This window comes from Nisaea nitritireducens (assembly GCF_014904795.1).
Classification (GTDB): domain Bacteria; phylum Pseudomonadota; class Alphaproteobacteria; order Thalassobaculales; family Thalassobaculaceae; genus Nisaea; species Nisaea nitritireducens.
Genome location: NZ_JACZFS010000024.1, coordinates 1 through 113103, shown reverse-complemented (window position 1 = coordinate 113103; position 113103 = coordinate 1). Strand labels below are relative to the sequence as shown.

Annotated in this window: 107 protein-coding genes and 1 other RNA gene (1 of these 108 only partly in view); 42 read left to right on the top strand and 66 right to left on the bottom strand. The window is 61.2% G+C overall.

Features of this window, described 5'->3' with window-relative positions; genetic code table 11:
• The 3 genes from IG629_RS09390 to IG629_RS09380 form a co-directional block, all read right to left on the bottom strand.
• Positions 1-133 carry the 5' end (the start) of a hypothetical protein gene (locus tag IG629_RS09390; protein ID WP_226886574.1) on the bottom strand. Its footprint begins 239 nt before the window's first position, so 133 of the gene's 372 nt are visible here — the first part of the coding sequence; it begins with the start codon at positions 131-133; the stop codon falls past the left edge of the window.
• Positions 134-301: 168 nt separating this feature from the next.
• A complete protein-coding gene (locus IG629_RS09385) occupies positions 302-2116 on the bottom strand; it encodes a sodium:solute symporter family protein (RefSeq protein WP_193171693.1) in 1815 nt (604 codons plus the stop codon).
• 12 nt (positions 2117-2128) lie between these two features.
• Positions 2129-2404, bottom strand: a complete 276-nt coding sequence (locus IG629_RS09380; protein WP_193171692.1) for a DUF4212 domain-containing protein — start codon at positions 2402-2404, stop codon at positions 2129-2131.
• Between the two features lie 162 nt (positions 2405-2566).
• On the opposite strand from IG629_RS09380, the gene IG629_RS09375 reads away from it, so the two are divergent.
• Genes IG629_RS09375 through IG629_RS09365 form a run of 3 tightly spaced genes read left to right on the top strand, consistent with a single transcriptional unit; the run spans position 2567 to position 6096 of the window.
• A complete protein-coding gene (locus IG629_RS09375; RefSeq protein ID WP_193171691.1) occupies positions 2567-3247 on the top strand; it encodes an esterase in 681 nt (226 codons plus the stop codon).
• A 57-nt stretch (positions 3248-3304) separates the two neighbouring features.
• Positions 3305-4642, top strand: coding sequence for a 3'-5' exonuclease (locus tag IG629_RS09370; RefSeq protein WP_193171690.1), 1338 nt, complete (start codon positions 3305-3307; stop codon positions 4640-4642).
• Between the two features lie 8 nt (positions 4643-4650).
• Positions 4651-6096, top strand: a complete 1446-nt coding sequence (locus tag IG629_RS09365; RefSeq protein ID WP_193171689.1) for a DUF294 nucleotidyltransferase-like domain-containing protein — start codon at positions 4651-4653, stop codon at positions 6094-6096.
• 151 nt (positions 6097-6247) lie between these two features.
• Here the strand turns inward: IG629_RS09365 and IG629_RS09360 are convergent, their stop codons facing one another.
• Positions 6248-8296 (bottom strand): pentapeptide repeat-containing protein, encoded by a 2049-nt coding sequence (locus IG629_RS09360; RefSeq protein ID WP_193171688.1) that lies wholly within the window; start codon positions 8294-8296, stop codon positions 6248-6250.
• 449 nt (positions 8297-8745) lie between these two features.
• Between IG629_RS09360 and ettA the strand changes: the two genes are divergently transcribed.
• A complete protein-coding gene (gene ettA, locus IG629_RS09355) occupies positions 8746-10428 on the top strand; it encodes an energy-dependent translational throttle protein EttA (protein ID WP_193171687.1) in 1683 nt (560 codons plus the stop codon).
• Positions 10429-10500: 72 nt separating this feature from the next.
• Here ettA and IG629_RS09350 read toward each other — a convergent pair whose 3' ends face one another.
• From IG629_RS09350 to IG629_RS09335, 4 genes are all read right to left on the bottom strand, one after another.
• Positions 10501-11124 carry an MlaC/ttg2D family ABC transporter substrate-binding protein gene (locus tag IG629_RS09350; protein ID WP_193171686.1) on the bottom strand — a complete coding sequence of 208 codons (624 nt, stop codon included), beginning with the start codon at positions 11122-11124 and terminating at the stop codon, positions 10501-10503.
• Positions 11125-11138: 14 nt separating this feature from the next.
• On the bottom strand, positions 11139-11960 hold the full coding sequence (locus IG629_RS09345) for an MlaA family lipoprotein (protein WP_193171685.1): 822 nt from the start codon (positions 11958-11960) through the stop codon (positions 11139-11141).
• 226 nt (positions 11961-12186) lie between these two features.
• A complete protein-coding gene (locus IG629_RS09340) occupies positions 12187-13938 on the bottom strand; it encodes a hypothetical protein (RefSeq protein WP_193171684.1) in 1752 nt (583 codons plus the stop codon).
• Between the two features lie 115 nt (positions 13939-14053).
• On the bottom strand, positions 14054-14983 hold the full coding sequence (locus IG629_RS09335; RefSeq protein ID WP_193171683.1) for a hypothetical protein: 930 nt from the start codon (positions 14981-14983) through the stop codon (positions 14054-14056).
• 59 nt (positions 14984-15042) lie between these two features.
• Here IG629_RS09335 and IG629_RS09330 point away from each other — a divergent pair, with 59 nt between their 5' ends.
• The 4 genes from IG629_RS09330 (at position 15043) to IG629_RS09315 (ending at position 20885) form a co-directional block, all read left to right on the top strand.
• A complete protein-coding gene (locus IG629_RS09330) occupies positions 15043-15534 on the top strand; it encodes a thioesterase family protein (protein ID WP_193171682.1) in 492 nt (163 codons plus the stop codon).
• A 3-nt stretch (positions 15535-15537) separates the two neighbouring features.
• The gene (locus tag IG629_RS09325) at positions 15538-17346 is read left to right on the top strand and encodes a chloride channel protein (RefSeq protein WP_193171681.1); all 1809 of its coding nucleotides are present in this window, start codon (positions 15538-15540) and stop codon (positions 17344-17346) included.
• A gap of 328 nt (positions 17347-17674) precedes the next feature.
• On the top strand, positions 17675-19987 hold the full coding sequence (locus IG629_RS09320; protein WP_193171680.1) for an ATP-dependent helicase: 2313 nt from the start codon (positions 17675-17677) through the stop codon (positions 19985-19987).
• A gap of 7 nt (positions 19988-19994) precedes the next feature.
• The gene (locus tag IG629_RS09315) at positions 19995-20885 is read left to right on the top strand and encodes a 50S ribosomal protein L11 methyltransferase (protein ID WP_193171679.1); all 891 of its coding nucleotides are present in this window, start codon (positions 19995-19997) and stop codon (positions 20883-20885) included.
• A 109-nt stretch (positions 20886-20994) separates the two neighbouring features.
• Here IG629_RS09315 and IG629_RS22610 read toward each other — a convergent pair whose 3' ends face one another.
• On the bottom strand, positions 20995-21438 hold the full coding sequence (locus IG629_RS22610; protein ID WP_226886573.1) for a DUF1127 domain-containing protein: 444 nt from the start codon (positions 21436-21438) through the stop codon (positions 20995-20997).
• 263 nt (positions 21439-21701) lie between these two features.
• Here IG629_RS22610 and IG629_RS09305 point away from each other — a divergent pair, with 263 nt between their 5' ends.
• Together IG629_RS09305 and IG629_RS09300 are read left to right on the top strand one after the other, a co-directional pair.
• Positions 21702-23510 carry an aminopeptidase P family protein gene (locus IG629_RS09305; RefSeq protein ID WP_193171678.1) on the top strand — a complete coding sequence of 603 codons (1809 nt, stop codon included), beginning with the start codon at positions 21702-21704 and terminating at the stop codon, positions 23508-23510.
• A 27-nt stretch (positions 23511-23537) separates the two neighbouring features.
• Positions 23538-24326, top strand: coding sequence for an enoyl-CoA hydratase/isomerase family protein (locus IG629_RS09300; protein ID WP_193171677.1), 789 nt, complete (start codon positions 23538-23540; stop codon positions 24324-24326).
• A 401-nt stretch (positions 24327-24727) separates the two neighbouring features.
• On the opposite strand, the gene ligA is transcribed toward IG629_RS09300, so the two are convergent.
• From ligA to rnpB, 21 genes are all read right to left on the bottom strand, one after another.
• The gene (gene ligA / locus IG629_RS09295) at positions 24728-26818 is read right to left on the bottom strand and encodes an NAD-dependent DNA ligase LigA (protein WP_193171676.1); all 2091 of its coding nucleotides are present in this window, start codon (positions 26816-26818) and stop codon (positions 24728-24730) included.
• 12 nt (positions 26819-26830) lie between these two features.
• Positions 26831-28495, bottom strand: a complete 1665-nt coding sequence (gene recN / locus IG629_RS09290; protein WP_193171675.1) for a DNA repair protein RecN — start codon at positions 28493-28495, stop codon at positions 26831-26833.
• A gap of 6 nt (positions 28496-28501) precedes the next feature.
• Complete coding sequence (locus IG629_RS09285; protein ID WP_193171674.1) at positions 28502-29338, bottom strand: outer membrane protein assembly factor BamD; 837 nt, start codon at positions 29336-29338, stop codon at positions 28502-28504.
• Between the two features lie 122 nt (positions 29339-29460).
• Complete coding sequence (gene lpxC, locus IG629_RS09280; RefSeq protein ID WP_319025053.1) at positions 29461-30375, bottom strand: UDP-3-O-acyl-N-acetylglucosamine deacetylase; 915 nt, start codon at positions 30373-30375, stop codon at positions 29461-29463.
• 183 nt (positions 30376-30558) lie between these two features.
• Entirely contained in the window at positions 30559-32157 is a 1599-nt protein-coding gene (gene ftsZ / locus IG629_RS09275) for a cell division protein FtsZ (protein WP_193171672.1), read from the bottom strand.
• A 197-nt stretch (positions 32158-32354) separates the two neighbouring features.
• Entirely contained in the window at positions 32355-33656 is a 1302-nt protein-coding gene (gene ftsA / locus IG629_RS09270; RefSeq protein WP_193171671.1) for a cell division protein FtsA, read from the bottom strand.
• Positions 33656-34531, bottom strand: coding sequence for a cell division protein FtsQ/DivIB (locus IG629_RS09265; protein WP_193171670.1), 876 nt, complete (start codon positions 34529-34531; stop codon positions 33656-33658). The genes ftsA and IG629_RS09265 overlap by 1 nt, the downstream gene beginning before the upstream one ends.
• The gene (locus IG629_RS09260) at positions 34519-35436 is read right to left on the bottom strand and encodes a D-alanine--D-alanine ligase (RefSeq protein WP_193171669.1); all 918 of its coding nucleotides are present in this window, start codon (positions 35434-35436) and stop codon (positions 34519-34521) included. Before IG629_RS09260 ends, IG629_RS09265 begins: the two co-directional genes overlap by 13 nt.
• On the bottom strand, positions 35433-36389 hold the full coding sequence (murB, locus tag IG629_RS09255; protein WP_193171668.1) for a UDP-N-acetylmuramate dehydrogenase: 957 nt from the start codon (positions 36387-36389) through the stop codon (positions 35433-35435). Before murB ends, IG629_RS09260 begins: the two co-directional genes overlap by 4 nt.
• 2 nt (positions 36390-36391) lie before the next feature.
• Complete coding sequence (murC, locus tag IG629_RS09250; RefSeq protein WP_193171667.1) at positions 36392-37837, bottom strand: UDP-N-acetylmuramate--L-alanine ligase; 1446 nt, start codon at positions 37835-37837, stop codon at positions 36392-36394.
• Positions 37834-38970, bottom strand: a complete 1137-nt coding sequence (murG, locus tag IG629_RS09245) for an undecaprenyldiphospho-muramoylpentapeptide beta-N-acetylglucosaminyltransferase (protein ID WP_193171666.1) — start codon at positions 38968-38970, stop codon at positions 37834-37836. The genes murC and murG overlap by 4 nt, the downstream gene beginning before the upstream one ends.
• Positions 38967-40091 (bottom strand): FtsW/RodA/SpoVE family cell cycle protein, encoded by a 1125-nt coding sequence (locus IG629_RS09240; protein ID WP_193171665.1) that lies wholly within the window; start codon positions 40089-40091, stop codon positions 38967-38969. Before IG629_RS09240 ends, murG begins: the two co-directional genes overlap by 4 nt.
• Positions 40088-41464, bottom strand: a complete 1377-nt coding sequence (gene murD / locus IG629_RS09235) for a UDP-N-acetylmuramoyl-L-alanine--D-glutamate ligase (RefSeq protein ID WP_193171664.1) — start codon at positions 41462-41464, stop codon at positions 40088-40090. The genes IG629_RS09240 and murD overlap by 4 nt, the downstream gene beginning before the upstream one ends.
• Positions 41465-41469: 5 nt before the next feature.
• Entirely contained in the window at positions 41470-42558 is a 1089-nt protein-coding gene (mraY, locus tag IG629_RS09230; protein ID WP_193171663.1) for a phospho-N-acetylmuramoyl-pentapeptide-transferase, read from the bottom strand.
• Between the two features lie 9 nt (positions 42559-42567).
• The gene (locus tag IG629_RS09225; protein WP_193171662.1) at positions 42568-44004 is read right to left on the bottom strand and encodes a UDP-N-acetylmuramoyl-tripeptide--D-alanyl-D-alanine ligase; all 1437 of its coding nucleotides are present in this window, start codon (positions 44002-44004) and stop codon (positions 42568-42570) included.
• The gene (locus IG629_RS09220) at positions 44001-45494 is read right to left on the bottom strand and encodes a UDP-N-acetylmuramoyl-L-alanyl-D-glutamate--2,6-diaminopimelate ligase (protein WP_226886572.1); all 1494 of its coding nucleotides are present in this window, start codon (positions 45492-45494) and stop codon (positions 44001-44003) included. The genes IG629_RS09225 and IG629_RS09220 overlap by 4 nt, the downstream gene beginning before the upstream one ends.
• The gene (locus IG629_RS09215) at positions 45481-47217 is read right to left on the bottom strand and encodes a peptidoglycan D,D-transpeptidase FtsI family protein (RefSeq protein WP_193171661.1); all 1737 of its coding nucleotides are present in this window, start codon (positions 47215-47217) and stop codon (positions 45481-45483) included. The genes IG629_RS09220 and IG629_RS09215 overlap by 14 nt, the downstream gene beginning before the upstream one ends.
• Positions 47217-47588 (bottom strand): cell division protein FtsL, encoded by a 372-nt coding sequence (gene ftsL / locus IG629_RS09210; protein ID WP_193171660.1) that lies wholly within the window; start codon positions 47586-47588, stop codon positions 47217-47219. Before ftsL ends, IG629_RS09215 begins: the two co-directional genes overlap by 1 nt.
• Positions 47585-48556: a 16S rRNA (cytosine(1402)-N(4))-methyltransferase RsmH gene (rsmH, locus tag IG629_RS09205; protein ID WP_193171659.1), complete on the bottom strand. Its 972-nt coding sequence runs from the start codon at positions 48554-48556 to the stop codon at positions 47585-47587. Before rsmH ends, ftsL begins: the two co-directional genes overlap by 4 nt.
• Positions 48553-49014 carry a division/cell wall cluster transcriptional repressor MraZ gene (mraZ, locus tag IG629_RS09200; protein ID WP_028465834.1) on the bottom strand — a complete coding sequence of 154 codons (462 nt, stop codon included), beginning with the start codon at positions 49012-49014 and terminating at the stop codon, positions 48553-48555. The genes rsmH and mraZ overlap by 4 nt, the downstream gene beginning before the upstream one ends.
• A 436-nt stretch (positions 49015-49450) precedes the next feature.
• Positions 49451-49841: RNase P RNA component class A (rnpB, locus tag IG629_RS09195), an RNA gene on the bottom strand.
• A gap of 194 nt (positions 49842-50035) precedes the next feature.
• Between rnpB and IG629_RS09190 the strand changes: the two genes are divergently transcribed.
• From IG629_RS09190 to IG629_RS09180, 3 genes are read left to right on the top strand one after another with little or no spacing between them, the layout of a single operon-like run.
• The gene (locus IG629_RS09190) at positions 50036-50464 is read left to right on the top strand and encodes a ketosteroid isomerase-related protein (RefSeq protein ID WP_036553300.1); all 429 of its coding nucleotides are present in this window, start codon (positions 50036-50038) and stop codon (positions 50462-50464) included.
• Positions 50461-51057 carry a GNAT family N-acetyltransferase gene (locus tag IG629_RS09185; protein WP_193171658.1) on the top strand — a complete coding sequence of 199 codons (597 nt, stop codon included), beginning with the start codon at positions 50461-50463 and terminating at the stop codon, positions 51055-51057. The genes IG629_RS09190 and IG629_RS09185 overlap by 4 nt, the downstream gene beginning before the upstream one ends.
• A complete protein-coding gene (locus IG629_RS09180; protein WP_193171657.1) occupies positions 51057-51986 on the top strand; it encodes a carbon-nitrogen hydrolase family protein in 930 nt (309 codons plus the stop codon). Before IG629_RS09185 ends, IG629_RS09180 begins: the two co-directional genes overlap by 1 nt.
• A gap of 160 nt (positions 51987-52146) precedes the next feature.
• On the opposite strand, the gene IG629_RS09175 is transcribed toward IG629_RS09180, so the two are convergent.
• The 4 genes from IG629_RS09175 to IG629_RS09160 form a co-directional block, all read right to left on the bottom strand.
• A complete protein-coding gene (locus IG629_RS09175) occupies positions 52147-52647 on the bottom strand; it encodes a YHS domain-containing (seleno)protein (protein ID WP_193171656.1) in 501 nt (166 codons plus the stop codon).
• Positions 52648-52731: 84 nt separating this feature from the next.
• The gene (locus IG629_RS09170) at positions 52732-53586 is read right to left on the bottom strand and encodes a cysteine hydrolase (protein ID WP_193171655.1); all 855 of its coding nucleotides are present in this window, start codon (positions 53584-53586) and stop codon (positions 52732-52734) included.
• 180 nt (positions 53587-53766) lie between these two features.
• Positions 53767-54231 carry a nuclear transport factor 2 family protein gene (locus IG629_RS09165; RefSeq protein ID WP_193171654.1) on the bottom strand — a complete coding sequence of 155 codons (465 nt, stop codon included), beginning with the start codon at positions 54229-54231 and terminating at the stop codon, positions 53767-53769.
• A 37-nt stretch (positions 54232-54268) separates the two neighbouring features.
• A complete protein-coding gene (locus IG629_RS09160) occupies positions 54269-54817 on the bottom strand; it encodes a carboxymuconolactone decarboxylase family protein (protein ID WP_193171653.1) in 549 nt (182 codons plus the stop codon).
• A gap of 188 nt (positions 54818-55005) precedes the next feature.
• Between IG629_RS09160 and IG629_RS09155 the strand changes: the two genes are divergently transcribed.
• Both IG629_RS09155 and argC read left to right on the top strand, forming a co-directional pair.
• Positions 55006-55602, top strand: coding sequence for a TetR/AcrR family transcriptional regulator (locus IG629_RS09155; RefSeq protein ID WP_193171652.1), 597 nt, complete (start codon positions 55006-55008; stop codon positions 55600-55602).
• Positions 55603-55869: 267 nt separating this feature from the next.
• Positions 55870-56847 (top strand): N-acetyl-gamma-glutamyl-phosphate reductase, encoded by a 978-nt coding sequence (gene argC, locus IG629_RS09150; RefSeq protein WP_193171651.1) that lies wholly within the window; start codon positions 55870-55872, stop codon positions 56845-56847.
• A 70-nt stretch (positions 56848-56917) separates the two neighbouring features.
• On the opposite strand, the gene IG629_RS09145 is transcribed toward argC, so the two are convergent.
• The 10 genes from IG629_RS09145 to uvrC all read right to left on the bottom strand — a co-directional run bounded on the left by IG629_RS09145 (position 56918) and on the right by uvrC (position 65011).
• Positions 56918-57919: a DMT family transporter gene (locus IG629_RS09145; protein WP_193171650.1), complete on the bottom strand. Its 1002-nt coding sequence runs from the start codon at positions 57917-57919 to the stop codon at positions 56918-56920.
• Between the two features lie 85 nt (positions 57920-58004).
• Positions 58005-58724 carry an LrgB family protein gene (locus IG629_RS09140; RefSeq protein ID WP_193171649.1) on the bottom strand — a complete coding sequence of 240 codons (720 nt, stop codon included), beginning with the start codon at positions 58722-58724 and terminating at the stop codon, positions 58005-58007.
• Positions 58724-59095: a CidA/LrgA family protein gene (locus IG629_RS09135; RefSeq protein WP_193171648.1), complete on the bottom strand. Its 372-nt coding sequence runs from the start codon at positions 59093-59095 to the stop codon at positions 58724-58726. The genes IG629_RS09140 and IG629_RS09135 overlap by 1 nt, the downstream gene beginning before the upstream one ends.
• Positions 59096-59177: 82 nt before the next feature.
• Positions 59178-59543, bottom strand: a complete 366-nt coding sequence (locus IG629_RS09130) for a hypothetical protein (protein WP_193171647.1) — start codon at positions 59541-59543, stop codon at positions 59178-59180.
• A gap of 316 nt (positions 59544-59859) precedes the next feature.
• Positions 59860-60306, bottom strand: a complete 447-nt coding sequence (locus IG629_RS09125) for a molybdenum cofactor biosynthesis protein MoaE (protein WP_193171646.1) — start codon at positions 60304-60306, stop codon at positions 59860-59862.
• Positions 60307-60310: 4 nt separating this feature from the next.
• On the bottom strand, positions 60311-60562 hold the full coding sequence (gene moaD / locus IG629_RS09120) for a molybdopterin converting factor subunit 1 (protein WP_193171645.1): 252 nt from the start codon (positions 60560-60562) through the stop codon (positions 60311-60313).
• Positions 60559-61830, bottom strand: coding sequence for a molybdopterin molybdotransferase MoeA (locus tag IG629_RS09115; RefSeq protein WP_193171644.1), 1272 nt, complete (start codon positions 61828-61830; stop codon positions 60559-60561). The genes moaD and IG629_RS09115 overlap by 4 nt, the downstream gene beginning before the upstream one ends.
• Before the next feature lie 3 nt (positions 61831-61833).
• The gene (gene mobB, locus IG629_RS09110; protein WP_193171643.1) at positions 61834-62340 is read right to left on the bottom strand and encodes a molybdopterin-guanine dinucleotide biosynthesis protein B; all 507 of its coding nucleotides are present in this window, start codon (positions 62338-62340) and stop codon (positions 61834-61836) included.
• Between the two features lie 37 nt (positions 62341-62377).
• Positions 62378-62995 carry a CDP-diacylglycerol--glycerol-3-phosphate 3-phosphatidyltransferase gene (pgsA, locus tag IG629_RS09105; protein ID WP_051284696.1) on the bottom strand — a complete coding sequence of 206 codons (618 nt, stop codon included), beginning with the start codon at positions 62993-62995 and terminating at the stop codon, positions 62378-62380.
• Positions 62996-63070: 75 nt separating this feature from the next.
• Positions 63071-65011 carry an excinuclease ABC subunit UvrC gene (uvrC, locus tag IG629_RS09100; protein WP_193171715.1) on the bottom strand — a complete coding sequence of 647 codons (1941 nt, stop codon included), beginning with the start codon at positions 65009-65011 and terminating at the stop codon, positions 63071-63073.
• A 438-nt stretch (positions 65012-65449) separates the two neighbouring features.
• On the opposite strand from uvrC, the gene IG629_RS09095 reads away from it, so the two are divergent.
• Together IG629_RS09095 and IG629_RS09090 are read left to right on the top strand one after the other, a co-directional pair.
• Positions 65450-66277, top strand: coding sequence for an SDR family oxidoreductase (locus tag IG629_RS09095; RefSeq protein ID WP_193171642.1), 828 nt, complete (start codon positions 65450-65452; stop codon positions 66275-66277).
• Between the two features lie 2 nt (positions 66278-66279).
• Positions 66280-66642 (top strand): dihydroneopterin aldolase, encoded by a 363-nt coding sequence (locus IG629_RS09090; RefSeq protein WP_193171641.1) that lies wholly within the window; start codon positions 66280-66282, stop codon positions 66640-66642.
• A 12-nt stretch (positions 66643-66654) separates the two neighbouring features.
• Here the strand turns inward: IG629_RS09090 and IG629_RS09085 are convergent, their stop codons facing one another.
• Positions 66655-67632 (bottom strand): calcium/sodium antiporter, encoded by a 978-nt coding sequence (locus IG629_RS09085; protein ID WP_226886570.1) that lies wholly within the window; start codon positions 67630-67632, stop codon positions 66655-66657.
• A gap of 321 nt (positions 67633-67953) precedes the next feature.
• Complete coding sequence (gene uvrB / locus IG629_RS09080; protein WP_193171640.1) at positions 67954-70152, bottom strand: excinuclease ABC subunit UvrB; 2199 nt, start codon at positions 70150-70152, stop codon at positions 67954-67956.
• A gap of 131 nt (positions 70153-70283) precedes the next feature.
• On the opposite strand from uvrB, the gene IG629_RS09075 reads away from it, so the two are divergent.
• On the top strand, positions 70284-72827 hold the full coding sequence (locus IG629_RS09075) for an NB-ARC domain-containing protein (RefSeq protein ID WP_193171639.1): 2544 nt from the start codon (positions 70284-70286) through the stop codon (positions 72825-72827).
• Here IG629_RS09075 and IG629_RS09070 read toward each other — a convergent pair.
• Positions 72810-72992 (bottom strand): hypothetical protein, encoded by a 183-nt coding sequence (locus tag IG629_RS09070; protein WP_193171638.1) that lies wholly within the window; start codon positions 72990-72992, stop codon positions 72810-72812. The genes IG629_RS09075 and IG629_RS09070 overlap by 18 nt on opposite strands.
• Before the next feature lie 96 nt (positions 72993-73088).
• Here IG629_RS09070 and IG629_RS09065 point away from each other — a divergent pair, with 96 nt between their 5' ends.
• Together IG629_RS09065 and IG629_RS09060 are read left to right on the top strand one after the other, a co-directional pair.
• On the top strand, positions 73089-73340 hold the full coding sequence (locus IG629_RS09065) for a type II toxin-antitoxin system ParD family antitoxin (protein WP_193171637.1): 252 nt from the start codon (positions 73089-73091) through the stop codon (positions 73338-73340).
• Positions 73327-73617, top strand: a complete 291-nt coding sequence (locus tag IG629_RS09060; RefSeq protein ID WP_193171636.1) for a type II toxin-antitoxin system RelE/ParE family toxin — start codon at positions 73327-73329, stop codon at positions 73615-73617. The genes IG629_RS09065 and IG629_RS09060 overlap by 14 nt, the downstream gene beginning before the upstream one ends.
• Before the next feature lie 15 nt (positions 73618-73632).
• Here IG629_RS09060 and IG629_RS09055 read toward each other — a convergent pair whose 3' ends face one another.
• Positions 73633-74844, bottom strand: a complete 1212-nt coding sequence (locus IG629_RS09055; RefSeq protein ID WP_193171635.1) for an MFS transporter — start codon at positions 74842-74844, stop codon at positions 73633-73635.
• A gap of 248 nt (positions 74845-75092) precedes the next feature.
• Between IG629_RS09055 and fliG the strand changes: the two genes are divergently transcribed.
• Complete coding sequence (gene fliG / locus IG629_RS09050; protein WP_193171634.1) at positions 75093-76115, top strand: flagellar motor switch protein FliG; 1023 nt, start codon at positions 75093-75095, stop codon at positions 76113-76115.
• A gap of 42 nt (positions 76116-76157) precedes the next feature.
• On the opposite strand, the gene IG629_RS09045 is transcribed toward fliG, so the two are convergent.
• The 8 genes from IG629_RS09045 to IG629_RS09010 form a co-directional block, all read right to left on the bottom strand.
• A complete protein-coding gene (locus IG629_RS09045; protein ID WP_193171633.1) occupies positions 76158-76952 on the bottom strand; it encodes an SDR family NAD(P)-dependent oxidoreductase in 795 nt (264 codons plus the stop codon).
• Between the two features lie 108 nt (positions 76953-77060).
• On the bottom strand, positions 77061-77555 hold the full coding sequence (locus IG629_RS09040; protein WP_319025051.1) for a DUF302 domain-containing protein: 495 nt from the start codon (positions 77553-77555) through the stop codon (positions 77061-77063).
• A 214-nt stretch (positions 77556-77769) separates the two neighbouring features.
• The gene (locus IG629_RS09035; protein WP_193171632.1) at positions 77770-78471 is read right to left on the bottom strand and encodes a copper resistance protein B; all 702 of its coding nucleotides are present in this window, start codon (positions 78469-78471) and stop codon (positions 77770-77772) included.
• A gap of 3 nt (positions 78472-78474) precedes the next feature.
• A complete protein-coding gene (locus IG629_RS09030) occupies positions 78475-80226 on the bottom strand; it encodes a copper resistance system multicopper oxidase (RefSeq protein ID WP_193171631.1) in 1752 nt (583 codons plus the stop codon).
• A gap of 58 nt (positions 80227-80284) precedes the next feature.
• Entirely contained in the window at positions 80285-80842 is a 558-nt protein-coding gene (locus tag IG629_RS09025) for a cupredoxin domain-containing protein (protein ID WP_193171630.1), read from the bottom strand.
• Between the two features lie 82 nt (positions 80843-80924).
• On the bottom strand, positions 80925-81290 hold the full coding sequence (locus IG629_RS09020) for a hypothetical protein (RefSeq protein ID WP_193171629.1): 366 nt from the start codon (positions 81288-81290) through the stop codon (positions 80925-80927).
• Positions 81291-81475: 185 nt separating this feature from the next.
• On the bottom strand, positions 81476-81865 hold the full coding sequence (locus IG629_RS09015) for a hypothetical protein (protein ID WP_193171720.1): 390 nt from the start codon (positions 81863-81865) through the stop codon (positions 81476-81478).
• A 92-nt stretch (positions 81866-81957) separates the two neighbouring features.
• Complete coding sequence (locus IG629_RS09010) at positions 81958-82878, bottom strand: dihydrodipicolinate synthase family protein (RefSeq protein WP_193171628.1); 921 nt, start codon at positions 82876-82878, stop codon at positions 81958-81960.
• Between the two features lie 198 nt (positions 82879-83076).
• Between IG629_RS09010 and trhO the strand changes: the two genes are divergently transcribed.
• A complete protein-coding gene (gene trhO / locus IG629_RS09005) occupies positions 83077-84075 on the top strand; it encodes an oxygen-dependent tRNA uridine(34) hydroxylase TrhO (protein ID WP_226886569.1) in 999 nt (332 codons plus the stop codon).
• Entirely contained in the window at positions 84068-84757 is a 690-nt protein-coding gene (locus IG629_RS09000; protein WP_319025050.1) for a glutathione S-transferase, read from the top strand. The genes trhO and IG629_RS09000 overlap by 8 nt, the downstream gene beginning before the upstream one ends.
• 25 nt (positions 84758-84782) lie before the next feature.
• On the opposite strand, the gene IG629_RS08995 is transcribed toward IG629_RS09000, so the two are convergent.
• Positions 84783-85157: a VOC family protein gene (locus IG629_RS08995; protein WP_193171626.1), complete on the bottom strand. Its 375-nt coding sequence runs from the start codon at positions 85155-85157 to the stop codon at positions 84783-84785.
• 96 nt (positions 85158-85253) lie between these two features.
• On the bottom strand, positions 85254-86300 hold the full coding sequence (locus IG629_RS08990; RefSeq protein WP_193171625.1) for a hypothetical protein: 1047 nt from the start codon (positions 86298-86300) through the stop codon (positions 85254-85256).
• A gap of 335 nt (positions 86301-86635) precedes the next feature.
• Between IG629_RS08990 and IG629_RS08985 the strand changes: the two genes are divergently transcribed.
• Together IG629_RS08985 and IG629_RS08980 are read left to right on the top strand one after the other, a co-directional pair.
• Positions 86636-87157 (top strand): CIA30 family protein, encoded by a 522-nt coding sequence (locus tag IG629_RS08985; protein WP_193171624.1) that lies wholly within the window; start codon positions 86636-86638, stop codon positions 87155-87157.
• A 92-nt stretch (positions 87158-87249) separates the two neighbouring features.
• Entirely contained in the window at positions 87250-88098 is an 849-nt protein-coding gene (locus tag IG629_RS08980) for a TauD/TfdA dioxygenase family protein (protein WP_193171623.1), read from the top strand.
• 9 nt (positions 88099-88107) lie between these two features.
• Here IG629_RS08980 and IG629_RS08975 read toward each other — a convergent pair whose 3' ends face one another.
• On the bottom strand, positions 88108-88296 hold the full coding sequence (locus IG629_RS08975; RefSeq protein WP_193171622.1) for a helix-turn-helix transcriptional regulator: 189 nt from the start codon (positions 88294-88296) through the stop codon (positions 88108-88110).
• Entirely contained in the window at positions 88293-88670 is a 378-nt protein-coding gene (locus IG629_RS08970) for a hypothetical protein (RefSeq protein ID WP_193171621.1), read from the bottom strand. The genes IG629_RS08975 and IG629_RS08970 overlap by 4 nt, the downstream gene beginning before the upstream one ends.
• Positions 88671-88983: 313 nt before the next feature.
• Here IG629_RS08970 and IG629_RS08965 point away from each other — a divergent pair, with 313 nt between their 5' ends.
• From IG629_RS08965 to IG629_RS08955, 3 genes are all read left to right on the top strand, one after another.
• The gene (locus IG629_RS08965; protein ID WP_193171620.1) at positions 88984-89706 is read left to right on the top strand and encodes a transporter substrate-binding domain-containing protein; all 723 of its coding nucleotides are present in this window, start codon (positions 88984-88986) and stop codon (positions 89704-89706) included.
• 87 nt (positions 89707-89793) lie between these two features.
• Positions 89794-91026 (top strand): aminotransferase class I/II-fold pyridoxal phosphate-dependent enzyme, encoded by a 1233-nt coding sequence (locus IG629_RS08960; RefSeq protein WP_193171619.1) that lies wholly within the window; start codon positions 89794-89796, stop codon positions 91024-91026.
• Between the two features lie 47 nt (positions 91027-91073).
• Positions 91074-91973 carry an HNH endonuclease gene (locus IG629_RS08955; RefSeq protein WP_193171618.1) on the top strand — a complete coding sequence of 300 codons (900 nt, stop codon included), beginning with the start codon at positions 91074-91076 and terminating at the stop codon, positions 91971-91973.
• Positions 91974-91999: 26 nt separating this feature from the next.
• Here the strand turns inward: IG629_RS08955 and IG629_RS08950 are convergent, their stop codons facing one another.
• Complete coding sequence (locus tag IG629_RS08950; RefSeq protein WP_193171617.1) at positions 92000-92992, bottom strand: NAD-dependent epimerase/dehydratase family protein; 993 nt, start codon at positions 92990-92992, stop codon at positions 92000-92002.
• A gap of 138 nt (positions 92993-93130) precedes the next feature.
• Here IG629_RS08950 and IG629_RS08945 point away from each other — a divergent pair, with 138 nt between their 5' ends.
• On the top strand, positions 93131-94036 hold the full coding sequence (locus tag IG629_RS08945; RefSeq protein ID WP_193171616.1) for an allantoinase PuuE: 906 nt from the start codon (positions 93131-93133) through the stop codon (positions 94034-94036).
• A gap of 43 nt (positions 94037-94079) precedes the next feature.
• Here the strand turns inward: IG629_RS08945 and IG629_RS08940 are convergent, their stop codons facing one another.
• Positions 94080-94712 carry a TetR/AcrR family transcriptional regulator gene (locus IG629_RS08940; protein ID WP_193171615.1) on the bottom strand — a complete coding sequence of 211 codons (633 nt, stop codon included), beginning with the start codon at positions 94710-94712 and terminating at the stop codon, positions 94080-94082.
• A gap of 112 nt (positions 94713-94824) precedes the next feature.
• Between IG629_RS08940 and IG629_RS08935 the strand changes: the two genes are divergently transcribed.
• From IG629_RS08935 to IG629_RS08925, 3 genes are read left to right on the top strand one after another with little or no spacing between them, the layout of a single operon-like run.
• The gene (locus IG629_RS08935; protein WP_193171614.1) at positions 94825-97197 is read left to right on the top strand and encodes an efflux RND transporter permease subunit; all 2373 of its coding nucleotides are present in this window, start codon (positions 94825-94827) and stop codon (positions 97195-97197) included.
• 4 nt (positions 97198-97201) lie between these two features.
• Positions 97202-98014 (top strand): outer membrane lipoprotein-sorting protein, encoded by an 813-nt coding sequence (locus tag IG629_RS08930; protein ID WP_193171613.1) that lies wholly within the window; start codon positions 97202-97204, stop codon positions 98012-98014.
• A complete protein-coding gene (locus tag IG629_RS08925; protein WP_193171612.1) occupies positions 98011-99228 on the top strand; it encodes a hypothetical protein in 1218 nt (405 codons plus the stop codon). Before IG629_RS08930 ends, IG629_RS08925 begins: the two co-directional genes overlap by 4 nt.
• 16 nt (positions 99229-99244) lie before the next feature.
• Here IG629_RS08925 and IG629_RS08920 read toward each other — a convergent pair whose 3' ends face one another.
• Both IG629_RS08920 and IG629_RS08915 read right to left on the bottom strand, forming a co-directional pair.
• Positions 99245-99985 carry a class I SAM-dependent methyltransferase gene (locus IG629_RS08920; RefSeq protein ID WP_193171611.1) on the bottom strand — a complete coding sequence of 247 codons (741 nt, stop codon included), beginning with the start codon at positions 99983-99985 and terminating at the stop codon, positions 99245-99247.
• A gap of 69 nt (positions 99986-100054) precedes the next feature.
• Positions 100055-100267 carry an RNA-binding protein gene (locus IG629_RS08915; RefSeq protein ID WP_193171610.1) on the bottom strand — a complete coding sequence of 71 codons (213 nt, stop codon included), beginning with the start codon at positions 100265-100267 and terminating at the stop codon, positions 100055-100057.
• A 449-nt stretch (positions 100268-100716) separates the two neighbouring features.
• On the opposite strand from IG629_RS08915, the gene IG629_RS08910 reads away from it, so the two are divergent.
• Positions 100717-101655, top strand: a complete 939-nt coding sequence (locus IG629_RS08910; protein WP_193171609.1) for a division plane positioning ATPase MipZ — start codon at positions 100717-100719, stop codon at positions 101653-101655.
• Positions 101656-101719: 64 nt separating this feature from the next.
• Positions 101720-102124, top strand: a complete 405-nt coding sequence (locus IG629_RS08905; protein ID WP_193171608.1) for a VOC family protein — start codon at positions 101720-101722, stop codon at positions 102122-102124.
• A 14-nt stretch (positions 102125-102138) separates the two neighbouring features.
• Here the strand turns inward: IG629_RS08905 and IG629_RS08900 are convergent, their stop codons facing one another.
• Complete coding sequence (locus IG629_RS08900) at positions 102139-102624, bottom strand: GNAT family N-acetyltransferase (protein ID WP_193171607.1); 486 nt, start codon at positions 102622-102624, stop codon at positions 102139-102141.
• Between the two features lie 85 nt (positions 102625-102709).
• On the opposite strand from IG629_RS08900, the gene IG629_RS08895 reads away from it, so the two are divergent.
• From IG629_RS08895 to pgmG, 5 genes are all read left to right on the top strand, one after another.
• Entirely contained in the window at positions 102710-103453 is a 744-nt protein-coding gene (locus tag IG629_RS08895; protein ID WP_226886567.1) for a VWA domain-containing protein, read from the top strand.
• Between the two features lie 41 nt (positions 103454-103494).
• Positions 103495-104214 carry a DnaJ domain-containing protein gene (locus IG629_RS08890; protein WP_193171606.1) on the top strand — a complete coding sequence of 240 codons (720 nt, stop codon included), beginning with the start codon at positions 103495-103497 and terminating at the stop codon, positions 104212-104214.
• A 105-nt stretch (positions 104215-104319) separates the two neighbouring features.
• Positions 104320-105189 (top strand): UTP--glucose-1-phosphate uridylyltransferase GalU, encoded by an 870-nt coding sequence (gene galU, locus IG629_RS08885; protein ID WP_193171605.1) that lies wholly within the window; start codon positions 104320-104322, stop codon positions 105187-105189.
• A gap of 15 nt (positions 105190-105204) precedes the next feature.
• Complete coding sequence (locus IG629_RS08880; RefSeq protein WP_193171604.1) at positions 105205-106533, top strand: UDP-glucose dehydrogenase family protein; 1329 nt, start codon at positions 105205-105207, stop codon at positions 106531-106533.
• Positions 106530-107912, top strand: coding sequence for a phosphoglucomutase/phosphomannomutase PgmG (pgmG, locus tag IG629_RS08875; protein WP_193171603.1), 1383 nt, complete (start codon positions 106530-106532; stop codon positions 107910-107912). The genes IG629_RS08880 and pgmG overlap by 4 nt, the downstream gene beginning before the upstream one ends.
• A 59-nt stretch (positions 107913-107971) precedes the next feature.
• Here pgmG and IG629_RS08870 read toward each other — a convergent pair whose 3' ends face one another.
• Positions 107972-109243: a D-alanyl-D-alanine carboxypeptidase gene (locus IG629_RS08870; protein ID WP_226886566.1), complete on the bottom strand. Its 1272-nt coding sequence runs from the start codon at positions 109241-109243 to the stop codon at positions 107972-107974.
• A gap of 388 nt (positions 109244-109631) precedes the next feature.
• On the opposite strand from IG629_RS08870, the gene IG629_RS08865 reads away from it, so the two are divergent.
• The 3 genes from IG629_RS08865 to clpA form a co-directional block, all read left to right on the top strand.
• Positions 109632-110162 (top strand): phasin family protein, encoded by a 531-nt coding sequence (locus tag IG629_RS08865; RefSeq protein WP_193171602.1) that lies wholly within the window; start codon positions 109632-109634, stop codon positions 110160-110162.
• A 318-nt stretch (positions 110163-110480) separates the two neighbouring features.
• A complete protein-coding gene (clpS, locus tag IG629_RS08860) occupies positions 110481-110807 on the top strand; it encodes an ATP-dependent Clp protease adapter ClpS (protein WP_193171601.1) in 327 nt (108 codons plus the stop codon).
• A gap of 6 nt (positions 110808-110813) precedes the next feature.
• Positions 110814-113103 (top strand): ATP-dependent Clp protease ATP-binding subunit ClpA (gene clpA / locus IG629_RS08855; protein WP_193171600.1); only part of this gene is annotated, 2290 nt, incomplete at its 3' end.

Below are 113103 nucleotides of genomic sequence, written 5' to 3'. Positions count from 1 at the left end.
AGAAATTGCTGTCCTCGGGCAGGAAGATCGACATGGCGAAGCGGCCGAACAGGGTCCACATCACCGTGCCCAGCACATAATCGATGATAATCACCCAGAGGGGGAAGGCGCCGATATCCGTTGGCATGTCCATGGGGGCGGTTCCTCCTGACGCTGGTTTCTTGATTGATTGGCCCGTTGAACCACTGGTCCGGCGGCGCGGGCAGAAAAAAATCCGGGACGAAGCTTAGCCGCGTCCCGGATTTGTCTTCAAGTCTGGCCGGGACGGATTTGACGCCGTCCCGGGGTGGAGTTGTGCCGTCTAGTGATTGCTGGCGAGTACCGTGCCGCCACGTGGCGTGCGCACGGCGTCGACCATCGCCTGGGTTTCCTCGTCCGGCTCTTCCGTCATCAGGCTGACCACGATCATGCAGATCAGGCTGACCGGCATACCGATGATGCCGAACCGGAGATGGTCGATGCCCATCCACGGCTCGCCACCGGCAAAGTGGACATAGTAGAGATAGGCGGTTCCGGCGAGGAAGCCGCCGACCATGCCGGCGATGGCACCCTGCCGGTTTGCCCGTTTCCACCAGATCCCCAGTACCAGCGGGAAGAACAGCCCGGAGCAGGCGAAGTCGAATGCCCAGGCCACCGCCCCGAGGATCGAGGTCAGTTTCAGGCTGGCCACGAACGCTCCCGCCGCTCCGACGCCGAGGAGCAGGACACGGGCAACGATGAGCCTTGTCTTGGTCTCCGCCTGCGGGTCGATGATCTTGTAGTAAAGATCGTGACTGAGCGCGTTGGCGATGGCGAGCAGCAGCCCGTCCGCCGTCGACATGGCCGCGGCCATGCCGCCCGCCGCCACCAGACCGGAGATCACGTAGGGCAGACCGGCGATTTCAGGCGTTGCCAGCACAACGATGCCGGAGCGCATGAAGAGCTCGTTGATCTGTAATATCCCGTCCGCGTTGGAGTCCGAGACCTGGAGGAAGTTCACCGCTGACCACTTCTGGATCCATTCAAGCGCGTTCACGTCGGCAATGGACTTGCCGATGATCCCGGTTGCAAGGTTCGGGTCCAGCAGGGACAGTTTGGTGAAGGTCGCAAGGGCCGGTGCGGTGAAGTAGAGCAGGAAGATGAACAGGATCGACCAGCCCACCGAGATCCGCGCGGCCCGCACGGACGGTGTCGTGAAGTAGCGCATGAGCACGTGCGGCAAAGATGCCGTTCCGCACATCATACAAAGCACCAGAGTTGCGAACTTCCATTTGTCCATGAAGGTCTCGCCGGGCGCATTGATCGGCACCGTCAGGGCCTTCAGTCCGGCGAAAGATTCCGTCGGTTTCAGTGCGCCGACCTGATGCAGGGCTTCGAGTTCCTGCACGCGCTGGACGGCGTCGCCGTAGGAGAGCTGCGGGATCATCCCGAAGCCGCTCTTGTTCGACATCCAGACGACCGGGACGACATAGGCGATGATCAGCACGATATACTGAGCCACCTGGGTCCAGGTCACCGCCCGCATGCCCCCAAGCATGGAGCAGACGAGGATACCGGCAAGCCCGAACCAGACGCCGACCCCGAACGGGATCTGCAGGGCGCGTGCCGCAACCGTGCCGGTGGCATTGATCTGCGCCGTCACGTAGGTGAAGGACGCGACCACAAGGACGATCACCGCACAGAGCCGGGCAAAATTACCGCCGTAGCGTGTGCCGATGAAGTCCGGCACGGTGTAGCAGCCGAACTTGCGCAGGTATGGCGCCATCAGCGAGGCGACGAGCACATAACCGCCGGTCCAGCCGACCAGAAAGGCCATGTAGCCGTAACCGCCGAAATAGATACCGCCCGCCATCGCGACGAAGGAGGCGCCAGACATCCAGTCCGCCGCCGTCGCCATGCCGTTATAGAGTGCTGGTACCTGCCGGCCCGCGACATAGTACTGATCCGTCGCCATGGTGCGCGACAGCACGCCGATCAGGGCATAAATACCGATTGTGAAGCCGACGAACAGATAGCCGATCGTGTCTGGACTGACACCGGCCTGCTCAAGTATGGCCATCAAAATGATGAAGAGGAGGAACCCGCCTGTATAGAGGCCGTAGATCTTCCCCAGATTCTGGATGAAATCACCCTTCATGTCCGGTCTCCTCTACTCGTCATCGTCTGCGTCTTCGGCAACGCCGAATTCCTCGTCGATCCTGTTCTGGGCTCTTGCGAACCAGAAGATGATGACGACGAACGCAAACAGGGAACCCTGTCCGGCCATGTAGAAGCCGAGCGGGAACCCGAGAATGGAGAATTCATTGAGTTGCGGTGCAAACCAATGCACGACGAAAGCAAAGATAAACCAGATAGCGAGTACTGTAATAGTCAGCCCTTTGGTGCGCTGCCAGTGGGCTTCGTGATTGGAGTCGGCTGTAGCCATGACTCACCCCCCTTTCTTGCCCATCGCCTTTTGTAGTGTGGCGATTTTGTGTATCGCGCTCTACGCGCAATGACCTTAGTCTATAATGGATTAAGGGTTTCAGCTACAGATTTATGAAACTCATAGGCGAAACGGGAACTCGATGAAACTCGGAAAATTGTTATGTTTCATGGTCTTTTAGGCGGTTTTTGGCGCAAGGCGCGGCTCTTCATGCCGTTCACCACACGGTGGAACGAAAATCCGCTGGATACAGTCGAATCGGCGGCTAAGTTCGTCAGTACAAGGGCTGCTTTTGTCGCCCAGACAACACTTTATGGCTATATACGAACCCGGGCGGGCACCCGATACACAGCTCTGTTTGACGAAGACCTGTTTGTCCAGTCTCTGAACATTGCGAAGTGGCAGGTTTTTCTTGCCTGTACTGCCGATCTCGCCGGCTATGTTGCGGCGTCCGTGTGCGAGGACGCGGACGGGGAGACCGAGGCGCGGTTGGCGCTTGCCCTGTTCCGGGGAGCGCTGTCCGATTACCCGGAGCCGGAAGGGGCGGGCCCCGACTGGGACGACGAGGTGAAACGCGCGGAAACCCGGCTGCTTTCTGCCCGGTCGGAAGCGCCGAATGCGGACATGGCTTTTACGGGAAGCGCCGATGCGTTGGTTCACTGGGCGCCGATTTCGGACGAGTTGAAGGTGCTGGACGAGGGGATCGTGCGCAATTCCATCCGCTTCAAGTGGAAGGATGTCCGGGAGCGGGCGGGTACGTTGTTGCAGGCAGAGGCCGTGTTGCGGGATTTCAGGCCTGCCGCCGCCACTGCCTCCGCCACTGCCGCAGCTACGGGCGATTAGCGGTAGATGGCTGGGGGCCCAATCCAGGAGGATTCGCCGCTGAGGCGCGCCATTATAATGCGCTATCGTACCCGGCGGACGCATGCACTTTTGCTCACTGCTATTCCTGTCGTGCTCGTTGCAATGGTCTGCCTCATTGCGATCAGGATATGGATGCCGGACGGCGGGACGGACTGGTCCGCGTTGATCCTTCCGGCGGTCGGGGCGGGTCTGGCGAGCATTCTGGCCTATGCCGTCTATGGCATCATTGCTGCCCATATCGGCGACCTCGACCGGATGAAGGAGGATCTCGACCTCGCCGCCACCACCGGTCGGCTCCCCGCCCGTTGGCGGCAATTCACCGGCGGTCCGGGGGAAATCGCAGGATTATCCCAGACCATCGAACGGGCGTTCATCCGGCGGGAGCGGCATGGCGCCGAAGGGGCCTGGATCGCGGGCGTGCTCGCAGGTATCCCGAGTGCGGTGATCGTGTTCACGGGGGCGGGCCTCGTATCGCTTTCGAATGCAGCGGCCCGGCGCCGTCTCGGCGACTATGGTACCGGGCCTGGCCACAGCATCTTCACACTTGTCGATCACGGGCGGCTGGAGACGGCATTGGCACGGGCACGTCAGATCAGACAGCCTGTTGAGTTCAGTCTCTCGGACACGGAAGGCGCGCCGGTGGAGGCACAGGTCGCGGCCATGGCGGACGGCGGCGTGATTTCCTTCATGGCACCGGCGGGAGAGGTGGAGCCGGAACAGACCGCGATGGATCTCGGTCTTGGTGCGGTGGCGCTCCCGCCACGGCCGCAGCCCTGCCTGCCGGGCACACCGCTCGGCGCGCTGCCGCTCGTCAGCCTCGACCTGGAGACGACGGGGCTGGACGCAGCGCATGACAGGATCGTTTCCATCGGGGCGGTGCGGGTGCAGGACGGTCATGTTTTCACCGCCGCCGGCCTCGATCTTCTGGTCCGGCCGGGCATCCCGATCCCGGAACGTTCCTTCAGCGTCCACGGCATCTCGGACGAGTTGGTCGCTGATGCGCCACCCTTGCCGGAACTTTGGCAGGCGCTGGCCGATTTCGTCGATGGATGCGTTATCATCGGTCACCAGATCGGCTTCGACCTCGCGGTGCTGTCGGCGGAGGCCCGGCGGCACGATCTGCCGGAGCTCGATCTGCCCGCTCTCGACACCATGGCATTGTTCCGGCTGATTGCGCCCGATCAGCGGATCGGGCTCGACAGCGCGGCGGAGGCTCTGGGCCTCAGCGTCTTCGGACGACATACGGCGCTTGGCGATGCGATTGTCACCGCCGAGCTTTTCAATGCCATGCTGCCGTCTCTGCGGGAGCATTCCGTTGTGGATTTCGACTCCGCCCGTCAGACTGCGAAACCGCCTCCCTGGGGCCGGGAATAGGAGTGCAGATGGACGCGAGCCCGGCATTCGACAGTTACCCCTACCGGCACCGATTGAGCGATGTGCTCACCTGGGAGCCGCTGGATATCGACGTGGGGGCCACGCTCGCCCAGGCCGCGGCGGCCATGGCGTCGCGAAATGTCGGCTCGATCCTGGTGCGCGATGGGGACGGTACGCATGTCGGCATTCTGACTGAGCGCGACATCATGCGCCGGATCGCCATGGGCGAGGACGGCGGCAGTTCGGTGCGCAATGTCATGTCATTCCCGGTCGTGTCATTGCCTGCGGACGCGCTGGTCTACAAGGCGCTCGGCCGGATGGAACGGCTTGGTATTCGGCACCTGGCGGTCACCGATCCGGACGGAAAGATCATCGGTGTCGTCTCGCTCCGGACCATCCTGAAGACCCGGAACACAGCGGCTTTTGCTCTCGGCGATGCCATCGAGTCCGCGCCGGACAGTGCCGCCATCGCGGCGGCCCGCGCCCGCTTGCCTGCCCTCGCCAGTGCGCTGTTGCAGGACGGGTCGGGCGCGGCGACGGTGGCGGGGGCCATCAGTGCCGCGATGCGGGACTCGACAGAGCGCGCCGGTGTGCTGGCGCTTGAATCGATGGAGCGGTCCGGTCTCGGCCCGCCTCCTGTGCCTTTCACCCTGCTTGTGCTGGGCAGTGGCGGCCGCGGGGAGAGCCTGCTGGCGCCGGATCAGGACAATGCGGTGATCTTCGACGGCACCCCGGAGCACGATGCCTGGTTCGCGGAGTGGGGCACGCGTCTGACGGACATTTTGGATGCGGCTGGAATTCCCTATTGCAACGGTGGGGTGATGGCCTCCAACCCGCTCTGGCGCGGCACACCGGAAGACTGGCGCCAGCGGGTCGGAGAGTGGATCGGGCGCGGCCGGGGCGAGAATCTGATGAATGTCGATATCTTCTTCGACTTCGCGCCCGTTCTGGGCGAGGCGGGACTTGCGGCCGCGCTCCGCCGCGATGCCATCGCGGCAGCGAGACAAGAGGTCGTGTTCCTCGGCAATCTGGTCCAGCATATCGGCGCCTTCCGCCCGCCGCTCTGCTGGGACTGGTTCGGCCTTACCTGTGGGTTCCAGCTTCAGGATGGCCGGGTGGATCTGAAACTGGGCGGGCTCCTGCCGCTGGTCTCCGCCGCCCGGGTGCTCGCCCTGCGGCACGGGATCGAGGCGACTTCGACTTTCGAGAGATTCCGGAAACTGAGAGAGCGGAAACTGATCTCCGCCGGAGACGCCGTGGCCGTGACGGAGGCGCTGGAGGTTTTCATGGCCACAATCCTGCGCCAGCAACTGGCCGATATCGAAGCCGGGATCGAGCCCTCGTCAAAAATCGACCCGGCGATCCTGGACCGCCACGAACGCCGGACCCTGCGCGCGCATCTGACGACGGTCGATATCATCCAGCCGATGGTCGCGGGGGCTGTCAGCCGGTAGATGAGGCCGCGTGGCAGCTCCCTAACACACCCCTCCATCGTCATCCCGCTCCTCCGTCGTTTTGCCGCCCCTACTCGTTCGTCATCCCGAAGCAGGTCGGGATGACGAACGAGTAGGGGAGTGGGGGCGGACCACACCGCACCGTGCGCCTCTAACTGATCTGGAATTTCTTCCGCAGCGCGAGGGCGAAGAGGAAGGCGAGCAACAGGGATAACACCGATTGCAGAGTGGCGAGCAGGCGGAACGATAACCAACCCGGCCCGGTGGGCGTACATGCTTCCGCTGGCGGGCCGCCGCAGGTGACGATTTTCACGATCTCCAACTGGAACAGCGTCGATTTCACCGTCGCGGTCCACGGCCCGAACGGCTGCATGACATTGCGGATCGAGAATTCCAGCGCGCTGCGCTCTTTCTCCAACCCGTGGAAGCTCTGGTCGAGGCTGGCGCCCCAGATCCAGTAAATCACCCAGAAAGCGAGCACGGATAGTACCAGCGCTGACAGTGGCCGGCCGATGGAGTTGCCATAGTCCGACAGCACTCCATAGGACCAGGACGCGATCTTCTCCCAGAGCGGGATGGAGGGTCGGTGCCGTTTCGCCTGAAGCTCGAACCGAAAGAACCGGTGCTCCTGGCCGTGATCCTTTTCCTCGGCCATCGCCCTCTTCAGTTCCCGAAGCCCGCGCTCCAGAGCGGAAAAACGCGCATTCGCGCCGCGTTCCAGTTTGTTGTGGTCTTTGATGGGATCGTAACCCTTGGCGGATGTGGTCTCTAAATCCGTCCTGACCGCTACCCCGGTGGCGCACAGGACAGACGCAAAGCGCGCCTGTTCCTCCGCCTCGGTCCTGGCGGCCGCCAGCAGCAACTTGCCTTTGAAGACGGTGCCGTCAAACGCGGCGAAAGCGGTGAGCTGTGGGATTTCGAACCGCGCTTCTTCGAGAAAGCGCGCGGTTTTGAAGGCGCCCTGTATCCTCTCCGGTTGGTTCGGAAGCTGGGCGCCTGAAAAGTCGGCAAGTTTCTCGAAAATCGCAGTTTGAAAACGGATCGGCCCGGCTCCGTCCTTGGCGTCGAAGATTACTCTTGTGAATCTAGCTGTGCTCGCAAAGTGAGCGAGGCCAAACCTGACTAAGTCCTCAAAATGGGCGCCGATAAAACTAGCCCTGCCCTCGAAATGGGCACCACTGAACCAAGCTTCACCCATGAAATGGGTATTGTTGAAATTGGCCTCGTTTTCGAAGCTGGCGCCGCCAAACCAGGCTTTGCCCGCGAAGCTGGCGCCGCCGAACCAGGCCTCGCCCGTGAAGCTGGCGCCGCCGAACCAGGCCTCGCCCGTGAAGCTGGCGCCGTCGAACCAGACCTCGCCCGTGAAGCTGGCGTCGCCGAACAGGGCTGTGCCCGCAAAGCGGGCGACGTCGAACCGGGCTGTGCTCGCGAAGCTGGCGCCGCTCAGATCGACATGGTCGAAGGCGGCGGCGATTGCGGTCAAGCGTATCGGGTTGGGTTCGGTGTCTTTGGCGGAGGCCTGCCGGAGTGTTTCTCCCAAGCCGGGCATGCGGGCCCCGTTGAGACGCAGGCGTGTATCAGGACCGCCTGCCGGATCGTCCGCCGCCGCCACAAGGCGGGCCGTGATCTGGCCCGTGACTAGAGCATGCGGGTTCCGGGACGGCGAGCCGCCCTCGCTCTCCCGGTATTCGGCGCTCCCGTCCTGCGTCGTCCGCTGCAAGCGGGGCTGTGTGGCATCTTTGTCATGGGTGGCATCGGAACGCAGGTGCAGGATGTGCCAGAGGGTTCCGGTACTGTCCTCAACTAACAGACCGGCATTGTGGAGGGCAAAGTCGGATAGCATAGGCGCGCCGGGGGAGATTTGTCCGATCCCGATAGACCAGCGCCAGTAATCCTGCAGCGTCGCCTCTTTCCAGGCAGCCGAACTGTGGCCATGGACCGGGCCGGTGCCAGGGACACCCACCGGCGCGCGCCAGCGCTTTAGTCTCTGACCTTCGTTGGCCTTGTCGCCCCGTTCCCAACCGGCGTCGGCAAGGCCGTTCCAAGAAAAATCGTAGGCTTCCCACATGGCTTCCCAAAGCGCGGCACGGGCATGGGCGGGGAGGTCTTTTGGACGGCTGCGCCATGCATTGGCCGCCGCCCGGACGGTCGCGTCCTTCGCCGCCTGTTCTACTTCCGCCTGTTTCGCGTCAGATGCCATGCTGGTCCTCCCCATTGATATCCTTGCGTGTGGCGCGGGGCGGTGCAAGCGGTGGCTGTGTGGTGGCGCCCCAATCGCCGTCATCCCGACGCAGGTCGGGATCCACCGATCATAGGGCGGTGTGCGTCATCTCTGGGTCCCCGCGTGCGCGGGAATAACGGTGTTTGGGGGGAGGGCGTCGTGTTTCTCATCGTCATTCCGGCCGGAGAGCCGGGACCCAGATGATCGTGGGGCAGCACGCGTTTTCCATGGATCCCGACCTGCGTCGGGATGACGAACGCAGCCGGGACGGGAACAGTCCGGTTTCCTGGGCCAAACCCGTTCGTGCAGAGCGCCATAATCGGCCCCGTTCAGGCTGTCATGCAACCCGCTGTAACCCGCCAGTTGCCGCCGTGCTCGCACTTGGCTACAAATGCGCCCTCATTCTCATACTTCATAGGAGCGTCGCCTTGGCTGCGTACCAGTACATCTACGTGATGAAAGGTCTGAGCAAGACCTGGCCCGGCGGGCGCGAGGTTCTGAAGAACATTCACCTGTCCTTCCTGCCCGGCGCCAAGATAGGCGTGCTCGGCGCGAACGGCGCCGGTAAATCGACGCTGCTGAAGATCATGGCCGGCGTCGATACGGAGTTTCAGGGTGAAGCCTGGGCCGCCGACGGTATCAAGGTCGGCTACCTCGCGCAGGAGCCGGATCTGAATGGCGACAAGGACGTCCATGGCAACGTCATGGAAGGCATGGGCGAGACGAAAGAGTTGCTCGACCGGTTCAACGAGGTCAGCGCCAAGTTCGGCGAGGAAATGACCGACGATCAGATGAACGATCTGCTGGCCGAGCAGGGCGAGCTGCAGGAGAAGATCGACGCTGCCGACGCCTGGGACCTGGACCGCAAGGTCGAGATCGCCATGGACGCGCTGCGGCTGCCGCCGGGCGATGCGGACGTGACCAAGCTGTCGGGTGGTGAACGCCGCCGGGTGGCGCTCTGCAAGCTGCTGCTCTCCTCCCCGGACATGCTGCTGCTCGATGAGCCGACCAACCACCTTGACGCCGAGTCAGTCGCCTGGTTGCAGCGCTTCCTGCACGATTTCCCGGGCACCGTCGTGACCGTGACCCATGATCGCTACTTCCTCGACGAAGTCGCGGGCTGGATCCTGGAACTCGATCGCGGCAAGGGCATTCCCTACGAAGGGAACTATACCGGCTGGCTGGAACAGAAGCAGAAGCGGATGGAGCAGGAAGGCCGGACAGAAGATGCCCGCCAGCGCTCCCTCAATCAGGAGCTGGAATGGGTGCGGCAGTCGCCGCGTGCCCGTCAGGCCAAGAGCAAGGCCCGTCTCAACGCTTATGAGGAACTGCTGGCGCAGAGCCAGGAGAAGAGCAACGACACGGCGCAGATCGTCATCCCGGCCGGGCCGCGTCTCGGCGGTCAGGTGATCGAGGCCGATCATCTGAACAAGGGCTTCGGCGATCGGCTGCTGATCGACGATCTCTCCTTCAAGCTGCCTCCGGGCGGCATTGTCGGCGTGATCGGCCCGAACGGCGCCGGTAAGACCACGCTGTTCCGGATGATCACCGGCCAGGAAACCCCGGACAGCGGTACCTTCACGGTCGGCGACACGGTGGTTCTCGGCTATATCGACCAGTCCCGCGATTCCCTCGACGGCACGAAGACCGTCTGGGAGGAAATCTCCGACGGGCTGGACGAGATCGATCTCGGCAAGCGCAAGATGCAGAGCCGGGCCTATTGCGGCCTGTTCAACTTCCGTGGCTCCGACCAGCAGAAGAAGGTCGGCCAGCTGTCGGGTGGTGAGCGCAACCGGGTGCATCTGGCGAAGATGCTGAAATCCGGCGCCAACCTGCTGATGCTCGATGAGCCGACGAACGATCTTGACGTCGACACGCTCCGGGCGCTGGAAGAGGCTCTGCTCGAATTCGCCGGCTGCGCCGTGGTCATCACCCATGATCGCTGGTTCCTCGACCGGATCGCGACCCACATCCTCGCCTTCGAGGGCGACAGCCATGTCGAGTGGTTCGAGGGCAACTACCAGGCCTATGAGGAAGACAAGAAGGCCCGTCTCGGCGCCGACGCGGTGGAACCGCACCGGATCAAGTACAAGCCGATCGCCCGCGCCTGATAGCCTATATGCTGTAACGAAAAACGACGGCTTCGAAGCCGGCGTTTTTTTATGAGTGGAATGCTCGAAGGATTAGGTGCGCTTGCGCAGCCCTTCGAGGATCTCTTCCATGCGCGCCAGCAGCGGATCGATCTTGCCGCCATTGCTCTCGATCACGGAGGAATATTCGTTGCGCTGGGTGATGCCCATGCTGATACCCTCGATCACCACATCGACGATCCAGAATTTGCCGTCATCCTCGATCAATCGCCAGTCGATAAGCACATTTCCTTGCGCGCTTGCGGGATCGACGATCTTGCTCTTTACCACGGTATAGCGACCATTCTCGCCGCTGCCGGTGACCTCGAACATCTGTCCCGAATAACTGTCGAACTGGTTCGTGTAGGTGAAGACGATGCTCTCCTCGAAGAGCTTCAGGTAGACCTCCCGCTGCTCCGGGCTGGCCCGGCGCCAGTTGCGGCCAAGCACGAACTGACCGATCCAGTTAAGATCGAAATGCTCGTTCAGCAGCATGCGGAACTTCTCGCGGCGCGCCTCGCCGACGACCGCCTTGTCGGTCACCAGCGCAAGTGCCGATTCACCGAGGTTAGCCACAAATTTCTCCGCAGCGGCCCCTTTTTCGTCGGCATGAACCGGCGCCAGCGGCAACGCGATACAGAGGAAAAGCAGGAAAATCGAGCGATGGAAGGAGTTCATCGTGTTTGCCTGACTCAATTGGATTTGGTGGGAAGCTCGCCGGTGACGGAATTCGGCCGGTCGGACGGAGTGAAGTCCTCGAATTCCTTGCTGCCATCAGCTGTGAGCGGTTCGGGGTCAGGCTCTCCATTCCGGATTACCGCGTCCCGGCGCTGCAGGTAGATGGAGCGCAGGCGGGCGTAGTAATCGAGCGAGGAAGCCTTGAGTTCGTTGATCTGATCGAAATTGCGGGCACGGAAATCGACGGCTTCAGTGCCATTGCGGCCTATGGTGATCGCGTTCTGGGCGCCCGGGCCGCTGACGATATAGGTCAGCGGGTCGAAGAAGATGTCAACAACGCGGCCGACCAGATCTCGGCCGTTCGAGGGGCCGAGGAGAGGAAGCACGAGATACGGGCCGCCATCGACGCCGTGAAGGCCGAGGGTCTGGCCGAAATCTTCATCGCGGTAGCCCCAGTCCTGGCCATGGCCCCAATCGATCAGGCCGACGGTGATACCGTTCACAAAGAACTGCTCGGTCGCGTTGCCGGCGTTATCCGTGTCGCCCTGCAGCAGGCTGTTGGCGATCACCACAGGGGAGCGCAGCCAGCGCAGGAAGTTGCGGACCATCTCCTGCATCGGGTCGGGCAGAGCGGTCTTGTAGACGAAGGCGGTAGGCTGCAGCATGAACGTATCGACCGTTTCGTTCACTGCGAAGAACATGCGGTTGACTGGTTCAATAGGGTCGTAAATCTGCGGGCCGGCGGTGGTTTCTTCCGATTGGGTCGCACACCCCGCCAGCGCGACAAGCACGAAAAGAACACCGGCGGCCCAGTGAATTCGAGACAGAAAATTCATAATCTCAACCCGTTACCTGCGCATTTCAGCGATTAGCCGCCGTTGGACTGGTGTGTTGCGTCTGTCTTTTGCAAACTGCATTCCACCGACCGGATACCCTCGATCTGAAGGATAAGCTGGTACCACAGAGGTTTCCGCAAGGCCAAGGCCCCGCAATTTATCCTCGATTTCTTACCGCGATGATGTTGCAAAAATATCGCGTTCCCAAGTCGTGTTTTGTGCTGTGTTATTTGATCCGGCGCGCCAGGGAAAAAGCGCGCCGATACCATTCGACCGTACCGACTGCCTTGTAAAGGCGTCCCGCCTGAATCGTGAAGGCGGCGGCGGTCGCATTGTCTACGTTGATGGACAGAAGGCCGATCATTAAAAGAGAATCGGCTTCGCTGATATGATCGGCGGCCTGCTGGAACAATCCGCGGCCCTCCGCGTAAGCCTGCTGCGCCTGAGGCAATCGTCCAAGTTGTGATTCGAGATCTCCTATCGCTCTCAGGGCCGCGCCCTCGAGTCCGATTTCATTGAGCCCACGATACATGGTTCGTGCCTGTGCGAATGTCACCCGGGCCCGGTCCGGATTTTCCACCAAAAGGTCGATCTGGCCCATATCCATCAAGGTTTGCGCGGCGTCGCGAGCGCCGCCGGCATTCTTGTAATGGTTCTGCGCTTCCTTCATCACCTCGCGGGCAGCGCGCGAGTTACCTTTCTGCATTTCGACGCGGCCCTTGCCTTTCAGGGCGTCAGCCAGGATCGCCAGCTTGTCGGAGCTTTTCGAGAGCTGGATCGCCCGATCGAAGTTCATTCGGGCGTCTTCAAGCCGGCCGCCCATACGCTCCATTTCGCCAAGCCCGATGAGCAGCCGGGCTTCCAGGCTGTCATCCTTCGACTCGGCGAGCATGGTGCGAACAATGCCGCCGTGGGCGCGGGCGATTTCAAATCGGATCGGGGCGCGCCGGATGTCTCCGCGTCCGGCCAGCATCGGACTGTTGCCGACCCGCCGGGCCGCATCGCGGAACCGGTCCGCGGCTTCCAGAGCGGAGGCCTGCGCGTTCTGGGTCCGTCCGAGCCGGCGCAGGATGTCTGTCATGGCCAGACGAACGGCCGCCTCGCCGAGAAAGTCGCCGGTCCGGCGATAGAGGGTGAGGGCGCGCTCGAAGCGGTTCTGGGCATCTGCCGACAGCCGTTTCTGCCGGTCGATTTCGGCCCGGCAATAGAGCGCATGCGCTTCGCCGTTGCGGTCCCCGACCTGGCTGAACAGAAAGTGAGCATGCTCGAATGTGGCGGCGGCTTCATCCAGCTTGGTCAGTTGCATGGAGGCTTCCGCGGACCCGAGTGCGGCGTTCGCCTCACCGAACCGGCTGTTCTCCTCGATATAGAGCTTGCTGGCTTCTTCGAAGGCTTGCCGCGCGCCATCGGAACTTTTCTTGTTAATCAGCAGGTAGCCCTGTTGCAGCAGGGCATTGGCCATTCCAGTCCGGTTCTTGGCCTCGCTCGCCGTATTGTAGGCGGCCTCGAATTTCTTGGAGGCATCGTCCGCCTGGCCGCGGGCACGTTCGAGCTTTCCGAGGCTGATGATGCACTCGATCACGCCTTCTGTGTCCTTGGCCTCCTTGAACAGGCTCTCGGCTTCATGGAAGTTTTCGCGGGCTTCTGTGTTGAGACCATGCAGCCGGAACCCTTCGCCCTGGGCCCAGAGACGTCCGGCCATGGCGCCGGGGCCGGTACTGAGCGTGCCGCCCGAGCGCATAGCCTGGACACCGCCGCCGCGTTTGATGTCGCGGGACACCACCCAATCCGCGATCAGGGCGCAGATACCGAAAACGCTGATCGTAGCGCCAACCAGGTGTTGATAGTTCTCGGCTCTTCCGAGGGTGAAAAAGTAACTCGCGAACACCCCGGTGACGGTCAGCGCGATAATCGTCAGCCGCCTTTGCCAGAGACCGAGCCGGCCCCTGCGCTTTGCCCGTGTGATCGCAGAACGCAAAGGCGTTCTCCTTTTTTGCCTTGGAAGGCGTTGCCGAACCTATCGGCAGTGTAATTCAAAATTGACGTTAATTAGTTAATATCACGAGATTATTTAGTGGGCGTCCAGCAGCCGATCAAGTCTTCTGCGCAGACAGTTTCCGGTAGACCGGCCTAAGCATCACCGGAAGTATATAGATCGGGAATTGGGCGACGGCAAAAAACAGGAAGGCCTCCGGCCCGAGCGCCGAGCCTGCCGCTGCCATGAACAGTGCCATGTTGCGGTTTCCGGAAGACAAGGCAACAGAGAGTTGATTCTGACGATCGGTCCAGAAAAACGCCCATCCGCCGGCCAATTGCAGGCCCAGACTGCCGGCAAAGGCCGCACCGACATAGAGCAATACAGTTGCCGGATCGGTGGCTAGCCAGTCGCGTACGCCGTCCATGACCGAGACGGCGAAAACCAGCATCAGGACAACCGCGATACCATCCAAAAGCGCGGCTTTCTCCCGCAGGGTCTCGGGGCCGAGTTTGCGCCGGACGATGGTCGCGACAAGGGCACAACCGGCGATCATCAGTGCCAGTTTCAGGGTCAAGGCACCGGCACTCAGTTCGACCTCGATGCCGATCAGCCAGAACAGCAGTCCGGGCAGGATGAACGGGAAGACGAAGGTCGAGACCACCATCAGGAACAGGGCGGCTGCCGAGTCCAGCCCGATGATCAGAGCGATGACCGGGACTGTCACCAGCGGCGGGCTGCCGCTCCAGATCAGCATTGGGGTGGCCAGCTCCGGCGGTACATTGAGAAAGACCAGAGCGGCATACATCAGGCATGGTGTAACGACGAGCAGCCAGATCAATGCAATCAGGTGGGTTCCGGCCCGGCGGCTGGTCCGACCGAGTGAAGAGGCATCGGTCCTGGTCATGGCGACGGTGAGCATGATCAGGACGGTTGGCGATAGCAGGGGCTTTGCCACGGCTGCCAAATCGGGCAGGGCAAGGCCGATAAAGACTCCGAGCGCCATCACCAGCGCGGCACGCCGTCCTAGATACTGTAAGAGCCTCACCTTGAACTTCCGTTTGTGTACCGTGGCGGGACAAAACAATTGCCGCTAATGTCCGGCTTATGGAACAGGTTGATTCGAATAAGTGTTTCGCTTCCGGCGAACTGACGGTCCAGTCAGACTGGGTCGACTATAACGGTCACATGAATGTCGGCTACTATGTCGTTGCCTTCGACAAGGCAACCGACGCTCTGTTGGACCATCTGGGGCTTGGCGCATCCTACCGCCATGAGCGCGATGCCTCGGTCTTCGTGCTGGAGGCGCATGTGACTTACGACCGCGAGGTAGTGTCCGGCGATGGGCTCCGTTTCACCACGCAAATTCTCGACCATGATGCAAAACGTATGCATGTTTTCCACCGGATGTATCATGCGGTGGATCACTATCTCGCCGCGACCAATGAGTTGATGATCATGCATGTCGATTTGAAAACCCGGCGCTCGGCGCCTTTTCCCGCAGCGGCGTTGGAGCGCCTGCAAAATCTGAAGCGGGATCATGACGCGCTGCCGAGACCTGCTGCTGCCGGTCGCACAATCGCGATCAGGAGGTCGTAGGGAATGGCCGGTGAGCGCCTGAGCGCCTGGTTGCAGACATTACGGGGGCGGGCGTCGGCGGGCATCCGCAACGACCAGGTTTTGCTTTCCGCGCTTGCGGTCGCAGTCGGCATCGCCGCCGCCTTTGCCGCGGTGCTGTTTCGCGAACTGATCGGGTTGATCCAGACAGGCTTTTACGGTTTCGACCATGAGCGAATCGCCTCCGGTGTCATGGGGCTCGCCTGGTGGCATCTGTTGTTGGCGCCGGCTCTGGGCGGTCTGTTGATCGGCCTTTATATCCGGTTCCTGATGCCGGGAGGGCGGCCCCAGGGCGTGGCCGATGTGATCGAGGCGAATGCCCTCAGGGCCGGCCGGATGTCCGGCCGGGCCGGCCTTGGCGCCGCTCTGGTCAGCGCCGCCTCCATCGGTGCCGGCGCATCCGTTGGCCGTGAGGGGCCCGCGGTGCATCTGGGCGCCACCATCGCCAGTTACATCGGGCGCCGATTCAGGCTGGCCCGGTCCCAATCGCGCACATTGCTCGGCTGCGGTGTCGCGGCAGCCGTTGCGGCATCCTTCAACGCACCCGTCGCCGGTGTGTTCTTCGCTCTTGAAGTGGTCATTGGTCACTACGCGCTGACTGCTTTCGCCCCGATCGTCATTGCCTCTGTCGCCGGTACGATTGTCTCGCGGACCTATTTCGGAGACGTTCCGGCTTTTGTCGTGCCGCCGCACGAGATCGCTTCTTTCTTCGAGTTCGGCGCCTTTGCGCTCCTGGGGGTCGTCGCGGCGGGGGCGGCGATAATCTTCATGCGGCTGGTGCCGGCCATGCAGTCCCTGGCCAATCGCACCCGTTTGCCGGGCTGGATACGGCCGGTCTTCGGCGGACTCGCCGTCGGCGCTCTGGCGATTTTTTTTCCGGAGATTCTGGGGGTCGGCTACGAGGCGATGGATAACGCCCTGAACGAACAGTATGTACTGGGAACGCTGATTGCGCTGGCTCTCCTGAAGATGCTGGCAACCGCGATTTCACTCGGCTTTGGCTTTGGCGGAGGGATCTTCAGCCCGAGTCTTTTCATCGGTGCGATGGTCGGAGGGGCCTTCGGCGTTGTGGCCACGATTCCCTATCCGCACCTCTCGTCGGGCCACGGCGCCTATACGCTGGTCGGTATGGGAGCTGTATCCGGCGCGGTGCTCGGGGCGCCGATCTCGACCATGCTGATCATCGTGGAGCTGACCGGTGACTATCGTCTGACGATCGCCGTGATGGTGGCGGTCGTGATCGCGTCCCTGCTGACACGCACGCTGCACGGCCCGTCTTTCTTTCACAGTCAACTTGAGGCGCGTGGCGTGATGGTTCGTGGCGGTCACGATGTCGAGGTGCTGGGCGGAATGACGGTGTCTGACCTGATGCATGAAGGCGCGACAACGGTCCGGCGCGATGCCGGGCTCGGGGACGTGCGGGCGGCGTTGCTGAAGGCGAATGGCGGTGTTGTCTTCGTAACGGACGGGGATGGCCGGCTGGCCGGTGTCTTGACACTGGCAGCGCTCGGCTCCGATGCTTTTGCCGCCGACGATGGGGCCGGATTCGACATCGACCGGTATCTCGACAAATCCCGTCCGGTTTTACGTGCGTCCGAAAGTGTGGGGCCGGTGATCGACAGTTTTGCCGGGGTTGGCGACGGTGTCCTCCCGGTTGTCAGCGGGCGCGACACGCCTGTTCTGACCGGCTGGCTTGAAGAAGCGGATGTGATGCGTGCCTATAACCACGAGCTGGAAAAGCTCCGCGACGAGGAGCATGGCGACCAGGCCAAGCCCGGCGGATATATAGGCTGAAAAGGGCGACGGGGTGCCTCCGTCTGCTCGTTGGGGACAAGCAGGGGATTGACACCCCGTCTACCGTTTGTCGCGACCATTTGGGACCGGCTCTTGAAAGGTGCGACAACGGATCCGTTAGCCAGTAGTTAAGCGAGTCAGGATCTATTGTGGTAAGGGTAGCGCCAGAAGCACTTATGGCAATAGACCGAGCCCGTTCTTACATAGGCGTTCATCCAAATCTTCGGAGCCCGTCGGGCTGTTGGTGCTAAGATAGATCCGGATTCACTAAAATTTTGTTAAAGGCCTATGGACTTCATCATACCCGAAATTTTTCCTGCTGCACCGTATGTCTGACCTGTTTTTCGACGAAGAGCCCGAAACCCCGCCCGCGGGACCGGATGCCGACGCGCCCTATCTTAACGGCCTGAACGAGCGGCAGGCCGAGGCTGTTCGCACTCTTGACGGACCGTTGCTCGTCCTCGCGGGAGCCGGGACCGGCAAGACGCGGGTTTTGACAACTCGTCTCGCGCATCTGATCGCGACCGGCCGTGCCCGACCCTGGAATGTGTTGGCGGTGACCTTCACAAACAAGGCCGCGCGGGAAATGCGCGAGCGTGTAGGCGGCATGATCGGGCCGATGGCAGAGCAGGTCTGGCTTGGTACTTTCCATGCGCTCGGAGCCAAAATTCTGAGGCGTCATGCGGAACTCGCGGGATTGCGGCCGGATTTCACGATCCTTGATTCGGACGATCAGCAACGCCTGCTGAAGCAAATTCTTCAAGCCGAAAACATCGACGACAAGAAGTGGCCGGCGCGCGCCATGATGGGTGTCATCCAGCGCTGGAAGGATCGCGCCTTGACCCCGGACAAGGTCGGGCGCGACGACGCTGGCGATGCGGCGGGTGGCCGGTTGGTGCAAATCTACCGGCAATATCAGGAGCGCCTGAAGATCCTCAACGCGGTCGATTTCGGCGATCTGCTGTTGCTTTGCGTCGACCTGTTTCAGAGCCATCCCGATGTGCTCACGAAATATCACGATCAGTTTACCTACATTCTGGTGGACGAATATCAGGACACAAACGTCGCTCAATATCTCTGGCTCCGGTTGCTGGCGCAGAAAAGCCGGAACATCTGTTGCGTCGGAGATGACGATCAGTCGATCTATGGTTGGCGCGGTGCCGAAGTCGGAAACATCCTGAAATTCGAGAAGGATTTTCCGGGCGCGGCAACGATCCGGCTGGAGCAGAACTATCGCTCGACCTCACGCATTCTGGCCGCGGCTTCCGCGCTGATCGCGAACAATGAGGGACGGCTTGGCAAGACGCTCTGGACCGAAGGCGCGGAAGGCGAAAAGCTGGATGTGCGTGGTCTCTGGGACGGGGAATCCGAAGCGCGTCATGTCGGCGATGAGATGGAGGCGCTGCAGCGGAAGGGCGTGAAGCTCGCCCAGATGGCGGTGCTGGTCCGGGCCGGTTTCCAGACCCGCGAGTTCGAGGAGCGGTTCCTGACTATCGGCTTGCCCTACCGGGTGATCGGCGGGGCGCGCTTCTATGAGCGGATGGAGATCCGGGATGCGCTGGCCTATCTCCGGGTGGTCAACCAGCGGGACGACGATCTCGCCTTCGAGCGCATCGTCAACAAACCGAAGCGCGGGATCGGCGATGCCACCATGCAGGTGGTGCATCATCTGGCCCGGAACGAGGGCATGTCGCTCTTCAGGGCGGCGTCCCGGATCATCGAGACGGACGAGCTGAAGCCTGCGGCCAAGCGCAAGCTGGCCGATGTGATCGGCAATTTCGAGCGCTGGCGTTCCCTGATCGATGTCGAGGATCACAGCGATCTTGCCCGCATCATCCTGGATGAATCCGGCTACACCGAGATGTGGCAAAGGGACAAGACGCCGGAAGCTCCGGGCCGCTTGGAGAACCTGAAGGAACTTTGCGGCGCCATGGAGGAGTTTGAGAACCTCGCGGGCTTCCTCGAGCATATCAGTCTGGTCATGGAAAACGCCCAGAGCACGGATCAGGATCAGGTCAGCATCATGACCCTGCATGCCGCCAAGGGACTGGAATTCGACCAGGTTTTCCTGCCCGGCTGGGAGGACGGCATGTTTCCGAACCAGCGGGCGCTCGATGAGAGCGGCGCGGCTGGTCTCGAGGAGGAGCGCAGGCTTGCCTATGTCGGCCTGACCCGGGCGCGCAAGCAGATCCATATCAGCTTCGCCGCCAACCGCCGGGTGCATGGCATGTGGCAGAGCTCGATCCCGTCCCGTTTTGTCGATGAATTACCGCCCGATCAGGTCGAGGTTAGCAGCGAGACCGGGTTTCAGGGCTCGCGCTATGGCGGGTTCGGAAGTTCTTCCGGCGATGCAGACGATTGGGGCGGGAGCAGCTTCGGTTATGGCTCGGCCCAGGGCGGGCGCGGTCCCGGATATGGCCGGCGCGGTGGTGAAAGCCGGGCCAAGGCACCCCTGCTGGAAGGCAAGGGCTATGTCGTGGATCGCAGCAAGCCGCCGCCCTTCGCAGTTGGCGAGCGGGTGTTTCACCAGAAGTTCGGTATGGGCACCGTGTCGTCCGTCGATGGCGACAAGCTTCAGATTTCGTTCGACAAGGCGGGCAGCAAGAAGCTCGTCGCAAGTTTTGTGAGTAAACCCAGTTAGTGAGCCAATGATGAAGCCAATTTGGCAAGTTTCCCTGGAAACCTCCGCCGAGGCCGCGTTGCCGCTGTCCGATGCGCTTGAGCCCTTTGTCGAGGCCATTTCGGTCTTCGAGCAGGAAGAAGGCAAGGTCTGGATCCTGAAGGGCGTTTCGACCGAAGAGCCGGTTCGGAGCGAGATTGTCGGCGCATTGTCCATCGCCGCGACTTTGGGTGGACACGATCTGCCGGAGGTCGAGATCGGATTGCTGCCGGATACTGACTGGCTGCGTCTCAACCGGGAATCTTTCCCGGCGATGCAGTTCGGCCGGTTCCTGGTCCATGGCTCGCATTTGCGTGGCAAGGCGCCGGTGGGAACCCTGAATATCGAGGTTGATGCGGCACAGGCTTTCGGTTCCGGCTCGCACGGTACGACCGAGGGGTGTTTGCGGGCGATTGACAGACTGTCCCGACGGATGACACCGGCAAAAGTGCTTGATATGGGCTGCGGGTCAGGGATTCTCAGCATGGCGGCGGCAAAGATCTGGCCGGCAGCCCGGATCATGGCGGTCGATATCGATCCTGTGTCGGTGGAAACGACGCTGGAAAATGCCTTGGCGAACGGCGTCGGAAAGCGGGTCGCCGCTCGGTCCGGAAACGGTTATGCGGTTCTCAAGGATCGCCCGGCCGGGGATTATGAGCTGATCCTTTCCAACATTCTGGCGCGGCCCCTCTGCAAGATGGCGCCGTCGCTCAATCGGGCATTGAAGCCTGGCGGGACCGCTGTGCTGTCGGGGCTGCTTTATCACCAGACCGCGGCCGTGCTTTCGGCGCACCGTCAGCAGGGGCTGGTGCTGGCCGGGAAGTGGCGGTTTGGCGACTGGATGACGCTGATGCTGAAAAAGAAAACCGGCGCAGTCTAGGGACTGCACCGGCAGGAACGCACTTGAGGTTAGGGGCGGCGGTTCCGAACGGGAGGAATATTCGGAACCGCCGACTTTCGAGCGCTGGAAAAGTCGCCTCGGGGGGGAATTAGGCGGCTTCCCGCTGCTCGTCGGTGTTGGCGGCTTCGGTAACGAAGCCAGCAGGAATTTCGGTCATGGTTGCGGCCGGTGTGATGATCGTCCGTGCTGCGACCGGCTGGGTCGAGACGTTGGCGATACGGCGGGCAACCGAGGTGATTTCGCTGCGGGTCAGGCCGATATCGGCCAGCATCCGGTCGTCGAGATTGTTCAGCTCGAACATGGTCCGGGAAATGCGCAGACGGTTGATGATGTTCTTGAACATGGACTTGGCTCCTTTGGCGATCAGGGTGCCGATGTAACGATTCCACTCAGCCCGGATATGCATCTCGGCGCTGTACAGGCTATGACGGCGGAGCACTGTGTCGCCGGGATCCGTGACCCGGGCGACAAAGGGACCCGCTTCCTGAATTTTCAGGTCTTCGAGGCTGCTGCTGAGTTTGTAGTAGTTCATCGTTGGCGTCCCAGAGGGATGTTTGTACGGGTGTTTTGTTCTGATGATCGGAATATAGATCGATCCTTGACATGCGAGGAGCGATGTGTTTGCAGCGCAGTCATGCATTTTGTGCATGCGTTGTGACTTTTGCCATGCGTCGTGCTTAACTGTCTGTTAACAAAACTAATCTGAAGCGATTGTCTGCTTTTCTTGTTCCCGCCACGTGTGGTGCCTAATCTGGTGCCCGGCATCCGGATACAGGCAAGGCAGGGAGCAGGGATATGTCCGCAACGGGCACGGCAGCGGAACGGCTTGACGCGTTCAGGGGGGCTTTGGCGGAGGCGGGGGTCGACGGGATGATCGTACCCCGGGCCGACGCACATCAGAGCGAATACCTTCCGACCTCCGCCGAGCGGGTGGCCTGGCTGACCGGCTTCAACGGCTCCGCCGGTACGGCCGTGGTGTTGCGGGACAAGGCCGCGGTCTTCACGGACGGCCGTTACAGCCTGCAGATCGAAAACCAGGTCGATGGCGCCCTTTATCAGCGTTTCAACATTGCAGACAAAACCGCGGCGGACTGGATCGGGGAAGAGCTGGGCAACGGCCAGCGGTTCGGCATCGATCCTTGGCTGCACACCGACCAGCAGGTGGAGCGGTTGCGCAAGGCAGTCGATAAGGCCGGTGGGGAGCTTGTTCTGCTCGACGCCAATCCGCTGGATGCCGTCTGGGCCGACCGGCCGCAGGAACCGGCGGAGCCGATGCTGTCGCATCCGGTTGCCTATGCCGGAAAACGCTCCGAGGAGAAGCGGACGGAAATCGCCGGGACGCTGACGGAAGCCGGGGCCGATGCCCTGCTGATCACCTCGGCGGAATCCATCGCCTGGCTGTTGAATGTGCGCGGCAACGATGTCGGAAACACACCGCTCTGCCTGTGTTTCGCGATCCTGTCTGCGGACGGGACGCTTGAGCTCTTTATTGACGGCAAAAAACTCGGCCCCGACATTCTGGAGCATCTCGGCAATGCCGTGACCGTGCGCCCGCAAGGGGAACTCGGCGACGCGCTCGACCGGATTTCCGGCGACGGGCTGACAGTCCGGATCGATCCTGCGAGCGCACCAGTCTGGGCGATGGAGAGGGTTCGTAAGGCCGAAGGCAAACTCGATCTCCAGGAAGATCCGATCGTCGCGGCGAAGGCGGCGAAGAACGATATCGAGATGATCGGCGTACGGGCCGCGCATTACCGCGACGCGCTTGCCTATGCCCGTTTCCTTTGCTGGTTTTCCAGCCGGGCGCATCAGGGCGGGCTGGACGAGATGACGCTGGTGGAGCGGCTGCATGGCTTCCGGGCGGAGCATGAGATGTTCCGGGGGCCGAGCTTCGATACGATCTCCGGCGCCGGACCGAACGGCGCCATTGTGCATTACCGGGTGACCGAGGAGAGCAACAGGAACCTGGAGCCGGGCGAGATCTATCTGGTCGATTCCGGCGCGCAATATCTCGACGGCACCACGGATATCACCCGCACCCTTTCGACCGGGATTATCGGCGAGGAGGAGCAGCGCTGCTTCACGCTGGTGCTGAAAGGCATGATCGCGCTGTCTCGCGCGATCTTCCCGCAAGGCACCACCGGCGGTCAGCTCGACGCGCTGGCCCGGCGGCCGCTCTGGGAAGCGGGGCTCGATTACGATCACGGCACGGGGCATGGCGTCGGCGCCTATCTCGGCGTGCATGAGGGGCCGCAGCGAATATCCAAGTCCGGCGGCGGGGCTGAGCTGAAACCCGGCATGATCATTTCCAACGAGCCCGGTTATTACCGGGCAGGAGCGTTCGGTATCCGGATCGAGAATCTTGTTGCCGTGGAGCCGCGAGACGTGCCGGGCGCGGAACGGCCGATGCTTGGCTTCGAGACGCTTACGCTGGCGCCGATTGACCGGGCTCTGATCGATCTTTCCCTGCTCGACAGTGGTGAGGTCGCGTGGCTCGATGCTTATCATGCGCGGGTACGGGAGACATTGAGCCCGGATCTCGATCCGGAAACGGCCGTCTGGCTGGCGGAAGCAACGGTGCCATTGGCGCCGCAGGGTGCGTAGAATTCAGGGGCAAGAGGGAGACGTAAAATGGCCTATGAGACCATTCTCTATTCGGCGGTGGACGGTGTCGCGCGGATCACGTTGAACCGGCCGGAGGCTGGCCATGCCGTGAACCTTGCGCTGGCGCATGAGTTGCTGGAAGCATCGATCAATGCCAGCGAGGATCCCGACGTCCGCGCCGTCATTCTGGATGCCAGCGGTTCGGTCTTTGGCTTTGGCGGCGACCTGAAATATTTCGAGTCCCAAAGCGACCGGATCGGCGCCTGCCTGAAAGAGACAACGGCCTATTTCCACGCGGCTATCTCCCGCCTGTACAGGATGAACTCGCCGGTCATCGTTTCGGTGCAGGGCATGGCGGCCGGTGCCGGCTTCAGTACGGCCCTGATCGGCGACATCGTATTGGCGGCGAAATCGGCGCAGTTCAAGATGGCCTACACGGCGGCCGGCCTGTCGCCAGACGGCAGCTCCACTTATTTCCTGCCGCGTATCGTCGGCATGCGCCGGGCGCAGGAACTGATGCTGACGAACCGGCCGTTGAGCGCGGAAGAGGCGCAGGACTGGGGCATCGTCACGCGCGTGATTGAGGATGATGACCTGGCTGCGGAGACCAACAAGCTGGCGGCCAAATTCGCCTCCGGTCCGACGCGGGCCTATGGCGGCGTGAAGCGCTTGCTGGCTTCCAGTTTTCAGCAGTCGGTGGAAGCTCAGATGGAAGATGAGACCCGGACCATTGCCGAACTGGCCCAGACCGAGGACGGCCGCGAGGGCCTCGATGCCTTCCTGAACAAGCGCAAGCCGGTCTTCAAGGGATGCTGAGCGTAGCCCTTGGCTGACTGAGAAGAATCACCAAGGGCGCGAAGCTGCAAAGTTGATCCCGGACAAACAAAAACGGGCTCCGAAAACCGGAGCCCGTTTTTACGGGAGGGGAAATCTCCAACCCGGGCTCTTCAACCGATGACGGAGAGAACCAGCGTGAAAAGGCCAATCGCGGCCATGTTCGTCAGTCCAACATAATGAAAACTCGTCATCGCTTCCTCCTAAGGGGGGTGAGAGGGCAATGGGCCCGGGGTTCGTTCCGCTGTGCGGTACAAACCTCAATTAAGCGATCTACTGTTGGGCGAGTAATCGAGAAACATCAGGGTTGGTATGCGCTGAAAGCATGGCGATTGGCATGCGGTGGTCGTCTGGTGGGGGTGAATTTGAAAAATTACTCAAAATCAGCTGGTTGCGCCGATCATCGCGAGCCATTCATCCTCGCTCAGGATGGTCAATCCGAGCTCTTCGGCCTTCCTCGCCTTCGATCCGGCATCGGCGCCAACCACTACAAAGTCAGTTTTCTTTGACACCGAACCGGCCACCTTTGCGCCGAGGGCCTCTGCTTTTGCCTTTGCTTCGCCCCGACTCACTGTTGTCAGGGTGCCGGTGAAGACCACGGTCTTGCCCGCAACCGGGCTGTCATCGGCCACGGTCAGCTCGAAGGCTTCGATCTCCAGCTCATTTTCGAGATCCTGCAGAACCGCGCGATTATGGTCTTCATGGAAGAAAGCGATGAGGTCGGTGGCCACGGAATGGCCGATCTGGTCGATATTGATCAGGCTCGCATAGGCTTCCGATTCCGGATTCGACGCTTCCAGCATGGCGGAGGTGAGGGCCGGGAGCGTGCCGTAGTTGGCGGCCAGAAGCTTCGCGGTGGCTTGACCGATCTGGCGAATGCCGAGAGCGTAGATAAAGCGGTCGAGCCCGATGTTGCGCCTGTCCTCGATGGCGGCCAGAAGGTTGGTCAGGGATTTCTCCCCCCAGCCTTCACGGGTTGAAATCTCTTCGGCCCGGTCCTTCAGACGGAAGATATCGCCTGGTTGTGTAATCAGACCGTCCTCGTAAAAGGCCTCGACCTGCTTTGCCCCCAACCCCTCGATATCAAAGGCGTCGCGGGAGACGAAATGCTTCAGCCGCTCAACCGCCTGGGCGGCGCAGATCAGGCCGCCGGTGCAGCGCCGGATCGCTTCGCCCTCGGGACGTACGGCCTCGCTGCCGCAAACCGGGCAATGATCGGGGAAGTCGTAGGGCACCGCATCGGCCGGGCGCTTTTCTTCTATAACGCGGACGACTTGCGGGATGACGTCGCCGGCCCGCTGGATGACAACCGTGTCGCCTATCCGCACGCCCTTGCGCTGGATCTCGTCCTCGTTATGCAGGGTGGCGTTCGAGACCACGACACCGCCGACCGTGATCGGCGTCAACCGGGCGACCGGGGTGAGGGCGCCGGTGCGGCCGACCTGTATGTCGATGCCTTCAAGCACGGTCTCGGCCTGCTCGGCGGGGAATTTGTGGGCGATGGCCCAGCGCGGCGCCCGGCTGACCATGCCGAGCCGCTCCTGCCAGTCCAGCCGGTCGACCTTGTAGACGACGCCGTCGATATCGTAATCGAGCCCGGCGCGGGCCTCCCCGATGGCACGGTAGGCTTCCAGCGCCGTTGTCGATCCGTCGCAGAGCTTCGTCATCGGATTGATCGTAAAACCCCATTCCTTCAGCTTCTGCAGAAAACCGGTCTGGGTATCGGCGGGCATTTCCGAGACCTCGCCCCAGGAATAGGCAAAGAAATGCAGAGCGCGTTCGGCGGTGATGCTCGGATCGAGCTGGCGCAGGGATCCGGCGGCGGCGTTGCGCGGGTTGGCGAAGACCTTTTTCCCGGCATCTTCCTGGCGTTCGTTCAGGGCGCGGAACTCCGCCTTGCCCATGAAGACCTCGCCGCGTACCTCGAATACGGCCGGTGCGCCGGCGGGGAGGGTTTTCGGGATATCGGCGATGGTCTGCAGGTTGCGGGTGATGTCCTCACCCTCGGTGCCGTCTCCCCGGGTCGCGCCCTGCACGAACGTGCCGTTCTCGTAGCGTAGCGATGCGGACAGGCCGTCGATCTTGGGCTCGGCAACAAGAGCCACGGGGGCATCCTCGCCGAGGCTGAGAAAGCGCCGGATGCGGGCGACGAAGTCCGTCACATCCTCGTCCGAAAACGCGTTCGACAGGGACAGCATCGGCTTCTTGTGCCGGACCTTGGAGAAGCCGGCGGACGGCGCGGCGCCGACCCGCTTCGACGGGCTGTTCGGGCGGATCAGGTCTGGAAAAGCTTCTTCGAGCGCCTCGTTCCGGCGGCGCATGGCGTCATAGTCTGCGTCGCTGATCTCCGGCGTGTCTTTCTGATGGTAAAGCTTGTCGTGCTTCTCGATCTGGGCGGCGAGGATGCGAAGCTCGAAATCCGCTTCGTCGCGACTGAGGGCTTCAACCGGTTTGCTGGTTTCCGGGGCGGTCATCGCAGTCTGTCCTCAGGCTGGGTTGAGAAGGCTGTCGGCCGCTGCACGGGCTTCGTCCGTCACGGTCGCGCCGGAAAGCATGCGGGCCAACTCCTCGCGGCGCTCGCTGGTCTCAAGCTGGGAGACAGCGGTCTTCACCAGCTCGCCGTCGGCCTGCTTGGCGACATGCCAGTGCCGGATACCGCGGGCGGCGACCTGCGGGGAGTGGGTGACGACAAGAACCTGCGTGTCGATGCCGAGGCGTGACAGGCGCTCTCCGACGGCTGCCGCGACAGCTCCGCCGACACCGCTATCGACCTCGTCGAACACCAGCGTTGAAACCGGGTTGGCCTCGGACAGCACGACTTTAAGGGCAAGCAGGAAGCGCGAAAGCTCGCCGCCGGACGCGATCCGTCCGAGCGGGCCGAGCGGTGCGCCGGGATTCGTCGAGATCAGGAAGCTGACCCGCTCCATGCCGCCCGCGCCCCATTCGGCTTCGGGCTGGGGGTCGAGCCGGGTTTTCACTGTCGCTTTGTCGAGCTTCAGTGGGCCGAGTTCGGTGGTGATTGCAGTATCGAGCTTGGCGGCGGCCTTCGTGCGTGCGGCGGTCAGCGCCTCGGCGGCCTTTGCATAGGCATCGCGGGCGTCCTGTTCCGCCCGGGCCAGATCGGCGAGCCCGCCGCCGGCATCGTCCAGCGCGGCCAGACGGGCGGAAAGGGCGCGATGTATCTCCGGCAACCGGTCGGCTTCGGTGTCGTGCTTGCGGGCAAGACCGCGCAGCAGATGCAGCCGGTCGTCGACTTCTTCCAGCCGGCCGGAATCCGCGTCCACGTCGGAGGCGATCTGTGTCAGGGCGTGCTGGGCTTCCTGTATCTCGGCGGCGGCGCGATCTAGGCCTTCGAGCACGGCGTCGAGCTTGTCCCCAGCCCGGTCGTGCACCCGTTCGAGGCTGCGCTGGGCCCCGGCGACGGCCCGGTCAGCACCGTCTTCGTTCTGCAGGGCGCCGACGGCGGCGTTCATTGCTTCCAGGATCTGGGCGGCGTTGGCCAGCAGGGTGCGGTCCTGGGCGAGACGGCTTTCCTCGCCATCTTCAGGCTGGGCCGCATCCAGTTCCTCGACATTGTGCCGCAGCAGGTCTTCTTCGGTACGGGCGCGTTCCAGCTCTTCGCGGGCCCTCTGATGGGCCGAGCGGGCTTCGCTCCAGGCCGCATGGGCTGTACGGACGGCTGCCTGCAACGGTCCGTGTCCACCATAGTCGTCGAGGGTGTCACGATGGGTTGCCGGGTCCATCAGGCCGCGTTGGTCGAACTGGCCCTGGATCTCGACCAGGGTTTCCCCGAGACGCTTGAGGGTGGCGACATTGACCGGCTCGTCATTGGCGAAGGCGCGGCTGCGGCCGTCTGCCGTGACGATCCGGCGCAGGATCACCGGGCCGTCAACCTCTATGCCCATTTCTTCCAGGATATCGGCGGAGCCGTGCCCGTCCGGCACGTCGAAACTTGCGGTGACGACAGCCTGTTTTGCGCCGTTTCGGACGAGGCCGCTGTCGGCCCGTGCGCCGAGGGCGAGGCCGAGCGCGTCAAGCAGGATGGATTTACCGGCGCCAGTTTCCCCAGTGAGAACGGAAAGACCGGGCCCGAACGCGAGGTCGAGCCTGTCGATCAGCACCACATCGCGGATCGTGAGGCTGGTCAGCATGGCTGATCAGAATATCCAGAGATCAAGACCGAGGAGCCCGTCATCGTCCGCTCCCGCGCCGCGATTGGCGCCGGTGGTCATCAGGGCGTAGCTGTCCTGGTACCATTCGCTGCCCGGGTAGTTATGCCCGAGCACGGCAGCCGTACGTTCCGCCTGCTCATACAGGCCGAGGGCGCTGTAGGCCTCGGTCAGGCGATGCAGCGCCTCGGGGACCTGAGCGGTCGTGTCGTAATTCTCGACCACGCTCTTGAACCGGTTTATGGCGGCGAGATACTTGCCCTGACGGAGATAGAACCGCCCGATTTCCATTTCCTTGCCGGCCAGATGGTTCCGGGTCAGATCGAGTTTCAGCAGGGCGTCGCGGGAATACTGGCTTTCCGGAAAGCGCTGCACGAGCTCCTGCAGCGTATCCATGGCGTTCCTGGTCAGCTTTTGGTCGCGACCGACATCGACGATCTGCTCGTAGTAGCTGAGGCCTTTCAGATAATAGGCATAGTCGACGTTCTGGTTACTCGGGTTCAGCTGGATGAACCGGTCCAGAGCGTTGATCGCTTCGTCGTACTTGTTGCTCTGATAGAGGGAATAGGCGGCCATGATCTGGGCCTGCGTCGCCCAGACCGAATAGGGATGCTGACGCTCGACCTCATCGAACAGCGGCGCGGCTTTCTTATAGTCGCCTTCCAGCGCGCTATCGACGGCCTCGTTGTAGAGCTCCTCGACCGGGCGCTCGACATATTCCAGCTTCTGCTTGTCATCGCTGCAGGCCGCAAGGGCCAGCACGCAGGTCAGCAGAGCAAGGTTCTTCAGCCGCAGCGGGCCAAAATCACCAAAGGCGAACTTCATCGGATTTCCCCGGACATGTGTCCTCAAGAAAATACGGCTCCCGGGCGCCGACGCCAAGGGGCTTGCGGAGGAATCCGCTTCCCGGCAGGTACCCGCCGAATAACACTGTTGGGATAGAGGAGTTACGCGGTCGCGGCAAGCAACGGATGATCGTGGTCCGCCGCAGCCATCTCAGGGGTCAACTCGACCAGCTCCCAAGCGGTCTCGTCCGCGAACAGGGTCCGGAGCAGCTTGTTGTTGAACAGGTGCCCGGACTTGGATGCATCGACGCGGCCGAGAATCGGCGCACCGGCGAGATAGAGATCGCCGACGCAATCGAGGATCTTGTGCCGGACGAACTCGTCCTTGAAGCGCAGGCCACCCTCGTTGAGGATCGTGTCGCCGTCGACGATCACGACATTGTCGAGATTGCCGCCCCGACCGAGGCCGGCGGCGCGCAGGCGGTCGATATCCTGCATGAAGCCGAAGGTGCGGGCGCCGCTGATGGTTTCGTTGAAGGTGCCGTTGACCAGCTTCACGTCGAGGCTTTTCTCGGTGATCGCGGCACTGTCGAACTCAATCTCGAAATTAACCGAGAAGTGATCGTCCGGGGAGATCTCGATCCGGCGCTTGTCGTCCTGGGCACTGACGGTCTTCAGAATCCGGATGGCGCGGCGCGGCGCGGCGAGGGGGGCGGTGCCGGCGCATTCGATCAGCAGCACGAACGGCTCGGAGCTGCCGTCCATGATCGGCACTTCCGGCCCGTCGATCTCGATCAGGGCGTTGTCGATGCGGCAGCCGGCAAGCGCCGCCATCAGATGCTCGACCGTGGAGACCGTCACGCCGTCATTGTTTTGCAGCCGGGTGCACATGGTGGCGTCATGCACCATGTCCCAGCGGGCGGGGACCAGCGGGTCCTTGCCGGAGACATCGGTGCGCTTGAAGACAATGCCGTGATCGGCAGCAGCGGGATGCAGTGTCATTATGCAGTCGACACCGCCATGCAGCCCGACACCCCGGCAAGAGATACTCGTCTTCAAGGTCTGTTGCGCAATCACAAGGATGCTCCTGACGCCGACCTGGGCCATTCGTTCCGATTTCTCGGAAAATCAGGGTCGGAATATTGGTAAATAAAAATATAAGCCCCGGAAGATGTATCAATATCTCCCGGGGCTCTCAAATCACTCTTTATGACTGAATGTTACGCCGTAATGCACTGATTTAGCGGCGTAAATTCAGGGTTAGTTCGCCTGTCTGCGGAGGAAGGCCGGAATGTCCAGGAGATCGTCATCCTGGCGTGCCGGTGCAACCCGTTCCGACTGGTCCAAAGCGCCGAGGCGGGCCTGTTTCGGTTCGGCCGCATTGACGTCCACGAAACGCTGCGGGTTGGCTTCAGGAGCGGGCTCGACCGGCTTCTTGCCGACCATGCCGGTCATCCGGGTGAACAGGCTCGGTGCCTTGTCGGCGCCCGTGTCCTCGCGACGGCCGGCATTCGCCATGGCCGCAGCCTGGAACGGGTCCGGCTCATGGCTCGCCTTGGTTTCGGGAACCGCCGGCGGCGGTGCGATGAACGTGTCGTTCGCCTTCGGCTCGGCCGCAACCGGTGCCGGTGCTTCCGCTTCGGCCCGGGCTGTGTCGGCCTGGGTTTGGGCGGTAAGCGCCGCGTCGTCGAGGTCGGTTTCACCGATCACCAGGGTATTACCTGCGACATGAACCGTTTCGTTTTTTGCCGAGATGGCCGGGATATCCCCGACCGGTGCGCTCGGTGCCGACGTGGCGGAGATGGCAGAGTCGGCTGCCGGCTTCACCGGTGCGGCTTTCGCCTTGGTCGGAACCACGGTCAGCGGCGGGCGTTTCTGCGCCATGCCCTCGGCGGCGATGCCGGTGGCGACGACGGAGACCCGCATGGTGCCTTCCATCTTCTCGTCGAAGGTGGAGCCGAAGATGATGTTGGCTTCCGGATCGACTTCCTCGCGGATGCGGTTGGCGGCTTCGTCGACCTCGAACAGGGTCATGTCCATGCCGCCGGTGATGTTGATCAGCACGCCGCGGGCACCCTTCATCGTGGTGTCCTCGAGCAGCGGGTTATTGATCGCGGCCTCGGCGGCGTCGACGGCGCGCTTCTCGCCACTCGCTTCGCCGGTGCCCATCATTGCCTTGCCCATCTCGCTCATCACCGTACGGATGTCGGCGAAGTCGAGGTTGATCAGGCCGGGCATGATCATCAGGTCGGTAACACCGCGTACACCGGAATGCAGCACGTCGTCGGCCATGTTGAAGGCGTCGGCGAAGGTGGTCTTCTCGTTCGCCACCCGGAACAGATTCTGGTTCGGGATGATGATCAGGGTGTCGACATACTGGGTCAGCTCCTCGATCGCCTGATCCGCGATCCGCATCCGGTGCTGGCCTTCGAAGTGGAATGGCTTGGTCACCACGCCGACGGTCAGGATGCCGTTTTCACGGGCCGTCTGCGCGATCACCGGAGCGGCGCCGGAACCGGTGCCGCCGCCCATGCCGGCCGTGATGAACACCATGTTGCTTTCGCGCAGGTTGTCCATGATGTCTTCGATCGCCTCTTCGGCGGCCGCCCGGCCGACTTCCGGACGGGAGCCGGCACCGAGGCCCTGGGTCACGCCGTGACCGAGCTGGATGGTGCGATCGGCCAGCGACTGTTTCAGCGCCTGGGCGTCGGTGTTGGTGACGATGAATTCGACACCTTCGAGATTGGAGCGGATCATGTTGTTGACGGCATTGCCGCCCGCACCGCCGATGCCGACGACGCTAATCCGCGGCTTCAGTTCGTTATCGTCATCGTTCGGGACTGAGATATTGATGGTCATTGGTGGCCTCCTGATCTCGCGTTAGAGGGTTGTCTGGGGGATGCGCGCCTGGGGGAGCACGCGGGATTTGGGCCTTCTGGCCGGGTACTGTTCTGGTTTGGTCTGGTCACTGGTGGTCTGGTCACGGCGCGGCCTTTCGGCCGGGCGTGTCGGGCACGGGCCTGACAGTGCGTTGGGTGTGAACCGGAATTGCTGCATTAGAAGTTCTCCCTCAGCCAGGAGTGGACACGGCCGAACAGGCCGCCTCCGGTCTCCTTGTTGGCGACGTGCCCTTGGCGGGACGCGTCAAGTGCCGGGTCGGCGGCATAGGCAAGCAGTCCGGCGCTCGTCGCGAAGGCCGGACCGCTGGCGACATCCGCCAGCCCGTTCACCCGGATCGGCCGGCCCAGTCGGACCTGCTTGTCCAGGATTTCCTGTGCCAGATCCCGGATGCCCGGCATCTGGCTCGCGCCGCCCGTGATCACCACGCGGCGGCCGGCGACCTTGTCGAAACCGCTGGCTTCCAGCCGGTTGCGGACAAGCTCGAAGGTTTCCTCCAGACGCGGATGGATGATCCGGATCAGGAGGGATTTCGGAACGTGATTGGGATGGTTCTCGTCCTGCTCGCCGACCAGCGGCACATCGATCACTTCGCGCTCGTCGAGGCTGGAGGGAATGGCGCTGCCATAGAGCGTTTTAAGGCGCTCGGCCTCGTGTACCGGGGTGGCGAGGCCGCGGGCGATGTCACTGGTGATATGGGCACCGCCGACCGGCACGCAGTCGGTATAGATCACGCTGCCGTCGAAGAAGACGGCCATGGTGGTGGTGCCGCCGCCCATGTCGATGACGGTGACGCCGAGATCGCGCTCGTCCTCGACCAGACAGGAGAGCCCGGAGGCATAGGGCGAGACCACGAAAGCCTCGATGCCGAGATGGCAGCGCTCAACCACGCTGGCGATGTTCCGCACCGCGCTGGAGGCGGCGGTCACCAGATGCATGTTGGCGCCGAGCCGGTCGCCGCACATGCCGCGCGGATCGCGGATGCCGCGGCTGCCGTCGATGGAAAAACCGACCGGGATCGAATGGATGAGCTGGCGGTCCGCCTCGACCTCGACCTTCTGCCATTGGCTGAGGATGCGGCGCACGTCGGAATCGCCGACTTCCTGCCCGCCGATGGAGACTTCGACGCCGACTGTCTGGGAATGCGGATAGCCGCCGGAGAGATTGACGAAGACGCGCTGGATGGTTTCGTCCGCCATCTTTTCCGCGGCATGCACGGCGGCGCGGACGCACTCCTCGGCCTCGGCCATGTCAACGACCGTACCACTGCGGATGCCGCGAGCGACCTGATGGCCGATACCGATAACCCGGATCCCGGGCAGGCTCGGGGATTTTTCACCATGATGTTCGGCCCGCGTGCCGGTCTCGCCGATCCGCGCGATCAGGCAGCAGATCTTCGTCGATCCGATGTCGAGGATCGCGACGGTGCCGGTCCTGGGCTTGGCGAGGCTCTTGCGCATCAGGTGTCTTTCCCCGGATTCCGGAGGCGGCTGGTTACATTCGGTGCTACCCGGACGACGAGCTGGTTGGGCAGGCGCAGGTCGATGGCGATGACGTCCCGGTTGAGCACTCCATGGTCGCGCTGCAGCTTGGCGAGATGGGCCCAGGCCTTGTCCGGCGCGTGCTCCGGCAACTCGATATCGACGCCGGTATCCAGACGGACATTCCAGCGCCGCTCGCCGATCCAGGTGACGGCGCGGACGCGCTGCTTCAGGTCCGGCTCGCCAGACAGCAGGGAGAGGAATTCATTGGCGCGGGCCGGTGCATCGGCACCGACCACGATCGGCAGGTCGGCGAAGCGGCGCGGGTTCTGGCCCGGCACCTCGACGCCCCGGTCGTCGATCAGGGTCAGGGCGCCGTCACGCTGCCACAGAGCCAGCGGTGTGCGTTCCTCAAGGCGGACGAACAGGGTGTCGGGCAGGCGCCTTTCGACCGCAGCGGTGCGCACCCAGGGCAGGGCATCGATACGGGTTTTAAGCGCAGCGAGATTGATGCCGAGGATCGGCGCGCCGCGGTCCGTCGCAATCGCCGTAACCAGAGCGCTGCGTTCGGTCCGGTAACGGCCTTCGACCAGAATGTCGGAAACCACGAGACCGAGTTCGTTGGAGATCTCCGTGCCGACCGTGTCGATCATCCGGGCCGCTTCGTCCACGGCTCCGGTGCGGGCCGCATGCCAGCCGCTGGCGGCGACGATGGCGGTCAGTGTCGCGAACCCGGTGCCGATCAACACCTGACGCATGCGCCGGGCCGACAGCCTGGGGCGCCGGGTCTGGCGCCGCCGGGCGGTTGCGGTTTTCTTGTTAGCCTTGCCTTTGCCGGCGCTCAGTAGTCGCATTGCGCGTCCTCCACCAGCTTGGCGCAGAGCGCGGGGAAGTTCATGCCGCGAAACCCGGCCTGTTCCGGCACAAGAGAGGTCGGGGTCATGCCCGGCTGGGTGTTGATTTCCAGCAGGTAGAGGTCGCCGGGGCCGACATCGTCGCCGGTATCGTCAAAGCGGAAATCGGCCCGGCTGACACCCCGGCACCCGAGGGTGGCATGTGCTTGCTCGGCCATCTCCAGGACGCGGCTCGTGATTGCCTCGGGCAGGTGCGCCGGGAGAATATGGATCGAGCCGCCATCGGCGTATTTGGCATCGTAATCGTAGAAGCCGTGCTCCGACGTGATCTCGGTCACCGCAAGGGCGCCGCCATCAAGAACGGCAACGGTTAGCTCCCGTCCGGCAATGAATTTTTCCTCAAGCACGATGTCGCCGAACGGCCAGTCTTCCGCTGTCGGGCTGTAATTGTCGCCGGGGCGGACGATATGCACGCCGAGGCTGGAGCCCTGGTCGATCGGCTTCAGCACGTAGGGACGCTTCATGGCCTCGCTCTCAAGCGCCTCGGCGCGGGAGCGGACGACACCCGGCGGGCATTTCAGCCCGGCCCGCATGAACAGTTCCTTCGCGCGCGGCTTGTCCATGGCGATGGCGGAGGCCTCGACCCCGGAATGGGTGTAGGGAATGTCGAGAATGTTCAGCAGACCCTGGATGTTGCCATCCTCGCCAATCCGGCCATGCAGCGCGTTGAAGCAGACATCCGGCTTCAGCTCGGCAAGACGGAACGGAATGCTGCGGTCGACATCGACTTCGGTCACCCGGTAGCCGGCTTCGCGCAGCGCCTTGGCGCATTCGCGGCCGCTGGAGAGGGAAACTTCGCGTTCGGCGGACCAGCCGCCCATCAGAACCGCGACATGCTTGCTCATGAGCCGTCTCCCCGCTGCGTGTTGTTGGCGGTTCCGCCGACGCCGATGCGGCGGATTTCCCAGCGCAGTTCGATGCCGCTGGTCTGTTTCACCCTGCGGCGGACTTCCTCGCCCAGAATTTCGATATCTGCTGCGGTCGCGGTGCCGGTGTTGATCAGGAAGTTGCAGTGCTTTTCGGACACCATGGCGCCGCCGATCTGGAGGCCACGGCACCCGGCCGCGTCGATCAGCTGCCAGGATTTGTGGCCTTCCGGATTGGCGAAGGTGCTGCCGCCGGTGCGTTCGCGGATCGGCTGGCTGGCCTCGCGGGAGCGCTTGATCTCGTCCATTGCCGCGGCGACCACGTCCCGGTCTCCTGCCGGAGCAAGGAAGGTGGCTGCGGTGAAAATCCAGTCCGCCGGTGCGTCCGAGTGACGGTAGGACATGCCGAGGGTACCAGCCGGAACCCGGCGCAGGATGCCGTCGCCGGTCACCAGCTCGGCAGAGAACAGGACATCCTTGAATTCGCCGCCATAGGCGCCCGCATTCATCCGCAGCCCGCCGCCGATGGAGCCCGGAATGCCGGACATGAAAGCGAGCCCGGTGCGGCCTTCGGCGAGAGCGGCCTTGGCGAGATTGAGGTCGAGTACGGCCGCGCCGGCCGTCACCGTGTCGGTGTCGAAGTCGATCTGGTTGAAACCCTTGCCGAGCCGGATGACGACGCCCGGGATGCCGCCGTCCCGGATCAGCAGGTTCGATGTGACGCCGATCACCGTGACCGGAACGTTCTCCGGTTTGCCGCGCATGAAGGTTGCCAGGTCTTCCGCATCCGCCGGGCGGAACACGACTTCGGCCGGACCGCCAACGCGGAACCAGGTCTGTGGTGCCAGATCGACATTCTCCTGATAGCGGCCGCGGACCTGCGGCAGGCGCTCGATCAGGGAGGGGTGCGTATCTGAGCGAAGGGCGGCCATGATCATTGCCCGTCCTTCCCGGCAGCCGTGCTGGTGCCGCCGATGACGTGTTCGAGCTGGGCCGGGAGAGCCTGTGCCCAATTGGTGATGTTTCCGGCGCCGAGGCAGACCACCATGTCGCCGGGTTCGGCCAGCTCGGCAATCCGTCCGGCCAGTTCCTCGGGGGCTTGCAGCGGGTAGACATGGCGATGGCCACGGGCGCGCAGACCGGCGACCAGACTGTCCCGGTCGGCGCCCTTGATCGGCTCTTCACCGGCGGCGTAGACGTCCGCGACGATTACGCCGTCCGCGTCGTTGAAGCAGGCGCAGAAATCCTCGAACAGGTCATGCAGGCGGGAATAGCGGTGCGGTTGCACGACGGCATAGACCCGGCCGTCCGGGCAGGCGGAACGGGCGGCGGACAGCACGGCGCTGATTTCGACCGGGTGGTGGCCGTAATCGTCGATCACGGAAATACCGCCCGCCTCGCCGGTCTTGGTGAAGCGCCGCTTGACGCCACTGAAGCCGGCAAGGGATTTGCGGATCTGGTCGTCGCTCATGTCCATTTCGAGGGCAATGGCGATGGCGGCGAGCGCATTGGAGACATTGTGCTGGCCGTACATCGGCAGCGCGATGCCTTCCAGCACCCGTTCGCTGTCATGCGCACGGTCGGCAACAATGACGTTGAATTTCGCGCCGGAGCTGGTGATCTCCAGATTGCTGGCGCGGATATCGGCCTGCGGCGAGAAACCGTAGGTAATGATGCGGCGGTCGGAGACCCGCGGGATCAGCTTCTGCACCGTCGGGTGGTCGATGCACATGGTGGCGAAGCCGTAGAACGGAATATTCGCGACAAAAGCCCGGAAGGCTTCCTGCAGCTTGTCGAAATCGCCATGGAAATCGAGATGCTCGGGATCGATGTTGGTGACCACGGCAATGGTCGCGGGGAGCCGGTTGAAGCTGCCGTCGCTTTCGTCAGCCTCGACCACCATCCAGTCGCCTGAGCCGAGCCGGGCATTGGTGCCGTAGGCGTTGATGATGCCGCCATTGATCACGGTCGGGTCCATCCCGGCGCCATCCAGCATGGCGGCGACCAGGGAGGTGGTCGTGGTCTTGCCGTGGGTGCCGGCACAGGCGATGGACCATTTCAGCCGCATCAGCTCGCCCAGCATCTCGGAGCGGTGGACGACCGGCAGCATGCGCTCGCGGGCGGCCAGAAGCTCCGGGTTGTCCGGTTTGATGGCGGTGGAAATCACCAGGATCGAGGCGTCGTCGATATTCGAGGCCTGCTGGCCGACGAACACCGTGATGCCGAGTTTCTTCAGGCGGCTGACATTCGGGTTCTCGGACAGGTCGCTGCCCTGCACCGAATAGCCGAGATTGTGCAGCACTTCGGCGATGCCGGACATGCCGATGCCGCCGATACCGGTGAAGTGGATGGTGCCAATGTTGAGCGGCATCTCTCTCATGCGGCACTTCCTTGCTGGACAGAGCCTGCCGCGGCGGAGAGCGCCGGCGCGGTGGCGATAACGAGATCGGCGAGGCGGTCGGCTGCATCCGGTGTGCCGGCGACGCGCGCGGCGTCGGCGGCGCGCTGCAGCCTGTCCGGCGCCTTCAGCAGGCCGAGCAGGGAGCCAGCCAGTTTCTCGGCGGTGAAGTCATCCGGCTCCGGCATCATCCAGGCCGCGCCCGTCGCCTGGCAGGCTTCGGCGTTGGCAGTCTGATGATCGTCGGCGGCGCTCGGATAGGGCACCAGGATGGAGGGGCGGCCGATTGCGGTCAGCTCGGCGATGGTCGAGGCGCCGGAGCGGGCGATGACGAGATCCGCCGAGGCCATGCGGTCCGGCAGGTCGTCGAAGAACGGCCGCACGTCGGCGGCAACGCCGAGCGCGCTGTACCGGGCCTTCACCCGGTCGGCATCCTCGGCCCGGCTCTGCTGGGTGATGCGCAGGCGCGGCAGCAGGTCGGCCGGCAGACCGGCGATGGCTTCCGGAACAACGGTGGAGAACACGGTCGCGCCCTGGCTGCCGCCAAAGACCAGCAGGTTGAGGCGCCCGTCGCCCGACGGCTCCTTCTCGCCGCGCAGGGCGAGCGCGGCGGGGCGGACCGGGTTGCCGGTGAAATGACATTTCGCCGTTTCGTTCGCCGAGAGATTGGTCATCTCGCGGAAAGATGTGGCGATCTTCCGGGCATGCGGGGCGAGGAACCGGTTGGCCCGGCCGAGCACGGCGTTCTGTTCGTGCAGCACCACGGGCAGGCCGAGGAAGGCGGCGGCCCGCACGGTCGGCACCGAGGGATAGCCGCCGAAGCCGACCGCGATGGCCGCGTTCAGATTCTTCAGGTGCAGCGCAGACTGCACGGCGCCGAAACCAAGCTCGATGATTGCTTTCGCCTTGCCGGCCATGCCGCCCTTGCTCGGGCTGGCGGCGCGGATGCGGCGGACGGCGATATCCGGGTTCTCGCCCTCGAAACGTCCGCCCCGGTCATCGGTGACGAGCGCGACGGAGACACCACGGCGCAACAGGGCTTCGCCGAGGGAGAGGGCGGGGAAGATGTGCCCGCCGGTGCCGCCGGCGGCGAGAATGACGGTCTTGCCGGTCATAGCGCCTCCATCCGGCCCGCGCGGCTGCGGGTCAGGGCGAGCATCAGGCCCATGCCCAGCGCCAGCGCCAGCAGGGAGGAGCCGCCATAGCTGATGAAGGGCAGGGTCATGCCTTTCGCGGGCATGAGCTGCAGGGCGGAGGCCATGTGGATCAGCGCCTGCAGGCCGAACTGGGCCAGCAGACCGGCGCCGGCCAGCAGCACGAACAGGCTCTGCTCGGCGAACAGCCGGGCGAAACCGCGCAGCACCACGAAGGCGAACAGGGAGATCAGCAGGATGCAGACGATGGCGCCGAATTCTTCGCCGGTGACGGAGAAGACGAAATCGGCATGGGCGTCCGGCAGATAGGCTTTCACCTGACCTTCGCCGGGGCCGGTGCCGAGCAGACCGCCATTACGGAAAGCCTCCAGCGAGCGTTCGACCTGGTAGCTGTCGCCGGCGGCGGGATCGAGGAAGCGGTTGATCCGGTCGTTTACGTGCGGGAACAGGAAATAGGCCGCGACCATCCCGCCGGCACCGCACAGCATGGCGCCGCCGACAAACATCATCGGCAGACCGGCCAGGAAGAACTGGCCGAACCAGACGAGAGAGATCACCACGGTCTGCCCGAGATCCGGCTGCATAAGCAGGAGAGAGATGACGACGCTGTACAGGACGATGGCGATCCACTGCCCCGGAAAACCGTTATCCTTGCGCCATTCGGAGAACATCCAGGCGGCCACGACAGCGAAGCAGGGCTTCAGGAATTCCGAGGTCTGCAGCGAGAAGCCGCCGATCGAGAGCCAGCGCCGGGCGCCCTTGATCTCGGCGCCGAACATCAGGGTCAGGACCATCAGGCCGAGGCAGCCGATGAAGCCGACGACCGCGATCCGGCGGACCTGCAGCGGCGTCATCAGCGAGCAGACGAACAGAATGCCGGCAGCGACCGGCAGCAGCATCAGCTGGCGGCGCACGAAATGGTAGCTGTCGAGCCCGATGCGTTCCGCCACAGACGGGCTGGCGGCAAAGATCATCAGAGCGCCGAACAGAATGATCAGCAGCAGGGCGCCGGAGGTCCAGCGGTCCACGGTCCACCACCAGCGACCGAGGATGCTTGTATCGGTGCGGGCGATCGAGCTCATGGCCGTGCCTCCCCGCATTTTGCGCCGGAGGTCAGCTGCAGTACCTGGTCACGGAACCGGTCGCCGCGCTGCTCGAAATTGTCGAACTGGTCCCAGGAGGCGGCGGCGGGGGACAGCAGCAGCGTCGCGCCGTCCAGATGCTCTGTCTTGGCCATCTGGTGCGCGGCCGCGACGGCCTTGTCGAGCGTGCCGCAGGATGTGTGCGGGACGGCTTCACCCAGAGTCTCGCCGAATTTGGCTGCGGACTCGCCGATCAGGAAGGCGTGGCGGATGCGCGGGAAATAGGGTTTCAGCGGCGCGATACCGCCTTCCTTGGCCAGGCCACCGGCGACCCAGTAGATCGGCGCGTAGCAGCCAAGCGCGCGTTCCGTCGCATCGGCATTGGTCGCCTTGCTGTCATTCACATAGCGGACACCGCCGCACTCGGCGACCAGCTCCTGACGATGGGCAAGGCCGGGGAAACTGTCGATCGCCTTGGCAATCACGTCTCCGGCGATGCCGGCGGCGCGGGCCGCGGCAAAGGCGGCTGCGGCATTCTGGTGGTTGTGCGCGCCGGGAAGGGTGCGCGCGGCGGCCAGATCGTGCAGAATTTTGTCGCCCTCGACGAGCCGGGTGCCGGCCGAGAGGATATCGGCGGTTTCGTTGTCGTTGCCTGAAATCCGGATCACCTGTGCCAGCGTGTCCGCGATGGCGGCGGCATCGGCATCGTCGATACCGACAATCGCCGTCGCGCCCGCTGCCTGATTGGCGAAGATCCGCTGCTTCGCGGCGATATAACCCGCCAGCCCGCCATGCCGTTCCAGATGGTCCGGCGAGATGTTCAGCAGAATGGCGATATCCGGTGCCAGCGACGGCGTCAGCTCAAGCTGGTAGGAGCTAAGCTCCAGGATATAGGTGCCGTCCGCACCGAGCGGCGCGAAGGACAGCACCGGGGTGCCGAGATTGCCGCCGACTTCGGCCTGCTTTCCTGCGGCCTTGAAGATGTGGCCGATCAGCGCCGTCGTGGTGGATTTACCGTTCGTCCCGGTGATGGCGACGATTTTGGCGTCCGGGCATTCCGCCAGCAGCAGTTCGACATCGCCGATGATGGCGATGCCTGCCGCCCTGGCGTGCGCGGCGGCCGGGTGCGGCGCCGGATGGGTATGCGGGATGCCGGGGCTGAGCACGAGAGCGTCAATGCCGTTCCAGTCCGCCTGATCCGGGTTTTCGATCCTCGCGCCTAGGCGTGCGGCCTCGGCGCGCCGGTCTTCCCGGTCGTCCCAGGCAATGACGATCGCGCCGCCGGCGACAAGCGCCTCGACCGTGGCCAGCCCGCTGAGGCCGAGCCCCATGACGAACAGGCTTTTACCGGATTTGCTGCGGCAGACGATCATCGCTCCTACCTCAGCTTCAGGGTGGAAAGGCCGATCAGCGCCAGGATGACGGCGATGATCCAGAACCGGATGACGATGGTCGGCTCCGCCCACCCCTTCTTCTCGAAGTGATGGTGCAGCGGGGCCATGCGGAAGACGCGCTTGCCGGTCAGCTTGAAGGAGGCGACCTGGACAATCACGGAAGCGGTTTCCAGCACGAACAGCCCGCCGATGATGGCGAGCACCAGCTCGTGCTTGGTGACGATGGAAATGGTGCCGAGCGCGCCGCCGAGGGACAGCGAGCCGGTGTCGCCCATGAACACCATGGCCGGCGGGGCATTGAACCAGAGAAAGCCAAGCCCGGCGCCGAGCAGGGCGCCACAGAACACGGCAAGCTCGCCGGTTCCCGGGACATGGTTGATCTGCAGATAGTTGGCGAAAACCGCGTTGCCGGTCAGATAGGCAATCAGTGCGAAGCACAGGCAGGCGATCATCACCGGGACAATGGCGAGGCCGTCGAGCCCGTCGGTCAGGTTCACGGAGTTGGACGCGCCGACCATGACGAAGATGGCGAAGGGCGCGAAGAACCAGCCGAGATCGATCAGCACGTCCTTGAAGAACGGAACGGCGAGCCCGTTGGCCAGATTGGCCGGCATGCTGTCCTGGATCATCAGGACGGCGATCACGGAAATGACGATCTGCCCGAGCAACTTGATCTTGCCGGGAAGGCCCTTGGTGTTGCGCTTGGTCAGCTTCAGGTAGTCGTCGGCGAAGCCAAGCAGGCCGAAACCGCCGGTAACGACCAGAACCGCCCAGATGAAACCGTTGCTGAGATCTGCCCAGAGCAGTGTGGATACCGAGAGGGCGATCAGGATGAGCAGGCCGCCCATGGTCGGCGTGCCTTTTTTCGTCAGCAGGTGGCTTTCCGGGCCGTCCTCGCGGATCGGCTGGCCTTCGCGCTGCTTGCTGCGCAGCCAGTCGATCAGCCAGGGACCGAGCACGAAGCCGATCAAGAGCGCGGTCATGATCGCGCCACCGGTCCGGAAGGTGAGGTACCGGAACAGGTTGAAGATCTGATATTCGTCGGCGAGAGGGACGAGCAGGTTATAAAGCATGGTGCTCCCCTAGCCTCCGTAAGCCGCGCTGGGCGGCGTCATCTGGTTGGAATTGGCGATGTCGCGGATGGCACCGACAATCGGTGCCATGGCCATGCCGAGAGAGCCCTTCACCAGGACCACGTCGCCTTCGCCAAGAGTGTCGATCACCTGCGAGACGATCTCGTCCGCAGTGGCTCCGTGCCCGCCGGACAGCATCGGCGGCAGGTTGCGCCCCATGCGGTCCATCATCGGGCCGACCGTGAAAACGAGATCGGCGGAAGCGCAGACCTTCGCCAGCAAATCGAGGTGCAGGAAGTCGGATCGCTCTCCGAGCTCCAGCATGTCGCCGAGAATGGCGATCCGGCGACCTTGGCCTTTAGGCTTGGTCATCGAGAGCACTTCGAGAGCGGCGGTTACGGAGGCCGGGCTGGCATTGTAGCTTTCGTCGATCAACAGAAGGCCGTCTTCGCCGAAGGCGATTTCTTCCTGACGACCGCGCCCGGCTTTCGCCGTTACGTCCCGGATGGCCCTTGAGGCCTTGTTGAGATCCAGGCCAAGCGCGTGAATGCAGGCCAGCACACCGACCGAATTGAAGGCCCAGTGCATGCCGATGCCGTCGATCCGGTAGACCAGTTGTCTGCCGTCAACCCGGACGACGATGTTCGAGCCGTCGGACCCGCATTCAGCGCCGATCAGGCGGACATCCGCATCCTCGCTGCGCCCGAAACTGACGATCCGGGCGCCGGTGGCCTCGGCCTTGTCGGCGCAGAAATAGAAATGCGCGTTGTCCCGGTTCAGCACCGCGAGACCATTATCCTTTTCCAGACCTTCGAAGATCTCGGACTTGGCTTCGGCGATCTGTTCGAGGTCGCGGAAATGCCCGATATGGGTTTCCTCGACATTGGTGATGATGGCGAGGTCGGGCCGGACCAGGCGGGTCAGGTCGGAGATTTCGCCGATATGGTTCATGCCGAGCTCGAGCACGGCATACTCCGCGTCCCGCGGCAGCCGGGAAAGGCTGAGCGGCGCTCCGATATGATTGTTCAGGTTTCCGGCGCTGGCATGCACCGAGCCGAAGACGGAAAGTGCCGCCGCCAGGGAATCCTTGGTGCCGGTCTTGCCGACGCTGCCGGTCACGGCCAGCACGGTCGCCGATGAGCGGGCGCGAGCCGCCTTGGCGATATCCCACAGACCGGCCAGAACGTCTTCGACCAGGAGAAGGGGCGCATCGCCGTTCAGCCCGTTTGGAACGCGGCTGACCAGCGCTGCCGCTGCACCGGATTGAAGGGCGGTGCCGACATAATCATGGCCGTCGACCCGCTCGCCCGGCAGGGCGACGAACAGGCAACCCGGCGTTACTTTGCGGCTGTCGATAACCAGGTCCGTAATCTCGAAGGCGGGCCCATGAAGGGTGCCGCGCGTCGCCTTGACCAACTCGTCCGATGTCCAAAGCGAAGCGGTCATCGAACTTCCCCCAGGAGAGCTGATACGACGGCGCGCGCGGCGTCTCTGTCGTCGAAGGGCCGGGTTTCGGTTCCGACGATCTGATAGGTTTCGTGACCCTTGCCGGCGATGATCAGGGCATCGCCCGGCTGCAAGGCCTTGATGGCAGTGGAAATGGCGGTTGCCCGGTCGCCGATTTCGTTCGCGCCGGGGCAGGCGGCCATGATTTCGGCACGGATCTTCGCCGGGTCTTCCGTCCGCGGATTGTCGTCTGTCACATAGACATGATCGGCAAGGTCGGCAGCGGTCCTGCCCATGATCGGGCGTTTGCCTGTGTCCCGGTCGCCACCGCAGCCGAAAACCACATGTAATGCGCCGATGACGTGCGGGCGAACTGCCGTCAGCACGGTTTCCAGTGCTTCGGCCTTGTGGGCGTAATCGATGAAGATCGGCGCGCCGTTCGGGTGCCGGACGGCAAGTTCGAGGCGGCCGCGCACACCGGCGAGGGCGGGCAGGCAATCGAAGACCTTCGCTGCATCGACACCGGAGGCGATGACGATCGCGCTTGCGGCAAGGGCGTTCATGGCCTGGAAGGCACCGATCAAAGGCAGCTCGACGGTGCGCTCCTGGTCGGCGAAAGCGATGGTCAGGTGCTGGCCGGTAGCGGTCGGCTCACGCCGGATCAGCCGGAGATCGGCGTCCGGAGCGGTCCCGAAGCGGATTGTCCTGAGGCCGCGCTTGGTCGCTATGGCTGCTATTCCGGCGCTTTCCGGAGAATCCGCATTCAGGATGACCGTTCCGTCCGCCTGCAAAACCCGTTCGAACAGACCGGCCTTTGCCTTCAGATAGGAGGCCATGTCCTTGTGGTAGTCGAGATGCTCGTGGCTGAGATTGAGGAAGGCCGCGATGCCGACCTTCACGCCATCGAGGCGGAACTGGTCGAGCCCGTGGCTGGAGGCTTCCATAGCCAGATGGTCGATGCCACGATCCGCAAGGTTTGAGAGCGCGGCATGCAGCTGCACCGGGTCCGGCGTGGTCAGGCCGGGGCCGTCCGTGCCGTCGTCGGTGGTGATGCCGAGGGTGCCGAGGCTGGCGCTTTTCTTGCCGAGTGCGGCCCAGATCCGGCGGGTGAATTCGGCCGTCGAGGTCTTGCCACTGGTGCCGGTGATGGCAGCGACGGTGCCCGGCTGCTCGCCATAGAACCTGGCGGCCATCAGGGCGAGGCGCCGGCGCGGGTTATCGTCGGCAATCACGGCAACTGTGTCTTCGCCCGCATCCGTACCGTCTTCCGCCAGCACGGCAACGGCACCACGGCGCACGGCGTCGCCGATGAACTTGCGGCCATCGAGCGAGCTGCCGCTGAGTGCGGCGAACAGGTAGCCGGGCTGAACCTGACGGCTGTCGGCGGTCAGTCCCGAGACGTCACGCTCCAGCGCGCCCGATGCCAGCAAGGCGGCGGTGCGCGGGTCGTGGCGGATCAGATCGCCATTTATCAGCTCAGAAAGACGCAAGTGCCTTTTTCCCCTTGGTTTGAGGGATCTTCACCATCAAAGAGCGGCGAATTTCGGGCGCTTCTTCATCCACCGGCGTCACATTCAGGAACGGAGCTGCACGCTCGACGATGCGTTTCACGGCCGGCGCGGCAACCCAGCCACCGGTGGCGTAGCCGTAGGAGCTCTTGTTGCCTTTCGGCTCATCCACCATGGCCAGCACGACATAGCGCGGGTCGTTCACCGGGAATGCGGCGACGAAAGAGGAGAGCAGGGCCTTGCGCTGATATCCGCCGCCCCGTCCTGGTTTCTCAGCCGTGCCGGTCTTGCCGCCGACCAGATAGCCTTTGGCGTTGGCGTTCCGTCCGGTGCCTTTTTCGACCACCAGCCGCAGCAGGCGGCGCATGGCGATGGAGGTCTTCTCCGAGATCACCCGTTCGCCAACAAGCATTTCCGTCGTGTCCCGGCGAAGCAGCGTCGCCGGGTGGCGGACACCGCCATTGACGATGCTGGCCACGCCGTTCGCCAGCTGGATCGGGCTGACCGCGATGCCGTGACCGAAGGAGATTGTCATGGTGTTGATCGGGCGCCACGGGCTGGGAGCCAGCGGGCGGCCGCGTTCCGGCAGCTCGACTGCCGATGCTTCGAGGAAGCCAAGCCGTTTCATGAAGGCTTTCTGGCGATCGCCGCCGACATCCAGAGCCATCTTCACGGAGCCGATATTGGACGAGTACATGAAGATTTCCGGCACCGACAACCAGCGATTCTTGGCGTGGTCGTCATTGATGGTGAAGCGGGCAATTCGGATCGGCTTGCTGGCGTCATAGCCGTTGCGCATCGTCGTGGTGCCGTAATCGAGCGCCATTGCGGTGTTAAAGATCTTGAAGGTCGAGCCCATCTCGTAAACGCCGAGCGTGGCCCGGTTGAACATCGCGTCGTCGGAGATCTGGTCCCGGCGGTTCGGGTCGAAATCCGGCAGCGAGATCATGGCGACGATTTCGGAGCTGTTGACGTCCATGACGATGCCGGCAGCGCCGATGCCGTCGAAGGCGTCGATCTGGGTCTGCAGCTCTTCACGCAGGATGTGCTGGATCCGGATATCGATAGAGAGACGCAGCGGATCGGAGCCGTCGCGCAGCATGGAATCGAAGTTTTTCTCGATACCGGACAGGCCGACATCGTCGAAGCCGGCGCGGCCGACGATATGGGCGGTCAGCGGGCCCTGCGGGTAGATCCGCTTCGACTCGTTCTGGAAATAAAGACCGGGAATACCGAGCTTGTTGACCGCATATTGCTGGCGCGGCGTCAGGTTGCGCTTGATCCAGGTGAAGCGCTTCTTGTCGGAGAACTTTGCGATCAGGTCGGCATGGCCCAGCTCCGGCAGGACAGTGCGGAGTTTTGCCGCCGACTCTATCGGGTCCATGATGTATTTCGGATCGGCATAGAGCGACGGCACGTTCAGCGTGGTCGCCAGCAGCATGCCGTTGCGGTCCACGATGTCCGCCCGTCCGGTCTTGTGGGTCAGGGTGCCGCGCTCCTCGGCGAGCCGGGGCTCTTCAGCCCGCTCGAACACGGAAACGTCGATCACCCGCGCGGCGATCACGCAAAAGGCCAGCGCGAAGACCGTGCCGGCGATCAGCAGTCGGGTGCGGCCCTGTTCAAGAGCCTGCTTGCCGCTGCCCTCGAACTTCAGGGTTTTCTCCGGAACCGGAATATCCGCCGCATTGAGCCGTGTATGGGTCATCACTGGGCTCCCGCTTTGATCGAGACAGGCCGGATCATCGGCAGGATGATGCCGTTGCCGCCGCGGTTGGCGAGGGCCAGGTCGTCCGGTTCGCTCAGCAGCTGCGGCAGCATGTCGAGAGAGGTCAGCTGCAGTTGATTGGCTGCCCGGCTTTCGCTGAGTTCACGGATCAGGTGCTCCAGCCGGTCCGGCCGGTTGAGGTAGCTCCATTCCGCGTTCAGAACCTGGATCGCTTCCTGGTCTGCGAGGATTTCCCGGTGCAGCGCGTTAAGCCGGTCTTCGCGCTCCTGCACCTCGTGCTTGATGAGGAAGAGCGAGATACCGGCGCAGGTGGCGAGCAGCAGCCAGAGTGTCATGGAGCGCCGCATCATGCCGCCTCCCGGTCCCAGGCCGGTGCATCGGTGCGTTCGGCGACGCGCAGGCGGGCGGAGCGGGCGCGCGGGTTGCGCTTCTCTTCTTCCTCGCCGGGGCCGATCGGCTTGCGGGTGATCTCGATGAAGGACGGTGCCGGGCCGGTCTGGCCGGTTTCCGGGATATGGCGGGACGGCCGTGCGGTCTTGCCGGCGCGGGTGCGGATGAAGGTCTTTACCCGGCGGTCTTCCAGGCTGTGGAAGGAAACGACGGCAAGACGCCCACCCGGGTGCAGCAGGCGCTCGGCGGCTTCAAGGCCGCGATCGAGTTCGCCCAACTCGTCATTCACATAGATGCGCAGTGCCTGAAAGGTCCGGGTGGCGGGATCGATGCCTTCCCGGCCCTTGACGCGGGTGCGCGGCACCACCCCGCGGACGATCTCAGCAAGCTGGGATGTCCGCAGGATGGCGCTGCCTGTCCGTGCCAGGACGATGGCTTTGGCGACACGGCGGGAAAGCCGCTCTTCGCCAAGTTGGTAAATCAGGTTCGCGAGGTTTTCTTCGGTCTCGTTGTTCACAACGTCGGCCGCGCTCGGCCCGGACTGCTCCATCCGCATGTCGAGCGGGCCATCCTCGCGGAAGGAGAAGCCGCGCTCGGCCTCGTCGATCTGCGGTGAGGAGACGCCGATATCGAGGGCGACGCCGTCGACCGTCTCGATGCCGGCTTCGCGCGCCAGGGTGTCCATGTCGCCGAACCGGCCTTCAAGCAGCATCAGCCGGTCGCCGAAGCGTTCTTTCAGGGCGGCACCGCGCTTGATGGCGTCCGGGTCGCGGTCGATCGCCACGACACGGCAATCCGCGGCTTCCAGGATCGCGGTGGTGTAGCCGCCGGCGCCGAAGGTGCCGTCGAGAAAGGTTTTGCCGTCGGCAATGTTCAGGGCGTCGACAACCTCGTCGCGCAGGACCGGGATATGGACCGCGCCACTCACGTGTCTCTCCCGCGGCCGACCATGGGCAGGGTGATGCCGCGGTCGCGGGCCCGCTGGCGCTTTTCGGTCCGGTGTGCCTCGTAGGCGTCCGGCTGCCAGAGCTGGAAGCTCTTGCCGAGGCCGACGAACATGATGGTGTCGGAGATGCCCGCATAGTCGAGCAGATCCTGCGGCATCATCACCCGGCCATCGCCGTCAATGGTGAGCTGCCGCGCGTCGGCCAGGATTGTCTGGAGATCTTCCGCTTCTTCGGAGAAGGCGTCGAGCCGGTCGATGGAGTCGACCATTTCCTGAATGCGCTCGTCACCGCAGCCGTCGATGCAGGGATGTTTGAAGGACGGGTAGAGGATCAGGCCCGAGGAAGCCTGCCGCTCGAGAACGCTGCGAAACGATGCCGGAACGGACACGCGTCCCTTCCGGTCAACCTTGTTCGCAAATGTGGACAGAAAAACTGCCACGACTTCCCCCGTTCTCGACCGACACCCCACCCGCTGGACTGCCGTTCCACCCGAAAGACACCGGACCCTCCATCGGTCTTGTGTCTGCCCCTTTCCGGTCCGCCGGACCCGCCGCGATGGAGCGGGCATGGGTCTGGTACGGTCCCGTATGGGATTACATGGGATACCATGGGTTAAAGTGGAGTGCAATGGGAATGAGCTGAAAAAACCGTGCAATTCCGGGGCTTTTCTAAGGTTTTCGAACTAATTCAAAAGAAAGCTTCAGAACTCGCGGATGTGCGGCATGTTTTTGGTTAATGCGCGTGCTTCAAGTGACTTGAAATCGCGGGAAAACCTTAATGTTCGTGATTTGTTCTCGTCGGCTTTGACTTGTGCGTACTGTGCGAAAACCCGCAATGCAGGCGCCGGGGCAAGAAAATGCCGGGGCTGATGAGGAAGGATCAGGCGGTCTATAAGCCGGGTTCTGTCCAGTGCCCGAAAGCACTTGTATGGCCATTCCTCTGGGACGGTCGTTACCGACCGCCTCGCGCGACCTACCCGGATGACGATGCGAAAACTCACCTGCCGCCACCTCGCGGCGCGACCGGCCATCCCTATTTGGTCTTGCTCCCGGTGGGGTTTACCATGCCGCGTCCGTTGCCGTCCGCGCGGTGCGCTCTTACCGCACCCTTTCACCCTTACCCGTCGGCCGAAGCGGACGGGCGGTTTGCTTTCTGTGGCACTTTCCCTAGGGTCGCCCCCGCCGGGCGTTACCCGGCACCGTGTCTCCGTGGAGCCCGGACTTTCCTCCAGCGGCTTGCGCCGCCAGCGGCCATCCAACCGCCTGATCGGCGCAACAGATAGAGCCGGGGAGAGGGGCGGTCAAGCGGCGGCGTCACCGTTGCGAAAATAGTGTCGGTCCCGGGGGATAGTGCCGGGCCGTGCTTTCCTAGAGTGGGCGGCATTGATTCAGAAGGCGGACGGCGGCATACCTTGGGCCGGATCGCTGCACATCCTCCATTGAAAGCCCGAGGTCACCGCCATGTCCGCCAACAGTCAATCCGCCGCCAAAGCGCTGGTACTGCGTTACTACGATGCCTTCAATGCCGGCGACGTGCCGGGAATGCTGGCCTGCCTCTCTGACGATGTCGCGCATGACGTCAACCAGGGCCCGCGCCGGGAGGGCAAGGCTCTGTTCGCGGAATTCTGTGCCCACATGTCCCGCTGCTATCGGGAGCAGCTATCGGACATTGTCATTATGGCCTCGGACGACGGCAGCAGGGCGGCGGCCGAATTCACGGTCAGCGGCACCTATCTGGCGGATGACGAGGGGCTGCCGGCCGCAAACGGCCAGACCTACAGGCTGCCCGGCGGTACTTTCCTCGATATCAGTGACGGCAAGATCTCGCGAGTGACCACTTACTATAATCTTGAGGACTGGATCGCGCAGGTGGCTGGGACCGGGGCATGAGTGTAGTGCTTTCCGTTCTGACCCCCGAAAGCCCGGGCTTCACGGAAGCGGTCGAGCAGGTCGCGGCGCTGCGCATCGCCGTGTTTCGGGAATGGCCTTACCTCTATGACGGAACGCTTGAATTCGAGCGCTGGTACATCGCCAAGCTTTCAGAAGCCGAGGGGGCGATCATCGTCGCCGCGAAGGACGGCGCTGCCGTTATCGGTGTCTCCACGGGGATGCCGCTGCTGTCCGAGCATGAGGAGCTGATCGGCCCTTTCAGTGAATACGGTTTCGATCCGGCCGAAGTCTTCTACGGCGCGGAAACGGTGACGCTGCCGGAATATCGCGGCCGTGGCCTCTACCGGGAGTTCCTGGAACGCCGCCGTGAGCATGCGAGGCGTCTGGGCGGATTTCGCTGGGAGACGTTCTGCGGCGTCGTTCGGCCCGCCGATCACCCGCTCCGGGACCACGCGGCCCGCCCGGTGGAGGCGGTCTGGGAGCGGCTCGGCTACCGGCGCATCGAGGGCCTGACGACGGGCTTCAGCTGGAAAGACCTGGATCAGGAAGAACAGAGCGAAAAGCCGATGCAATTCTGGGTCCGGGAGCTTTGATGAGCAGGGTGCGAAAGTTCACGGTCGCCTCCGCCCAATATGGTATCGGCCGGCCAAAGAGTTTCGATGACTATGCCGGGCGCATCACCGCGAAGGCGGAAGAAGCCGCGCGTGGCGGAGCGTCTCTGCTGATGTTCCCGGAATATGGCGCGATGGAACTGGCCTCGATCTGCGGCGAGGCGGTGGAAGCGGACCTGCAGGGACAGATCGATGCGCTGGATGAACTGGCCCCGAAGGTGGACGCCCTGCATCAGGAACTCGCGGCAACGCATGGCCTGCATATTCTGGCCGCGTCCCTGCCGGTACGGGTACCGGGCCGGGAGTTGCCGGTGAACCGGGCGCGTCTGTTCGCGCCGAACAGACGCTACGGGCATCAGGACAAGATCATCATGACCCGCTTCGAGCGGGAGGAATGGGCGATTGGCGGCGGTGACGGGCTGTCGGTATTCGAGACCGATCTCGGCTGCATCGGCGTTGCCATCTGTTACGACTGCGAATTCCCGCTGCTGGTCCGCACCATGGTCGAGGCCGGGGCGGAGCTGATCCTGATCCCGAGCTGCACGGACACCTTGCGCGGACATGGCCGGGTCCGTGTCGGCGCCATGGCCCGGGCGCTGGAAAGCCAGTGTTACGCTGTCGTCAGCCCGACCGTCGGCAAGGCGCCCTGGTCACCATCCGTCGATATCAATCGCGGCGTCGCCGGCGTCTACGGCCCGCCCGATATCGGCTTTCCGGAGACGGGCATTGTCGCCGAAGGCAGGTTCGACGAGGACATGCTGCTCTTTGCCGAAATCAATCTCGACCTGGTGACCGAAGCACGTCGGGCCGGGCAAGTGCTGAATCATCAGCACTGGGTCGAGCAACCGGGCGCCGACCTCTGGCCAATCCCGCCGGTCCGGACAGTGGATTTGTTGTCTCCCTGTCAATGAAGCCAATAGGGCCTAGAACCGGTCCGGTGCCTCATCCCGTAATCTAGGTAGCAAAGGCTTCAGGCGCAGTCTGCGTAGGAGCAGCCGGCAAGGGATCCACCAACATACATTCGATTGGGTAGATCCCGGTGGCTCCGACTTGAGCTGCCAGCTTCTCGACCTAAAGCGTGTCTACCGCAGCGGTACGGATCTTTGGCCAGGTCTCCTTGGCTCCGACCAGGACCGCCTCTTTGTTTTCGAGGTACTTTTGGAAAATCGCCTCGTTGACGAACAGATAGAGCTTGCCGTCGACGATGTCGGCATAGCGGACGTCTCCGTCCAGCTTTTTGCCGAGCGACACGCCAAGTGCACAAAAGCCCCCGTACTGCGGCAGAAAGGCCTGCGGATCGCTCTTGAAACGATCTCGTGTTTTGGCCGAGGCGAAGTAGTAGTCGACGCCGTCATGCGCGGCCGTGAAATCGGCGGAACCGAGTCTCGCTGCCTCTCCGCCGAATAGGGACGTTGGATCGATGCCGTGGACACCGAGCGGGTTGCCGGTCAGCGTCAGGCCGTTCGAGACGTTGTATTCGTCAGCCGCATACGCCGCTGACGCGTAGAGTGCCAGGCCATAGAAGATTAGTGCGGCTGTGGCGTAGGTCAGGACCGTTTGTCTCCGAATCATCTTACTGTTCCTTCTTGTGATCGTTTTGGAAGTGCTTGTGCAGGGGAAGGGCCGGCGCCGGGGAAGGATCGGCGCCAGCGTGGTTTAGCTGCCGTTGGTCATCCGCTTGACGGCGTCATCCGTCCACCAGACAGCATTCGCCACCATTCGGAAGTTGATGATGGCGGCGAGGTAGCCGTCTCCTTCCGGAACTTTTGCGCCCGCTGTCGCATCGCGGACGACGGCGACTTCGTAGCCGAGTTCAAGAAGGTCGTAGAGATGCGCTTGGGTGCAGAGGTTCGCCGACATGCCGGCGAGGATCACCTTGTCGATCCGGCGCTTGCGAAGCTGAAGATTGAGGTCGTTCTGCGCCGGGCTATAAACCTTGTGCGGCGAGCAGACAATTGTCTCGCCATCTTCGATGTACTTCTTGTACTGGGGCATCCAGTCGGCGCCGGATCCTTCGAAGTTTTCCAGGTTCAGCGGGCCGAGCCGGTCAAACATCCCGATCGAGTGCATGGTCTTTTCCAGCGTGCCTTCGAATTGCCACTTGTGATCATGCGGGTAGTAGTAGTGAGGAGAGATGAAAACCGGTATGCCGGCTGACTTTGCGGCGATGAACAGGCGCTCGATGTTATCGACCGTTCCCTGTTCGGTGACGCTTTCGCCGACGACCCCCCAGGTGACGCCTTTTTCCGAGAGGAAATCGACCTGAGGGTCCGTCACGACAAGGGCGGTTCGACCTGGTTCGATCGTCATATCGATCTGGGGTAGGCCTGGATTCTCCGGATCGGCGTAGGTGGCGCGTGCCTGCTCGGTGGCTGCCAATGCGGTGCTGCTGGCACCGACGGCACCGACAACAGTAGCTCCTGCGGCGCCGGCCAACAGACGGCGACGTGCCAAATCGACATGTTCATGGGTGATGTCGCAGCCACAGTTGTGATCGTGCTTGCTGTTCATATCTGAACTCCTTGTTTGTGATCTGGCCAGGGAGGCAGCACACCGCACCGGCCGGCTGAAGAAACCGGCGGTTGTCGCCGGACAAACCCATCCCGTTCGCGGGCGAGGTTCGTCCGCGGCGGATTGGGAGATCGATATTTCTGGTAGGCCGCTGCTACGCGGCCGGATCTGAAGTCTTGGCTAGAGTCTCAGTGTCGAGAGCCCGGCGTGGTCTTGGGGTCGTGGCCCTTGCCGCCACCTGAATAGCCGCTGGGACTCGCTGATCGGCAGCTCATTGATGGATGCGATCCGTTGCCGCATCAGTCCATCGGGTGCGAACTCCCAGTTCTCATTGCCATAGGCCCGGAACCAGAAACCACTGTCGTCGCGATACTCGTAGGCGAAGCGGACCGCGATGCGGTTGTCTCGAAACGCCCACAATTCCTTGATGAGACGGTAGTCCAACTCGCGCGACCATTTCCGAGTCAGGAACTCTACAATTCTGTCACGCCCCTCGAAGGTCTCCGCCCGGTTTCGCCATCGGCTATCTGGCGTATAGGCAAGCGCCACTTGCTCTGGAGATTGGCCGTTCCAGGCATCTTCGGCCTTCCGCACCTTTAATGCGGCCGTCTCCTCGTTGAATGGGGGAAAGGGTGGGCGGCTCATTGATTGCCTCCTGTTACTGGCTGAAAAAGATGTTCCGTCAGGCGGCGTTTGCGTCGACGATCGGAAAGTCGATCGGCGTGCTGAATGCTTCGTTGAGGTAGTTGGTCAGCGTGTTCAGGGCGACATGCGCCACGATTTCAACGAGCTCGCCGTCGCTGTATCCCGCGGCTCGGACAGCCGATACGTCGTCGTCGCTCACATGACCGCGCTGGTTAACCAGAGCCACGGCGAAACGAATTGCCGCATCGGCTTTGGGGTCGCTGGAGGATCCTGCGCGGTTTGCGGCGATCTCCGCATCATCGAGTTTGGCGAGGTTCTTGGCGAGATAGGTATGGGCCGAGAGGCAATAGGCGCAGCCGTTGATCTGGGCCACGGCAAGCGCGATCCGCTCCCGCGTCTGAGGCTTGAGCGCTCCTTTCGCAAGGGCACCGTTGAGGCCCAGAAAGCCTTCGAGGGAGGCCGGGCTGTTAGCGGTCAAGCGGAAGAGGTTCGGAACGCTGCCAAGCATCTTTTCCACTCCTTGCAGGAAGGGCTGTGCAGCGGCGGGGGCGCCGTCGATCGAGGCGGGAAACTGAAGTCGGGTCATCATTGGCTCCTTGGACATACGCAAGTGCGCGTCGTTTCGATGATTGGAGATATACAGACCTGTCTGTCTATTATCAAGATAAATTTTTTTGAGAAGATTCTTAGAACCTCTTGCAGAGGTGATCATAGGCGCTCAAATTAGACAGACCTGTCTGATAAAGCGCTGTGCTTTGGGAAGGAGCCAACATAGTGACTTCGCGCCGCGATGACCTGATCGATACTGCCCTGCGACTGTTCTATACCCAGGGCTTCCACGCCACCGGGATCGATAAGGTCTTGGCCGAATCCGGAGTGGCCAAGATGACGCTCTACAAGCATTTCAAGTCGAAGGACGAACTGATCCTGGCGGTTCTGAATCGGCGAGACGAGCAGTTCCGCAATTGGCTGATGGGTGAGATGGAGAAGGTCTCATCCAATCCGCGTGAGCGCCTGATCGCCATGTTCGACGCCCTCGAGATCTGGTTCCGGGGGCGAGCCTTTAAGGGGCTTGGCTTCTCCGGCTGCGCCTTCATCAACGCTTCAAGTGAATTCGGCGATCAGGAGCACCCAGCCCACCGCATATCGAGTGAGCATAAGCGGCGTATTGTCGATTATCTGACGAAGGTTTGCGCTGATGCTGGCGCCCGAAATCCATCAGAGCTGGCCGAGCAACTTGCCCTTCTAAAAGAAGGCGCGATCGTCACCGCTCATGTCCGTGGCATATCGGAGGCCGCCCGTACCGCAAAAACGATAGCTGAAGGATTGATTGCTGCGGCTATCGGCGGCCAACCGTCAACCGAGAAGTAGGTGCGCGCGTTTCCTGCCGACCGTCACTTAGTCTGCAGTCTCGCAGTATCTTCTAACCTGAGCCCCACAAATCCCAACATATTTCGCGGAGAGCCCGCCCTCTGAGATGAAACGGGTTTACGGCGAAAGCAGTCGTGCGCTTCAGTCATTTGACGGAATACAATCCAGACAACGCAACCATCCAACGCATCTCTTCAACTCCCTCCTTGTCCCATATGACAACACGGCTATAACCATCCGGCAGTACTTCAGCAGCAGGACAGCACCATGAGCATGCGTGTCGGCATTGTCGGGATCAGCGGGTTTGGCGGCGGCGAGGCGTTGCGCCTGATCGCAGGGCATCCGTCGTTTGAGCTGGTCTATGCCGCGGGCGAGAGCACGGCCGGGAGCCGGTTGGTGGAGCGCTTTCCGGGTGTGCCGACCAAGCTGGCCGGGCTGGTGATCGAGAAGTGGGATCCGGCAAATCTGCCGAAGCTCGATGTGCTGTTCGCGTCGCTGCCCACGGGCGCCTCGGCCGACGCGCTGGCGCGGGTTCCCGGCGACGTGAAGATCGTCGATATTGGTGGCGACCATCGCCATGTTGAGGGCTGGGCCTATGGTCTGGCCGATGTCTGGCCCGAGAAGGTCGAGGGGCAGACCCGCGTTGCCAACCCCGGCTGTTTCCCCGCAGCGACGCTTACTGCGCTGGCGCCGCTGCTGGCCAATAAGCTGATCGAGCCCGGCAACATCATAATCGACGCCAAGACCGGAATCTCCGGTGCCGGCCGGGGCGGCTCCGACAGCAAGTTCGGCTATGCCGAGAGCAACGAGAACTTGATCCCCTACGGTCTGCTCAAGCACGTCCACATGCCCGAGATGGAGAAGACAATCGAGCTTCTGAGTGGCGGCAGCGCTGCCGGGCTGGTGTTCACGCCACATCTGGTGCCGATGACCCGGGGCGTCCTTGTCACCATGTACTGCCGCGGTAGTACCACTACGAGCGCGTGCCTGGATGCGGCCCGGAGTTTCTATGACGGGCGTTCGTTCGTCCGCGTGACCGACAAGCCGCCACAGACCAAATGGGCGACCGGCTCGAACCTTGCGTTCGTCAGCTATGCGGCCGATCCGGAGCGCAACCTGGTGATCGCGATGGGTGTGGTCGACAATCTCGGCAAGGGAGCGGCGGGGCAGGCGGTGCAGAATGCGAACCTGATCTGCGGCCTGCCGGAGGTCGCAGGGCTGGACGGCGCGCCCGTTTGGCCGTGAGAGGTCTGGTTCCGCCGCTTCGCAATCTCGCGGCAATCCGGCTCTGGCTGGGCGATTATCAGATCGCGACCTAGCGCCTTGTCGCCCCGGTTCCGGCGGGCGGGTCACTCGCCATCGGGCGGTTGCGCTGCCGCTCGCGCAGGAAGACGAACAGGCCGGACGCCATGATCAGGAAGATGCCGATCATCACTTCAAGACCCGGCAGATACCCCCAGATGGCCCAGCCCCAGAATACGGCAAGCAGCAGGCCGGTATATTCGAACGGCGCAATCGTTGCCGCGTCGGCGGCGCGATAGGCGGCAGAGAGGCAGTAGGCGACGGCGGCCGAGTTGAAGCCGAGCCCGACGAAAAGCCATAAATCGACACCTTCCGGCCAGACCCAGGCGCGGAGCAGGAAGATCAGGCTCTCGTTGTCGCTTCCTTCCGCGAAACGCCCGTCACCGGCAAAGATCCAGAACAGGCCTGCCACAACCAGGAACATGAGCTGGATATAGACCGCGAGCGCCGACGGCTTGCTGCTCATGCCGAGCTTGCGGGTCATGATCTGCATGCCGGCATAGGTTATGGCCGCGATCACCGGCAGCACGAGCACCAGGCGACTGACCCCGAGATCGTCCGTACTGGCCCAGGGGCGCTGCATGATCACCACGCCAATAAAGCCGACGAGGACGGCGCCGAGACGGAACGGTCCGACCTTTTCGCCCAGGACCGGGATGGACAGCAGGGTGATGAACAGAGGAGCGGCGAAGAAAAGCGCGGTCGCGTCTGCCAGTGGCAGCACCGCGAGGGCTGCGAAAAAGGACATGTTCGCAATCACGACAAGCAGGCCGCGCAGGGCGTGCAGCCCCGGTCTTTGGGTTTTCAGAATGTGCCAGCCGCCCTCGAACTGCACGATCACCAGGCTGAAAGCGATGCCGATCGCCGAGCGGGTAAACACCATCTGGTGTAATGGATAGCCGCCGGAGAGTTCCTTGATCAGCATGTCATTGATGGAGATCGCAAGCATTCCGACCAGAATAAGGGCGATCCCGAAGGTCGGGCGGTTGATGGCTGTCACGGATGTATCGGTCATGCGGCGGACACTAGGCTTTAAAAAACATCATGTCTTGTCCCGACGCGCCGTCTCCTTCCGGGATGCGCGACGCATGGGGGATATTCTAGAAAAACAGTCGCCAGAGCAGGGGCAGCAGGATCGCGGTGGCAAGCGCGTTCAGACCCATCGCGAGGCCGGAAAAGGCGCCGGCAACCTCGCTGACCTGCATGGCCCGGGCGGTGCCGATGCCATGCGCTGCAATGCCGATGGCGAAACCGCGTGCCGCCCAGTCCTTGAAGCGGAACAGGTCGAGCACCAGCGGGCCGATCATGGCGCCGAGAATGCCGGTCAGGATGACGAAGACGGCGGTGAGCGAGGGCAGTCCGCCAAGTTTCTCGCTGATACCCATGGCAACCGGCGTGGTCACGGATTTCGGTGCGATGGAGATCAGGGTCGCCTCGGAGACGCCGAAGGCCCAGGCGATGGCGACGGCGCTGCCGGTCGCGACCAGGGAGCCGAAAATCACGCTGAGCAGGATCGGGACCACGGCTTTGCGGATCCGCGAGACCTGCCGGTAGAGCGGAAGGGCGAGTGCGACCGTGGCCGGGCCAAGCAGGAAGTGCACAAACTGCGCGCCTTCGAAATAAACCAGATAAGGCGTTCGGGTCACGATCAGGATCACCACCAGAACAATGACCGCGATCAGCACCGGATTGACCAGCGGGTGCATGCCGAGCCGCTCATAGAGTTTCTGCCCGCCAAGATAGGCAAGCAGGGTCAGAAACAGATGCAGCAGCGGGCTCGCTGACAGGTAGACCCAGATATCGCTGAAGCCGTTCTCCATCAGACATCTCCCCCGGCGCTATCTGGACCGACTCGGGAGAATTTCTTCAGGGCGACCATGAGCAGGGCGGTGAGCACAACAGTGATGGCGCTGCTGCCGATCAGAGCGGCGGTAACACCGATCCACTCACGCTCGATCAGGCTCAGGTGGAGCATCACTCCGACACCGGCCGGGATGAACAGCAGGGACAGATTGCGGAGGAGCGTGTCGGAAACGGCGGCGACCGGCGCGGGCACCTTGCCGTGGATCATCAGGCCCGTGAACAGGATGACCATGCCGACGACCGGACCGGGCAGGGGCCAGCCGGTGGCGGCAATGAATAGCTCTCCCAGCAGCTGACAGCCGAGCAGCAGGGTAATGGCACCGATCATCGGGGACCTCCGGAGACAAAGACACTCCGGAGTCTAGCGCCGCTCTCCGGTGGTTAACAACAAACTCCCGGAGATAACGGGGTCAGGCTGCGGCGGCGAACTCTTCGGATTCCATCATCACGCAGCGGACATACTCGATTCCGGCGAAGAGGCAGGCGGCGAAACGGTGGTTGCCGTCGCACAGTCGGCCGTTGCGGATGATGATGCTCATCCGCTTCTGGTCACCGTGCCGGACCAGCCAGGCAACGCGCGCGGCATGATCCTCGGCGCACATCGGCGTGTTCGGATCGCGATTGTCGTCGGGGGCAATCAGCCGGTCTTCGGACAGCGCGCGATGGATGTCCGCATCGGTGATACGGCGCTCGCTTCCGGCCCAATAAGGATAATCCTCAAGGCCGCACTCCGTCGCCACGTCCAGTAAATCGCGCACTACCAAGCGAATGCCCATCGCCGGGTCTCCCTGCCACATCGTCGGTTTCTCATCCGGCGACGGGCGTGCACTGCTCCGGGAAGAGCAAAGGCCGTTTGCGGGGTGCGCAAACGGCCAATCGGCCCGTGTAATTGCCGCCCCCCGTATGGTCGACTGGGAGGTCGTCAGCAATTGCGTTTTATGCATAAGCCGCATGCGCTCAGAGCATAGGAAAAGGCAAAATTTAACTTGCTAAATCAATGAGCTGCCTTGCAGAGAGGGAAGTTTTTCGAGAGCGATGAAAAATGCTCTGATAGCGACAGATCGGGCGGCGGGAAAGCCTGTTGACGGGCATTCAATCCCACTTCGCTGCGGCATCCTCGTCGCTCTCTCGCGCATCCACCCATTCGGCGCCGCTGTCTTTCTCTTCAAGCTTCCAGAACGGAGCTTTGGTTTTCAGCCAGTCGATCAGGAAATGGCAGGCTTCGAAGGCTGCTTCCCGATGCGGGGAGGCGCAGGCGACAAGGACGATCTGTTCGCCCGGCTCCATTCGTCCGTAGCGATGGATGATCAGGCTCGCCTCGAGCGGCCAGCGCTGATTCGCCTCGGCCTCGATCTGTTCCAACATCTTCTCTGTCATGCCGGGATAATGTTCCAGCGTCATCGCGCCGACATGCTGGCCCTCGGCCATATCTCGTACCAGACCGACAAAGCTGGTGATGCCGCCGATATTGTGGTTCCCGGCACTGAGCGCGGAGAGTTCGGTGGCGAGATCGAAGTCTTCCTTCTGCACCCGGATCACAGCGTCAGCCCCCCGTTACCGGCGGGAAAAAGGCGACTTCGTCATTCGGGCCGACTGTTGCGTCGAGCTCGACGAATTCCTGGTTCACGGCAGCCCGCACCACCTTCATGTCCGAAAACGCGTCCTCGAAGCCGGGGCCGCGGGTCTTCAGCCAAGCCACCAGCCCCGCCACGTCTGTCACTGTCTCGGGCGGGGAGACATCTTCTTCTCCGATGCCGGTCTTGCCGCGCATCCAGGCGAAATACAAAATCTTCACAGGCCAACCTCGCTGAAGGGCAGGTAGTCGACAATATCTCCGGCTTTCACGCCGGTGCAGTCTTCCGGCAGCTCGACAAGCCCGTCGGCCGCCACCATGGAGGAGAGTATCCCGGCTCCCTCCCGATCGAACTTCACGGCTTCGAGACCGCTCGCGCCGGTGCGCTTCAGGGTGACGCGGACATATTCACGCCGGTCCTGCTTCTTCTTGTAGTCGAAGGCCGCCCGGACCGGAAACAGCGCCGGATCCGTATCCGCCGCGCCGGCGAGCCGCTGGATCAGCGGCCGGGCAACCCGGAGGAAGGTCACCATCACGGCAACCGGATTTCCCGGCAGTCCGATGAACGGCACCTTGCCGACCTGACCGAGGGCAACCGGACGCCCCGGCTTGATGGCGAGGCGCCAGAAATGCAGGGAGCCAAGGGACTCGACCGCGTTCCGCACATGATCTTCGCCACCGGTTGAAACACCGCCGGTGGTCATGATCATGTCAGCTTTCCCCGCCGCACCATCAAGTCCGTCGCGAATTGCATCGAGCCTGTCGGGCAGGATGCCCATGTCGATCACTGCGCATCCGAGCCCGCGCAGTAGAGCGGAGACGGTGTGGCGGTTGGAATCGTAGATCGTGCCGTCGGGCGCGGTCGTTCCGGGGTCGCGCACCTCGTCGCCGGTCGAGAAGATCGCGACGCGCAGTGGTTTGCATGTGTCGAGTTCAGTCAGTCCGACGGCAGCGGCAAGCCCGATATCCTGTGGCCGCAGGCGTGTGCCCGCTTCCAGAATTCGGGCGTCCTGTTTTACATCTTCACCGGCAAAGCGGCGGTTTGCGCCGCGCTTGATGCCGTTCGGAATAACGACGCGATTGCCGGAGAGGCGGCAATCTTCCTGCATCAATACTGTGTCGGGGGATGTGCCGTCCGGGCCGGTCGGCATCGGGGCGCCTGTATAGATCTTCGTCGCCGTACCGCGTTTCTGCGGGCCGTCCAGAGGGTGTCCTGCCGCGATGGTGGCGGTAACCGGCAGCACCGTATCTGCACCGTCTGCCAGATCGTCGAAATAGACAGCGAAGCCGTCCACGGCGGAATTGTCGTGTGGCGGCACGGAGCGACCGGCGATGACATCCGCTGCCAGGATACGCCCAAGGGCATCCGCGAGCGGTATGCATTCTGTGCTCACCACTGGCACCAGAATTTCCCGGAATCGGGCAAGCGCGTCCGCGACCGGGATCAACTTCCCGCCGAAGGCGAAGCAGTCATCTGTCAGTTGCGACATGGCTTACGCGGCTTTCGATAATCCAGTGAAGTCGAGAATATAGTCCGCCAGCCCGGCAATATCGTTCAAATCGAGCACGGGAACAGTCGCGGCCTCGACCGGACCGTCCGAGGCGACAGCCCGAATCAGCGGGTCGTTTGGCTGGATCAGGGGCTTGCTGGTAGCCTCCCTGAAGATTTCCAGCTTGTCGTGTGCGTGCTCCTTGAAGCCCTCGATGATGAGCAGATCGACCGGGCTCATATGCTGGACCAGCTCCTCGATAGTCGGCTCGGACGCACCACGATTCTCGTGCATCAGGGCCCAGCGGTTGGCCGACGTGACGAGCACTTCGCTGGCACCAGCGGCGCGGTGCTCAAAGGAATCCTTACCCGGTTTGTCCACGTCAAAGGCGTGGTGGGCATGTTTCATGGTCGAGACGCTGACGCCGCGGGCGACAAGTTCAGGCAACAGCTTGACGAGCAATGTCGTCTTGCCGCTGCCGCTCCATCCGACAAGGCCGAAAATTTTCATGGACGAAGTCTAGAGGGCCGGACGTGCCGGACTCAAGTCATGCATCAGCTGAAGCGCTTTTGCCGGTGCCGCCGGATTTCCTGCGGGCCCGTTCAGCCTCTGCTTCCGGGGTGACATGCAGCAGGCCGGAACGGAGATAATCATAGCCGGTGATCAGGGTCAGGATGGCCGCTGCCCACAACAGTCCCTCGCCGATCAGCACGGTAGGCAGCCATTCGGGGCCTGCCGAGCCGACAATCAGAAAGCCGAGTGAGCCGATCTGGAAGGCTGTCTTCCACTTTGCCAGCCGACTGACCGGCATCCGCACCTGGATCTCCGCCAGAAATTCGCGCAGGCCAGAGACGAGGATCTCGCGCAGCAGAATAACCAGCGCCGGCAGCAGGCCGTAGCCGGAGATATGGTCGAGTGAACACAGAATCAGCAATACGGCACCGACCAGAAGCTTGTCCGCGATCGGGTCCAGCAGGCGGCCGAAATCGGAATGCTGGTTCATCGACCGGGCTAGATAGCCATCGAGATAATCGGTGATGCCGGCGAAGGCATAGAGGCCGAAAGCGATCCAACGGTAAGTGTCCTCGCCATACCAGATGAATCCCACAATGAGGGGGATCACGAGGATACGCGACATGGTGAGCAAATTGGGGAGGCCGGTCATATCTCTGCGCTGGTCTGAAGAGTGGGCGGGACGGCGATTCCGTCCTCGTATTCCATTGCCGAGACGCTACACCAATCAGGCCTCATCATGGAAGAAATCATAGATTTTTTTGGCTACAGTTTTGCTAATTCCGTCGACGGCTTCGAGATCCTGAAGTCCGGCGCGGGAAACCTCCCGGGCGGAGCCGAAATGATGCAGCAATGCCTTCTTGCGCTTGGCACCGATTCCGGGGACCTCGTCGATTTTCGACTGGCCGATCGCCTTGGTCCGTTTCGCCCTGTGCGTCTCGATGGCGAAGCGGTGGGCTTCGTCCCGCAGGCGTTGCAGAAAATACAGCACCGGATCGTTGATCGGCAGGGAGTAGGGCGCACGCTTGCCTGAGAAGAACCGCTCCCGCCCGGCATCCCGGTCCGGCCCCTTGGCGATGGCGACAAGGGCGACATCCTCGATCCCCAGCTCGTCGAATACCTCCCGTACCGCGGTGTACTGGCCCTGGCCGCCATCGATCAACACCAGGTCCGGCCAGTTGCCGGAACTGCGGTCCGGATCTTCCTTCAGGGCCCGGCCGAAGCGGCGAGTCAATACCTGCCGCATCATGGCGTAATCGTCACCGGCCTGAACCGGCGCATCGCCGTTCTCGTCAGGCTCGACCGTCTCCGGCAGAGGCTTGTCCGCCGGTACCACATTGCGGATGTTGAATTTGCGGTAGGCGTTCTTCATCAGCCCCTCGGGCCCGGCGACGATCATGGCGCCGATCGAGTTGGTGCCCTGAATATGGCTGTTGTCATAGACCTCGATGCGTTCGGGTGGGCCGTCCAGGTCCAGTGCTTCGGCGAGACCATCCAGCAGGCGCCGTTGGGATGCGCTCTCGGCCAGCCGTCTAGCGTGGGCTTCCTTGGCGTTTGAGAGCGCGTGCTCCATCAGCTTGCGTTTGGAGCCGCGCTGCGGGCGCAATACTTCGACCCTGCGTTCGGCCTTGGTCCCGAGGGCCTCGGCGATCAGCTCCTGTTCCGGCATGTCGTGGCTGACCAGAACCAGCTTGGGCGGCGGCTTGTTGTCGTAGAACTGGCCGACGAAAGCGGCGAGGATTTCTCCGGGCTCCATGCTCTTGTCGTGGCTCGGGAAATAAGCCCGGTTGCCGTAGTTGCTGCCGCCCCGGAAGAAGAACACCTGGATGCAGGCCGATCCGCCTTCGCCATGCAGCGCCATCACGTCCGCATCCTCGACGCCTTCGACATTGATGTCCTGATGTGACTGGACGTGCGCCAATGCCCTGATCCGGTCCCGGTACCGGGCGGCGCTCTCGAAGTCGAGCGCGTCGCTTGCTTCCTGCATGCGCTCGGCGAGCTGCTGCGAGACCTTCCTGCTGGAGCCGCTCAGGAACGCCTTCGCCTGCTCGATCAGCTCGGCATAGTCTTCCTTGCTGACATAATCGACGCAGGGCGCGGCGCAGCGCTTGATTTGATATTGCAAGCAGGGACGGGTGCGGCTGGCGAATGTGGAGTCTGTGCAGTTCCGGATCAGGAAGGCGCGCTGCAGGGCGGTGATCGTGCGGTTGACCGCGCCGGCTGAGGCGAAGGGGCCGAAATAGTCTCCCTTGCGGTTGCGGGCGCCGCGATGCTTCACCAGCTGCGGCCAGTCATGATCGCCGGTCAGCAGGATATAGGGGAAGGACTTGTCGTCGCGCAGCAGCACGTTGAAGCGTGGCCGCAGCTTCTTGATCAGGTTGCTTTCGAGCAGCAGCGCTTCGACTTCGGTATGGGTGCGCACGAATTCCATGCGCATGGTCTCGCTGACCATGCGGAAGATCCGATGCGGCAGCTTGGCCGGAAAGGTGTAGTTCGCGACCCGCTTCTTCAGGCTCTGCGCCTTGCCGACATAGAGAACGTCGCCGGCGGCATCCATCATGCGGTAGACGCCAGGGGCATTGGGCAGCAGTTTGACCTGCTGCTGGATCACCCGGACGCCCCGCGTGATATCCGCTTTAGGCTCCGCAGAAGAGCTCTGTTCCGGCAGATCAGGTTCGGGTTTTATTGTTGACATAGCGCCTTTGTAACCGATCTGGTCATAGCCGGAAACGGGATGTCATCAGCAACCTCATAGCGGTTGTTATGGTTAATGCTTTAGCCTCAGACTCTATCCCCGATATTTGTGGACAAGGCTGTGAATAACTCTTGTGTGCAGGGTTCGAAGGCCCATTTTCTCTCAGTTTGGACGCATTGCTCAAAATTTGAGCATGTATATTAAGTATCTGAAATATAACAAAAATTACTCTAGGGTGCTGATTCTGATCACTATTTGTGACGGAGTCATGACCCATTCGTGTCTTTCGTGGCTATTGATGCAAAATGTGCAAAAAATTCTCCCTAACGCAGTCGTGGCTTTTCGCGCCCGGCGCACAAGGATAGGGTCGAGAAAGTTAATTTCGAGTGCGTGAGTGAAACCAGTTTTCAGATGACCAGAAACGTTGCTGAAAAACGGACCGCCCTTGTGACCGGTGGTGCCCGCCGCGTCGGTGCCGCGCTGTGCCGTGGGCTGGCCGAGGATGGCTGGCACGTAGCGGTGCACTTTAACGGCTCCGGCAAGGATGCGGAGAACCTGGTTGGCGAGATCCGTGCCGCCGGAGGCTCTGCAGAGGCCATACAGTGCGATCTCTCCGACGCGGAGGCAGTGACCCGGCTGGTTGGCCGCGCGGGCGAAGAGGGGGCGCCGCCGCTCGGCCTGCTGGTGAACAATGCCGCGCTGTTCGAGGATGACCGGCTGGATAACCTGACGGCCGAGTTGATCGACAGGCATCATGCCGTGAATGTCCGGGCGCCGGCACTTCTATCGCGTGCCTTTGCCGAAATTGTAGGCAGACAAGCTCAAGAGGGCATCAGCCCGCGCACTGATTGCTGCATCGTGAACCTGCTGGATAACAAGGTGTTCGGCCCGAACCCGGACTATCTTTCCTATTCCCTGACCAAGTTCGCCCTGCACGGGATGACGCAAATGCTGGCGATGGAACTGGCGCCTGAAATCCGGGTCGCCGGTATCGCGCCGGGCGTGACCCTGCCGAGTGGGCCGCAGACCCAAGAGGAGTTCGAGCGCTCCCAGGCGTCGCTCATGCTTGGGCGCGGCTCGACGCCTGAGCAGATCCTGGCAGCACTGCGCTTTATCCTCGCCGCACCAGCCTTCACTGGGCAATGCATCACCATCGATGGCGGTCAGGTGCTGCAAGCCATGCCGCGCGACATCGCCTTCATGGGCAATACTGAGTCTCCGGACGAGGGAGGCCGCTAGGCGTGCCGATCACGAACGCAAGAATCCTGCTGGAGAATTTCGCGGTGATCGCGGATATCGGCATCCACGAATTCGAGCGCGGCAAGCCACAGCGCGTGCTGGTCAGTGTCGAGATGGATGTCGATGTCGATCCGACCGGCGCCGCCGATTCAATCGAGCGGGTGCTTGACTACGACTTCGTCCGCACCGAGATCCTGGATCTGGTGGCGCGCCGCCGTTTCAATCTGCAGGAAACTCTCTGTCACGCCATCGTCGAAATGATCGCGGAGCGGCCGGTCGTGCGCCGGGCCCGGGTGACCACGCGCAAACCCGATGTGTACGAGGATTGCGAGGCGGTCGGCTTCAGCCTGCTGTATGAGCGCTGAGGTAACGGCCGACTAGCCGGTGATCAGTCTGGTCAGGTCGACGAACTGGTCGATGATGAACAGTGCGTAGCTGAAGAAGAACAGCACCGCCAGCGGCCGGCCGAGGGTCTTCAGGCCGAGTGCGGCCGTGACGAAGACAGTGGTGACGCCGAGCATGACCCAGAGATCCGTTTCCATGATCTCCGCCGGAATGGTGATCGGCGTGACAATCGAGACCACGCCGAGAATGCCGAGCGTGTTGAAGATGTTGCTGCCGATGATGTTGCCGAGGGCGACATCGTTATGCCGGCGCACGGCGGCGACCACGGTGGTTGCCAGTTCCGGCATGGAGGTGCCGAGCGCCACCATGGTGATGCCTATCACCGTCTCCGAAACGCCGAGCAGCCGGGCAACATCGACAGCGCCGTCAACCAGCAGGCGCGCGCCGAAGACCACGCCGACCAGCCCGATGACTGTATAGATCGCCGCTTTCTGCATGGTGTCCGGCAGATTGTCGAATTCGTCCACTTCCTTGGCGTGGATGCTGTCGTCGTTCGCGCAGTTCCGGCGGTCGGTGATGTAACAATAGGCAAGGAAGCAGACCAGAACGCCGAGCATGGTGATACCCTGCCAGGGCTCGATCACTCCGGTATGGCATAGAATCACGAAGACGATGGTTGAGAGCAGTAGCGCGAAGCCATCGCGCCGGATCGCCGGGTCGCCGCAGGCGAATGGATATATTACTCCGACGGTGCCGATCATCAGCAGGATGTTCGCGATGTTGCTGCCGACGACATTGCCGACGGCGATACCGTCATGGCCGTGCATCGCCGCTTTCAGGCTGACGAACAGCTCCGGCGCGGAGGTACCGAAGGCGATGACCGTCAGGCCGATAACATGCGGGGAGATCTTCAGGATGCGGGAGCCGCCGACCGCACCGCGGATCATGATTTCCGCAGCAACGAGCAGGAGTACGAGTCCGCCGATGGAAAGGGCGAGGGGGGCGATCAAGCGGGGACTCCCGGTTGCATACAATGTGGCAACTTATGACGACACTCTGCGGTCACGGAAACAGCCTTCCAATGGCGACGGCCACAACGAACTCGGGACAGACCTGGACTCACCAATCTGGCGACCGGCTGGGGTGGGCCTAAATGACTGCTCCTAGATATTAGACCTTGGCCCCGGCTTTCAATCACTTTGATGGCTTCCGGGCGGATTCGCTGCGCAGCGGGCGGCGACAAATAAGGCGCCCGTAACGCATTGCTTTTATGTTGCTTTTAAGTCGAGGCCCGGAGTTCGCGGTCTCTCGCGACATAATCCGTGGCGGCTTTACCGGCGCCGGCCGGAGCCGCGCTTCTGGGATTTGCCCTTGTCCGGTTTGCCCCGGGGAGGCTGTACGGGCCCTTTGACCCTGACGACGGCGCCCTTGGGCAGCGGTTTGCCGTCCAGCGTCATGCCGAGATCCGCCGCTTCCAGCCGCTTGATTTCATCGCGCAGCCGGCCGGCTTCCTCGAATTCCAGATCGGCGGCGGCGGCATGCATGGCCTGTTCCAGCTCGGCGATGACCTGTTTGATGTCCTTGCCGACCAGCTCGCCCTCGTCGGAGCCGGTCTCGACCGTGACATGGTCGCCGCGCTCGTAAACGCTTTCGAGGATGTCGCCGATGCTCTTCTTCACGCTTTCCGGCGTGATGCCGTGCTCCTTGTTGTATTCTTCTTGCCGGGCCCGGCGCCGGTTGGTCTCGTCGATGGCGTATTGCAGGCTGTTGGTCATCTTGTCGGCATAGAGTAGCACCCGGCCCTCGACGTTCCGGGCGGCGCGGCCGATGGTCTGCACCAGCGAGGTCTTGGAGCGCAGATAGCCTTCCTTGTCCGCGTCCAGAATGGCGACCAGCGCGCATTCCGGGATATCCAGCCCCTCGCGCAAGAGGTTGATGCCGATCAGCACGTCGAACACGCCGAGCCGCAGGTCGCGGATGATCTCGATCCGTTCCAGCGTATCCACGTCGGAATGGATGTAGCGCACCTTGATGCCGGCCTCGTGCATATATTCGGTCAGCGCCTCGGCCATCTTCTTGGTCAGCGTGGTGATCAGCACCCGCTGGCCGAGCGCCGCGCAGGTCTTGCATTCGGCGATCACGTCGTCGACCTGGGTCTCGGTCGGCCGGATGATGCAGACCGGGTCGATCAGGCCGGTCGGGCGGACAAGCTGCTCGATGAAGGCGCCGCCGGTGCGGTCCAGCTCCCATGGGCCGGGGGTGGCCGAGACGAATACGGTCTGCGGCCGCATGTCCTCCCACTCCTCGAACTTCAGCGGGCGGTTGTCGAGGCAGGAGGGCAGCCGGAAGCCGAATTCGGACAGCGTAGATTTGCGCGCGAAGTCGCCTTTATACATGGCGCCGATCTGCGGCACGGTGACGTGGCTCTCGTCCACGATCAGCATGGCGTTCTCGGGCAGATACTCGAACAGGGTCGGCGGCGGCTCGCCCGGATTGCGGCCCGAAAGATAGCGGGAATAGTTCTCGATCCCGGCGCAGGAGCCGGTTGCCTCCATCATCTCCATATCGAAGACGGTGCGCTGCTCCAGCCGCTGCGCTTCCAGCAGCTTGCCCGCCTTGTGCATCTCGTCCAGACGCAGCTTCAGCTCCTGCTTGATCGACTTTACCGCCTGATGCAGCGTCGGCTTCGGTGTCACATAGTGGCTGTTGGCGAAGATCCGGACCTGCTCCAGCTCGGCGGACTTCCGGCCGGTCAGCGGATCGAACTCCTGAATGCTCTCGACCTCGTCCCCGAACAGGGACAGCCGCCAGGCCTGATCCTCAAGGTGGGCCGGGAAGATCTCGATGCTGTCCCCGCGCACCCGGAAGGTGCCGCGATGGAAGCTGGCATCGTTGCGCTTGTATTGCAGCTCGACAAGCTGACGCATCAGCTTGGTCTGGTCGATGGTGCTGCCGGTCTTCACATTGACCGTCATCTTGCCGTAGGTCTCGACCGCGCCGATACCGTAGATGCAGGACACAGACGCGACGATGATGACGTCGTCCCGCTCCAGCAACGCGCGCGTCGCGGAGTGCCGCATCCGGTCGATCTGCTCGTTGATCGTCGCTTCCTTCTCGACGAACGTGTCCGTGCGCGGGACGTAGGCCTCCGGCTGGTAATAGTCGTAATAGGAGACGAAATATTCGACCGCGTTGTTCGGGAAGAAGCTCTTCATCTCCCCGTAAAGCTGCGCGGCGAGGGTCTTGTTCGGCGCCAGCACCAGGGCAGGCCGTTTCACCTGCTGGATCACATGCGCCATGGTGAAAGTCTTGCCCGAGCCCGTGACCCCGAGCAGCACCTGATCCATCTCGCCCTGCGTAATCCCGCCGATCAGCTCCGCAATCGCCGCCGGCTGATCGCCCGCGGGCTTGTACTCCGAGACGATCTCAAACGGATGCCCCCGGTCCTGCGGCGCGGCGTCGGATTTCAGGTCGGGCTTCACGGCGCCGTAAAGCGGCTGCGGGCGAGGATCGTCGAGTTGCGTGCTCATAAGGGGAATGTAGGGGGGCGGGTACGGGGAGGGAAGGACATATACTTTGATATGAGATGCTAGACGTATTGACGCTAATGAGCCTCTTGGAGGATAACATATGCTAGTTCAATTAAGTTCGGATTCAACCTATGGAAAATGCAATCGAAGTTATAAGAAAATCGATTGATGATAAGAGTCTTCCTCATTCTATAGAGGGTCTTTTCGCAGGATATTACGATAAGATAAATGGCAAAATATTGTTGCAGGAATTCGATCTTCTCGATTTCAAAGATCGTGTTCCGGTAAAAGATGACGATTCGTTTTTACAAGATATATGCAGGTTAATAGTTGCGTTTTATAATACTTATGGCGGAATTATAGTATTTGGAGTGGAGGATAAAGAAAAAAATATAGTTGGAAATAAAAATCTCCCAGATGTTGAGTATTTCAGTCGTGTCGTTAATGATAAATGTGGTTCCAAAATACCAATAATTCATCAAAGGTATTTACATAGTGATGTTGAGAAAAATTCTCTGAGTGTTGACGTTTTTCTTGTTGCTAAAAGAATTATTGGGGTTCCGCCTGCGGAATTTCCAGATAAACAAGGAGAAAAGCAAATTTATTTTAGGTCAAATTTTCAGAAGGCGATTGCGAATCCAAAGAATCTATCTTTTCTATACACCCCTCGAGAATATGATGAATTTTTAGACGATGGAGCTCGCACCTCGATTGAGAATTATTTGCCACCATCTCCTTCTGTCATAAGGAGTTATGTCGCACGAAAAGAAGTTTTGAATAATCTTTGGGATTGGTGTGCTAATCAACAATCAGAACCAAGGTTTATTCTGTGCGGTCCTGGAGGATCTGGAAAAAGTACGATAGCGTACGAATTTGCAAAATCAATATCAGATTATTACCGCGGAATTGAGGTGGGAGGGTTCAAATTTGATGTTGTTATATTTCTGACAGCAAAAGAGAGGTATTTAGATACTGATAGTGCATATGTACAGCAATCAGAAATAGTAGATTTTTCTGATGAAAGATCGCAGTTTGAATCTATTTTATCAAAATTACACTATAAAAAATCGGAGTTGTCAGATCTATCAGATAAAAAAGTATCTGAATTGATCGAAGAGGCGTTTGATAATTTTAATATCCTTCTAGTAATTGACGATATAGATACACTTATTCTTAACGATCAAGATACAGGTATGCAGAAATTATACAGATCTATAATAAGGTCTAGAAATGGATCGAAGATAATATATACGATGAGAGATAATCCGAGAATTGTGCAGGAGTTTTCATGCGTAGTGCCGGGGATGTCTGAAGACGAATATTTTGAGTTTGTTGAAAGTTGTTGCAAGCAATTCCGGATACCGCATATACCAGCTGAAACAATTTTTGGTGATTTATACGATAAAACTGAAGGTCGTCCTCTGAGCACTGAAACAATATTGGGTATTAGAAGGAGGTCTTCTAATATTCAAGAAGCAATTGAATTATTTGAAGGTAGAGGTGGCAAGTCAGCGCGAGAGTATATGTTTGCTCGAGAGTATGATTCTCTTCCAAGAAATAATTTTGCACGATTGTTATTGGCTCTTCTATCGCTTTTGGTAAATCCTATCTCAATGAGAGAAACAAGGTCTATTTTAAATTGGGATTTGGATAAAGTAAAAGACACACTTGTTGAAATAGAAGATGTTTTCGTTGAGAGATCGTTAAATGAAGAAGGGGAGATTGTATACAAGCTTGGCGAGCTTACCAGGGGGTTTTGCCGTGAGGTCAGCGTCAGTGTGGATGGATTTCAAATAATACAGGCCAGGGTAAAGCATTTTTTGGCCCATGGTGTGAAATCACAGGAATTATTCGATCTCAAGAAAAAAATTGAATATTTAATAAGAGCGGACAAATTTATAGAGGCAAAGAGAGAATTACAAGATTCAAGGTTAAGTGAATTTGATAAACAGAATCCGATTTTTTCTGGTTTGAAGGGATGGACTTACTCGAAACTTGATGAGTCACATGCTGCGGAGGCGAGGTCGGCGTTCCAAGATTTTTTTGATAGAGGAGGCGCTGATCGTCAAATTTTTCGTGCTTGGTATTATCTGCACTTTAACTCTGGGTATGGATTAGCCGATTGTATCTCTGTCTGCGATCGGATTCTTTCAAGAAAGGACATCCCGGATTTTGTTCGCATGGAGTTTTTGTCAAAGAAGGCGCGCGCGCAATCTAAACTAGGGATTCAGAGTCAGCTTGATGCTACCGAATCGAAGAAGTGGTTTGCTTCGTCACTTCGTACGAATTTTGAAATGCTTATGTTTGGTCATGTTAATAGGCTTGACATATCAAAAAATGAGGAATTTTTTATTAATGACTCGACGCGGGTTCTTAATTACTCAATTGGAGCAAGATGCCCGGAAATGTTGATTGAATTTGTGAATGATGCATCGAAAAAAATTAAAGATTATGAATTTCCTGAACAATTTTGGAGATCTGTAATTATAGCACTAAATAATATTCCAAATGGCTTGTTGTCAGACTTTCGTTCGCGTCGCTCGGTCATTGCTCGTTTAGCGAATGATGCATTGAAGAAAATAAACATAAATAATCATACATTAAGTATGGAAGTTTCAAGCGCGATTGAGAAAGCGATAAAGTCCATAGATTTCGAATTATCCAGAGCGCGATAGGGAATTAAGGGGACAGGCACCTAACTCCCACGCTTCCACCAGAGTCACAAGCACGTCGAGTTCATCGCCTTCGGGGCTGTCTGGCGCCGCGTCCATCAGGGCGTCGATCCGCGTCAGCGCCACCGGGTGGTCGGCCTCGGTCTTGATCGGGCGTATTTCCATCATGCTCTCCTTTTCGGCGTGCAGGCCTTAGACGAAAGCCTCTGACCCTGCACAAATCCTATGATATTGTCGCGTTAAGACATCTTTGGAGGAGCGCATATGAGCGTCATACGCAGAGCCATCTCCATCACGGAACAACAGGATGCGTGGATCAAGGATCAGATCGCATCGGGTCAGTACGCGAACCAGAGCGAATATATCCGCGACCTGATCCGGCGGGATCAGGCAGATATGGTCGAGACTGAGGCGATCCGCGCCGCCCTCGCCGAAGCGGAGGAAAGCGGCCCGTCCGAGCCGTTCGATGCGGAGAAATTCAAGGCAGAGATGAAAGCGGAGTATGGCCGGGTCTGAAGTCCGCTTCGCCCCCAAGGCGCGGAAGGATCTGATCGCGATCTGGCGGTTCTCAGTTCGGCTTTGGGGTGCGTCACGCGCGGATCGGTATGTTGATGAACTCTCGGCCGCCTTTGCGCTGCTGGCGGAACTGCCTTTCGCCGGAAGCGCTTGCGACGATATCCGGACGGGATATCGCCGCCATCCAGTCCAGCGGCACATGATCTATTACCGGCGGACAAAGGCAGGAATTGAGGTCATGCGCATCCTGCACGCGCGCATGGTGCCGCAGCTCTGAGAGAGGCGCGGTCAATTACGCAGTCTCCGGCGCCTTTAAACTCTCATAACTCACCACCCGTCGCAGTCCGCTGAACAGCGACACGGCGAAGGACGCGAAGAACGCCAGAACCACGAACATGATCCCGACCTCCGCACCGGCGCTTCCCGCGACCGCGCCGCCGATGAGCGCGCCGAGCGGGCGGACGCCGTAGATGGCGGTCTGGATCACCGCGTTGACTCTTCCGAGCAGGGCGGGCGGGGTGACGAGTTGACGGACGGAATTCTGCGCGATCAGCCACATGGACGGGCCGAAGCCGATGAAGAAGAAGCAGGCGTAAAGCTGGACTGCGGGGCTTTCGGGTCCGATCAGCAGGATGCCGGCGGCGGCGATGGCGGAGCTGCCCGGACCGAACAACAGCACAAAGCGCGGGGCGAGTTTGTCGGCGATCCGGCCCGACAGCCAGGAGCCGGTAAAGGCGGCCAGTCCGAAGGCCGACAGGGCAACGCCGAAAGCGCCGGGATCGAAGTGGTAGAGATCCCGGATGGCCGGCACCAGCACGACCAGCAGGGCGGCGAAGGCGAGGTTCCAGAATATCGCGCAGAAGGAAATCGCGAGCAGCAGCTTGTGGGTGACGACATAGCGTCCGCCCTCAAGGATCTGGGTGATCCGGGAGACGGGCTGTTTTTGACTGGTCTCGAATGTCGGCAAGCTCGTGGTGAAGAGCAGCGCGCCCAGAGCCGCACATGCAGCGGCAGCATAGATCAGCGGCGGGGATATGCCCGCCACCAGCAGGCCGATCGCCAGCGGAACCGCGAAGCTGCAGAGCGCGCGCGGTGTCTCGATGGCGGCATTGGCACGGGCCAGTCCGGTCGCCGGGGCGGCTTTCGGCAGGATCGACAGGGCGGTGAGTGCGAACAGGACGGTGCCGAACCCGGCCAGCGTGATACCGGCGCCGAACCAGACGACAGTACCGGCCCAGACAGCAAGCCCGGCGCCGGTGAAGCCCGCGAGCGCGATCAGCGAGGATGCGATGGCGAGGCTGCGCAACTGCCGCCGGTCCACCAGCATGCCGAAAGGGATCGAGCCCAGAAGGTGCGCCATGGACTGGCAGGCGACGAGAATGCCGATGAGTTCGGCGGAGGCATCGAAGACCAGCGCGGCGACAAGCGGGACCGAGACGAGGGCAATCTGATCGCCCAGATGCGTGCCGTAGGCGGCACCGGCAAGGCGGTGGATGACGGACATTAGTATCTCCAAAACGTTTCACCGGGTGATACGCACCGGTCCGGTTTCGGGATATCCGATTGTTGCGCGGGTTTTCTGTCCGCCCCGCTGCGGGTCACGGCGGTGTCACAAATTGGAATAATCGCCCTGAAACTGGTATGTTTCCGGGGAATCGGGCAAAAACCATTTTATTAAAGTTATGATTACTTTTCTGGTGTTTGCTGTAACCTGATTCAATATTTCGATACCCCGCAGAGAAGGCACACCATATGGGCATGCGCATTCGCGAGGATTATCGCGGCATTACCGGGCCGGAAAAGGCCGGTATCCTTTTGATGTCCCTTGGCGAGGAGCAGGCAGGCAAGCTCTTCTCCCTGCTTGACGACGAGGAAATCAAGGAAGTCTCCCAGGTCATGGCGGGGCTCGGAACCGTCAGCTCCAATATCGTTGAGCGCCTTTTCGTCGAATTTGCCGAGCAGGTGTCCTCAACCGGCTCGCTCGTCGGCTCGATGGATTCGACCGAGCGGCTGCTGACCAAGGTGCTCGGCGGCGATCGCGTCGGCGACATCATGGAAGAGATCCGTGGTCCCGCAGGCCGGACCATGTGGGACAAGCTCGCCAATGTGAACGAGCAGGTTCTGGCGAACTTCCTGAAGAACGAATATCCGCAGACCGTCGCCGTGATCCTCGGCAAGATCGGCCAGGCCCACGCCGGCAAGGTGCTCTCGATCCTGCCGGAAAACTTCGCCATGGAAGTCGTCATGCGCATGTTGCGCATGGAAGCGGTGAACAAGGATATCGAGAAAGACGTGGAGCGCGTGCTGCGCACCGAGTTCATGTCGAACCTGGCGCGCACCAACCGGCGCGACAGTCACGAGATGATGGCGGAGATCTTCAACCATCTGGACCGGGCGACCGAGTCCCGTTTCCTCTCCGCCCTTGAAGAGCGGAACAAGGATAGCGCCGAGAAAATCCGCAGCCTGATGTTTACCTTCGAGGATCTCGCGCGTGTCGATCCGGCGGGCGTGCAGACGCTGCTCCGCGCGGTCGACAAGGACAAGCTCACCATCGCCCTGAAGGGCGCGTCGGAAGAGCTGAAGGATCTGTTCTTCTCCAACATGTCCGAACGTGCGGCGAAGCTGCTGCGCGAGGACATGCAGTCTCTCGGCCCGATGCGGCTGAAGGACGTGGAGGATGCGCAGACCGCAATGGTCACGGCCGCGAAGGACCTTTCCGATCGTGGCGAGCTTGTGATCGGCGGCTCCGGCGGCGACGACGAGCTGGTTTACTGATCCTGAATGCCGCGACGCCCCTGACGCGGGGCCGCCATTCCGCTACCCGACATTCGCGGTCAGTCCGCCATCCACAGGCAGGCATATCCCGGTAATGTAGCTGGCCTCGTCCGAGGCCAGGAAAAGCGCCGCGTTAGCGACGTCCCATGCGGTTCCGGTGTGGCCCTTGAGTGGCACATCCGCCGCGCGTTCGGCACGGATCGTGTCGCGTTCCTTGCCGCTTTCCGTCGCCCTGCGTTCAATCGCCATCGGCGTGTCCATCAGCCCCGGCAGGATCGAGATCGCGCGGATGCCGTAAGGCGCATTCTCCATCGCGATATGGTGGGTCATGGTGTTTACCGCGCCCTTGCTGGTCTTGTAGGTGACGGTGCCGCGGGCGGCGATCGACGAGGTTGAGGAGATGTTCAGGATTACGCCGGAACGCTGCTCCCGCATCACGGGGAGCACGTGTTTGCAGGTCATGAACATGCCCTTGAGGTTCATGCTCATGAGCTCGTCCCACATATCCGCATCCATTTCCGGCGTCGGCTTGTCTCCGCGCGAGCGGCCGACATTGTTGTGCAGGATATCGATGCGCCCGAAGCGTTCGACGCAGGCCTCGGCGATCCGGCGGCAATCCTCTTCCCGGGTGATGTCGGCGACAGCGACTTCCGCTTCGGCCCCCGACTCCCGGCAAAGCGAGGCGGTTTCCCCGGCCCAGTCGGCGTTCGCGTCGACCAGCAGGAGTTTCGCGCCTTCCTCGGCAAAGCGGAGGGCGACGGCCCGCCCGTTCCCTACGGTTTCGCCCGGTTGCTGCCCGGCTCCGACGATGATCGCGACCTTGTCTTTCAAACGCATGAGGATTCCCCGCCCTTAAATTTTATGTGGGCGCAGTCTCCTCAAGTTCGGGGCGGTTGGCAAATTGCGGAGGCGTTGGCCTCCGCTTCTGTCTGACCGGGCTCGTGCCTACTGTTTTGGCAGGCCGCCCTTTTTGATCGCCATGTTCGTGAATTTGTTGAGGGCGCCGGTCATTTTCTTGAAGACGGCATCCCGGTCGGCGATGCCGTGGCGTTTCGCCAGCCACGCGGGATCGGTATAGCCGAGCTTCACGGACCCGTCCGTATCCTGCCATGCCAGCGCCTTCAGCGGCAGGTCGAGGCCGATCCGCTGGTTCGACTGCATCAGCGGAGTGCCGAGTTTCGGATTGCCGAAGATGATCAGCGCCGTCGGCGGCAGCTCAAGGCCGACTTTCTTGGCTCCCTTAGAATGATCGATCCGGGCAAAGACCGTGATCCCGGCCCGCTCCAGCGCAATGCCGAGGCGGTCGAGAGTCTTGGTCACGCCGAAATCGCTCGTCTTGACGATCATCCCGTCGCCTGCGGCATGCGCGAGGCCGGGAGCCAAGGCGATGACGCCAAGTAGCAACGCTGCCAAAGCGCCTATGTGAAGCTTGTGTCGCACGAGATGTTCTCCCTGACTTGAGGCTGAATTCGCAAATGACTGCGAACCCTATTGCGACCATCCCGCGATCAACAGTCACATTCGCGCTATTGAATGTTTAAGGAGTCCGGCCTCTGGCAAGCGCGTTCACTTCCCGACCTGAAGGAAACAGGAACAAGCAGGCACACCATCAACCCCGGGACACGGATCGCATCCCGGGGCGATATCGGTCCGCCTAGAACATCACGCGGAAGCCGACGACGAGCGAGACCACGTCGTTATCCTCTCCTTCGGCCTGGACCAGCCGTCCGCTCTCGCCGAAGGTCCGCTCCCAGTGCACGCCGACATAGGGGGCGACAGCACGGTCGAGCAGGTCATAGCTGAGCCGTCCGCCGATCTCGAGTTTCGGGCCGAAGGCGCCCCTTGAGGTCGCTTCATCGTCGACGAGGGGGATGTCCAACTCAATGCTCGGGGTGAAGGTCACGTGGTTGGTGATCAGGCCTTCATACTCGACCTCGAAGCGGGCGGACGGATATTCCGAAAGATAAAGATCGGCATCCACCTCGAACCACTGCTTGGCGAGGCCATGCAGTCCGAGCACACCATAGGTCCGGTGCGGGCCTTCGTCCGGGCTGTCATAGCGCACCCCTGCGACGGCATCGAAGAACGTGCTCACCGGGACCTGCAGGCGGAGTTGGTTCTCCAGTGTCTCGAAACTGCTCGGCCCTGTGGCGTATTCCGCCTCGCTGCGCCAGACGACCTTCAACTCGTCCGTGCCAACAAAGGCGTCGGCATCCCAGGCCAATGCTTCGGAGCCTTCGCCGCTACGCCATTCCAGTTGCTCCGCCTGGATCCCCCAAAAGAGCTGTTCGGCGGAAGCAGGGCTGGCGAGAATGAATACGGAAAAAGCGGAAAGGGCTGCGTATCGTGTGAACATCGCTCAGCCCTCCGTCTTCACGGGGAGTGCGGCGGCCTTGCCCTCGGGGCCACCCTCGACGATGACCTTGCGGAACATGCCGCTGTCGGCGTGGTAGGACAGGTGGCAATGGAACGCCCACTGGCCCGGCGCGTCGACCTCGGTCTCCATGAAGAGTGTGGTGCCGGGGGCGACGCTGACCACGTGCTTGACCGGGTTCCACTTGCCCTTTCCGGTATCAAGGATCGACCACATGCCATGCAGGTGCATCGGGTGGGTCATCATGGTCTCGTTGACGAACTTGAAGCGGACCCGTTCTCCATATTGCAGCCGGATCGGCTCGGCGTCGGCATACTTGATGCCGTTGATCGACCACATGTAACGCTCCATGTTGCCGGTCAGGCGAAGCTCGATTTCGCGGGTCGCCTCGCGATGGGGGTAGAGCGGTTTCTGGGTTCTCAGATCATTGTAGGAGAGGAACTTTCCGCCGTTCGCCGCTGCCGGCATGAGACCGCTACCCGGAGCGTAGAACGGGTCGGAGCTACCCATGTTCATGGTGCTGTGGTCCATGCCTTTCATGGTGGAGCCGTCCGGCATCTTATGCGTGCCGCCGGACATGTTCATGGTGCTGTGGTCCATGCCCTTCATGGTGGAGCCGTCCGGCATCGTATGTGTGTCGCCGGACATGTTCATCGAGCCGTGATCCATACCTTCATGGGCCATGCCCATATCCGCCATCGTCAGGAGCGGCGGTTTGCGCAGGTCGGGGATATCTCCCTTCATGCCTTCCGCCGTGGCGAGCGTTCCGCGCACGGAAGATGTCCGTCCCATGGATTCCGCGAAGATGGCATAAGGCTTGTCCTCTTTCGGCTGGATGAGAACATCGTAGGTCTCGGCAACGGCAATCCGGAACTCGTCGACGGGCACCGGGAGAACGTTATTCCCGTCCGCCTGTACGACCGTCATTTTCAGGCCCGGTATCCGGATGTCGAAATAGGTCATGGCCGATGAATTGATGAAGCGCAGTCGAACACGCTCTCCCGGCGTGAACAGGCCGGTCCAGTTCTGTGCCGAGCTTTTGCCGTTGATCAGCGGGGTAAATCCCTGAAGATCCTCGATGTCGGTGGGCATCATCCTCATATCGCCCCAGGCGCCTCGTTCGGAGAGCGCCGCGTCGAGACCCATTTCTTTCGAGTCTTTCAGGAAGTCGAACAGGGTGCGCTGCTGCCGGTTGTAATAGTCCGGCATCATTTTCAGATTGCGCATGATGCGATCACCGCTATGCGGATGCGCGTCGGTCAGCTGGATCACGTATTCGCGGTCGTAGCGGAACGGCTCGCGCTTTTTCGGCTCGATGACGATCGCGCCATAGGCCCCATCCGGTTCCTGGAAACCGCTGTGGCTGTGGAACCAGTAGGTGCCGCTCTGGGTGATCGGGAAGCGGTAGGTAAAGGTCTCGCCCGGCGCGATACCGTCATAGCTGATCCCTGGCACGCCATCCTGCTCGAAGGGCAGGATCAGCCCGTGCCAGTGGATAGATGTCGGTTCGCTGAGATTATTCGTCACCTTGATGGTGACGTCCTCGCCTTCCTGGAAGCGCAGGACCGGCCCGGGCGTAGCACCATTATAGCCGATGCCGGTGCGGGTGAAGGCGCCTGTGTCGACCGTGACCGGGTCGACGGTAAGAGAGTATTCGCCAGCCGTGGCGGCGCCCGAAAGCGCTGCCGCCAGACCGGCGCCGAGCAGGAATGCCCGGCGCAAAAGTCCGATTGTCATGGATGAGTTCCAGTCGAATATATGGTGATCGGCAGCTCTGCGACTGCGCATGCGTGCGTCAGTGGCTCAGTTTGACCTTGCCGTGCATACCGGTCTCGTAGTGGCCTGGCACATTGCAGGCGAATTCGAGGTCTGCATGCTTCGGGAAGGTCCAGACGATCTCGCCGGACTTGCCCGGCTCCAGCAGCACGCTGTTTGCCTCGTCATGCATGCCGTGTCCCATGGACGCTTGCATGGCCTTCGCCGCCTCAAGGTTAATACGATCCGGCTCGAGCACGCCGTGCTCCATCATCATCATCATTTCCGGACGGTGGGCCTCGTGCATCGCCGCCGTGGCGATGTTGAATTCATGTACGAACTCGCCGGCGTTGCGGACCACGAAGCGGATGGTCTCGCCTTCCTTTATGTCCAATGATTCAGGCTCGTAATAATTGTCGTACATGGTGATTTCGATGGTTCGGGAAACCTTGGCGGGGTCACCCGGCTTGCCGATTTTCATGTCGTGCATACCGTGACCGCCGCCATGCGAGCCGGCGGCGAGGGCCGGGCCGGAGGTGAGCAGGGCAAATGAAAGGCTGGCGCCTAGGACAGCGCCAAGGATGTTGGAAGAGGACATGTGTGATCCTTCACGAACTGAGTAGATTTCTGAATTCAGCGGCCCGGCCGGATGGCGAGCGCCTGAAGTGATTGAAATCCGGTCAGATACGTGGAGGCGGTGTCTCGGCGGTGAGACTAATTCCCCGGAGCTGTGCGTCCGGCGTGGTGAAGAGTGAGAAACCGATATGGCCCGATGAAACCAGGTGTCCGGTTTCCGGAGGAAAAAAGCCGGTATGACAGTGGGATGCGGTCAAGTCAGCGCATGTCGTCACCTGATTGTCCGAACATCCGGTGTCCGGGCAGAACGCGGCACTGATCCGAGCAATTTCCGCGTGATCTATCGGCGCGCCAATGGCGTTATCGACAGCCGCGCCCGAGATGCCATCATGTGCTGGCATGCCGTGCCCGAACGACGGGAGCGCCGTCATCAGCAGGATCGCTGCCGCTATGAATGTTGTTCGCCACATGAAGTCTTTTTTAAGGCTTCCACCGACTGGAAGGTCAAGCGATAAACTTTACCGCTATGACTTTCCCTTTAAAACGCGGACGGTCGCCAAGTCAGCACGGCGCTTCAGGGTACTTAATTGGCGACATTCAGGTTATTGCCAGAGCGCCCGCCCGGGTTGGAGGGCGGGCACCGAGGCAAGGGCGTTTACTTGTTGACGTTCTGGCAGTCGCGAGGGCCGGTTCCCCAGCTTTTCCCGCCGCCATTTTTGCATTGCCGCTTGGTGTATAGCTCGGGGTCTTTTCCCTTTGGATATGTTCCGCCCGCCCGGCAGTTGTGATGGAAATAGCAATATTCCTTGGTGGATACGGGCAAGAAATTGTGTTTGGCAAAGCCATGAGCTGCCTTGGGCACATATGCTGCGAGCACGATGTCTGCGGAGGCGATCCGGAAGCTATTAACTGCGACCGTCGGAGAGGGGGCACAGATGGATGCGCCACCTCCCGCAATGGCTGGGCTGTGCAACAGGAAAGCCGGTGCAACCAGTGCCAAAGCCAAAGCCAGAATTCTTACGGTACGGGGCGATTTCTTGAACATAAGCTCCTCCAAAATGCGTGATGCGTGTCCTGGAGGACGCTCCGATCAAAAGAAATGTGAAACCGAGGTTAGGGATTAGAGTATGAATACGCTCATTTTCCCCACTTCAGCGCGATTGGGTCAACCTCCCGCGCCAGTTCCAGCAACTGCGTTCGTGTCTCCGGATGCAGCGGCGCCACCGGGTGCCGTACATGCTCGCTCGCGATCACGCCGCCTTCTTTCATCACCGCCTTGCTGGCGCGCCAGCCGCATTGACGGTTCTCGAAATTGATCAGCGGCAACAGGCGTTCGTAGACCCGCTTGGCTTCTGCCCGATCGCCTGCGAGGTGTGCCGCGATGGCGGGGCGGATCAGGTCGGGGATCATGGCGGAGGTCATGGAGCCGGTGGCGCCGGCATCGAGATCGGCCAGCAGGGTGATTGCTTCCTCGCCGTCGAACGGGCCTTCAATCGCATCGCCGCCTGCTTCGATCAGGGCGCGGAGCTTCGCCGCAGCTTGGGGAACCTCGATCTTGAACAGCTTCACCTGTTCGATCTCTTTCGCCATACGCACCAGGAAGGGCACGGAGAGGGCAACGCCGGAGAGCGGGGCGTCCTGCACCATGATCGGGATACCGCCGGCCTGGCTGGCGCGCTCGAAATGCTCGACCATGCCCGTCTCGTCAGCCTTCAGCGCGGCGCCGTGATAGGGCGGCATCATCATCACCATGGCGGCGCCCATTGCAGCCGCCTCTCGGGCGCGTGTCTCGACGATGCCGGTGGAGAAATGGGAGATGGTGACGATCACCGGAACCCGACCCGCCGTGTGCTCAAGGCAGAGCTTGGTCAGGTCCGCCCGCTCGGCATCGCTCAGGAGGAACTGTTCGGAGAAATTGGCGAGGATGCAGATGCCATCCACGCCTTGGTCCACCATGCAGTCGATCACACGCTTCATGCTCTCGAAATCGACTGCGCCATCGTCGCTAAAGGGCGTCGGCGCAACCGGCCAGATGCCGGAATAGGGTTTGCTGGTCATGGTGTTTTTCCTCCCTCGGTTCTTTTGCACGCAAGATGAGCCGTTCCGGGATGCATGTCACTTGCCGATCCGCGCAGTGTGTTGCTTCGGTTCTGATATGATCTTGAGATATAATTCTGGCGTCGGAGTAGATTTGGCGTCATCACACCGCCGCATGCGCAATAGGACTGAAGACGAGGATTGAAGGAGCTTCCTGAATTGACGGACGCGTCACACATCGCTGCACCTGATAACGACGTCCCGTTCGTGGTCGCGGCGCTTTACAAGTTTACCGCCCTGCCGGATTTCGAGGCTCGCCAGCCGGCGCTGCTGGAAGCCTGCCGCATGGCGGATGTGTACGGTACGCTTTTGCTGGCGTCCGAAGGCATCAACGGCACCATTGCCGGCAGCCGGAGCGGCATCGACGCGGTGCTTGCGCATATTCGCGGCATTCCCGGCTGTCAGGATATGGAGCTGAAGGAATCCTTCGCCTATGTGAATCCGTTCTTCCGCATGAAGGTCCGGCTGAAAAAAGAGATCGTCACGATGGGCGTGCCGGACATCGACCCGACCGAGAGCGTCGGCACCTATGTCGAGCCCGACGCATGGAACGATCTGATCAGCGATCCGGACGTCATCCTGATCGATACCCGGAACGCCTATGAAACCGGCATCGGCACTTTCAAGGGGGCGATCGATCCCGACACGACCACGTTCCGGGAGTTTCCGGACTGGTTTCGGAAGCAGGAAAGCCTGTCCCCCGAGGCCGTTCGCGGCAAGAAGGTGGCGATGTTCTGTACCGGCGGCATTCGCTGCGAGAAGGCAACGGCCTTCGTCAAACAGCAGGGTGTCGAGGATGTTTTCCATTTGAAGGGCGGCATCCTGAAGTATCTCGAAACCGTTCCCCGGGAAGAGTCTCTGTGGGAAGGGGAATGCTTCGTCTTCGATCAGCGCGTTTCCATAAAGCACGGCCTTGAGCTCGGCAGCTACGATATGTGCCATGCCTGCCGCAGGCCGATTGACGAGCAGGACAAGGCTTCACCTCTCTACGTGCCGGGTGTCTCTTGCCCGTCCTGTCACAGCACCAGCGATGCCAGCCAGAAGAAGCGTTTCGAGGAGCGCGAGCGTCAGGTGGAACTGGCGGAGCAGCGCGGCGAGCAGCATATCGGTACGGCTCATAAAGCGCCGTCAGTTCGGTCCGGGGATGGATGTGACTGACGATCAGGCCGTCACTGGCGCGGAGACATCCTGCCACCCGCTCCCGGTCCTCTATTCATTTCGCCGCTGTCCCTATGCGATGCGTGCTCGGCTGGCCCTGACGGCAAGCCGGCAGGATTGCGTGCTTCGTGAGGTTGTCCTTCGGGATAAGCCAGCGGAGATGCTGGAGCTTTCGCCAAAGGGAACAGTCCCCGTCCTGCATTTGCCCGATGGGCAGGTCCTGGAGCAGAGCCTCGACATCATGCGGTGGACACTGTCGCGCCATGACCCGGAAGGTTGGCTCAGACCGGAGGCCGGCAGCGTGGCGGAGATGGAAGCGCTGATCGGCGAGTGCGACGGGACCTTCAAGCATCACCTCGACCGCTATAAGTATTCTGTCCGGTATGGCCCCGAAACCGATCCTCTTTATCATCGAGGTGAGGGCGCGACTTTTCTCAAGCACTTGAACGAGCGTCTGAAAGGCCAGGCTCACCTGTTCGGAAACGGGCCAAGCCTTGCGGATTTCGCTATATTTCCCTTCGTGCGCCAGTTCGCCAATACCGGCCGGGAATGGTTCGACGCCCAACCTCTGGCCAATCTGCAAACCTGGCTCTCAGGTCACCTGAGCTCGGACATTTTTCAGTCGGTCATGCGCCGGAGGGAAGACACTGACAGCGCTGCAGTTCAGAGGTTGCTGCACTGAAATCACGGCTTCGGTGGGGCCGCGACTAATGAAAGCTCGCCTCGTCGCGGAGGGAGCAGAGATTGCCGTCCGGATCGGTGAAGTTGGCGATGGTGCCCCACGAATAGGTCTCGACCTCTATCGGGACGCCCTTGGCACGCAGTTCCGCCGCTGCAGCCTCTACATCCTCGACATTGAAGCGTAGTTTGGTCGGGTTTTGCTCAAGGCTTTTCCGTGCGGCTGGAGGCGGGCCGCCGACTTCGATCATCAGGTACGCGTCGCCGAGGGCGCAGCAGGTGAGGTGCGATCCGGGTTCGTCCTTTGTGTACATCACCGCAAGGCCGAGCGTTCCTGTGTAGAATTCCACGCAGCGCTCGTAATCAGCGGTGAAAAGGATGAGGCCGTGGCGCGTGAAGTTCATTGTCGTGCTTCCTTAATTGGTACTCTGAGCCTTGTTCTGGACGCAGCGCCTGCATGAGCGCTGGCGAGAAGTCGTCCAATGCGTCGGTACTGACCCTCAACCTTGCAGCAGGGTATGGAGGCCGTAGTAAAGGATGAAGGCGTTGACGAAGGCGAGATAGTAGAGGCCGGTCATGAAATAGGCCTCCATCTGTGGCGACTTTGTGGACAGCACCAGGATGTTGCGTGCGTCGGTCGGGCCGCGAACGATGAGCACGAACAAGACGGCATTGATCATCAGGTGGCCGATGGCATCGACCAGGCCAAACTCGAAAATCCCGAGTACCAGCAGGGTCTGGAAGGCGAAGGCGATCAAGCGGGTCGCCACCGACGCCGCGCCCAGCAAGGTGAAGATGATCACGAACTCCACGAACCCGGCCAGCACCATGTAGATTTCCGGGTCGATGCCCATCAAAATCCCAGGATGTTTGGCCAGCAGCGGATAGGTCCAATCCGGAAAGGCGAATTTCTCGATCGAGAGCCAGAGAAAATTGATCCCGGTGACAGCGTAAAGCGTCACGAAACCGGATTTCTTCCAGCCATATGAGGTGCTGGTTGTCGCCAAGAAGAAATAAGAGATGGCCGGGAAGATCAGGTAGTCGATCAGATGGAAAACGCCGTAATCGTGCAGTGCCAGGGCGTAGAGCAGCAGGATCCCAGCACCCAGCAGCGGCGTGGTCCACCGGCTGAACGCGCAGAGCGCTATGGCGAGTTGGAACCAGGGCACCCAGTCCTGATCGGCCGCCAGCTCCGGTGCAAGGTAGAAGCTGATCCCGCCGAATTCGGCCATGGCCCACGCCGATGCAAAGAACAGACCTGCCGCACCGCGCATAATCAGGATCGAAAGCCCGTCGAAGACCTTCAGCCGCTGGTGGAACGCGTCCAGGATGCCGCGACGCAGCGCTATGCGGTCGACCACGAAAAACAGGTAAACAAGACCGACCGAGATCAGGAAGAACGTTACGAAAATAGAGCTCAGTACCGCGTCGATAGACTTGGGCTGGGCCGAGACGTCGAAAGGCTCGAACCACTTGATATGTGCCGCTGCTGGCGAAGCGATCGACATCGTCGCAAGCAGGACTGTGAGGGTACGGACCATCTTCATTGCGAAATGTCCTCTGCCGCGTCTGAGGTGGCCTTCGAGCCTTGGAAAATCGGCTGGTAGATATTGTGTTCCCTGCCGGAGACAGTCACCGCGATCTCGATGATGAGCAGATCCAATATGGTTAACGCTCAGCTCATAGGTGAGGAATATACTCCGATGATCGAGGCATCAACTTTCAATTTGAGGAGTCGGAGACCTTTCCGGGTGCGGGCGCAGGCCTAACTCTCGGTGTCATGTGTTTCTATCTGCCAAACAGAGTGCCCATCTCTCGCCGCAACATCATTGGCTTCCTCGGCGTGATAGGGGCTACCTCACTCATCCCTGGGACATTCGCCATGGCTTCCGGCTCTCCGGTTATCGACGATCTTTCTCATCCGCATCCGCAGTCGCCTCGTGGCACGCACTGGCAACTCGTCTCCGATCAGGTGATGGGCGGCGTTTCGGCGGGAGAGATGACGCGGGAGACAGTCGATGGCCGCGTGGCGCTCCGCATGCGTGGCGAGGTGAGCCTGGAAAACAATGGGGGCTTTTTGCAGCTGGCGCTTGATCTCAATCCTGACGGGGCTCCGATGGACGCCTCCGGCTGGAAAGGGATCGAGCTGCAGGTGCTGGGTGCGGGGGAAGCTTACAATCTGCATCTGCGAACCGAAGACATGACGCGTCCCTGGCAATCCTATCGCGCGGATTTCATCGCCAACCCGGACTGGCATACCGTTAGGCTCGATTTTGCCGATTTCGAGGCCCATCGACTGGAGGCGCCGCTTGATCTGTCCAAGCTCCGGCGCATCGGTCTCGTGGCCATCGGCCGCGCCTTCGACGCCGATCTGGCGGTTTCCGGGGGCCGGTTCTACGCGTGATTGGGTGGGTGGCCTTCCGGCGCCGCTAGAATGCGGATAGCATTGCGACAGGGCCGCCTCTGGCGCTGTAACTTCGTGCATCTGGACCCGCCATGCCTACTCTCAAGAAACTCACCGGCTTCATCGGCGCGGAAATCGAATATCTTTCGCTCTCCGAGACCATCTCCGGCTCTGGTGCGGAGTTTCTGAAACGCAGCCTGGCGGAGCATCAGGTGCTTGTCCTGCGCGACCAGTACCTGACGTCGCCACAGCAGAAAGCGCTGACCCGTGTCTTCGGCCCGGCGATGCAGCTGCCTTACGTGTCGCCGCTGGAGGACGACCCGGAGATCATCGCCGTGCTGAAGGAAGCATCCGAGATCGGGGGTGGCGTCTTCGGTGGGGAATGGCATGCCGATTTCAGCTTTCTGGAAAACCCGCCCGCCGGATCGATTCTGAACGCGGTAGAAATACCGGATGTCGGCGGCGATACGGTCTGGGCCAGCCAGACGGTCGCTTACAGGTCGCTGCCTGCTGCGCTGAAATCTGTGGTGGATGGACGTAATGCCGTGCATGTCGGCAAGCCCTACGGCGTGAAACATGCGCCGCCTTCGGAAACACGGGCCAATGCCTCTATCCGGATGACCCGGGGCGATCCGGAAGCAGATCGGGAAACCTTCCATCCCGCCGTTATCACCGAGCCGGTCACCGGGGCAAAGGCGCTTTTCCTCAATCCGATCTACACCACCCGCCTCGACGGTATGACCGAGGAGGAGAGCCTGCCGGTCTTGCAGGAAATCTACCGGCATTGCACAAGGCCGGACTTCTCCTGTCGGCATAAATGGCGGGCGGGAGATGTGGTTATCTGGGACAACCGGACGACGCTGCATTACGCGACCAACGATTATGATGGCCACCGCCGGTTGCTCTATCGAACGACCTTTTCAGGTGCGGCCCCTCGATAGAGGTGCCGTCTACTCCTCGAAGACCTCCTCGATCCGCAGCTGCATCACCCGGGCAATAGTGAAGGCGAGCGGCAGGCTCGGGTCGTAACGGCCGTTCTCAATGGCGTTCACCGTCTGGCGCGAGACTTTTAGCAATCCGGCGAGATCCGCCTGGGACCAGCCCCGTTCCGCGCGCAGCGTCTTCAGGCTGTTCTTCATCGATAGCGCCGCCGGGCAATCACACCGCCGACAATCCAGAATCCGGCCATCAGCGGCCAGACGGCGAACATGGAGAGTTTCGGGAACCCGACACTTTCCAGAAAGCCGTAGCTGAAGGTGGAGAGCGCAGTGGCGGCGAAAGCAATGGCCAGCGCCTCGAACTGGATCATCCGCTGCATCTCGTCCACCCGCCTGACCTGCCGGATCACCGACCAGCATACCGCCGCCGCCGGAAGCATGGGGAGAAGTGCTATGAATGGCCTGAGCGCATGGTCCGGCTCTAGAGCGGTCAGCAGGCCATTTGAGACAAGGAGCGCGACGACATAGGCGGCAAAAGTTGCGCCGAGTTCGATCAGGTAGCGGGATATTTTCATGCCATTTCCATGTAAAGTTTCTTTTACATGAAGCGCAACTTGACGCGTGTCAAGGAAGCTTTACATAAAGGCGCGCCGCGTGGCTGAATTTTGATGCTGTGGCTCCTCTTCCTGCTTCTGGTTATGATGATCTGATCGACCAAGTTTCTGTGGTTGAGTTGTTTTGTGACTCGCTATGTCCCGGATTCCATTTGCATTTTATTAATATGCGAAATTTCATCGCTATTTCCCCCGATTAAGTTGAGCATTATAGTGTGACGTGCGCCGGAACTTTGTCCGACCGGCTGCGCCTGCATGGGGAGTGCTTTGGAGAATGATCGATATTGAGGATTATGGGCTGACGGAGCCCGGCAAGCTGAGAGCGGGGATCAATCTCGGAAATGTGCTGCTGGTAACCGGCACGACAGAAGGTGGGAACCCGTCGGGGGTCTCGCCAGCGATCGCAGCGGCCATTGCTCGCAATTTCGGGTTCAGCATCTCCTATTGCACCTATCCTTCGCCGGGCGCGGTGGCCGATGCGGTTGACGGGGATGAGTGGGATATCTGTCTGATCGCCGAAGACCCGAAGCGGGCGGAAACCATAGAATTCTGCGGCGCTTATGCTGAGATCGAGGCTACCTACATGGTGCCCGCCGGCTCGAAACTGATGAGCCTGGAAGACGTGGACAAGCCGGGCGTGCGGATCGCGGTGTCCGACCGCTCCGCCTACGATCTCTATCTCAGCCGGGCCTTGAAACATGCCGAGCTGAAACGGGCGCCCGGACTGAAGGCGGCGTTCGAGTTGTTTCGCGATCAGAAACTGGAAGCATTGGCCGGCCTTCGTCCGGCTTTGCTGGAGAACGCAGCGAGCATGCCAGGCGCAAAGGTCCTGGACGGGTCCTATACGGCGGTTCGTCAGGCGGTCGGCGTCAGGCCGGGAAATCCGGCCTTTGCCAAGGCGGTAAAGCGTTTTATTTCGGAATCCAGATCGAACGGTCTGGTTGACGGGCTGATCAACGAGTTCGGTCAGCGTGGCCGGCTGTCTGTCGCGTCCTGACGTAAACTGGGACAATCCGGCTCTGGCCTCTGAATCGCTCCTCTGCTAGCGTCCGCTGCACCGCAACAGTGTAACCGGATCGAGCCCATGTCCGACCTCGAAACCCTTTCCGCCGCCTACCGCAATTTGAAGTCCCGTAACCAGAATATCGACATGACGCGGGGCAAGCCCTCGGCGGCCCAGCTCGATCTGGCGGCGGCGATGTTCGATCTCGTCAGCAGTGACGATTGCAAGGGCGCTGACGGCACCGATTACCGCAATTACGGCATTCTGGCCGGTATTCCGGAAGTGCGGGCGCTGTTCGCGGAGTTGATGGAGACGACGCCGGATTTGGTGATCGCGGGCGGCAACGGAAGCCTGCAAATGATGTATGACGCGCTCCTGGGTGCGGTCATGTTCGGCGTGCCGGGCGGTGACGGTCCGTGGACGGGGGCGAAGTTTATCTGCCCGGTGCCGGGGTATGACCGCCATTTCGCCATCTGCGAGCGGCTTGGGATCGAGATGATCCCGGTCGAGATGCTGGATGACGGGCCGGACATGGATGCGGTCGAGACGCTGGTCGCCGATGATGCGTCCATCAAGGGCATCTGGTGCGTGCCGAAATACTCCAACCCGACAGGCGCGGTCTATTCCGACCTGACGGTGGATCGGCTCGCGGCGATGAAGACCGCCGCGCCGGATTTCCGGATCATGTGGGACAACGCCTATGTGGTGCACCATCTGACCGGTGACATAGCGACGGTCAAAAACATCCAGAAGGCGGCGGAGGCGGCGGGTAATGCAGACCGTATCCTGACCTTTGTCTCGACGTCCAAGATCACTCTGGCCGGCGCCGGGGTGGCAGCGATGTCCGCCTCCAAAACCAACATCGACGATCAGTTGGAGCGAATGTTCTATTCCAGCATCGGTCCGGACAAGGTCAATCAACTCCGCCATGTCCGCTTCTTCAAGGATACGGCTGGAATTGCGGCACACATGGTCAAGCATGCCGAGATCATCGCGCCTAAATTCGCTGTCGTTGAAAAAGCTCTGACCGCAGCCTTCGAAGGCACAGATCTGGCCAGCTGGACCAAGCCCGAGGGCGGTTATTTCGTTAGTGTTGATCTCGCTGACGGTTGCGCCGCGGAAACCGTGAAGCTCTGCGCCGAGGCCGGCGTGAAGCTCACCGCTTCCGGCGCCTGCTTCCCCTACGGCAAAGATCCGCGCGACCGCAACATCCGCCTGGCCCCAACCATGCCGACAGAGGATGAGCTGGAGCGCGCGATGGAAGTGTTCTGCACGACGGCGAAGATGGTGTGTTTGAAGATGGTTGGGGATTGATGTCAGCGTTGAATCATCAGCTGTTGTACGCAGATTAAGTAGGCCTCATGGGATTCGGTATTTTTATCCACCGTGCCGACTCTATTTACGAGGATAGTCCCGCCGAGCGCTATCAGTTCCCGCGCCAATACTTCAAACGTGCGGTCGCGTGCGTTGGCGGCTGGATCGTCTACTACGAACCAACCAAAGTTCTAAATACACGTGGATATTATGCCGCTGCGAAAGTCGCGCAAATCGTCCCCGATCCAACCGCTTCGGATATGTTTCTCGCATTGATCGAGCCGGGAACATATTTACCATTTCCCAACACGGTTCCCCTTTCGTTGGGGGGTGAATATGTCGAACGGGGATTGCTTAGTGTCGATGGAAATCTCACAGGCCGGGCTCAATCCGCTGTTCGACCGCTTTCACCGGAAGACTTTAGCCGGATTGTAGGTTTGGGACTGGGCGACGAGGGCCCCGTTCTGCCTAGAAATGAACAACCGGAACCCGCAGATGGGTTTAGAGAAGACCAAGAACCATTTCTGCATGACATTGAGCGGGACAGGGTCGCTGTTCTTTCATCACGCGTAGCCCGAGATAGGGTTTTCCGTGAAGTTGTGCTGAAGGCTTATGATGAGCGATGCGCGATCAGCGGAATAAAGCTCATTAATGGCGGTGGCCGCGCAGAGGTTGAGGCGGCTCATATTCAGCCGGTTACACGTGATGGGCCAGACATCGTCAATAATGGGCTCGCGCTCTCCGGTACGGTGCATTGGATGTTTGATCGTGGTGTGATCAGTTTGAGCGATGACCTTGAGATACTCGTGTCGCGGCAAGCAAATGATCCCGATGCGGTTCGGGCGCTAATTAATGAGACTGGCCGCGCATTACCAACATCACGACCCTCTGACCGTCCTCACCCTAAGTATCTTGATTGGCATCGTAACAACTGTTTCAAACTATAGTCCCTCATCCCAACGGACCTGAGGCATCAGGACTTCCCTAGCCAATAGTCTCCATAGCTGTCCGCCCATTTCTTGAAATCCGCGAAGCTCCGCTCCGGGTTCAGATCGGGTGACCAGTCGAGCGCTTCCTTCAGGCGTGCGCTCACCAGCAGTTGCCTGTCTGTGTCGCCATGCAGGTTCACGGTCGGTTCCTCCTCCGGTTTGGCGAGACGCCAGGAGAAGTCCGGATAGCCGCCTGCCAGCAATTCGCACCAGTCGGCCGTGCTCCAGGGATCTGAGCAACTGATGTTGAAAACATCGTATGGGCGGCTCTCCGAATTGATCAGCCTGACCAGCGCGTCGGCGATGTCGCGGCTGTAGGTCCAGTCCCGCATGTCGCGATAGCGGAGGGTTGCCTCGCTGCCCTTGAGGGCGATGAGGGATGCCTGCATCTGCGGGCTCAGCGTGTCGCGCAACCCACTGTCTACTTCCCACGGGCCGAATACGCCGGAGAGGCGGACGCTGAACATGTCCATTTGCCACAGCTCGGCCAGCCGGCGGGTGATGCATTCGGAGGCAAACTTCGTCGTCGAATACATGTTGTGCGGCCAGGCCGGGAGGTCTTCGGAGAGCGGTTTGTCACCGAAGGCCGTTGTGCCATAGGCGGCAGTGGAGCCGACATTGATCACCCGTTTCAGCCCGGCATCGCGTGCAGCTTCCAGAGCGGCGGTGAACGCCATCAGGTTGACCTCGAGGATCGAGCGCGGGGCGTTGGCATCCCGTTCCGGGCCGGCGGTGATGGCGGCGGCGCAGAACATCCGGTCGACCTTGTTTTCCTTCAGGGCGGAGAGGATGGCGCCGTCCTTGAGCGCATCGCCGACGGTTTCGACGACAGTGCCCGGATGCGTCTCGAAGGCGCGCCTGGCGGCAGCCGGGATCGGGCGCCGGTCGAACACGACGACGGTTTCGCCTTTCGCCAGCAATGCCTCCGCGATGTTGAGGCCGACAAAACCCGCGCCGCCCAAAATCAGCACTGCCATTTCTCTCTCCAGTTCGCCCGTTGACTTGTAGGGGTGATCCTAATGCAGGTGGGTTTATTTCCAAGAAGTTCCAAAGGCATCGCACCTTGGACGGTCACGCGCTAGTCTTCCCCGCGTACAGTTGGGGAGTTCAGGAGCATGACTGCATATCCGCGCGACTTTGTCGGCTATGGGGCCAATCCGCCGGATCCGCACTGGCCTGGCGGGGCGCGTTTGTCGGTGAACTTTGTCGTCAATATCGAGGAGGGATCGGAATATTCGATTCATGACGGTGACGGGTTCTCCGAGTCCGGCCTGACGGAATCGCCGGGTTCGCCGAATATGCCGGGCAGCCGCGATCTCGCCGCAGAATCGATGTTCGAGTATGGCAGCCGGGTCGGGTTCTGGCGGGTGCTGCGTCTGTTTCAGGAACGGGAAATGCCGGCCACCTTCTTCACCTGCGCTCTGGCTGTGGAGCGCAATGCGGAACTGGCGGCGGCAATCCGGTCCTCGGGTTTCGATATCTGTTGCCACGGATGGCGCTGGGAGGAGCACTTCAAACTCCAGCGTGACCAGGAACAGGAGCATATCCAGCGCGCCGTCGCTTCCTTGCAGAAGACACTCGGAGAGCGCCCGCTCGGCTGGTATTGCCGTCACGGCCCGGGGGAGGCGACGCGGGAGCTTCTGGTGGAGGAAGGCGGCTTTCTTTATGACAGCGACGCCTATAACGACGAGTTACCCTATTGGGTCGAAGTCGATGGCAACCCACATCTCGTCGTGCCGTATTCCCTGACCCACAATGACTCGAAATTCTCACGGGGCTGGCTCAATACCGGCCAGCAGTTCTTCGAGTTTATCCGGGATGGCTTCGATATGCTGTATGCGGAGGGGGCGACGCAGCCAAAGATGATGTCGATCGGTCTGCACACGCGGCTCATCGGCCATCCGGCACGGGCTGCCGGGTTGGCGCGCCTGCTCGATTACATCAAAGGGTTCGACGATGTCTGGGTGACGGGGCGGCTGAATATCGCCCGTCACTGGTGGGAGCATCATCCATATCGCTGATTGGCAGCCGGATATAACCGGGCCCGACTTCTAGTCGCGCATATCAGTCCGGCGCGTAGGCTTTCAAAAAACTCTCGACGGCAGGGCCGACCGAATTTATCGCGTCTTCGGCTGTCCAGTCGCAGGAAGAGGTAAACAATCTCTGGATCAGAAATGGTCCGGTTACAAATCCCTGGAAGTGCGCTGCAGCCATGGCCGGGTCGGTTTTCCTGAGAAGACCCTGATCCTGCATTTTGCCGATAAATTCCGCCAGCTCGTTACGCATCTTGCCGGGACCTTCATTCCAGAAGGTTTCCCCGATCAGTGGAAACTGCTCGGCCTCCGCGATCACGGTGCGCATCAATCGCAGTTTTTCGGGGTTGTTCACTTTCGCCAGGATCAGAAGTGCACAATCAGTCAGTACTTCGCGAGGCGTTCCGGAATAATCGATGTCATCGGAATTGGGCTCGCCGAAACCGGCGCACATTCCCCCCATGACAGTGCAAAACAGATGCTCCTTGCTATCGAAGTAGCTGTACACCGTGCGCTTGGAAACATTGGCTTCCGCGGCAACCTTGTCCATCGAGGTAACTTCGTACCCCTGTTCCGTGAAAAGTTTGCAGGCAGCATCAACGATTTGTCGCTGTTTTTCGGTTAACGGCTCGCTGTCCGGAAAATTCTGATCGATTTTTACCATGAGTCCTTGAAGTCTCTCGGTACACTACTAAGTTTACGTACACTGCACGGTGTAGTCTAGTTTTTAACACCTAACAGACAGTAGCACGTTCTCTGAGTCGTAGGAGGGGCCGATGTCGGACGTACGTTCCGGGGATTCCGCTATACGGAAGGCCGGGTGGGCAGCGAAATATGCCCTCTGGATCATTCGCTGGCGTTGGGCGGTTATCGCCGTCTCGATTTTGCTAACACTGGGGGCGGGCTTCGGTGGCCAGTTCCTGTCCTTTTCCACTGACTACCGTGTCTTCTTCAGTAAGGAAAATCCGCAACTTCAGGCGTTTGAATCGCTGCAGCGGGTGTTCAACAAGGAAGACAATATCTCCCTGGTGCTGCAGCCGAAGAATGGCGATGTGTTCCAGGCTGACATGCTTGCCGCTATCCGGAACCTGACGGAGGAATCCTGGCAGGTACCCTTCGCCACGCGCGTCGATAGTATCTCCAATTTCCAGAACAGCACGGCGGAAGAAGACGATCTGATCGTTGACGATCTGGTGCCGGCGGAAAGTCCGCTCGATGCCGCCGATCTGCAGCGCATTCGCGCGGCCGCGATGACCGAGCCGCTGTTGCGGGACCGGATCATTTCCCCGGACGCCCGGACGACGATGGTCAATATCACCATCACGCTGCCCCAGAAGGAGTTGACGGAGGTGCCGGAGGCGATGGCCCATGTCGACGGGCTGGTCGCTGATTTCCGGGCCGATAATCCGAACATCACCCTGGCGATCACCGGCTCGGTGGCGCTCAATAACAGTTTTTCGGTTTCCGCGCAGAATGACATGCAGACCCTCATCCCGCTGATGTACGGGGTTCTGCTGCTGGTCATGGCAGTGCTTCTGCGGTCCATCTCGGGAACATTCGCGACGCTTCTGGTAATCGCGTTCTCGGCCATGACGGCGATGGGGCTGGCCGGCTGGCTCGGTATTCAGCTGACACCACCTTCGGTCACGGCGCCGACCATCATCCTGACCCTGGCCATCGCGGATTCTGTCCACGTGCTGATCAGCATGTTCCATGGCATGAGGCGGGGGATGTCCAAGCGGGATGCTCTGGTGGAGAGCCTTCGGGTGAATTTCCAGCCGGTCTTCCTGACCAGTCTGACCACCATGATCGGCTTCATGTCGCTGAATTTCTCCGATGCGCCACCGTTTCGGGATCTTGGCAACATCACGGCAATGGGTGTGGGGGCGGCCTGGTTCTTCTCCATCGCCTTCCTGCCGGCCCTGATGGCCGTTCTGCCGGTGCGTATCAAGCCGCGGGAGGAGCATGAAAGCGTGGCCATGGAGCGGCTGGCGGAATTCGTTATCCGGCGCCGTGGCCCGATCATGATTGGCACGCTCGCCCTTGTTGCCGGACTTGTCGCCTTTATTCCGAAGATCGAGCTGAACGATCAGTTCGTGAAGTATTTCGACAAGAGCATCCAGTTCCGGAACGACACGGACTGGGCGACGGACAATCTCTCCGGAATCTATCAGGCCCAGTGGAGCATTCCGGCGGCCGAGAGCGGCGGGATCTCCGATCCCGATTATCTGCGCCGTCTCGAGGATTTCACGCAGTTCCTGAGGGCGCGCGGTGAGGTGGTCCACGTGCTCACGTTGACCGATATCTTCAAACGCCTGAACAAGAACATGCATGGTGACGATCCGGACTGGTACAAGCTGCCGGACGAACGGGACCTTGCCGCGCAGTATCTGTTGCTGTTCGAGATGTCCCTGCCGTTCGGGCTCGACCTGAACAACCAGGTGAATGTCGACAAGTCGGCGGTGCGGGTTATCGCCACGCTGGAGAACATCACCACCAACGAGCTCCGGGCGCTGGACGAGGAAGCCTCGGCCTGGCTTCAGGATCATTTCCCGAGCGCGGCCGAAACCCGGGCATCGGGACCGTTCGTCATGTTCGCCTATATTGCCAAGCGCAATATCGAGGGCATGCTGACCGGTACTTTCTTCGCCTTCCTGCTGATCTCCGCAACGCTGACCATTGCGCTTCGGAGCATGAAGCTCGGCGCCATTTCTCTGGCTCCAAACCTCGTGCCCGCGGCCATGGCCTTCGGGATCTGGGGGCTGACAGTCGGCGAAGTCGGCATGGCGTCCTCGGTCGTGACCGCGACCAGCCTCGGGATCATTGTCGATGCGACGGTGCATTTCCTCTCGAAATACCGGCGCGCCCGGGTCGAGCGGGGCGAGGATGCGGAGGACGCGGTGCGCTATGCCTTCTCGACGGTCGGCACGGCGCTCTGGGTCACCACCGCCATCCTGGTCGCAGGGTTCGCGGTGCTCTCCCTCTCCACTTTCAAAATCAACGGGTCCATGGGGATGCTGACCGCGATCACGCTGGTCATGGCCATCATCATCGACTTCCTCCTGTTGCCGGCCATGCTGCTGTTTCTCGACGGCCGGCGCAAAGACCGGGATGCCGGACAGGCTCCCATTGCCCAAGCTGCGGAGTAAGAAAATGGGAAAACTTCAGCGCATTCTCGCCCTGGCGGTGCTCGCCATCAGTCCGGTGTTGCAATCCGCGTACGCGGAAACGCCACAAGAGAAGGGGCGGGCGATTGCCGAGGAGACCGACCGGCGGGATCTTGGTTGGGGCGACAGCGACGTCGTGATGTCGATGATCCTGCGTAACGCTGAGGGAGAGAGCAGTGTCCGCGAATTGCGGCTCCGCTCCCTCGAAGTGCCGGAGCGGGGCGTCGGGGACAAGAGCATCACTGTGTTCGACAAGCCGAGGGATATCGAGGGAACGGCCTTTCTGTCGCACACCAAGATCCTGGATCCGGACGATCAGTGGCTTTACCTGCCGGCCCTGAAGCGGGTGAAGCGGATCTCGTCCAAGAACAAGTCCGGCCCCTTCGTAGGCTCCGAGTTCGCCTATGAGGATCTGGTGAGCCAGGAAGTGGACCGGTACGACTACACATGGCTGCGGGACGAGAATTGCGGCGAGGCGGCACCGACCATGGAGTGCTTCGTTGTCGAGCGTACACCGCTCTATGAGCATTCCGGCTACACCAAGCAGGTCTCATGGGTGGACAAGCAGGATTATCAGCCGCGCAAGACAGAGTTCTACGACCGCAAGGATGCGCTCCTGAAAACCCTGCTGCAGCTCGATTACAAGCAGTATCAGGGCCAGTACTGGCGGACCCACCGGATGGACATGACCAACCACCAGACCGGTAAGTCCACCACCCTGACCTTCGAGGATTACAGCTTCAAGGTCGGGCTCTCGGAGGGTGATTTCGAGAAGAACAGGCTGAAGCGCGTCAGATGATCAGTGGTGTCCGTATTGCGGCGGCGGGGCTTTGCCTCGCCGCCGGTGCTCTGCCCGCTCTGGCGAAGGAGCCGAACATAGAAACCAGTCTGGAGCTCGGCATGGAGCTCCGGGTGTTCCCGAACGATCCCGCCTTAGGGCCACAGCGGGACCGGGCTGTCAGTCCGTCCTTCTACCTGGAGCCGGAAATCACAGCGGACTGGAACGGCGGAGTCGATCGTCTCACGCTGGTGCCTTATGCGCGTGTCGACAGGGACGATGACAGCCGGACCCATGTCGATCTCCGGGAGGCCAACTGGCTGCATATCGGCGATGGCTACGATCTGGTGATCGGCGCCGACAAGGTCTTCTGGGGCGTGACTGAGTCTCGTCACTTGGTGGACATCGTCAACCAGAGCGACGGGGTCGAGGATGTGGACCTGGAAGACAAGCTCGGCCAGCCGATGGTCCAGCTTGCGGTGCCGAGCGACCTGGGCACGTTCAGCTTTTTCGTTATGCCCTATTTCCGTGAGCGCACATTTCCCGATGCGGATGCTCGGCTGAGCAGCGGTGTGCGTGTCGACGATGACGCGCAATATGACTCGGATGCGGAAGAGTTCCATCCGGACCTTGCGGTCCGCTGGTCCCAGGTGATTGGCGATTTTGATGTTGGGTTGTCGCATTTTCATGGCACCAGCCGCGAGCCACGTCTGCTCGCGCTCGATCCCGCCAATCCGTCCAACTTGACGCCTTATTACGACCAGATCGACCAGACCGGTCTGGATCTGCAATACACCACGGATGCCTGGCTCTGGAAACTGGAGGCCATCGGGAGGGGCGGGCACGGGGACTATTTCCCCGCTGCTGTCGCCGGGTTCGAATATACGCTCTTCGGCATTCGCGGCAGTGACATGGATCTCGGGTTTCTGGCCGAATATCAGTATGACGGCCGGGACGAGGATGGCAGTGCGCCGGGCACGCTTGCCAACAACGACACATTCGTCGGCACGCGGCTGACCTTCAATGATGTGGACGACACCTCGATCCTTGCCGGGGCGGTGGTCGATAACGAGGACGGCTCGACCTTGCTGTCTCTGGAGGCGGAACGCCGGATCGGGGATGCCTGGAAGGTAGAGGCGGTTGCCCGTTTCTTCCTCAATGCGGACAGCGAGAACGGTCTCACGGCGCTGGAGCGTGACGATTTCGTCAGTCTGACGCTGATCCGCTATTTCTGAGGTGTGGCCGGCGGGACTATGCCGCCGGTTTCACGGCCGAAAGGATGACGTGGCCGGCAACGCACCAGAGCAGGTCCACCTGCTCGAAACCGGCATCCCGCAGCCAGTCCGTCTGTTCCACCAGTGTTGAGGGCTTGTCCAGAGGGTCGGGCACGCGCGGATCGTAGTGGTTCCAGTCCAGGGCGCGGAACCGCTCCAGCCCGGAGCTGTCTCCCCGGAGTGCGAGCGAGCGCTGCTCGACTTCGTGCTCCCATTGCCGGGCAAAACTGCGCCGCGCGGCATCGGAGGCCGGCTCGACGAGATCGGCAAGGACGAACACACCGCCCGGGGTGAGGATTCGGAACAGATCGCGGAACAGTCTCGCCTTGCCCGGCCCGTCCAGATGATGAACGGCGAGCGAGGAAACGACGGCGTCCGCCGGTTCCGCATGAAACCGCCAGTCCAACTCTTCGAGGCGGAAGGGCCTGGCTGTCAGGCGCGTTGCAGCATCGCCGGCCGTCTTGGCCGTTGCCTTCAGCATGCCCGGCGATGCGTCATAAGCCGTGACCTTCACGTCGGGGTCACGGTCCAGGATCGCTTTCGTCATCAGGCCTTCGCCGCTGCAAAGATCGAAAACACAGGCTGGGCGTGTTTTCCCTTCGAACAGCCGGTCCGTCACGATCCGGATCTGTTCCTCTCGCCGGGGGACAAACACGTCGCCTTCAGCCAGGAATGCGGCTGTATCCAGTTCGTTCCATTGCGGAATGTCCGCTGTCATCCCGTTTGCTCCCCGGCTCACCACTGCCGGGTAGAAATGGGATGATAAAACCGTGCGGTCAATCCGGGATTAATATTGGAGCATAGCCTCTTCCCAGTCGCGCCGGCGAATCAGCACGGCCTCGTAATCGGCTTCCTTCGGCAAGAAGACCCAGAGACCAACCTCTGGCGAGCGCGGGTCGTCATGCCCTCCCGCCTTGCTGATCGTGCCGACTTGATTAAACAGAAGCTCATGAATATCGCCAGTGTACCGAGCGGTTCGGTGTTCCATTGTCAGGTTCATCGCGACCTCCCGCGCCAAATGGTATGCCCAGTTGACGAAAAAGCAGGCGTTAGGTGAAGTATCAGCTCGCTTAAAAATATTCGAAAAAAAGAAAATTTTCCTGTTTTGCAGACTAGACAATTGTGCGTGGCAGATTTTCTGGAAAGTTGTCAGATCGCTGCAAAAAGGCACTATTTAAATGAAGAAATATGATTTTTAGGTCAAGAAACAGGTTCTCGCATATATTCTGGTGACACTTTTCTGGGCGGCCCTTCTGCGGGCAGCTCTTCTGTTCGGTGGTTGATCTCGTCCAGTATCGGAGTTGCTTTCCAGGAGGCCTGGACTGCGTGCGTGCCGGACCTTCGTAACGGTAGATCTGGGGGGTGACGTATCCACTGATGCGGCTTCTCTCTTTACGCCGATAGGGACCGGAGATAAGAACCGAAGGCATTTGTTCGCGAGGTGACGACGTGACCGACCAATCTCCGGATACCGGCGCTAAGACGCCAGCGCCGCTTGGGCCTGATGATCCGGCTACAGTTCTCGTTTTCGGAAACGAGAAAGGCGGCTCCGGCAAATCGACCGGCTCCATGCATGTGATCGTGGCGCTCCTCAGGCTTGGATTCAAAGTCGGCTCCATCGACCTCGATATGCGTCAATGGACGCTGACCCGCTATCTCTCCAACCGCGCGGGGACGATGAAGAACGACGGCATTTCCATGCCGATGCCCGTGCATGTTTTTCTCTCCCGCAGCGACAAGCCGAACCGGCAGGAAGCGGAAGCCGAGGACAGGCAAAGGTTCGAGGCGGTGCTGAAGAAATTGCGCAGCGAGTGCGACTTCGTGTTGATCGATTGCCCGGGTACGGACACTTATGTCGGTCGTCTCGCGACCGGCTATGCCGACAAGCTGGTCACGCCCCTGAATGACAGCTTCGTCGATCTCGACATGCTCGCCAATGTCGATGGCCAAACCGGAGAAATCATCAAGCCGAGTGTCTATTCCGAGATGGTCTGGGAAGCCCGGAAGCAGAAAGCAGCCCGTGATGGCGGCACGCTTGACTGGATCGTGATGCGTAACCGCCTCTCCAGTCTCGCAGCTCGCAACAAGCAGGAAATGGAGCGCGTGGTTGGTCTGCTGGCAAAGCGGATAGGCTTCAGGGTGGCGCCCGGTTTCAGTGAGCGGGTGATCTTCCGAGAGTTGTTTCTGCGCGGCCTGACCATGCTCGATGTCTTCGAGATCGGTGACAGCGGCAAGCCACAACTCTCCCATGTTGCCGCCCGGCAGGAAGTCCGGGGCCTGTTGAACTCGCTGCAGCTGCCAAACCGGATACCGACGCCGCACTCCAGTGAGCCGAATGACGAAGCTGTCGAGACTCCGTCGCTGATGGGGGAAGAGGGGCAGGAATAGTTGCCGTGTCGACAAGATTTCAGGATTTCATATCCGCCATTTGCCGCATGTAAGGGGCTTCGCCGTGAGTGTGACTGCCGGACTGAACCATCTTGGCCTGTCTGTCCGTAATCTGGACGAGACCACCCGGTTCTTTGTCGAGGTGCTCGGGTGGGAGGAACTGGCGCGTGACGAGAGTTATCCACGCAATGCGGTGACGGACGGCACCCTGCGCCTGACGCTCTGGCAGGTCGATCATTCGCAGGACGTGGTCAGTTTCGACCGGCGGGCGAATATTGGCCTGCATCACCTTGCCATCGAGGTTCCGGACGAGGATGTCCTCAACGCCACTGCCGAGCGTGTGCGTGAATGGCCAGGGGTGGAAATCGAGTTCATGCCGGAATTCATGGGGGCCGGGCCGCGGAAGCACATGATGTTCCGCGAGCCGGGAGGCATTCGTCTGGAGCTGGTCTGGCCGGGCGCCGCATAGGCGTCTCATCGAGCTCAGCGCCAGCTCGACTCGGCTGCCATCTCGTTCAGGGTAATTCCACTGAGCTCGAAATCGGCCGCCTGATACTGCCGGCTGCCGATATGATGATAGAACTCAATCGCGACAGTGTTGGTCGGCAGGGACTGCCAGACGACCCATGATCCGCCACGGGCGATGGTCTCCGCCGCTACGGCGCCGATCAGGGCGCGCCCCGCTCCGCTGCCACGGGCCCGGTCCTCGACATAGAGATCGAGCATGTGAAGGCCCGGCGTTCCGAGGCCGATATTGAAGCTGTCGATGAAGATGGTGTACCCGATCAGCTCCGAATCAAGCTCGACAACGATGCCGTCGAACCGTTTCTGTTTGCCGAAAGCATAGCGGATCACGTCGTCGGCCCCGAAGGGTGGCGGCGGCATGCCTTCATGGGCGGACAAGGCGGCGGCCATCTCCGCTACGCGCCCTGCGTCCTTTTCCAACAGTGCCCTGACACGGAACTCCATTATGATCTCCCTGTGATGCGGGTTGGAAACCTCAGGCTGCGATGCAACATAATGCTAAAGCCTCGAGGAAAGTGAAGCGGCGAAGATGACCACAGGAAAAAAGACCGGCGGGATTGTTGACAGACCGGGAGCGGCACGGTCGGGTCCGGTCTCGTCTCAGTCAGATATAGACGCCTTCGTGCACCGTGTCCGCAGCGCGCCGGCCGCAGTTCCGGCTGGTCGTCCGGGGCGGCTGCTCTTCGCCATGGATGCGACTGCCAGCCGTGAGCCTTCCTGGGACCGGGCCTGCCAGCTCCAGGGCGAGATGTTTTCAGAAACGGCAGCTCTTGGCGGTCTTGCGGTACAGCTTGCCTATTATCGTGGTTTCGGCGAGTTCAAGGCCAGCGCCTGGCTGACGGATACGCAGAAGCTGCTGCGGGAGATGACCGGCGTATTCTGCCTTGGAGGCCAGACTCAGATCGAACGCTTGCTTGGCCATGTCATTTCCGAGACCGGTAAGGAGAGGGTGCAGGCGGTGGTGTTTGTCGGCGATGCATTCGAAGAGGATATTGATGCGGTCTGTCACCGGGCCGGTGAACTGGGCGTCCTCGGGGTCCCGGTCTTCATCTTTCACGAAGGCGGCGATCCTGTGGCGCGGCGTGCATTCGAACAGATTGCGCGTCTTACCAAGGGCGCTTGCTGTCCGTTCGACGGCAGCAGCGCCCAGCAGCTCCGGGATTTACTGGCGGCGGTCGCCGTTTATGCCGCGGGCGGCAGGAAGGCCCTGCAGGACTTTTCAGCACGGCGGGGTGGTGCGGCGTTGCGGCTGACACACCGTTTCGGCAAATGACGGTGACCGGCGGGATGATCGCCCGGCAGGAGGATAGCTAGGTGCAGTTTCTGATACTGGGCGGCAGCCTGTTGGTCGGGCTCGGACTGATCGGCTACTGGTTTATCAATGCCGATCCGGCAAAGATTCGCACGACCGCGAAATGGGTCGGGCTTGGTCTGCTTGGTCTTCTGGTAATCGCGCTGATTTTCTTCCGGCGTTTCGACTGGCTGATGTATGCGGGGTTGGTCGGGCTGCCGTTCTTCATGCGTGCCGGCGCTCTTTTTCGCCGTTTCCGGAACGCTGTCAAAATGGCACGCGGTCCGGCTTCCGGGCAGAGCAGCGCGGTACGCACGGAAACGCTCGCTGTCAGTCTGGATCATGACAGTGGAGCGATGGACGGCGAGGTGCTGCGCGGCCGTTTTGCGGGAATGCAGCTGTCGGCTCTGTCCTTCAACGACGTACTGGAGCTGCTGGCGGACTGCGTCCGGAACGATCCGCAGTCCGTCGCGGTGCTGGAAAGTTATCTCGATGCCGCCTACGGGCCGGACTGGCAGGAGCGGGCGGGAGAGGCTGCAGGTGCAGATCGGACATCGTCCGGCTCGGGAGCTATGTCGCGAGAGCAGGCGCTGGAGATCCTGGGGCTTGAGGAAGGCGCGGACGAGGCTGCGATTCGGGAAGCGCACCGTCGCCTGATGATGGTCAATCATCCCGATCGTGGCGGGTCCGACTACCTCGCGGCCCAGATCAACGAAGCTAAAGAAATTCTGCTCGGTTCCTGAGCCAAGCGATCCTTGCTGTTTTCGCTGTTTCTGTGCGAATAACGGATTGCCTTGTCAACGACGCTGGCGGGGTAGCGGACCGAAGAAACGATTAGAGGTTCTGATATGCCAGTACCAGTGCGGAAGGCGATCTTTCCGGTCGGGGGGCTTGGCACGCGTTTCCTGCCGGCAACCAAGTCTATGCCGAAGGAAATGCTCCCGGTTGTCGACAAACCGCTCATCCAGTACGCCGTGGAGGAAGCCCGTGCCGCCGGGATCGAGGAGTTCATCTTCGTCACCGGCCGTGGCAAGTCCGCGATAGAGGATCATTTCGACCATGCGTTCGAGCTGCAGTCCATGCTCGAAGACCGCGGCAAGAAAGAGGCGCTGAAGGTCATCGAGGCGACGATCCCGCAGCCCGGTCAGTTTTCCTATACCCGTCAACAGGAGCCGCTTGGCCTCGGCCACGCGGTCTGGTGCGCGCGGAATTTCGTCGGTATGGAACCGGTCGCGGTTCTGCTCGCGGATGACCTGATCCTGAACGGTCAGGGCTGCCTGAAGCAGATGGTCGACGCCTACAACAAGGTTGGCGGCAACATGGTCGCGGCCATGGAAGTTGAGCGCGAGCAGACCCAGTCCTACGGCGTCATCACACCGGGCGAAGTGAAGGACCGGCTGATCGAAGTCCGGGGCCTGGTGGAAAAGCCGAAGCCGGTCGACGCGCCATCGAACTACGCAATCATCGGGCGCTATATCCTGCAGCCGAAAGTGTTCGAGGATCTGGCGCGTTTCGAAAAGGGGGCCGGCGGCGAAATCCAGCTGACGGACGCTATGGCCCGCCAGCTCGGCCTGCAGCCATTCAACGGTCTACTCTTCGACGGGCACCGGTTCGACTGCGGCAGCAAGGCCGGCTTCCTTGAAGCGAATATCGCCTATGCTCTCGACCGTCCGGATATGGCCGATGCCGTCCGGAGCTTTTTGAAGAATTACGCCTGATAACGGAGTAAATTCATGCGTATTGCCATGATCGGTACCGGCTATGTTGGCCTGGTATCCGGAGCCTGCTTTTCGGAGTTCGGTAACGACGTTGTCTGCGTCGATAAGGACGAGGTGAAGATTTCGCGTCTCGATCGCGGAGAGATTCCGATCTTCGAGCCGGGCCTGGATGACCTTGTCGCCAATAATGTGCGGGCAGGGCGGCTGACCTTCACCACGGACCTGACCTCGGCTGTCAGGGACGCGGATGCGGTCTTCATCGCAGTCGGCACGCCGACACGGCGCGGCGACGGCCATGCGGATCTCTCCTATGTCTACGGCGCTGCGAAAGAGATCGCCGCAGCGATGACCGGGTATACCGTCGTTGTCACCAAGTCGACTGTGCCTGTCGGAACGGGTCGAGAGGTGGAGCGGATCATTCGCGAAGAACGACCGGACGTCGAGTTCGACGTCTGCTCGAACCCGGAGTTCCTGCGGGAAGGTGCCGCGATCACCGACTTCATGCGGCCCGACCGGGTGGTGATCGGCACGGAAAGCGAACGCGCCCAGGAAGCGATGCGGGAAATCTACCGGCCGCTTTATCTGATCGAGACGCCGATCGTCTTCACCTCCTTGCAGACCAGCGAGCTGATCAAATACGCGGCGAACACCTTCCTCGCGACCAAGATCACGTTCATCAATGAAATTGCGGATCTTTGCGAACAGGTCGGCGCCGATGTGCATGACGTGTCGCGCGGTATCGGCCTCGATGGGCGGATCGGCCGGAAGTTCCTGCACCCGGGCCCCGGTTACGGCGGTTCCTGCTTCCCGAAAGACACCCTGGCGCTGGTCAAGACCGCGCAGGATTACAAGGCGCCGTTGCGGATCGTCGAGACGGTTGTCGATATCAACGACAAACGCAAGAAGCAGATGGCGGACAAGGTCATTCAGGCCTGTGGCGGCACCGTCTCCGGCAAGACCATTGCTGTCCTCGGCCTGACCTTCAAGCCGAACACGGACGATATGCGTGACAGCCCGAGCCTCGACATTCTGCCGGCCCTGCAGGCTGCCGGTGCCACGGTGAAGGCTTACGATCCCGAAGGCATGAAGGAAGCGCGGGAGATGCTCCCGGGTGTCGAGATGTGTGACAATGCATATGCTCCCATCGACGGGGCCGATGTCGTTGTGCTCATCACCGAGTGGAACGAGTTCCGGGCGCTTGATCTGAAGCGCATCAAGGGATTGCTGAAGGAGCCGCTGATGGTCGATCTGCGCAACGTCTACAACCCGGACGATATGGCCGATGCCGGCTTCACCTATGTCTGCGTCGGACGCAGCACAGTTGATGCGAAGGTTTCAGCATGAGTGCGCATCAGTTCCGGCCGACGATCCTTCGGGAATATGACGTTCGCGGTGTTGTTGGCGATACGCTGAGTACCGACGATGCGCGGGCTCTCGGCCGGGCGTTTGGAACGCGGGTCATCCGGAACGGCGGCACAAAGGTGTCTGTCGGACGCGACGGGCGGCTCAGCTCGCCGGACATGGAAGCGGCGGTGGTCGAGGGGCTGATGGCGGCCGGAATCGCCGTCACCCGGCTTGGCGGTGTCGCCACGCCGATGCTCTATTATTCGGTCTATGCCCTCGAGACCGATGGCGGGATCATGATCACCGGCTCGCACAATCCGCCGAACCACAACGGTTTCAAGATGATGCTGGGCAAAGGGCCGTTCTTCGGTGCCGATATTCAGGATCTTGGCCGGATCGCGTCGGAAGGTGACTTCGAGAGCGGCGAGGGCTCGGTCGAGGATGCCGATATTCTCGACAGCTATGTCGACCGCCTGCTGCGGGACGTCAGCCTGGGCCGCCAGCTGAAGATCGTCTGGGACTGCGGTAACGGCGCTGCCGGCCCGTCAGTGAACCAGGTCTGCATGCGGCTGCCCTCGAACCACAAGGTGCTGTTCCCTGAAGTCGACGGAACCTTCCCGAACCATCACCCGGACCCGACCGTTCCCGAGAATCTCGAGGATCTCGTGGCCATGGTGCTGGAGCGCGGTGCCGATCTAGGGATTGCCTTCGATGGCGACGGCGATCGTATCGGCGTCATCGACGACAAGGGCCGGGTGCTGTGGGGCGATCAGCTGCTGACCGTGCTGGCTGAGGACGTGCTGAAGGAAAATCCGGGCGCGACCGTTATCGCCGACGTGAAGGCGAGCCAGGTGCTGTTCGACAAGATCGCGGAATTCGGCGGCAAGCCACTGATGTGGCGGACAGGTCATTCCCTGATCAAGACCAAGATGGCGGAGACCGGCGCACCGCTCGCCGGTGAGATGAGCGGTCATATCTTCTTCAAGGACCGCTATTACGGCTTCGACGACGCGCTCTATGCGGCCGTCCGGCTGATCGAGGGGCTGAGCCACCGGGACGAGCCGCTGTCGGCGATCCGGGACGCGCTGCCACAGGTCATGAACACGCCTGAAATGCGGTTCCAGTGCGACGATACCCGCAAGTTTGACGTGGTGAAGGAGGTCAAGGAATGGCTTTCCGGCCAGGACGGTATTGAGGTGTCGGATGCGGACGGGGTCAGGGTCAACACGCCGGATGGCTGGTGGCTGTTGCGCGCCTCCAACACTCAGGACGTGCTGGTCGCTCGCTGCGAGTCACAGACCCAGGAAGGTCTGGACCGGTTGAAGGGTCAGCTCAGGGACGCGCTGACAGCTGTCGGCGAGACACCGCCGGACATCTGATCGCTCTTTTGGAATATGACAGGAAAGGCGCCGCTTGGAGATAGCGGCGCTTTTTTTGCTCAGCCGCCCGCCGGGATGGTGGCGACTTCGAGGCCTTCATTGCCCGGAACAGGGACGCAGGGCACGTGCTTGCGTGCCAGCAGGGCGCAGGCATTGCGGGCGCCGGCCTCGCTCAGACCGGTGATGCGGGAGCGGTAGACGGTGCCGTGGTCGCGGGTTACGCGCTCAACGGAATCGACCGAACCTTGCAGTGCTTTCTTCAGATGCTGGCGAGCCGTGCTGATCATTGCTTCCGCCGGGCCCTTGCTCGAATACGCGCCGACCTGAATGCCCCAGTCACGGTCCGATCCGCCGGGAGCCGGCTGCAGGGCCGTTCCTTTTTGCAGGCCCATGCCGGGTTGCAGGGCTGTATCGGTAATAGCAGATTGCGCGGCGGCGAGTTGAACGATGCCGTTCTCGTCGAAGGCCGGGCGTGCCATCGGGATCGGTGCGGGGGTCCGGTTGCGGGCAATCAGTTCCGCTTTTTTAAAGCCGCGATTGAGCAGTGAGATCATGTGCCGGTCACGGGATTTGGCGGTCCGGCCGCCGAAAACCACGGCGATCAGGTGCCTGTCGCCCTGGTGAACGGAGGACACCAGATTGAAACCGGAGGCACGGGTGTAGCCCGTCTTGATGCCGTCGGTTCCGGAATAGCGGCCGAGCAGGTTGTTGTGATTACCGTAGGTGCGGCCCTTGTAGGTGAATTTCTTGGTCCGGAAGAAGTGGTAATATTGCGGAAAGTCGCGCTGGATCCGAAGCCCGAGTTTCGCCATATCCCGCGCGGTGCTCTTCTGCCGGCGATTGGGCAGGCCCGAGGCGTTCCGGAAGCTGGTCTTGGTCATGCCGAGCGCGCGTGCTTTCTTGGTCATCGCAACGGCGAAATTGACTTCGCTTTTTTGCAGATGCTCCCCGACCACGGTGGCGACGTCGTTTGCGGAGCGGGTGACCAGGGCGAGGATCGCGTCCTTGACGGAGATGCGCTCGCCTCTACGCAAACCTATATTGGTTTGAGGCTGACCTGCGGCACGCTTGGAAACCTTCATTCGGGTCTTCAGCGTAACCTTGCCTTTATCCAAGGCGTCGAAAATCATGTAGAGGGTCATGATCTTGGTGAGCGATGCGGGGTAGTTTCTGGTATCGGCATTCTTGGCGTAGAGGACGTCCAGAGTGTCCGCGTCCATGACGAAGGAGGCGTAGCGTGCCTCGGCGCTCCCAGCCGCCAGCCAGACCATCAAGCCGACCGTAAGGGCGCAGAAAGTCCTGAAGGCTCGCTGTGTCACGCTGTCCGCCATATGCCCCCCAATGTTCCGCACTGCCAGAAGTTACAATACGGCTAAGCCTTACCGAAAACCCCCGAAATCTTATGTAAGAGCTTAGCTCTTGTCCATAACCGATTGAAACAAAATTAAACATGGTCTCGAATTCGAGGGTGATTACGTAATCACCCGGAGGTTAAGAGGCTGGAGAATGCGAGCGGCACGTGCGTTCGATGCAATAATGCTGCAATGCACAAAAAATACACTTGACCTTTTTCCGATAAATCCTATTTTACCGTGTATGTTGCAGTGCAGCATGAGCCCAGACATATCCTGACTGAGTGTGCGTGTCCAAAGGACATGCCTGCGGCCCGCCGGGGTAAGACCCCGAATTTTGACAACGAATGCGCAAGGAGAGTGAAAAATGGTTGCGAAGAAAACCACCTCTACCGCTGCTGCCGGCCAGGTTGAAGACGCGGTCGCTGCTGGTAAGGAAACTGTTGAAGCCGCTGTGAAGGCGACTCAGGAAGTTGCCGAGAAGAGCTATGGCCAGGCGGTCGAGCTCATGAAAGAGCATGCCGAGAAGGCCCAGAAAGCCCTCTATGGCGGCTATGATGAGTATGCGTCGCTTGGCAAGGCCAATTACGATGCCTATGTCACGGCGATGAACACCTGGTCCAAGGGCTTCGAGGCCATCGGCAAAGAGCTCTATGCCTTCGGTCAGGAAAGCGTTGAGGTCTCCGTCGAAACCGGAAAGACCGTAATGGGCTGCAAGACCGTCAACGAACTGATGGAACTGCAGAACGACGTGAGCAAGAAAAGCTATGACAAGGCAGTCGGGGAAATCACCAAGATTTCCGAGATGTCCGTCAAGACGGCCAACGAAGCGATCAAGCCGATCCAGGAAAGCCTGACCGGCACCTTCGAAAAACTGTCCAAGCCGATTGCCGCCTAACAGGCAGCGTCACATAGGACTAGCGGAAGCCCGGCTTTTTTAGCCGGGCTTTTTGCGTTTGGCTTCTTCGGCCCGGTCTGGGCCCCGGTTTTCCAGGGCGCGATGTTTTTTTGATCCGACAATTGGGCATTGCCTGTCGGATTTAACCTTGCGACGGCTTGTGCTCGACACGAAATGTCTGTCACCCTATTCGCATCGGGCAAGAGGTCAGGCGGGAATTCCCGCCCGGGCTTTCTTCCGGCCCGCGACGACTTAATTTAGATTACGCAGCATGTGGAGACCGGCCCGGTGCGGTGCGGGATAGTTACGGTTCTGAAAATGAGCAAAGACGACGACAAGACCGGCGACGGTACCAACACGGGCGTGGTTATCAAGGCACGCCCCAAAACCAAGAAGCCGGCGATGTATAAAGTCATCATGCTGAATGACGATTATACGCCTATGGAGTTCGTCGTTCACGTTCTGGAAAGATTCTTCTCTAAGAATAGGGAAGAGGCGACGACCATAATGCTGCATGTCCACCAACGCGGTGTCGGTATTTGCGGTGTTTATACATACGAAGTCGCGGAAACCAAGGTGACCCAAGTGATGGATTTTGCCCGTCAGCACCAGCACCCGTTGCAATGCACTCTGGAAAAGGCTTGAGCACACATGTTGTCGAAAAATCTAGAGGAAAGCCTGCATAGAGCTCTCGATCTCGCGAACGAGCGCAGCCACGAATATGCGACGCTCGAGCACTTGCTCTACGCATTGACGACCGATCAGGACGCCATCGCCGTGATGCGGGCCTGCGACGTCGATGTCGAGCGATTGCGCAGCGATCTCGCCGGTTATATCGACAATGACCTGATGAACCTGATCGGCGGTCAGGAAGAAGAAGCCAAGCCAACTGCCGGCTTTCAGCGGGTCGTCCAGCGGGCCGTGATCCACGTGCAATCCTCCGGCCGGGCAGAGGTGACGGGCGCGAACGTTCTGGTCGCCCTGTTCTCCGAGCGGGAAAGCCACGCTGTTTACTTCCTGCAGGAGCAGGAAATGTCCCGCTTCGATGCGGTGAACTATATCTCCCACGGTATTGCCAAGGTGCATGGCCAGACGGAGGCCCCCCGGGTCGACGGCGCCGATGAGGACGCCAAGCAGGACACCGTGAACAAGAGCGGCAACGAGGCGCTAGACGCCTATTGCGTGGATCTGAACAAGAAGGCGATGGCCGGCAAGATCGATCCGCTGATCGGCCGGGAGTTCGAGGTCGAGCGCACCATCCAGATTCTGTGCCGCCGGACCAAGAACAACCCGCTCTATGTCGGCGATCCCGGTGTCGGCAAGACCGCCATCGCGGAAGGGCTGGCACGCCGCATCGTGGACGGACAAGTTCCCGAGGTGCTGCAGAACGCCCAGATTTTCTCGCTCGACATGGGCTCTCTGCTTGCCGGTACGCGCTACCGCGGCGATTTCGAGGAGCGGCTGAAGGCCGTCGTCTCGGAACTTGAGCGGAACCCGGACGCCGTCCTTTTCATCGATGAGATCCATACGGTGATCGGTGCCGGTGCGACCTCCGGCGGGGCCATGGACGCGTCGAACCTGCTGAAGCCTGCGCTTCAGTCCGGCGCCCTGCGCTGCATTGGCTCGACCACCTACAAGGAATTCCGGACCCATTTCGAGAAGGACCGCGCGCTGGTCCGCCGGTTCCAGAAGATCGACGTGAAAGAGCCGTCCATCGAGGACAGTATCAAGATCCTGAAGGGCCTGAAGCCTTATTACGAAGAGCATCACAAGGTGCGCTTCACTGCCGAGGCATTGAAGACGGCCGTCGAACTCTCCGCGAAATATATCGGCGACCGCAAATTGCCGGATAAGGCGATCGACGTGATCGACGAGGTCGGCGCGGCGCAGATGCTGGTTGCCCCGTCCAAACGGCGCAAGACCATCGGCGTGAAGGAAGTCGAGGAGATCGTTGCCAAGATCGCCCGGATACCTCCGAAGAGCGTGTCGACCGACGACAAGACCGTGCTGAAGAATCTGGAGCGCGATCTGAAGACCGTGGTCTTCGGTCAGGACGATGCCATTGCGTCCCTGGCGACCGCGATCAAGCTCTCACGAGCAGGTCTCCGTGAGCCTGAAAAGCCGATCGGCAACTATCTCTTCTCTGGCCCGACCGGTGTCGGCAAGACCGAGGTGGCGCGCCAGCTGGCAAATGCGCTCGGTATCGAGCTTACCCGCTTCGACATGTCGGAATATATGGAGCGTCACAGCATCTCCCGTCTGATCGGCGCACCTCCGGGCTATGTCGGTTTCGACCAGGGCGGACTGCTGACGGACGCTGTCGATCAGACCCCGCACTGTGTGCTGCTGCTGGACGAAATTGAAAAGGCCCATCCCGATCTCTTCAACGTGCTGTTGCAGGTCATGGATCACGGCAAGCTGACGGACCATAACGGCAAAAACGTCGATTTCCGGAACGTCATCCTGATCATGACGACCAATGCCGGTGCATCCGATCTGGCGAAGGAAGCTGTCGGCTTCATGCGGACGGAACGCGAAGGAGACGATTCCGAGGCGATCAACCGGATGTTCACCCCGGAATTCCGGAACCGTCTGGATGCGATCATTCCGTTCCGTAACCTGACGCCGGAAATCATCTCCCGCGTGGTCGAGAAGTTCATCATGCAGCTTGAGGTGCAGCTCTCCGACCGAGGCGTGACCATCGAGCTCAGCGATGCGGCTCGCACCTGGCTTGGCGAGAAGGGCTACGACCGTCTTTACGGCGCCCGCCCGCTCGCCCGGGTTATTCAGGAGCACGTCAAGAAGCCGCTCGCCGAGGAACTGCTCTTTGGCAAGCTGGTCAAGGGCGGCCTGGTTCAGGTTGACCTGAAGGATGACGGCCTGACCTTCTCCTACCCGGATGAGGGCGGGGACAGCTCCGGAGGCGGTTCAAGCAAGGGCA

What these genes read in the sequence shown, in the direction of transcription:
- IG629_RS09385 (WP_193171693.1), bottom strand. Translation starts at nt 2,116, where the DNA reads ATGAAGGGTGATTTCATCCAGAATCTGGGGAAGATCTACGGCCTCTAT.
- IG629_RS09380 (WP_193171692.1), bottom strand. Translation starts at nt 2,404, where the DNA reads ATGGCTACAGCCGACTCCAATCACGAAGCCCACTGGCAGCGCACCAAA.
- IG629_RS09375 (WP_193171691.1), top strand. Translation starts at nt 2,567, where the DNA reads ATGTTTCATGGTCTTTTAGGCGGTTTTTGGCGCAAGGCGCGGCTCTTC.
- IG629_RS09370 (WP_193171690.1), top strand. Translation starts at nt 3,305, where the DNA reads ATGCGCTATCGTACCCGGCGGACGCATGCACTTTTGCTCACTGCTATT.
- IG629_RS09365 (WP_193171689.1), top strand. Translation starts at nt 4,651, where the DNA reads ATGGACGCGAGCCCGGCATTCGACAGTTACCCCTACCGGCACCGATTG.
- IG629_RS09360 (WP_193171688.1), bottom strand. Translation starts at nt 8,296, where the DNA reads ATGGCATCTGACGCGAAACAGGCGGAAGTAGAACAGGCGGCGAAGGAC.
- IG629_RS09350 (WP_193171686.1), bottom strand. Translation starts at nt 11,124, where the DNA reads ATGAACTCCTTCCATCGCTCGATTTTCCTGCTTTTCCTCTGTATCGCG.
- IG629_RS09345 (WP_193171685.1), bottom strand. Translation starts at nt 11,960, where the DNA reads ATGAATTTTCTGTCTCGAATTCACTGGGCCGCCGGTGTTCTTTTCGTG.
- IG629_RS09330 (WP_193171682.1), top strand. Translation starts at nt 15,043, where the DNA reads ATGGAACAGGTTGATTCGAATAAGTGTTTCGCTTCCGGCGAACTGACG.
- IG629_RS09325 (WP_193171681.1), top strand. Translation starts at nt 15,538, where the DNA reads ATGGCCGGTGAGCGCCTGAGCGCCTGGTTGCAGACATTACGGGGGCGG.
- IG629_RS09320 (WP_193171680.1), top strand. Translation starts at nt 17,675, where the DNA reads ATGTCTGACCTGTTTTTCGACGAAGAGCCCGAAACCCCGCCCGCGGGA.
- IG629_RS09315 (WP_193171679.1), top strand. Translation starts at nt 19,995, where the DNA reads ATGATGAAGCCAATTTGGCAAGTTTCCCTGGAAACCTCCGCCGAGGCC.
- IG629_RS22610 (WP_226886573.1), bottom strand. Translation starts at nt 21,438, where the DNA reads ATGAACTACTACAAACTCAGCAGCAGCCTCGAAGACCTGAAAATTCAG.
- IG629_RS09305 (WP_193171678.1), top strand. Translation starts at nt 21,702, where the DNA reads ATGTCCGCAACGGGCACGGCAGCGGAACGGCTTGACGCGTTCAGGGGG.
- IG629_RS09300 (WP_193171677.1), top strand. Translation starts at nt 23,538, where the DNA reads ATGGCCTATGAGACCATTCTCTATTCGGCGGTGGACGGTGTCGCGCGG.
- ligA (WP_193171676.1), bottom strand. Translation starts at nt 26,818, where the DNA reads ATGACCGCCCCGGAAACCAGCAAACCGGTTGAAGCCCTCAGTCGCGAC.
- recN (WP_193171675.1), bottom strand. Translation starts at nt 28,495, where the DNA reads ATGCTGACCAGCCTCACGATCCGCGATGTGGTGCTGATCGACAGGCTC.
- IG629_RS09285 (WP_193171674.1), bottom strand. Translation starts at nt 29,338, where the DNA reads ATGAAGTTCGCCTTTGGTGATTTTGGCCCGCTGCGGCTGAAGAACCTT.
- ftsZ (WP_193171672.1), bottom strand. Translation starts at nt 32,157, where the DNA reads ATGACCATCAATATCTCAGTCCCGAACGATGACGATAACGAACTGAAG.
- ftsA (WP_193171671.1), bottom strand. Translation starts at nt 33,656, where the DNA reads ATGCGCAAGAGCCTCGCCAAGCCCAGGACCGGCACCGTCGCGATCCTC.
- IG629_RS09265 (WP_193171670.1), bottom strand. Translation starts at nt 34,531, where the DNA reads ATGCGACTACTGAGCGCCGGCAAAGGCAAGGCTAACAAGAAAACCGCA.
- IG629_RS09260 (WP_193171669.1), bottom strand. Translation starts at nt 35,436, where the DNA reads ATGAGCAAGCATGTCGCGGTTCTGATGGGCGGCTGGTCCGCCGAACGC.
- murB (WP_193171668.1), bottom strand. Translation starts at nt 36,389, where the DNA reads ATGGCCGCCCTTCGCTCAGATACGCACCCCTCCCTGATCGAGCGCCTG.
- murC (WP_193171667.1), bottom strand. Translation starts at nt 37,837, where the DNA reads ATGAGAGAGATGCCGCTCAACATTGGCACCATCCACTTCACCGGTATC.
- murG (WP_193171666.1), bottom strand. Translation starts at nt 38,970, where the DNA reads ATGACCGGCAAGACCGTCATTCTCGCCGCCGGCGGCACCGGCGGGCAC.
- IG629_RS09240 (WP_193171665.1), bottom strand. Translation starts at nt 40,091, where the DNA reads ATGAGCTCGATCGCCCGCACCGATACAAGCATCCTCGGTCGCTGGTGG.
- murD (WP_193171664.1), bottom strand. Translation starts at nt 41,464, where the DNA reads ATGATCGTCTGCCGCAGCAAATCCGGTAAAAGCCTGTTCGTCATGGGG.
- mraY (WP_193171663.1), bottom strand. Translation starts at nt 42,558, where the DNA reads ATGCTTTATAACCTGCTCGTCCCTCTCGCCGACGAATATCAGATCTTC.
- IG629_RS09225 (WP_193171662.1), bottom strand. Translation starts at nt 44,004, where the DNA reads ATGACCGCTTCGCTTTGGACATCGGACGAGTTGGTCAAGGCGACGCGC.
- IG629_RS09215 (WP_193171661.1), bottom strand. Translation starts at nt 47,217, where the DNA reads ATGACCCATACACGGCTCAATGCGGCGGATATTCCGGTTCCGGAGAAA.
- ftsL (WP_193171660.1), bottom strand. Translation starts at nt 47,588, where the DNA reads ATGATGCGGCGCTCCATGACACTCTGGCTGCTGCTCGCCACCTGCGCC.
- IG629_RS09190 (WP_036553300.1), top strand. Translation starts at nt 50,036, where the DNA reads ATGTCCGCCAACAGTCAATCCGCCGCCAAAGCGCTGGTACTGCGTTAC.
- IG629_RS09185 (WP_193171658.1), top strand. Translation starts at nt 50,461, where the DNA reads ATGAGTGTAGTGCTTTCCGTTCTGACCCCCGAAAGCCCGGGCTTCACG.
- IG629_RS09180 (WP_193171657.1), top strand. Translation starts at nt 51,057, where the DNA reads ATGAGCAGGGTGCGAAAGTTCACGGTCGCCTCCGCCCAATATGGTATC.
- IG629_RS09175 (WP_193171656.1), bottom strand. Translation starts at nt 52,647, where the DNA reads ATGATTCGGAGACAAACGGTCCTGACCTACGCCACAGCCGCACTAATC.
- IG629_RS09170 (WP_193171655.1), bottom strand. Translation starts at nt 53,586, where the DNA reads ATGAACAGCAAGCACGATCACAACTGTGGCTGCGACATCACCCATGAA.
- IG629_RS09165 (WP_193171654.1), bottom strand. Translation starts at nt 54,231, where the DNA reads ATGAGCCGCCCACCCTTTCCCCCATTCAACGAGGAGACGGCCGCATTA.
- IG629_RS09160 (WP_193171653.1), bottom strand. Translation starts at nt 54,817, where the DNA reads ATGACCCGACTTCAGTTTCCCGCCTCGATCGACGGCGCCCCCGCCGCT.
- argC (WP_193171651.1), top strand. Translation starts at nt 55,870, where the DNA reads ATGAGCATGCGTGTCGGCATTGTCGGGATCAGCGGGTTTGGCGGCGGC.
- IG629_RS09145 (WP_193171650.1), bottom strand. Translation starts at nt 57,919, where the DNA reads ATGACCGATACATCCGTGACAGCCATCAACCGCCCGACCTTCGGGATC.
- IG629_RS09140 (WP_193171649.1), bottom strand. Translation starts at nt 58,724, where the DNA reads ATGGAGAACGGCTTCAGCGATATCTGGGTCTACCTGTCAGCGAGCCCG.
- IG629_RS09135 (WP_193171648.1), bottom strand. Translation starts at nt 59,095, where the DNA reads ATGATCGGTGCCATTACCCTGCTGCTCGGCTGTCAGCTGCTGGGAGAG.
- IG629_RS09130 (WP_193171647.1), bottom strand. Translation starts at nt 59,543, where the DNA reads ATGGGCATTCGCTTGGTAGTGCGCGATTTACTGGACGTGGCGACGGAG.
- IG629_RS09115 (WP_193171644.1), bottom strand. Translation starts at nt 61,830, where the DNA reads ATGTCGCAACTGACAGATGACTGCTTCGCCTTCGGCGGGAAGTTGATC.
- mobB (WP_193171643.1), bottom strand. Translation starts at nt 62,340, where the DNA reads ATGAAAATTTTCGGCCTTGTCGGATGGAGCGGCAGCGGCAAGACGACA.
- pgsA (WP_051284696.1), bottom strand. Translation starts at nt 62,995, where the DNA reads ATGACCGGCCTCCCCAATTTGCTCACCATGTCGCGTATCCTCGTGATC.
- IG629_RS09095 (WP_193171642.1), top strand. Translation starts at nt 65,450, where the DNA reads ATGACCAGAAACGTTGCTGAAAAACGGACCGCCCTTGTGACCGGTGGT.
- uvrB (WP_193171640.1), bottom strand. Translation starts at nt 70,152, where the DNA reads ATGAGCACGCAACTCGACGATCCTCGCCCGCAGCCGCTTTACGGCGCC.
- IG629_RS09075 (WP_193171639.1), top strand. Translation starts at nt 70,284, where the DNA reads ATGGAAAATGCAATCGAAGTTATAAGAAAATCGATTGATGATAAGAGT.
- IG629_RS09070 (WP_193171638.1), bottom strand. Translation starts at nt 72,992, where the DNA reads ATGATGGAAATACGCCCGATCAAGACCGAGGCCGACCACCCGGTGGCG.
- IG629_RS09065 (WP_193171637.1), top strand. Translation starts at nt 73,089, where the DNA reads ATGAGCGTCATACGCAGAGCCATCTCCATCACGGAACAACAGGATGCG.
- IG629_RS09060 (WP_193171636.1), top strand. Translation starts at nt 73,327, where the DNA reads ATGGCCGGGTCTGAAGTCCGCTTCGCCCCCAAGGCGCGGAAGGATCTG.
- IG629_RS09055 (WP_193171635.1), bottom strand. Translation starts at nt 74,844, where the DNA reads ATGTCCGTCATCCACCGCCTTGCCGGTGCCGCCTACGGCACGCATCTG.
- fliG (WP_193171634.1), top strand. Translation starts at nt 75,093, where the DNA reads ATGGGCATGCGCATTCGCGAGGATTATCGCGGCATTACCGGGCCGGAA.
- IG629_RS09045 (WP_193171633.1), bottom strand. Translation starts at nt 76,952, where the DNA reads ATGCGTTTGAAAGACAAGGTCGCGATCATCGTCGGAGCCGGGCAGCAA.
- IG629_RS09035 (WP_193171632.1), bottom strand. Translation starts at nt 78,471, where the DNA reads ATGTTCACACGATACGCAGCCCTTTCCGCTTTTTCCGTATTCATTCTC.
- IG629_RS09030 (WP_193171631.1), bottom strand. Translation starts at nt 80,226, where the DNA reads ATGACAATCGGACTTTTGCGCCGGGCATTCCTGCTCGGCGCCGGTCTG.
- IG629_RS09025 (WP_193171630.1), bottom strand. Translation starts at nt 80,842, where the DNA reads ATGTCCTCTTCCAACATCCTTGGCGCTGTCCTAGGCGCCAGCCTTTCA.
- IG629_RS09020 (WP_193171629.1), bottom strand. Translation starts at nt 81,290, where the DNA reads ATGTGGCGAACAACATTCATAGCGGCAGCGATCCTGCTGATGACGGCG.
- IG629_RS09015 (WP_193171720.1), bottom strand. Translation starts at nt 81,865, where the DNA reads ATGTTCAAGAAATCGCCCCGTACCGTAAGAATTCTGGCTTTGGCTTTG.
- IG629_RS09010 (WP_193171628.1), bottom strand. Translation starts at nt 82,878, where the DNA reads ATGACCAGCAAACCCTATTCCGGCATCTGGCCGGTTGCGCCGACGCCC.
- IG629_RS08995 (WP_193171626.1), bottom strand. Translation starts at nt 85,157, where the DNA reads ATGAACTTCACGCGCCACGGCCTCATCCTTTTCACCGCTGATTACGAG.
- IG629_RS08990 (WP_193171625.1), bottom strand. Translation starts at nt 86,300, where the DNA reads ATGAAGATGGTCCGTACCCTCACAGTCCTGCTTGCGACGATGTCGATC.
- IG629_RS08985 (WP_193171624.1), top strand. Translation starts at nt 86,636, where the DNA reads ATGGCTTCCGGCTCTCCGGTTATCGACGATCTTTCTCATCCGCATCCG.
- IG629_RS08980 (WP_193171623.1), top strand. Translation starts at nt 87,250, where the DNA reads ATGCCTACTCTCAAGAAACTCACCGGCTTCATCGGCGCGGAAATCGAA.
- IG629_RS08975 (WP_193171622.1), bottom strand. Translation starts at nt 88,296, where the DNA reads ATGAAGAACAGCCTGAAGACGCTGCGCGCGGAACGGGGCTGGTCCCAG.
- IG629_RS08970 (WP_193171621.1), bottom strand. Translation starts at nt 88,670, where the DNA reads ATGAAAATATCCCGCTACCTGATCGAACTCGGCGCAACTTTTGCCGCC.
- IG629_RS08965 (WP_193171620.1), top strand. Translation starts at nt 88,984, where the DNA reads ATGATCGATATTGAGGATTATGGGCTGACGGAGCCCGGCAAGCTGAGA.
- IG629_RS08960 (WP_193171619.1), top strand. Translation starts at nt 89,794, where the DNA reads ATGTCCGACCTCGAAACCCTTTCCGCCGCCTACCGCAATTTGAAGTCC.
- IG629_RS08955 (WP_193171618.1), top strand. Translation starts at nt 91,074, where the DNA reads ATGGGATTCGGTATTTTTATCCACCGTGCCGACTCTATTTACGAGGAT.
- IG629_RS08950 (WP_193171617.1), bottom strand. Translation starts at nt 92,992, where the DNA reads ATGGCAGTGCTGATTTTGGGCGGCGCGGGTTTTGTCGGCCTCAACATC.
- IG629_RS08945 (WP_193171616.1), top strand. Translation starts at nt 93,131, where the DNA reads ATGACTGCATATCCGCGCGACTTTGTCGGCTATGGGGCCAATCCGCCG.
- IG629_RS08940 (WP_193171615.1), bottom strand. Translation starts at nt 94,712, where the DNA reads ATGGTAAAAATCGATCAGAATTTTCCGGACAGCGAGCCGTTAACCGAA.
- IG629_RS08935 (WP_193171614.1), top strand. Translation starts at nt 94,825, where the DNA reads ATGTCGGACGTACGTTCCGGGGATTCCGCTATACGGAAGGCCGGGTGG.
- IG629_RS08930 (WP_193171613.1), top strand. Translation starts at nt 97,202, where the DNA reads ATGGGAAAACTTCAGCGCATTCTCGCCCTGGCGGTGCTCGCCATCAGT.
- IG629_RS08925 (WP_193171612.1), top strand. Translation starts at nt 98,011, where the DNA reads ATGATCAGTGGTGTCCGTATTGCGGCGGCGGGGCTTTGCCTCGCCGCC.
- IG629_RS08920 (WP_193171611.1), bottom strand. Translation starts at nt 99,985, where the DNA reads ATGACAGCGGACATTCCGCAATGGAACGAACTGGATACAGCCGCATTC.
- IG629_RS08915 (WP_193171610.1), bottom strand. Translation starts at nt 100,267, where the DNA reads ATGAACCTGACAATGGAACACCGAACCGCTCGGTACACTGGCGATATT.
- IG629_RS08900 (WP_193171607.1), bottom strand. Translation starts at nt 102,624, where the DNA reads ATGGAGTTCCGTGTCAGGGCACTGTTGGAAAAGGACGCAGGGCGCGTA.
- IG629_RS08895 (WP_226886567.1), top strand. Translation starts at nt 102,710, where the DNA reads ATGACCACAGGAAAAAAGACCGGCGGGATTGTTGACAGACCGGGAGCG.
- galU (WP_193171605.1), top strand. Translation starts at nt 104,320, where the DNA reads ATGCCAGTACCAGTGCGGAAGGCGATCTTTCCGGTCGGGGGGCTTGGC.
- IG629_RS08880 (WP_193171604.1), top strand. Translation starts at nt 105,205, where the DNA reads ATGCGTATTGCCATGATCGGTACCGGCTATGTTGGCCTGGTATCCGGA.
- pgmG (WP_193171603.1), top strand. Translation starts at nt 106,530, where the DNA reads ATGAGTGCGCATCAGTTCCGGCCGACGATCCTTCGGGAATATGACGTT.
- IG629_RS08870 (WP_226886566.1), bottom strand. Translation starts at nt 109,243, where the DNA reads ATGGCGGACAGCGTGACACAGCGAGCCTTCAGGACTTTCTGCGCCCTT.
- IG629_RS08865 (WP_193171602.1), top strand. Translation starts at nt 109,632, where the DNA reads ATGGTTGCGAAGAAAACCACCTCTACCGCTGCTGCCGGCCAGGTTGAA.
- clpS (WP_193171601.1), top strand. Translation starts at nt 110,481, where the DNA reads ATGAGCAAAGACGACGACAAGACCGGCGACGGTACCAACACGGGCGTG.